This is a genomic window from Rhizobium sp. 10N414 (genome assembly GCF_056394785.1).
In genome coordinates this window covers 557,214-643,195 of the sequence record NZ_JBFTIN010000001.1, presented here as the reverse complement: position 1 = coordinate 643,195, position 85,982 = coordinate 557,214, and the positions used below count along the sequence as shown (strand labels likewise).

Sequence of the window (85,982 nt, the reverse complement as noted above, 5' to 3'; positions counted from 1 at the left end):
CTCGGGCAGTAGCGTAAACTGCTTCGCAGTTTACGCACCGTGACAAAACCCAAAGGGTTTTGCACTTGGCGCGGGGTGGAGCAGCCCGGTAGCTCGTCAGGCTCATAACCTGAAGGCCGCAGGTTCAAATCCTGCCCCCGCAACCAAATTTATCTGCAAAACCTCCCATTCCGGATATTTGCACCAAAGCTCCTCCGCGCAAGCGCCGAGGAGCTTTTTGGACTCCGTGTCGATTTCTCAAGCCGCCAGGTTCGCCCAAATTCGCATGTGTTTCAGCAGCGACGCAACGCCCAGTCGAAGCCCAACACGAAGCTCTGCCGCTGTCTGCGGAGCCGGAATACAAGTTCCACCGTAACCGGCCGATTGCTACCGCGGAGATTTTGCCTTGACGCGAGCGATGAGTTCTTCGTCGTCGACAAAGCTGTCGAGGAATTCGTTCCAGGCTTCGGGCGAACGGCGCGCAGTTGAGAGCATCTGGTTAAGCTCATCGATGCCATCGTCGGTCAGTGCGGTAATTGCCTCATCGTCACCGGTTACGACGCTGATGATATTTCCATAGGTCAGATTGTCGGAGTTTCTGACGATCACCTGAAGGAGTTGCAGGTCTTCGCCAAGCATTTCGGCGACATGGTTGATTGTGAAGACGTAGGTGATCGTTGCCATCAGGCAGCCTCGGCGCAGACGGTGACGACCGGTGTCCAGTTCCAGGGAAGCAGTTCGTCGAGCCGATTGATCTTGTGATCGTGGATGCGGTCGAGGAGATCGGCCAGATAGGCCTGCGGATCTAGGCCATTCATCTTGGCCGTTTCGATGATCGTCATGGCACGCGCCAGGGTCTCTGCTCCCGTGTCAGCTCTGCGAAGAGCCAATTGCGTCTTCCAACTCCTATCGGACGCAGGGCTCGCTCAGCGGCATTGTTGTCGATGGCGACACGACCGTCGTCCAAGAATAGGCAGAACGAGGACCACCTGCTCAGGCCATATCGGAAAGCTTGAGCCAAATCGCTCTTGCCCGGAATACGGGACAATTGCGTCTCGGCCCAGACACGCAATGCTTCTACCTTTGGCTTGCTAAGCTTCTGACGCGCGGCAAGGCGGACATCGGCCGGCTGACCGGCAATGTCGCGTTCGATGTCGTAAAGCGCGCCGATACGGTCGAGAGCTTCGCGCGTGATCTCGGATTTGCTCGAGGTCCAGATATCATGAAAGTCACGTCGCCAATGCGCCCAGCAGGCCGCCTCACGGAAGCGCCGTTTTCCGTCCGTATTGGGTTCGTATAGTTTTCCGTAGCCTTTGTAGCCGTCTGCCTGAAGGATGCCACTTGCCTGCTTGAGGTGACGGTGGACGTGCTCTTCCTTCCAGTCGGGAGCAAAATAGTAGACCGCACCAGGCGGGGCTGCGCCCGCCCATGGACGCTGATCTCGAACATACGTCCAGATCCTGCCCTTCTTCACGCCTTTGCCTAACCCCTTGTCTCGTAGCGAGCGATCCAGCACCCGGACCGGGGTATCGTCGGCATGGAGGAGATCACTACCCATGATCGCGGCCTCAATCCGCTCGATCAGCGGCTGAAGCACTTGCATGGCACGACCACACCAATCGACCAGTGTGCTATCGGGGATATCGGCGCCCATGCGGGCGAAGATCTCGTTCAGACGATACAATGGTAGATGGTCGTCGAACTTCGAGACCAGGATGTAAGCCAAAAGGCCAGCACCTGCCATGCTGCCCGGTATCGGGCGGCTGGGTGCCGGCAACTGCACCATCTTCTCGCAGCAACGGCAGGACTTCTTCAATCGAGCGACCTCGATGACCTTCATCTGCGCGGCGATCATGTCGAGGATTTCGCTTACGTCTTCGCCAACGAGGCGCAGTTCACCACCGCAATCGGGGCAGCAGGTGCCAGGATCGAGTTCTCTACGCTCGCGAACCGCCGTTTCCGATACCCGCGGACGGCGGCGCATAATCCTTTCGGGCGTGCTTGCCACAGGTGCGGCAGGCACGGCCTCATCTCCCTCAGCGAGCGGCTTGGTGCTGCTCTCGGCCGCGGCGATTAAAAGATCTTCCAGCGCCAATTCCAGCTGCTGGATTTCCCGTTCGATCTTTTCCGAGGACTTGCCGAAGACCTGTTTCTTCAGCTTGGCGATGCGCAGCCGCAGGGACTGGATCAACTGGTCATGCACCTGCAACGTCGCCGACATCTTCGCATTTTCCGCCAGCAAGGCGGCGATCATTGCCTTCAGGAAGGCCGGATCATCGGGAAGATTTTGGGTCGCGCTCGACATGAACCTGACTACCATAGGTCAGGGCGAGTATCCATAAAAACAAGCAGATTCAGTGAGATAAATTCAACCGACACGCGCCGGCGGGGCGCCCCAGTTCGGACGTCGCCAATCGATCCCTTCCCAAAGCATGGCCATTTGCGCCGCTGTCAGCCGGGCTGTTCCATCTGCTGCTGAAGGCCATGGAAACCGCCCCTTCTGCAAGATTTTGTAGTACAGGCAGAAGCCTTGGCCATCAAAATAAAGAAGCTTCAAACGATCGCCACGTCTGCCTCGAAAGGCGAATACCGCTCCGCCTGTCGGCTTCTGGCGCAAGACATCCTGCGCAAGCGCAGCCAGGCCCTCTATTCCTTTGCGCATGTCCGTGATCCCGCAGGCCAGGTACACCCGCACGCCGGTCCCTGGTCCGATCATGACGCCTCCACCGCCCGGATAAGCCGCATCAGGGTGGCGCTGTCCACAGCATCGTCGAACCGAAGGCTGCGACCGCAGATCAATCGCAACTCGATCATCCCAGACGGGTCCTGGCGGTCTCCGCAGACCACGGTCTGCACAGCGTTCATGTCCACCGGAACAAACACCGCATTCGCAGAAGACGGCAAAAGTCCCTGCTTCTTCAGCTCACTACGCCAGGTGTAAATCTGCTGCCGCGTCACATCGTGTCGCTGCGCAACCTCAGTAACCGTTGCCCCGTCGATCCCAACCGACATGACAATCTCGAGCTTCTGTTCGTCGCGCCACCGCCGCCGACGTTCCTGCCCAAGAATCTCGACACGCATCACATACCTCACCCAAGACACGTCGCTAACGACGTCGTTAAACACGTGTCTTAGGCCATTGCGGCCCTATCCGGCAGGCGGTGCCAATCGGGTGCTTACGTTCCACCTTCGATCGAGGATTAGAGTTCGCCTCAACAGTAACCGTCAGGCTGGGGCAAGATTGCACCGCGATAAGTCATGCCGATTAAGTGTGAGGGTCTTGGTGGCATGATCAAGGTGGCTTTATGCGGCGTAGGTTACTGGGGGCGCAACCTGCTACGTGTCCTTTCCAGCAATCCTGGGATTCAGTTAGCCGCAATTGTTGACACGCGGCTGGAGGTTCGAGAACGACTGGCGCAATCGTTCCCGAGCGCCGCGATTTACGAAGACGCTTCGTCTGTCATTCTCGATCCAAATATTGATGCAATGGTCATTGCAACGCCGGTGTCCTCGCACTACTCGCTTGCTAAGGCCGGTTTGGACGCCGGCAAGCATGTGATGATCGAGAAGCCCATGTGCGGTTCCAGCGAAGAGGCGGAGGACCTGGTCGCGCGGGCCAAAGCCTATGGCTTAACTCTGATGGTTGATCACACCTTCCTCTTCCATCCTGCCGTTCGAAAGCTCCGAGATCTCGTTGCAAGCGGCACGCTCGGGCATATTTCCTATTTTGACTCTCAGCGCGTCAATTTGGGCCTTTTTCAACCGGACGTAAATGTGCTCTGGGATCTCGCTCCTCACGACCTATCGATCCTAGACTATCTGTTTGCGGCAGAGCCGGTTTCAGTGGAGGCCAGCGGGTATTGTCACGTCAACGACAAATCGCCCGATATCGCCTACATCACCTTGCATTACGAGAATTCTATGGTCGCGCACCTCAATCTGAGTTGGATGTCGCCGGTAAAAATGCGGCGGATTGCTCTTGGGGGCAGCAAGCAAATGGCTGTCTGGGATGATTTGAACCGCGATGAGCCGGTCAAGATCTATGATTCCGGCATCACTATCCATTCCAATCAGGATCGCGAGATCAATCTTCCGAATTACAGAATCGGCGCGGTGACATCCCCGCGCATTTCCGGCCCCGAGCCGCTTACGGAAGTGGTTGAACACCTCCGTCGCTCCATCCTCGGGCAGGAGCGTTGCCAAACTGATGGTGATTTCGGACTGAGGATTGTCAGAACGCTGGAGCGGGCGCAGTCGGCACTGGAGTGCAGCTTGCAGCAGGTCGCATGCAGTAAGCGCAACACATTCAATATCATCGCGGCAGAGTGAGACGATGGAACAACAGGTTAAACAATCGAACGCCTCAGATTTCCTAAGAGGGAAGCGCATTTTAGTAACCGGAGGCGCCGGCTTCATCGGCTCGCACATTGTCGATCAACTCATGGGCCACGAGGTTCAGGCCGTTGTGGCTGTCGATAATATGGTGCGTGGGAGGTCTGAGAATCTCTCTTCCGTTGCCGCCGACCCGCGCTTGCGGCTTGTAAACGGCGATATTCGTGACAAGGCGCTCATGGACGAGCTGGTGCGAGACGCCGATATCGTATTCCATCAGGCCGCTTTGAGGATTACACATTGTGCCGCCGAACCCGCCGAGGCCTTTGAGGTTATGGGCCGCGCCACATTCGATCTTCTGCAGCTCTGCGTGAAACACAAAATTCAGAAGATCATCGCTGCGTCGTCCGCTTCAATCTATGGCTATGCTCCAGAATTTCCGACCACGGAGGCCGCAGCACCCTACGCCGATCGAACATTGTACGGCGGCCTGAAGCTCTTCAACGAAAAGCTGCTCCGATCATTCAACGATATGTACGGCCTTAACTACTGTGCGCTTCGTTACTTCAATGTCTATGGAACGCGCATGGATATCCACGGCCGCTACACGGAAGTCTTGATCCGGTGGATGGAGAGAATTGCTGCCAATCAACCTCCCATCATCTTTGGTGACGGCTTGCAAACCATGGATTTCGTGGAGGTTCGTGACGTCGCGTCTTCGAATATCGCGGCGGCTCTCTCTTCTGCTTCGGACGAAGTCTACAATGTCGCGTCAGGGGCCGAAGTTTCTCTAAAAGAATTGGCGCAGACGCTGCTCAAGATCATGGGACGGGAAAATCTCGGAATCCACCATGAACCTGCTCGCAACGTTAACCCAGTCGAGCGGCGGTTGGCCGATCCGTCAAAGGCGCGGGCGCAACTTGGTTTCCAAGTTTCGATCGGGCTGGAAGATGGATTGCGCGATCTGGTGCGATGGTGGCGGGATGAATGTGTCTCCGTGCTGGAGTTGGCCAAGTGATCCCCCTTATGCGCCCAACGGTGGGTCCAGAAGAAGCAGACGCACTCGCTTCGGTCATCGCTTCCGGCTGGTTGACCCAGGGACCACAGGTTCTTGGGTTCGAGACGGAGTTCGCTGCAATGACCGGTGCCTCATATGCGTGCGCGGTTTCCAACTGTACGACAGCGCTTCATTTGGCACTGCTGGCTGTCGGTGTTGGACCGGGTGACGAGGTGATCACGGTCAGTCACAGCTTCATTGCGACAGCGAATGCCATCCATATGTGTGGTGCCGAGCCGGTCTTCGCTGACATCGGTGCAGGTAGCTACAACATGGATCCGACCAGTATTGAGGTGCTGATATCGTCGCGGACTAAAGCCGTGTTGTGTGTGGACCAAATCGGTATGCCGTGCGACTTGCAGGCGATCTGCGCGGTCGCTCATGCGTATGGGCTGGCTGTGGTGGAAGACGCCGCCTGCGCCAGCGGATCGATGATCCTGGTCGATGACCAATGGCAGCGGATCGGTGGCGTGCTCTCCGACGTGGCATGCTTCTCATTTCATCCCCGCAAGGTTCTTACGACGGGTGAGGGCGGAATGATCACCACGAACAACCCTGAAATAGACGCGAAGTGCCGCCTTCTGAGGCAACATGGAATGTCTGTCTCCGACCTCGCCCGTCATGCATCCAATCGTGTTGTGATCGAGACCTACACCGAGACGGGTTTCAATTACCGCATGACCGACCTTCAGGCTGCGGTTGGACGAGAGCAGCTAAAGCGTCTCGATGGAATTGTTGCCGAAAGGCGGAAATTGGCGAAGCGCTACGGCGAACTCCTGATGCCCGTCAACGGTATAATCGTGCCGCAAGAGCCGAACTGGGCGAAATCTAACTGGCAGAGCTATTCAATTGGGTTGCCTGAAGGTGCAGATCGCGAAGAGGTCATGCAGGAGATGCTCGACCGAAAAATAGCGACCCGGCGTGCAGTCATGTCCAGCCACCTTGAGGCGCCCTGGCGCGGGGCTCGGCATGCAGGGCTTTCCCGATCCGAACATGTCAGCGCAGCTCATCTCATACTGCCACTTTTCTCCGGAATGACGGACGCCGAACAAGTCAGCGTGGTGACTGCCTTGTCAGAGATCCTTGCTGAAAAGGAGTGGCCCAATGCCCATCTCTGACAATGTCGTTTTTGAAGATGACGTACTGGTTTTCCATCCAGATCTCGTCAATTTGTACGGCTGCACAATCGGCCGTGGAACACGGATCGGCACCTTCGTGGAAATCCAATCGGATGTCCATGTTGGTGCAAAATGCAAGATTCAGTCCCATAGCTTCATCTGCTCTGGTGTCATCATTGAGGACGAGGTGTTCGTGGGCCATGGCGTCATGTTCACAAACGATCGTTATCCGGCTGCGACAAACGCTGACGGTGCATTGCAGGGCTCGGAAGATTGGGTCTGCCTTCCCACCCGTATCTGCTCCGGCGCATCGATCGGAAGCAATGCCACGATCCTACCTGACGTTGTAATTGGGCGAAGGGCTATGGTAGCAGCGGGGGCGGTGGTGACCAAAGACGTTCCCGAATATGCCATCGTCGCGGGCAATCCAGCACGTGTGATAGGGTCTACTCGCGACATGTCGGAGAGTGGGCGATGAGTTCACAAACAACGGTACCTTTCGTCGATCTCTCTATCCAATGGGAGCAGATTCGCCATAATGTCATGCCGGAGATCGAACGTCTGTTCGATGCGAGCGCTTTTTGCCTGGGGCCATGGGTTGACGAATTCGAAAAGGCCATCGCCTCCTATCTTGAAGTCGATCACGCCATTGCCGTCAGCAGTGGCAGTGCTGCCCTGCATCTGGCGGTCATTGCAGCGGGCATAGGCCCGGGAGACAAGGTTCTGGTACCGGCCCATAGCTTTATCGGCACCTTGTGGGGGGTGATCTATCAGGGTGCTGTTCCGGTTTTTTGTGATGTGGAACGTGCTACGGGTACGATCGACTTTGCGGATGCGGAAAGGCGTCTGGATGGCGATGTGAAAGCAGTCATTCCGGTTCATCTTTACGGTCAGCCCGCAAATATGAAGGCAGCGCTGGAGTTTTCCGAGCGTCACGGGCTGACAATGATAGAAGATGTGGCCCAAGCAATCGGCGCTCGTTATAACGGTCGACCGCTCGGATCGATGGGGTCAATGGGCTGTTTCAGTTTCTACCCGGGCAAGAATCTCGGTGCAGCGGGTGAAGGCGGCCTCATCGTCACGCAAGACGCCGACCTCGCTCAGCGGCTGAGGGCACTGAGAAATCACGGGCAGACGCAGCGTTATCTCCACGAACAGATCGGCTATAACTACCGCATGGATGGCCTGCAAGCGTTGGTCTTGAACAGCAAGCTAAGGCATCTTGATGATTGGACTGATCAGCGGAAGCGGGCCGCAGAACGGTATAGGGAGGGCTTGAAAGGCACGCCCCTTACGCTCCCTGATGTCGTGCATGGCGATCATGTTTACCATCTCTACGTCGTACGCACGGATCGGCGCGACGACCTACGGTCGCACCTTGATTCAAGAAGTATTCAGACCGGATTGCACTATCCCATTCCATTGCATCGGCAGCCTTGCTTGGCGCAAGTCGAAAGCGCCCAAAGTGAATTTCTTGCAACGGAAGAATTTGCCGGCCAGGGGCTGTCTTTGCCCATGTTCGCTGGCATAACCGCGGCGCAGCAGCAACAAGTCGTCGATGCAATTTGCTCATTTTTCGCAAAGGGTGAGAGATGACGGTGGCAACACAGCGCAGACGCGTTCTATGCGTGTTGCCGCAGCTCAATACGACCGCAGCTCCAGTTCTCACAAATGTGGTCGACGAGTGGATTTACGCGCTTGCTCACCACTGCGAGGTTAGTGTTGTCGACCGCGATTTCGATTTCAAAGCCGTCTGTGATGAGCTGCAGCCCGATTTCGTCATATTTTCGGCAGTGCATTCCGGCAGACCGCTACGGCTTAACATCACAAACATTCATACCTACCCAGAGATACCGCGGGCGCTGTACTTCAATTGCGATCCACACGACCCGATGCGGCCACTCACGTTGAGCGCTCTCACTGAATACGGCATTGACACGATCTTCTGCTTCGGGCTGGAACATCTGCAGCATATGCCGGAGCTCTCGCAATTTGCCTGTTTCGTCATTCCGAAATTTATCGATCCCGAGATATTCCATGACTATAACTTGGAAAAGATCGTCCCCGTCAACATAATGAGTGGGCATCTATTCCCTAGTTTCTACCCGTGGCGGGCAAAGCTGACCCACGAGATTCAACACTTCTTTCCAACGCTAATTTATACTCATCCGGGCTATAGGCTACAGGACCGCAGGCCATTTGAGGTTCGTGACGCTAGATACGCTCAGTTAATTTCTCAAAGCTACTTTTCGGCTGCCGACACGACGCGGCTGGACTACGTAGTTCGCAAGCACCTTGAGATACCAGCTTGCGGTACGGTTCTTCTTGCTCCTGACTCCGATCGTCTGAAAGAATATGGCTTTGTGGACATGCAAAACTGCATCATGGGCAGCGGAAAGGAGCTCTACCAAAAGATCAACGAGGTCAGCAAAGACCTCGATCTTTATTCCGACATCCGTAGAAAGGGTTATGAACTCGTCCACAGCCGCTATACCCGTCAGGCGTGGACTTATATTGCAGATTGGTACGAGTGCCGCCGCGCCGTTCGTTCAGGCGAAGTTGTCAGACAAATCAATTGGTTCGGCAAATTTGAGATCGTTCCAATGCAATCCCCTTCCGTAGTTTTCGTGAACGCGGCCGTTCCGGACAGCCCGATGTCCGCAGTGCTTCGTTCGGCCAGATCGGCAATTCTGGAGGGAGGAGATTTCAAGGAGGTCGCGCAGACCCTGAGAGAGCTAAGTACTTGGATTAGCCATATCGCCGAGCCATGGGTTCTGCTCGGCATTATCTCGCTGCTCGAGGGAGATGCAGGAGAGGCCGCCATTCTACTTAGTCGTCGTAGCAATCTCCAGGGCACATCGTCGCCGGCCTTGGCGCAGATGGATCCGGTTGAGATCGCTTGGCTTCTCCTCCTGAGTGATATCATTGGCGACAAGGATTTGAGGGTTTTCCTGCTTGAACAAGCTAAGACCGTCCCTCACGTTTCCATTAGGCGAACCAAATGGTTGATCGAAACAAACGAGCTTACGGATCCATCCAACGACGACTCGTTTGACGGACCGTTGCCTGGGGACTGCCTCTCGATTGCTTGGATTGGAAATGAGGACTTTGATAGTTGGCTTGATTTAATGGCGCGATTGTTCCGCGCAAATAATCGCCACGATCGCGCACTCGATATCGAAGGTCTTCTTGCCATGCGTGTGAAATCGGTGGGGCGGACGATTACCGAAGCTGCAACGGTCTAGTCTTGGGCAAGAGCGATAGGTGGTGGAATTCACACGTGCGAGGCTACCGCGTCTTTGGCCCATTGTGGTGAGTTTATCTCAACGGTCAAAGTAGATAGAGCAAGTTCACTCATGATTGAAACATTGAGAGCACTTCAAAAAACGCTGCAACTCAAGAAGCTCGCGCAATTCCAGCGGCGCGTGTCCTTCGGCGATTTGATAACTGATCGTTGGGAAAATGCGCGTGAATATGGATTTGGTGAGGGTACATCCTGTTATGACAGTGCCCTCGTTATGGGAGAGGTCCGTGTCGGTTGCCATACCTGGATTGGTCCTGGAACGGTATTGGATGGGACTGGCGGGCTTTCGATCGGTGATCACTGCTCAATCTCCGCTGGTGTTCAGATCTATTCACATGACACTGTGCAAAGAAGCTTAACACTGGGAAAAGCGCCGATCGAATATTCTCCAACCAAGATTGGCAGCGGCGTCTACATCGGTCCCAACAGCGTTATTTCTCGTGGCGTGACGATTGGAGATGGTGCGGTGGTTGGCGCGATGTCTTTTGTTAATCACGATGTTCCAGCTGGAAGTAAAGTCTGGGGCTGTCCTGCTAGAATCCAGACGTAGTACAGGCGTTGGACTTTGATCTGAACCCCGTGATGCAGCCACCGGCCCGCGCTAGCCTTTTGACACGCTGAGCGGCAATCACCGCGTCCCTAAACTATTTGGCGGTCGGCCGTATCAATGCATGGGATGATGGAGAGCCGTTTGTGTCATCGCTGATACTGTCGTCAAGCAACCGAAGAAAGAGAAATCGAACTGGCTACAGGTGCCGGACCGCTGCTTCTATATTTGCTCACTCGTCTGCATCGCCCAAAGAAAAAGTGCTCGACGTCCGCGCGCTTGGCGCAAACCTGAAATTGTTGCCGCGAGGGTCGGCTTGAGGCCGAGACTTTACAAGTCTCCGTCCCATCAGGCCCTGCAACCGATACCTTCCCAGATACCCGAAACAATCGCAGCCGGATATCCCCGGCGGGCCAGAACCTCCGCGGCGACGGCCTTGCTAGAGCAGGGGCAAGCGAGTCGTAAAAGGCGATCTGCGCTTCCGAAAAGTCGATGCTGCCTCCATGGGACTTTCCCTTCTCTCCCTTGCAGGAACCAGAAGTCGAAAATTCCCGCTCCGATGGCTTAGCATGACAGGCTACGTCAGAATCGAAAATCGATTCCGATTTTAGAGGCCTTGCTCCGGGCATTTCACCCGCTCGAGTTGCCAGAGCTATTGACCAGCACGCGAGAAAAAGTATTCCTTTTGTCGACAAGAGGATACCGGCATGACTGATACCGACACGAAGTCCACTCCCGAACGCAAGCGAGGCTCCGGCGTCAAGATGGTTTACGACCTCTTGCGCGATGAGATCCTGGACTTGGTTTTACCGCCCGGCAGTCCGATCGATGAGGTGCAACTGGCCGAGCGTTTCAAGATGTCGCGCACGCCGATCCGCGAGGCGCTGGTGAGGTTGGCCGGCGAGGGCCTGATCGACACGCTGCCCAATCGCTCGACCATGGTATCGAATATCGATTTCCTCAATATGCATACCTTCTTCGATGCGCTGGTGCTGATGTATCGCGTGACCACCCGTCTGGCCGCCCAGTATCATCGCCTCGAAGATCTGCAGGTGATCCGCGCGCATCAGGCCGACTTCGCCGCGGCGGTCGCGGCCCAGGACGCCCTGGCGATGATTGCCACCAACGCTGCCTTCCATTCAGCCATCGCCGAGGCAGGCCGCAACGCCTACTTCTCCGGTCTCTTCAATCGTCTCCTCGATGAGGGGCGACGCATCTTGCGGCTCTATTACCAGTCCTATGAAGACCGCTTGCCGCAACGTTTCGTCGACGAGCACGAAGACATTATCGCTGTCATCGCCGCGCGCGACAGCGAGGCCGCCGACCGCTTGGCGACGATCCATGCCGAGCAGATCGTGCAGCAAATACAGAAGCTTTTCGCGCGCGGCGGAAAACTGGATATCGCCCTCTGATCTGCTGCATAATTGTTGTCGACAAATAATATGCAAGTGATATAACCGCCGTCGAAGACACGGGGACCGGTGCCGGTGGAGGCGCGCGGCGATCCCTGCCCGTCCCGCCAGGCAATAGGAGTTTCGCAATGAAGGCCAAGATTTTCTCCGGTGTAATTCCGGCCCTGATGACCCCCTGCAAGGAAGACCGTACCCCCGACTACGACGCACTCGTCCGCAAGGGCCTGGAGTTGATCGCGCAGGGCATGTCGGCTGTTGTCTATTGCGGTTCCATGGGTGATTGGCCACTGCTGAGCGATGCACAGCGCATGGAAGGCGTGGAGCGTCTCGTGAAGGCTGGCATTCCGGTCATCGTAGGCACCGGCGCCGTCAACAGCGCCTCGGCCGTCGCGCATGCGGCCCATGCCCAGAAGGTCGGGGCACAGGGTCTGATGGTCATCCCGCGCGTCCTGTCGCGTGGTTCGGTAATCGCGGCCCAGAAGGCGCACTTCAAGGCAATCCTCTCGGCTGCCCCCGATCTTCCTGCTGTCATCTACAACAGCCCTTACTACGGCTTCGCCACGCGCGCGGACCTGTTCCTAGCACTGCGCGCCGAGCATCCGAACCTCGTCGGCTTCAAGGAATTCGGTGGCGCTGCAGACATGCGCTATGCAGCAGAGAATATCACCAGCCGCGATGATGGCGTTTCGCTGATGATCGGCGTCGACACGGCCGTCTTCCATGGCTTCGTCAATTGCGGTGCGACCGGAGCGATCACCGGCATCGGCAACGTGCTGCCGAAGGAAGTGCTGCACCTCTGCAACCTCGCCCAGGCCGCTGCTGCCGGCGACGCAGATGCCCGCCAGCGCGCGCTGGAGCTCGAGCAGGCACTGGCCGTCCTCTCGTCGTTCGACGAAGGCCCGGACCTCGTGCTGTTCTTCAAGCACATGATGGTATTGAAGGGCGACAAGGAATACACCCTTCATTTCTACGAAACCGACGCCCTGACCGATAGCCAGCGCGGTTACGTCGAAACTCAGTTCAAGCTCTTCAACACCTGGTACGCCGAATGGAGCAAGCTCCCGGGTGCCGTTGAGAAGTACAAGGCCTGATTTTCAAAGGCTCTCAAATCGAAAGGCCCTCCGATTGGAGGGCCTCCGATTGGAGGGCCTTTTTGTATTGGCGGCGATTTCTGCCGGTGGCTCAAGCCACCGCCTCCAGGCCGAGCGCGAACAATCGCTCGAGCTGCTTGATTTCGGCGTCGGTCAGCGCGATGCCGTCGGCCTCCGATTTTGCGCGCGCCGCATACCGGCGCTGCGAGGGAAGGCGGGCGCCCTGGCCGACGATGGCCTCGAACAGGGTCTCTGCCCGCGCAAACGGATTGCCTGGCCGGCCGGCGGCGAAGGCTTCCGGCGAGAAGGCGATGATCAATTCGCCATGGAAAGGGGCCAGCGTCGTCGTGCCGAGATAGTCCAGCACCTCGGGGCTTGTCAGGTCGCCGATCATGATTCCGGCCAGCAGCTCGATCATCGTCCCAATGGCCGAGCCCTTATGCCCGCCGAACGGCAGCATGGCGCCGGCAAGCGCAGCCTCCGGATCGGTCGTCGGATTGCCGTCGGCATCGATCGCCCAGCCCTCGGGCAGCGACTTTCCAGCCCGCCGGTGCAGTTCGATTTCCCCGCGCGCGGCAACCGACGTGGCAAAATCGAAGACGTAGGGCGGCTGGCCGACGCGCGGCCAGGCAAAGGCGAAGGGGTTGGTGCCTAGCAGCGGTTTGTTGCCGCCGGTCGGCGCAACGGTTGCATAGCTCGGGCACATGACCAGGCCGGCGAGGCCCTGTTCGGTCAGGGCTTCCGCTTCCGACCAGAGCGCGGAGAAATGCGTGCAGTCGTTGATGACGAGGGCTGCAAGCCCGCACGAGCGGGTGCGCTCCACGAGAGCCGGCAAGCCGAGTTCGAAGGCCGGATTAGCAAAGCCACCCTTGGCGTTGACCTTCACGATCGCGGAGCCCTCCTGCAGCATAAGTTCCGGCACCGCGTCCGGATTCACTTTGCCCGCTTTGACGGTCCGCAGCGCACCCTCGATCCTGTAGATGCCATGCGATTTGCAGGCATCCCGCTCTCCGGAGACGATCACGCGCGCGAGTGCGCCGGCCTGGATCTCGTTGAGGCCAGCCTTGCGGAAAATCGCATCGACCCGCTCCTGCAGGGCCGGTACGGTCAGGGTGGTGTTGTCGCTCATCTCGTGTCTCTCGTGAATGGCCCGGCCGCCGACGGCGATCGAGCGTTGATGTTATAAATACATAGAGTATACAAAGATCTGACATGCGCAATTCGCCTTTGGATGGATTTTCGCGTAAAGCACCACGGGCTCTCAAGAAAGGAATCGCAGATGGTCTTCACTCCCAATGGAAAACACCTCGTCGCGGGCGAATGGCTCGACGGAGCGGGTACTTTTGCATCCGCGCCGGCGCACGGTCCAGTCCACCAGTTTGCAGTCGGTACGGTAGATCTTGTCAATCGCGCCTGCGAGGCCGCCGAAGATGCGTTCTGGAGCTATGGCTACTCCACGCGCGCAGAACGCGCGGCGTTCTTGCGCGCCATCGCCGACGAGATCGAAGCCCGCGCCGAGGCGATTACCGCGATCGGTAGCCAGGAAACGGGCCTGCCGGAAGCTCGCCTGCAGGGCGAACGCGGCCGCACGACCGGTCAGCTACGGCTCTTCGCGGACCATATCGAAAAGGGCGAATATCTCGACCGCCGTCGTGATGCGGCACTGCCCGACCGCCAGCCCGCGGCACGGCCGGAAATCCGGCTTATGCAGCGCCCTGTCGGCCCGGTCGCCGTCTTCGGCGCCTCGAACTTCCCGCTGGCCTTCTCCACGGCCGGCGGTGATACCGCAGCCGCTCTGGCGGCAGGTTGCCCTGTTGTCGTCAAGGGTCACTCGGCGCATCCGGGAACCGGCGAAATCGTCGCGCAGGCGATCGAGGCTGCTATTCGCAAGACGGGAGTTCATCCCGGCGTCTTCTCGCTGATCCAGGGTGGCAACCGTGATGTCGGTCATGCACTCGTGCAGCATCCGCGGATCAAAGCTGTTGGCTTCACCGGTTCGCTCGCCGGCGGCCGCGCACTCTTCAATCTTTGCGCCGCGCGGCCGGAGCCGATCCCGTTCTTCGGTGAACTCGGTTCGGTCAATCCGATGTTCCTGCTGCCCGAGGCGCTGAAGGCACGCGCTGAAGCGCTCGGCCAGGGCTGGGCCGGGTCGCTGACGATGGGCGCCGGCCAGTTTTGCACCAACCCCGGCATTGCAGTTGTGACCGAAGGCGCCGAAGCCGATCGCTTCGTAGCCGCAACGGTCGAAGCGCTCGGCAAGGTCGCGCCGCAGACGATGCTGACGGATGGCATTGCGAAGGCCTACCAGGATGGGCAGTCACGCTTTGCAACTCGCAACACGGTCAAATCGCTGTTCGCCAGCGAGTCCTCTGGCCGCTCAGCCGCTCCGAACCTGTTTGAGACAACCGGCGCACAGTTCCTCGCCGATCACGCCCTGGGCGAAGAGGTCTTTGGACCGCTCGGCCTTGTCGTGCGTGTCCAGACGATCGATGAGATGGAGAAGCTCGCTCGTGGCTTCGAAGGTCAGTTGACGGCGACGATCCATATGGATGCAGGTGACATTGCCGACGCCCGTCGTCTGCGCCCCGTGCTGGAACGCAAGGCAGGACGCGTCCTGGTCAATGGATTCCCGACCGGTGTCGAGGTGGTCGATTCGATGGTGCATGGCGGACCCTATCCGGCTTCGACCAACTTCGGCGCAACCAGCGTCGGCACAATGTCGATCCGGCGCTTCCTCCGCCCGGTTTCGTACCAGAACATGCCGGAAGATCTCCTGCCGGAAGATTTTCTCGGCTGATTCCTATCAAGGGTAGAAAAGCAAAGGGCGGCCACGACTTGGCCGCCCTTTTTTGTCGACATAACCGCTATTCAACTTATACTTTTTGCATACTTCATGTATTTTAGCATTGATTTGCGCGCGCCGAAGGGGAATAGTGCGCCTCGCTGTCAATCGACAATCCAACTCTGGGAGAGAGAATAGAATGAAACCTTCGGTCCTTGCCTTCGGCCTTCTGGCTGCCGCAACCGTTCTGACCAGCCCGGCGAAGGCCGACAAGTTGGACGACATTATCGGCTCGGGCACGCTGCGCTGCGCGGTCGTACTGGACTTCCCACCGATGGGTTCGCGCGACGAGAATAACAACCCGATCGGCTTCGACGTGGACTATTGCAACGATCTGGCTAAGGCGCTGGGTGTAACCGCCGAAATCGTTGAGACCCCGTTCCCTGAGCGTATTCCGGCGCTGATGTCGGGTCGCGTTGATGTCGGCGTGGCCTCCACCTCCGACACGCTCGAGCGTGCCAAGACTGTCGGCATGACGGTTCCCTACTTCGCCTTCGAGATGGCGGTTACGGCCAACGAGAAGTCGGGCGTGAAGTCCTTCGAAGACATGAAGGGCAAGGTTGTCGGCGCAACCGCAGGCACTTACGAGGCGATCGCACTCGAACAGCAGGTCAAGGCCTGGGGCGTCGGCGAGTTCCGTCCTTACCAGACGCAAGCCGACGTATTCCTGGCGTTGAGCCAGGGCCAAATCGATGCCACCGTTTCGACCTCGACTGTTGCCCAGGCCAACGTCAAGACCGGCAAGTTCGCCGGCATCGCAGTGGTCGGCAAGGCACCGTTCGACATCGACTACGTCTCGCTCTTCACCAACCGTGAGGAATACGGCCTGATCAACTACCTGAACCTGTTCATTAACCAGCAGGTTCGCACCGGCCGCTACGCCGAGCTCTACAAGAAGTGGGTTGGTGGCGACCTGCCGTCGCTCGCGGTCAATGGCGTTTACCGCTAATCCGCACCGTTTCTCCCGCGGCGCGAGGCATGACCTCGCGCCGCAGCTTTATGACAAGGTGAGACGGTAATGTTCAACTACACCTTCCACTGGAACCAGGCGCTCAAGGCATTGCCGCAGATGCTCGACGGTGCGCTGGTCACGATGCAGATTGCGCTCCTGTCCATGGTCATCGGACTGGCTTGTGCGATCGCGCTGACCTTGTTCCGGCTATCCGGCAACCGCATCCTTGGTGGCTTCGCCACGGCTTGGGTCGAGATCGCCCGAAATACGCCGGCGCTGTTCCAGATCTACATGGCTCATTTCGGACTCGGCAACTTTGGCATTCACCTTACGCCATTTACCGCGCTCCTGGTTGGCATTGCCTTCAACAACGCTGGCTACCTGGCAGAAAATTTCCGCGGCGCGCTGAAGGCGATCCCGGACACGCAGACGCGCGCCGGACGCTCGCTCGGCATGACCTCGATGCAGGCCTTTCGCCTGATCGTCCTGCCGCAGATGCTGCGCGTGGCGTTTCTGCCGGCGACCAACCAGATGGTCTGGGCGGTCCTGATGACGTCGCTCGGCGTAACCGTCGGTATGAACACTGACCTTACCGGCGTGACGCAGGAACTGAATGCGCGCTCCTTCCGCACCTTTGAATTCTTCGCCTTGGCTGCCGTGATCTACTACGTCATCGCCAAGGTTCTGACCCTTGCCGCCCGGGCACTCGCCTGGCGCATGTTCCGTTATTGAGAGAGGTGAGAGATGTTTAGTACTGCCCTCACCTGGAGTGATCTGGCCTTTCTGGCGCAAGGCGCGGGAATGACGCTCGCGGTCACGGCCGTCTCGGTCGCTGCCGGAACCGTTCTCGGCATCTTCTTCGGGATGATCCGCGTCGAACTCGGACCTTACTGGTCCGCACCGCTGACCTTCGCGCTCGACGTCTTCCGCTCCGTGCCTTTGTTGATCCAGCTTGTGCTCGGAAATGCGCTGCAGTCGATCATGCGGCTTGGCTGGCCCCCATTCACGACCTCCTGCGTGGTGCTGTCGCTCTATACGGCTGCCTATTGCACGGAGATCGTCCGCGGTGGCATTTCCGCGGTGCCGCCGACCACGCGCCGTGCGGCTCGCTCGCTCGGCATGACCTGGTGGCAGGACATGCGCTATATTGTGGCCCCGCTCGCAACGCGCGTTTCGCTGCCGTCTTGGATCGGACTGACGCTCGGCGTCATGAAGGATTCCGCGCTGGTGCTCTGGCTCGGCCTGATCGAGTTGCTGCGCGCCTCGCAGATTCTCGTGACCCGGCTGCAGGAGCCGCTGTTCATCCTGATGATCTGCGGCACCGTCTACTTCATTATCAGCTTCCCTATCGCCCGGATTGGCGGGTATCTCGAAAAACGGTGGTCCCCCAATGATTGAGATTGAAAACGTCCGCAAATCCTTCGGCCCGTTGGAAGTTCTGAAGGGCATCAACCTCACTGTTCCGAAGGGCGAGGTGCTGACCATCATCGGTGGTTCCGGCTCGGGGAAGTCGACGCTGCTCACCTGCATCAATGGCCTTGAGGCCATCGACAGTGGCCGTATCGTTGTCGACGGCACGGATGTGCATGCCAAGGCGACCGACCTCAACAAGCTTCGCCGCAAGCTCGGCATCGTCTTCCAGCAGTGGAACGCTTTCCCGCATCTGACGGTGCTGGAAAACGTCATGCTTGCGCCGCGAAAAGTGCTCGGCCTTTCCAAGGCGGAAGCCGAGGCGATCGCGGTAAGGCAGCTCACCCACGTCGGCCTCGGGGAGAAGCTCAAGGTCTATCCTAACCGCATGTCGGGCGGCCAGCAGCAGCGCATGGCGATTGCGCGTGCGCTTGCCATGTCGCCAGAATACATGCTGTTCGACGAGGTCACCTCGGCGCTCGACCCACAGCTGGTTGGCGAAGTGCTCGACACACTGCGCATGCTGGCCTCCGAAGGCATGACGATGATCTGCGTCACGCACGAAATGAAGTTTGCGCGTGAGGTTTCAGACCGCGTCGCCTTCTTCCACAAGGGCGTGATGGCCGAGATCGCTCCCCCGGAAGAGCTGTTCGGTGCGCCGAAGGATCCGGAGCTGCAGGCTTTCCTCGCTGCCACCCATTGAGGCGATGATGAACGATCAAATTCAGACGGATGTCATCGTAATCGGCGCGGGGGTCGTTGGGCTATCCGCTGCAATCGCGGCACAGGCAAGGGGGCTTTCGGTGGTCGTACTCGACCGGGAGGGTCCCGCTGCCGGCGCCTCGGCTGGCAATGCCGGCGCCTTCGCCTTTACCGACATCCTGCCGCTTGCTTCGCCGGGCATCCTCAAGAAAGCACCTAAGTGGCTGCTCGATCCGCTCGGCCCGCTTTCGGTGCCGCCAGCCTATGCCTTGCAGATCGCGCCATGGATGTTCCGCTTCTGGCGCGCTTGCGCGCCGGGCCGTGTCGCCCATTCGACTGCGGCGCAAACCGCGCTGATGGACCTTTCGAAGGCGGAGCTTGAGCCGTTCCTGCAGGAGACCGGCACCGTGGGCATGCTGCGCAAGGATGGCAATCTGCAGGTCTATGAGGGCGAAGCGGAACTGAAGGCTTCGCTTCCCGGCTGGAAAGCGCGGGAGGAGCATGGGATCGACTTCCATCACCTCGATGCGGCCGGCATCAATGAGATCCAGCCTGGTATCGCGCCTCGCTTCACCCATGGCACCTTCACGCCTGGCTGGTACTCCATCGCCGATCCCAAGCTCTATACCCTTGCCCTGGCAGACCACTTCCGCGCCATCGGCGGCTCCATCGAACGTGCGGAGGTCATCGCACTGCGTCCCGTTGATGGCGGCGTAGATGTCGTCAGTTCCGGCGGCGCTTCGCGACGGGCAGCACAGGTGGTCCTATCGGCGGGTGCATTTTCACATCAGGTGGCCCGTACGATCGGGGAGAATATCCCGCTCGAAACGGAAAGGGGCTACAATACCACGCTCCCTCCCGAGGCTTTCGATCTGCGCACGCAGGTTACCTTCGGCGGGCACGGATTTGTCGTTACCCGGCTGTCGACAGGCATCCGAGTGGGCGGCGCCGTCGAGCTTGGGGGCTTGAAGCTTCCGCCGAACTTCCGTCGATCGGAGGCGATGCTGAAGAAGGCACAGAGCTTCCTGCCCGGCCTGAAGCCTCAGGGCGGCGTCCAGTGGATGGGGTTCCGCCCATCCTTGCCGGACAGCCTGCCCGCCGTCGGTCACGCCCGCGCCACGCAGCGCGTCGTCTATGCCTTCGGTCACGGCCATCTTGGCCTGACTCAGTCGGCTGGCACCGCGCGCATCGTCGCGGATTTGCTCACGGGCAAGAAGCCGGCGATCGACATTGCATCCTTCTCACCCCAAAGATTCTGATGGAGGCGGGAGCGCGCTAATGACAGTTGGCCGCATCAGCCCCCATTGGTGAATGACTCACTCCGCTCAAGGCTTCGTGGTGAAATGAAAACCCTCGCACTCGATCGCAGCATTCTCGGCGGTACCGCGAATGGCCCCGTCATTGTCGCAAAGGAGGCATTGAGCTTCTGGGGCGGGGTCGATCCCGCTACTGGCTTGGTGATCGACGTCCACCACCCGCTTCACGGAACCCGCCTCACCGGTGGCATTCTGATGATGCCCTCGAGCCGCGGATCCTGCACGGGTTCCGGCGTACTCCTCGACCTCGTCCTGACGGGTCGCGCACCGGCCGCCCTGGTTTTTTCCGAAGCCGAGGATGTGTTGACGCTCGGCGCGCTGATCGCGTCCGAAATGTTCGGCAAGCCTCTGCCCGTCGTGCGGCTTGGGCCGGAGGCCTTCGCGGCGCTCTCCCGCGCGAAGACCGCCGAGATCAGCGATACGGCGGTTGTCGCAGACGAGGTGGAGATTCCGATCGCTCCTCCGGCAACCGCTGCGCTCGACCTCAACGATGCAGATCGCGCCATGCTTGACGGGCAGCAGGGCATCGCCCTGCAGCAGGCCATGCGCATCATCTGCGCCATGGCGGCGCAGCAGGGCGCGCGCGGCCTCGTGGATGTCACGCAGGGCCATATCGACGGCTGCATCTATGCGAGCCCCGCCAATCTCACCTTTGCGGAAAAGATGGCTGATATGGGCGCGCAGGTCCGCGTGCCGACGACCATGAACGCCATTTCCGTCGACCGCGCCAATTGGCAAGCGCAAGGCGTTCCGGAAAGCTTCGGCGACCCGGCTGCACGGCTTGCCGATGCCTATGTGCGCATGGGCTGTCGCCCGACCTTCACCTGTTCTCCCTACCTGCTGGATAGCGCACCGCAGGCGGGCGAATCGATTGCATGGGCAGAGTCCAACGCAGTGATCTTTGCCAACACCGTTCTCGGCGCGCGGACGGCAAAGCACCCGGATTTCCTCGATCTCTGCATCGCGCTAACGGGACGTGCGCCGCTGTCTGGCGTTTATCTCGACGAACCTCGTAAGGCACGACGGGTCATTGATGTCGAATTGCCCGAGCGCGTCGATGACGCTTTCTGGCCGCTCATCGGTTATCTCGCAGGTCGCGCGGCGCCGGATCGCATCCCGCTTTTGCGCGGCCTAAGCTCCGCGCGGCCTTCGCAGGACGACCTCAAGGCGCTGTGCGCCGCTTTTGGCACCACGTCAGCAGCACCCATGCTGCATGTGGAGGGCGTTACGCCCGAAGCTGCCGGCTCGGCCCGCGACGATGCCGATCGGGTTGTCATCTCGCGCGCCGACATGGCTGCGGCCTGGACGGTTCTAAACGAGGGGCCGGAAGAGGTGGAACTCGTTGCCATTGGCAGCCCGCATGCCTCCCTGACCGAATGTCGAGCCTTGGAAGAAGCGCTTGCCGGCCGCAGCCGGCACGCGGATGTCACGGTAATCGTGACCGCCGGTCGCCAGGTCATCAGCGAAGCGCGCAACGAAGGCCTGTTGAAGAGATTGGAGGATGCAGGCGTGCAGGTCCTGCCCGATCTCTGCTGGTGTTCGATTTCCGAGCCTGTGTTCCCGACGCGAACCCGCTCCCTGATGACGAACTCGGGCAAATATGCCCACTATGGCCCCGGCCTTTCCGGTCGTGCCGTTCGCTTCGGCAGCCTTGCCGATTGCGTCACCGCCGCTCTGACTGGGCGCGTTCCGCCCCAGTTGCCCGATTGGCTTTCCTGAGGAGGTATCATGCGCAGCACCAAGACCATCCATGTCGTTTCCGCCCATGCCGAGGGCGAAGTGGGCGATGTCATCGTCGGCGGTGTGACGCCGCCGCCCGGCGAAACGATCTGGGAGCAAAGCCGCTGGATTGCGCAAGACGGGACGTTGCGCAATTTCGTGCTGAACGAACCGCGCGGCGGCGTTTTCCGGCACGTCAATCTGCTGGTGCCACCGAAGCATCCCGACGCCGATGCCGCATTCATCATCATGGAGCCGGAAGATACGCCACCCATGTCGGGATCGAATTCGATCTGCGTATCCACGGTGCTGCTGGACAGCGGCATCCTGCCGATGCAGGAGCCGATCACCGAGATCACCCTCGAAGCGCCCGGTGGGCTCGTCCGTGTGCGCGCCGAGTGCCGCAACGGCAAGGCCGAGCGCATCTTCGTGCATAACCTACCAAGCTTCGCGGAACGACTGGATGCGAAGCTGGAAGTCGAGGGCGTGGGTACGCTGACCGTCGATACCGCCTATGGCGGTGACAGCTTTGTCATCGTCGATGCGGCGGCGATGGGCTTCAGCCTGTCGCCCGACGAGGCCCATGACATTGCGAAGCTCGGCGTGCGCATTACCAATGCCGCCAACGCCGCGCTCGGATTTCATCACCCGGAAAATCCGGACTGGAATCATTTCTCCTTCTGCCTCTTTGCAGGTCCGGTGGAGCGTACCGCCGAAGGTCTACGTGCGGGTGCAGCCGTCGCGATCCAGCCCGGCAAGGTCGATCGCTCGCCCACGGGAACGGCGCTGTCGGCCCGCATGGCCGTATTGCACGCGCGTGGACAAATGACGCTCGAAGATCGTCTGACTGCGGTGTCGTTGATCGGCTCCACGTTCTCTGGCCGCATTCTCGGCACGACCGATGTTGGCGGTCGCCCGGCCATCCTGCCTGAGATCTCCGGCCGCGCCTGGATTACAGGTACCCATCAGCACATGCTCGATCCGTCCGACCCCTGGCCGGAAGGCTATCGGTTGACCGATACCTGGGGTGCCCGCTGATTGCCTGACCAGCCTTGAGCGGTACGGATAATCTCCGCTCAAGGCGCCTGCACACCTTTGATTGTGCAACAGACGTGGTACGCTCGCAGCATCAGCTGGGGGCAAGTCATGCGACGTCTTCTTTTCAGCATAGTGCTTGCAATCATCACCATTCTGTTCGGTCAGGTTTCTGCATTCGCCCAAACGAACGTCGAGGTCGGCGGGATCATGCCGAAGCCGAATACGGGCGATCTCGATGCTATGACCAAGATCCGCCTCGTTCGTATCCTGGTGCCATACAGCAAGACCATCTATTTCATCGACAAGGGACGCCAGTTCGGAACCGCGGTGGAGTTTGGGACGGCCCTGGAGGCCGAGCTCAACAAGGGTAGGAAAAAAGCGATCGAACACATCCGCGTCGCCTTCATTCCGACCGGGCGAGATCGATTGATTCCAGCCCTCAAGGAAGGGCTCGGCGACATCATCATGGCCAACTTGACGGTCACCCCTGCGCGGCTTCAGGACGTCGATTTCAGCGCGCCGATCTACAGCGACGCGAGCGAGGTGCTGGTATCAGGGCCATCCGCGGAGGCGGTTACCAACATCGCCCATCTGGCAGGCAAGGAAATCCGCGTCCGTCAGACGAGCAGCTACTACGAGCATCTTCTGTCGCTCAACGAGCAATTGAAGAAGGACGGAAAGCCGGAGATCCAAGTCAAGCCGATCGACGAGAACCTTGAGGACGAGGATCTCATGGAGATGGTGAATGCCGGCCTCCTGCCCTGGACGGTGGTCGATGAATACAAGGCCGACATATGGGCGAAGGTGTTCACGGAGTTGAAGGTCCATCCTGATGTCGCCGTGGCCACTCATGGGCAGATCGCCTGGGCGATCCGCAAGAATAGTCCGCAGTTGAAAGCCGTCCTCGACAAGTTCGCCGAGCAGCACAAGGTTGGAACGACCTTCGGCAATCTGCTGCGCAACCGCTATTTCAAGAGCGATACGATGCTGCGGCGTGCCTATTCGCCTGCCGATGTCGATCGCTTCAAGGAACTGGTCGAAATCTTCCGCAAGCATGCGGGCACGTACTCGTTCGACTATCTGATGCTGATGGCGCAGGGCTATCAGGAATCCCAGCTTGACCAGTCGCGGCGTAGTCCGAGGGGCGCCGTCGGCGTGATGCAACTGCTTCCTGCCACGGCGGCGGGCAAGGAGATCGGCATAACCGGCATCGCCAAGAGCGAGGATCTCAATGTCGAGGCCGGCGCGAAATACCTGCGCTATCTGGTTGAAGTCTCCATCAAGGGGGAGGGTGTTTCGCCGCGTGACCAGCAGCTGATGGCGTTTGCCGCCTACAATGCAGGTCCGGGAAATCTCCGGAAGTTTCGCGCCAAGGCAAAGGATATGGGGCTCGATCCCAATGTCTGGTTCGGAAACGTCGAGAATGCCGCAGCTGCCATCGTCGGCCGGGAAACGGTCCAATATGTCAGCAACATCTTCAAATACTACATCGCCTACAGCCTGCTGATGGAGCGGGTCGAAGCACAGCGCGCCTCGATGAGCACGACCACACCTGCCAAGAACTAGCGACTATGCCTTCGGTGTCGAATAGGTCAAACGGCCCGCTGGAAAACGGGCGGGCCGTTTGCAGTTCTGTCGATGCCGGCTTACCGGTCCATGTGATAGCAGGCGGCGGTTTGCTCGGGCCTGACCTGCTCCGTTGGCGGCATCTCCGTGCGGCAGATGTCCGTGGCCTTCCAGCAACGCGGAGAGAAGACACAGCCGGGCGGCGGATTGAGCGGCGAGGGCGGGTCGCCCTGAAGCCGGATACGCTGCCGGTTGCGTGCAAGCTTCGGATCGGGCACTGGCGCGGCCGAGAAGAGCGCCTGCGTGTAGGGATGCGCCGGGCTGTCGAACACGGTGGCGCAATCGCCAGCCTCGACCACCTTGCCGAGATAGAGCACCAGCACATCGTCTGAGATCAGACGTACGACCGAAAGGTCGTGGCTGATGAAGATCAGCGTCAGCCCGAACTCCTTGCGAAGCTTGCGCAAGAGCGTGATGACCTGCCCCTGGATCGACACGTCGAGCGCCGAAACCGGCTCGTCGCAGATGATCAGCTTCGGCCGTGTTACGACTGCGCGGGCAATGCCGATGCGCTGTGCCTGGCCGCCCGAGAACTCGTGCGGATAGCGGTTGATCATTTCAGGCACGAGGCCGACGGCACCCATGATCTCCTGTACGCGCGCCACGCGTTCCGCTTTTGTAAGCTTCGGCTCGAAGACGATGAGCGGTTCGGCGATAATGTCGCCGACCGTCATGCGCGGATCGAGGGAGGCAATCGGATCCTGGAAGATGATCTGCATGTCGCGTCGAGCCGCGCGCATTTCCTCATCCGACAGGTCGAGCAGATTGCGCCCCTGCCAGAGAATGCGGCCTTTCTGCGATTTCAACAGACGCAGGATCGAGCGGCCAAGTGTGGACTTGCCGCAACCGGACTCTCCGACGATCCCCAGCGTCCGGCCTTCTCTGAGGTCGAAGCTGACATTGTTCACCGCAGTCAGCGTCATCGGCGGTTTGAAGAAGCTCTTCGACGGAATTTCGAACTGGGTGGTGAGGTTCTCGACCCTTAGGAGTGATCGTTCAGCCATGGTTCAAAACCTCCTCGCGGCGGGGGAAGGGATGGAAGCAGGCCGCGGAATGGCCTTTCGCCAACATCTCAAGTTTCGGCGACGCGTCGATACAATCGTTCTGGACCATGGGACAGCGCGGCGAGAAGCTGCAACCTTTCGGCAGGTGCTGCAGATTGGGCGGGCGGCCTGGAATGACGGCGAGTTGATCGACGTCCTGGTCCGGCCGCGGGATCGAAGCGTGCAGCGCAGCGGTATAGGGATGCGCCGGTACCTCGAAGAGCTCATCGACTGGCGCTTCCTCGACGATCCGCCCGGCATACATGACGGCCACGCGATCCGCGAGGCCCGCGACGACGCCCAGATCATGCGTGATCATGACGAGCGCCGTGTTCATTTCCGCCGTCAGGTCGTTGAAGAGATCGAGGATCTGCGCTTGGATCGTCACGTCAAGCGCCGTCGTCGGCTCGTCGGCAATGAGCAGCTTCGGTTTCGTCAACAGCGCCATGGCAATGACGATGCGCTGGCGCATGCCGCCCGACAGCTCGTGCGGGTAGAGGCTGAAGCGCCGCGTCGGGTCGGGGATACCGACGCGCTTCAGCATATCGAGCGCCTCGTTGGAGGCAGCCCGCGCGGTGAAGCCGCGGTGAACCTCAAGCTGCTCCGTCAATTGCCGGGAAATCCGTAGAGACGGATTGAGCGCGGTCATCGGGTCCTGGAACACCATGGCCATGTCCTTGCCGCGGACATGGTCGAGCTCGCGCGGCTTTAGCGCCAGCACGTCCTTGCCCTCGAGTAGTGCTTGGCCGCTGGTGCGGCCGTTCTTGGCAAGCAGACCCATGACGCCGAGGAAGGTCTGGCTCTTGCCCGAGCCGGACTCGCCGACGATTGCCACGCGCTCGCCGCGCCGGATCGACAGGTTCATGTTCGAGACGGCCTTCACCTCGCCATCCGGCGTCGCAAAGGTGATCGAATAGTCCTTCAGTTCGAGAAGCGTATCGTTTTTGGTTTCGTGTTGCATTCTATCGATCCTTCGGGTCGAACGCATCGCGCAGGCCGTCGCCGATGAAAAGCAGGCTCATCAGCAGGGCGACGAGGAAGCAGGCCGGGAAGGCCAAGAGCCACGGCATGCTTTCCATGGCGTCGGTGCCCTCGGCGATCAGCGTCCCGAGTGATGTCAGCGGTTCCTGAACACCGAAGCCGAGGTAGGACAGGAAGCTTTCGGTCGCGATGATTTCAGGAACGGTCAACGCGGCGAAAATCACCACTGGGCCGACCAGGTTCGGAATGATGTGCTTGAGGATGATCTTGAACGGTTTCTGGCCGGATGCACGTGCCGCCTCGATGAACTCGCGCTGCTTGATCGAGAGTGTTTGCCCGCGCACGATGCGAGCCATGGTCAGCCACTCCAGCGCGCCGATTGCCGCAAATAGCAGGTAGACGTTTCGGCCGAACACCACCATCAGCAGGATGACGAAGAGGATGTAAGGCAGCGCATACATGATATCGACGAAGCGCATCATGAGCGCGTCGAGTCTGCCGCCGATGTATCCGGAGATCGCTCCATAGAGCACCCCGATGACCACCGAAACGATCGTGGCAGTTGCCGCAACCGCAAGCGAGACGCGGGTGCCGTAGAGCACGCGCGCAAGCAGGTCGCGGCCATTTGGATCTGTTCCGAAATAATGGCCGCTTTCCATATCCGGCGGCATGCGGAACGCCGCCCAATCCGGTTCCTCGTAGTCGAACGGGATCAGGTACGGGCCGATGAATGCGACCAGTATCAGGAGCAGCAACACGATGATGGCGACGACTGCTGCCTTGTTGCGGGAGAGGCGACGCAGCGCATCGCTGGTCAGCGAGCGGCTCTTGTGCGAAAGCCCTTCGGCCTCGAGAAGCTCGGCCGCGAGCAGCTCTCTCTTTGCTGGATTGAGGATCATCGGTTTCTCACTTTCGGATCGAGCCATGCATAGGCAATGTCGACGAGAAGGTTCAGAAAGACGATCAGCACCATGTAGAAGATGACCGTGCCGAGAACCATGCCGTAGTCGCGGTTCAGCGCTGCGTTGACGAAGTAGCGGCCGATGCCCGGCAGTCCGAAGATGCTCTCGACAACCAGCGAGCCGGTGAGAAGGTAGCTTGCCGCCGGACCGAGATAGGAAACGACAGGCATCATGGCGGGCTTTAGCGCGTGACGAATAACGGTTAGCCGTGGGCCGATGCCCTTGGCCTTGGCGGTGCGGATGTAGTTCTGGTTCATCACCTCGATCATCGAGCCGCGGGTCATGCGCGAGATGCGGCCCGCATGTGGCAAAGCCAGCACAACGATCGGAATGACGAGATAGCGGAACGAGCCGTCACCCCATCCGCCGACAGGCAGCCAGCCGAGATGGATACCGAAGACCAGCTGCAGGATAGGCGCAATCAGAAAGTTCGGAAGAACGAGGCCAACGAGAACGAGCAGCCCGAGGAGGTAGTCAGGCGCTTTATTCTGATAAAGTGCCCCAAGACAGCCGACTGTCACGCCGATAAGGATGGCAAAAATGAAGGCGAGGCCCCCGATCGTGAACGTGTAAGGCACGCCGATCATGATTTGCTGGGCAACGCTGAAATCTTCGTTGGCGAACGACGGGCCTAGATCACCCTTCAACACGTCGAAGACGTAGATCAGGTATTGTTCGATCAGCGGCTTGTCGAGATTGTAGTGAGCCGCGAGGTTCTTCAGGATCACCGGCGGCAATGGCCTCTCGCCATCGAACGGGCCGCCGGGAGCAAGGCGCAAGACAAAAAAGCTGAGTGTCACGGCGATCCACATCACGGGGATCGTCGACAGTAGGCGACGGAGTGCATATTTGATCATGGTCGTGGATCGGCCCTTCCCACATTCAGCGGGAAGGGCCGGTGTTCCTTATTCTTTGACCGACAGCCAGCGCGTGCGATGGATGTCCTGAATATTGTCGACGAAGCCCTGGACCTTCGGCGAGACCACGTTCTTCGAGACATAGTAATAAAGCGGAATGGCGGCGCTGTCGTCGAGCGCAAGCTGTTCGGCCTGCTTGAAGATTTCGGCGCGCTTCTTCAGGTCGGTTTGAGCGTTCGCTTCCTTGACGAGCTTGTCGAAGTCGGCATTGCTCCAGCGGCCATAGTTCATCGAAACGCCGGAAACGAGTAGACCCAGGAAGTTATCAGGATCGTTGTAGTCCGCGATCCAGCCTGCGCGGCCGATTTCGACCTGACCGTGCTGCATCTCGTCATAGTGGACCTTGGTTTCGGTGTTGTAGAGCTCGATCTGTACGCCGAGCGGCTTCCACATCGAGGCGATCGCCACAGCTACGCGCTTGTGGTTGTCATTGGTGTTGTAGCGGAGCTGTGCCTTCAGCGGGTGGTCAGGTCCGAAGCCTGCTTCCTTGAGCAGCTTTTTCGCCTCTTCCACCTTTTCCTTGTAGGGCATGTCCTTCCAGCTCACATAGGCCGGCTCACCATAATTCGCGGTGCCCGGCGGTACCCAGGAATAGGCCGGCAGTTCGCCGGTGCCGAGGATCTTCGGGCCGATGACTTCACGGTTGACGGCCATCGAGAGGGCCTGACGAACGCGCTTGTCGTCGAACGGCGGCTTCGTGGCGTTGAGGACGTAGTAGTAGCTGGCGAGGAACGGCGTGACATGGGCCTGGCCCGGCAGGTTCTTCTTCATCCATTCATACTGATCCGTCGGGAAGTCGGTCATGATGTCGAATTCGCCGGCGCGAAAGCGCTTCAGAGCCGCTTCCTGATCCTCGAGCGTGAAGAACTTCACGCCATCGATCTTCAGGTCCTTCTCGCCGTAGTACTGGTCGTTCTTGACTGTCGTGACGGACGCGCCCGGAATCCACTCGGTCGGCTTGTACGGGCCGTTGGTGACGATGTTGCCGATCTTCACCCAGTCATTGCCCTTGGCTTCAACCACATGCTTCGGCAGCGGATAGGCGGTGTAGTGCATCAGCGAATTGATGAAATAGGGGGTCGGGTTCTCAAGCGTGATCTCGAGCGTCTTGTCGTCGATCGCCTTGACGCCGAGCTGGCTGAAATCGGTGATTTCGCCCTTGTTGATCTTTTCCGCGTTCTTGATGGTGAATTGCAGATAGGCGTATTCCGCGGCGTTCTTCGGATCGACAAGGCGCTGGAAGGCGAAGACGAAGTCGCCGGCCGTCACCGGCTGCCCATCCGACCACTTGATGCCGTCGCGAAGCTTGAAGGTATAAACCTTGCCGTCCTGCGAGACGGTCCAGCTTTCAGCCTGTCCCGGGATCGGATCGTCCTTCGGGTCTTCGGTGACGAGGCCCTCGAAGATGTCGCCAGCAATGCGGTTCTCATAGTCGCTCGACAGCTTCTGCGGGTCGAGGGACTGCGGGTCGCCGCCATTGTGGATGTTGAGTGTCGCGGCGTGCGCGGTCACGGCCAGCAGTGAGCCAAGCACGGCTGAAGCCAGGAATTTTTTCGTGAGAAAGTTCATATGGGGGCCACCTTTCTAGGCTTTTCGCCTTTATTAGTCGTTTGTTCCCATGACCAGTTACGTTCAGGTCAGCGCACAACCTATCGTAAAGGCTTGCCGTTGCAAGTCCCCAAATGAAGCAGCGAGCGACACTCCTTGCCGCCGCGAAAATTTCTAGTCTGTAGCCGCCCGGCCCGCCGCAGAAGGAGGGATTTCGCCCGTGCTGTGCCGTTTCGTACGATGGGCAAGCTTCAATGCATTCAATCAATGATTGCAGATACCGAGAGTAGCCGGCTCATCTTTTGATGCCTTTGCGGCGAATTACGTTGACTATTCAATGACCGATAGGGTCGTTTGCGACATCTTGCCGCCGTCTATTTTTGAAATGCTGCGTTGTCCCGCGATTTCGGGGAACGACTGGATTAGGTGGCACCGGTCTTCGCCCGTGGCTTGCAGACGCTGACGGAAAACGGTGCGTTGATTCTGGTCGACAAGCGGGCCGGGGCGGAGGTGGGCCAGTGTGCACTCGATCCAAAGGTCGCTATCGCTTGGTCGCTGCCAGTGGCGCGAATATCCGCGCGATCATGGCTTTCCGATTCCTAGGAGGCGATGCCGGTTTGCCTGCCGCCGACAGTTTGACGCCGCGCCGCCTGCCGCTAGATTGAGTATGACGAAGGGAGGTCGCGATGACCGAAGTAAATCTACCTTGGACCGGTGGCTGCCGATGCGGCCGCGTGCGATTGAAGATCCGCGCAAAGCCGCTTTTGACCATGGCGTGCCATTGCACAGGGTGCCAGAAGATGTCGTCGAGCGCCTTTTCGCTGAGTGCCGCGATCCCGGCGGAGGCCTTCGAAATCACCGAAGGAGAGCCCGTCATCGGTGGGCTGCACGGCGTCGAGGCGCACCACTATTTCTGCGGCCACTGCATGACCTGGATGTTCACGCGATCGGACGGGATGGATTGGTTCGTCAACCTGCGTCCGACGATGCTGGACGATCCGCGCTGGTTCCGGCCGTTCATCGAGACCTGGACCCGCGAAAAACTGCCCTTCGCCGAAACCGGCGCGGTCCGCAGCTACGAGGCGCTGCCGTCGATGGACGCCTATCAAGGGCTGGTGAAGGAATACATGGCCTGCAGTTGAGGCAGCGCAGGATCAAAAAGCCCGGCCATGCGTCGTGCGCCGGCCGGGCTGAAAATGATGCTTTTATTCGTCGCCCATCTTGAGCGCGGCGATGAAGGCTTCCTGTGGAATCTCCACCTTTCCGAACTGGCGCATGCGCTTCTTGCCTTCCTTCTGCTTGTCCAGAAGTTTGCGCTTTCGGGTGGCGTCGCCGCCGTAGCACTTGGCCGTCACGTCCTTGCGCAGCGCCGAGATGGTCTCGCGGGCAATCACGTTGCCGCCGATCGCTGCCTGGATTGGGATCTTGAACATGTGCTTCGGGATCAGTTCCTTCAGCCGCTCGCACATGTCGCGGCCACGCTTCTCGGCAGACGCGCGGTGGACGAGCATGGAGAGCGCATCGACAGGCTCTCCATTGACGAGGATCGACAGCTTGACGAGGTTACCTTCGCGGTAGCCTTCGAGGTGATAGTCGAAGGAGGCGTAGCCCTTCGAAATCGACTTCAGCCGGTCGTAGAAGTCGAAGACAACTTCATTGAGCGGCAACTCGTAGGTCACCATTGCGCGGGTGCCGACATAGGTGAGTTCCGTCTGGATGCCGCGACGATCCTGACAGAGCTTGAGAATGCCGCCGAGGTAATCATCAGGCGTCATGATCGTCGCCTTGATCCAGGGCTCGCGGATCTCGTCGATCTTGACGACATCGGGCATGTCAGCCGGATTGTGCAGTTCGCGCTCGCTGCCGTCGGTCATCGTCAGCTGGTAGACGACCGAAGGCGCAGTGGCGATCAGGTCGAGGTCGAATTCGCGCTCAAGGCGTTCCTGGATGATCTCAAGGTGCAGCAGGCCAAGGAAGCCGCAACGGAAGCCGAAGCCGAGTGCGGCCGATGATTCCATTTCGAAGGAGAAGGAGGCATCATTCAGGCGAAGCTTGCCCATCGCCGCGCGCAGATCCTCGAAATCCGCGGCATCGACGGGGAAGAGACCGCAGAACACGACCGGTTGTGCCGGCTTGAAGCCCGGCAAGGCCTGCGCCGTTGGGCGCTTGTCCTCGGTGATGGTATCGCCGACGCGCGTATCGGCCACTTCCTTGATGGAGGCGGTGATGAAGCCGATTTCGCCAGGCCCGAGACTGTCGACATTGACCATCTTTGGCGTCAGCACGCCGACGCGTTCCACCTGGTACTTTGCGTCCGTGCCCATCATGCGGATCGTCTGGCCCTTGGTCAGCACGCCGTCAATGACGCGGACGAGGACCATGACGCCGAGATAGGTGTCGTACCAGCTGTCAACGAGCAGCGCCTTCAGCGGTGCCTTTTCACCGCCGGGGCTCTTCGGCGCCGGCAACTTCTGAACGATTGCCTCGAGGACATCGGGGATGCCGAGGCCGGTCTTTGCCGAAATCAACACGGCTTCCGAGGCATCGATACCGATCACTTCCTCGATCTGTTCCTTGATGCGATCAGGTTCGGCGGCCGGCAGGTCGATCTTGTTGAGGACGGTGACAAGCTCGTGGTTGTTGTCGATCGCCTGGTAGACGTTGGCGAGCGTCTGGGCTTCCACGCCTTGGCTGGCGTCAACGACGAGCAGCGAACCTTCGCAGGCCGAGAGCGAGCGCGAGACCTCATAGGCGAAGTCGACGTGTCCGGGCGTGTCGATCAAATTCAGGATATAGGTCTCGCCATCCTTGGCCTTGTAGTGCAGACGCACCGTCTGGGCCTTGATGGTGATGCCGCGCTCGCGCTCGATATCCATGTTGTCAAGCACCTGCTCGGACATCTCGCGCTCGGCCAGGCCGCCGGTCGATTGGATCAGGCGGTCGGCAAGCGTCGATTTGCCGTGGTCGATGTGGGCCACGATCGAGAAATTGCGGATATGGGAAAGCGGAGTCGTCGAATTGGTGCTCATGCGCGCCATATAGCAGCGCCGACCCTTGCCGCAAAGCGGAAAAGCAGGGGTTCGTTTACGATAAGTCGCCGTTTCGCGGACCGAAACATGATACTTGATTCTATTATCAGATCGTGAAATTCTATTATAAAAGAAAATCGGATCCAATGATGGAACAAGAACTCGAAACGGCGATCGGCCTTCGCATCCGCAGACTGCGGATCGAGCGGAATTTGACGCTGGAAGACCTGGCCAACGCCTCCGGCGTCAGCCGGGCGATGATCTCCCGCATCGAGCGCGGCGAAGCGAGCCCGACGGCCCCGCTCCTCGCCAGGGTTTGCGCAGCGCTCGGCCTGTCGCTGTCGGCCTTCTTTGCCGAGGACGGCGAGGTCTCGCCGCTGTCGCGCCGTCAGGACCAGCAGGTCTGGCGGGATCCGGAGACCGGTTACGTCAGGCGCTCCGTCTCGCCGCCGGGAGCCGCTTCGTCTGTCGATATCGTCGATGTCGAATTCCCGCCAGGCGGTCGCGTTAGTTTCCCGCCGCACGCAGCCAGCAACGGCATGACACAGCATGTCTGGCTGTTCGATGGCGAAATGGAAATGACGACGGGCGACACCGTCTACCGACTGCTGCCTGGCGACTGCCTGTTCATGCCGGTCGGCGAAGGCCATGTTTTTCATAACCCCGGCAACATTCCCGCCCGCTATTGCGTCGTACTCGATCGGCGCGGGCGCTAATTCATTTCAGGAGAAAAAGTGATGACAGCTACGATCCGCCTTCTTGATGCGGCAGAAGCCCATGCGGCGATCCCCGACCTCTGCGACGTGCTGACCGATTGCGTCAACGGCGGCGCCTCGGTCGGCTTCATGCAGCCTTATGGCAACGCGGATGCCGAGCCTTACTGGCAGGGCGTCGCCGATGCCGTCGCGTCCGGTGCAACGCTGCTCCTCGTGGCGGAGATCGACGGCAGAGCCGTTGGCACGGTGCAGGTCGGTGCCGCACAGATGCCGAATCAGCCGCATCGCGGCGATCTGAAGAAGCTGTTGGTGCATCGCTCGGCCCGGGGCAAGGGCCTTGCACGTCTGCTGATGGATGCTGCGGAACGAGAAGCCGCCGTCCGCGGCAAGACGCTCCTCGTGCTTGACACGGCAACCGGCAGCGATGCCGAGGCGATCTACCCCAGGCTGGGCTGGGAGCGGGTCGGTGTCATCCCGGATTATGCGCTGTGGCCGGAGGGCGGCCTCTGCGCCACCACATTTTTCTACAAGCGTGTCGCCTGAAGTGGCGCTCAGGCGGGTTTGGCCTGGGGCGCGTCGAGTGCTGGATTGTAGAACAGCGACAGCGTCAGGCTCTTGGCGATGCGTTCAGCGGTCGTCATGAACCAGGCCTTGGCCTCAGGGTTCGGCGCGATATCGCTGAGCGTCGCGGAAAACAGTGCCAGCCATTGCGGGAAGAGATCGGGCGTCAGGTTCGCGACGCCCGTGTGCGCCTGCACCGGCTTGCCGCCATAAGCGCCGTTGCGAAAGGCAATTGATGACCAGAAGCTCTTCATCTTCTGCATATGGTCGGGCCAGCGGCCGGAAAGCCGGGCATCAAACACGGGTCCAAGCGTCGCATGCTGCAGCACACGGGCGTAGAACGTCTCGACCAACCGATCGATGAACGCCTCGTCGACGCCCATCGCCGTCATCTCGTCTTCGGCACGCTCGCGTATGGCGGCGACATGTGCCGCGCGGCCCTGAATTTCTGTATCCATCGTCAACTCCGGCGCGTCGCAATCCGCGACAGCGCCCATATAGGCCATCTGCGTCTCGAGATGAAGGGACCGCGACGCAAGGCAGCATTGCGCGTCAGTAGCCGCTTCTGTCTTCGCTTCGGGGATCGTCCGCCATCCTCTCGCGATAGATATCACCCTGTCGCGCCTTGAGCCGCCACGGTCGGGCCTTCTGCAGCGGAATGTCGTATGCCGGGTCGTCTCGGTTCAACACCGCGGTTGCCAGGCCTGGTTCGGGAGTGGCAGCACACTGCGCCACCCATTTTCCATCCGGGCCGATGATGCTGGCCGGCCCCTTGGCGGCCTTCTGCGCCGGCGTTGCAGCGCCGATCCAGATGCAGTTCAGCCCCGCATGCGCGCGCAGCGCAATCTGGAAATATTCGGGAATGCCATAGGAGGAGAAGAACACGGCATCGACGCCGAGATTGGCATACTCCTGGAATACCTCCGGAAACGTAGCTTCGATGCAGATCGCGCAACCGAATCGGTAGCCGTTGATATCGAAAGTGATCGGCGCGGTGCCGGGAGAGTACCAGCCGCCAAGTTCGCTGTTTGACAGAAACCTCTTGTCATAGCGGGTAAGCAGCGCTCCGGTTTCGGAAAAGACATACAGGCTGTTGTGCGGGGGGGTAGCCCTCCGCCAGCCGATGTGCTCCGCCGACAACCGCAAAGATGCGAAGATCACTACAGAGATCGGCGATTGCCCGAAGCTCGGCCTCCTGCTGCCGCCAATCGAAGCTGGCCCAGTCCTCGGGATGCAGGATCTGCGATTTCGAATATCCCGACAGTGCGCCTTCGCAGAAATTGATGACCCGCGCGCCATCAGCAGCGGTGGCCGCAATCATGCTCCGGATTGTTCGGCCATTCGCGGTAATGTCAGGCGAAACGATGGTCTGTGCTGCGGCTATCTTCAACGGCGCACCTCTCGCAATTCGGCCCGCATTTTTCAACTATTCGACGCTATTTGGAACCGCAAATTGGCGACGATGAAGGTGCACGAGGCGAAGCGCGTTAAGGGGCGCCGACAGCGCGCAGCACGCCGATCAGCGCCTTTCCATCGGTGAAATAGGGATCGCCGCCACCGTTGCGGCCGGTCCTCGTGGCGCCGATGCCCGCGATCTCGTAAGTCGACGACAATTGCCCGGCTGCCTGAAGATCGCCGATAACAAGATCTCGCTCAGCGTCGACATCAGGCGCGATGTGATGGGTGATCTGGCCGGTATCGTGGCTGAAGCCTACCCCGCGATCAAAACTCGCCGATCCAAGCCACAGCGGTTGCCCATCTGCACCGCTGCTCTTGGTTTGCCAGAAACGGACGTGGTGGCGCTCGTCGGCGCTCTTGCCCACGGCCTTTTCAAATGCCAGATCCTGCTGGCGGCCCTCGAACAGCAATGGGCTCACGGGAGCGTCGAGGTCGGGCCGATCGAGCACGACGCTCAAGCCGATTTCGGCTGATGTCCGCAGCGTGATCTTGTCGGCCGGGTCCCACCCAGCCGATGCAAATGCCCGAAGCACGTTCTCCTTCGAACCGACGAGCCCAACATTGATGGGGTCGCCGGGAATATCCTGCTTGGTGGTCGTCACCATTGGACCGAATTCCGCAATACGGCTGGCGTCGCGATGGATCCATATTTCGGGAATGAGGAAATAAGTGACAAGCAGATAGGCGACCAACAAGACCGCCACACCGCCGATCGCCATCCGTGTTTTCGTCAAACGTCTCATCGAAGTCCCCCCAACCTCGACGTCATCATACGATTCTCCGGTCATGTGGCCAACATCCAGGTGCGCACCCATGCATCATCGGCATCCCGACTACACCCGCACCCTTGCCATCCGGCCCCGTTGCGCTTAGCTCTCGGGCACCACGAATCCGGATATCGAATGCCGCACAAGGTCTCCCTGTCCCGTCTCAAGCTGACCGACTTTCGCAACTATGCGTCTGTCTCGCTGTCGCTCGACGGTCGGCATGTGGTGCTGACGGGGGACAATGGCGCCGGCAAGACCAATCTGATGGAGGCCGTATCCTTCCTGTCGCCGGGCCGCGGCCTGCGTCGTGCCCCCTATGGTGATGTCACCCGTGTCGGTGCGACGGCCGGATTTTCGATCTTCGCGGAGCTCGATGGCATAGAAGGCGAGGTGGAAATCGGCACGGGTGTCGATACCACCGACGACAGCATTTCCCGCCGCCTGCGGATCAACGGCACGCCTGCAAAGTCGGCCGATGAACTGACCGACCATCTCCGTCTCCTGTGGCTGACGCCCTCGATGGATGGCCTCTTCACCGGTGGTTCGTCCGAGCGCCGCCGTTTCCTTGATCGGCTCGTGCTGTCGCTCGATCCGGCCCATGGCCGCCGTGCCAGCGATTTCGAGCGCGCCATGCGCAGCCGCAACAAGCTGCTCGACGAGCGTCGCTTCGATCCCGCCTGGCTCTCCGGCCTCGAACAGCAGATGGCAAGCCTCGGCATTGCCATGGCGATGGCACGCGAGGAGATGCTCGGTCTTCTTGCCCGCCTCATCGACGAGACGCACGAAACCTCGCCCTTTCCCGCCGCTGCGCTGGAGCTTGCGGGCTTTATGGATGGTCAGTTCTCGCGCCCCGCCGTTGATCTTGAGGATGACTATGCGGCTATGCTTGCCGAGAGCCGCTACCGCGATGCCGCGGCCGGCCGCACGCTCGACGGCCCCCATCGCGCAGATCTGCTTGTCCGCCACCGGCAAAAGCAGATGGAAGCATCGCGCTGTTCCACCGGCGAGCAGAAGGCGCTGCTGGTCGGACTGATTCTTGCCCATGCCCGTCTGGTCGCCAATCTCACGGGCCATGCGCCGATTCTCTTGCTTGATGAGATTGCCGCGCATCTCGACGAAGGCAGGCGTGCTGCGCTCTTCGACCTCATTGACGCGCTCGGCGGCCAGGCCTTCATGACAGGCACGGACTGCGCCATGTTTTCCGCTCTCGGCGAGCGCGCGCAATTCTTCACCGTTGCCGATGGAAAGGTTTTCGAATGACCGATGCCGCTTCCCCCTCAACCAAAGGCCATGCTAGCATCGCGCCCATGGAACCGCTCAGCCCGGAAGAAATCGCGCGATATCAGCGCCATATCCTGCTTCCCGAGATCGGTGGCGCAGGCCAGCAGAAACTGAAATCCGCCCGCATGCTTGTCATCGGTGCCGGTGGGCTGGGAGCGCCGGTCCTGCAATATCTCGCAGCCGCCGGCGTCGGCACGCTCGGTATCGCCGATGACGACCGCGTTTCGCTTTCCAACCTGCAGCGGCAGGTGATCCACGATTCCGGCACGATCGGCGAACTGAAGACGCAGAGTGCCGCCTTCGCGATTGCAAGGTTGAACCCGCACGTCAACGTGATCCGCTTCGAAGAGCGCTTCTCGCCTGACACGGCGCGCCGCCATCTCTCAGGCTTCGATCTGCTGATCGACGGCTCCGACAACTTTGATACGCGCTATACGGCGGCCGACGCTGCCGAGACTGCGCAAATCCCCTTGGTGACAGGCGCGGTTGGTCGCTTCGATGGCTCCGTCACAGTGCTCAAGCCCTACGAGACGGCGGAGGATGGCACGCCGAACCCAACCTATCGCGATCTCTTCCCCGAGAAGCCGCCGGCTGGTCTGATCCCGGCCTGTGCGGAGACCGGCATCATCGGTGCGCTGACCGGCGTGATCGGCACGCTGATGGCAATGGAAGCGATCAAGCTCGTCACCGGCACGGGCGAACCGCTGATTGGACGGCTGCTGCTCTATGATGCGCTTGCCGCCCGCTTCGACACGATCCGCTACAAGAGGCGTCGCCAGAAACAGAGCCCGGCGTCATGAACATCATTCGGATCGATGAAGACTTTCAACGCTGGGAGGAGTTGCTGGCGCTAGTCCTGTCGTCGTTCGCCTATATGAACGACCGGATCGATCCGCCATCCTCCGCCTTGAAGCTCACGCCGACGACGCTTGCCGATAAGGCGCGTTCTGAAATCGCCTATGCGGCAATGGAAGGCGATGCTTTATGTGGCTGCGTCTTTCTGCGACCAGAAGAAGCCTGCCTCTATGTCGGCAAGCTGGCGATCGCGCCCGACGCGCAGGGCCGGGGTATCGGCCGTCGGCTGCTGGCGGTCTCGGAAGAGGTGGCGCGGTCCCACTCCCTGCCATCACTGAGGCTCGAAACGCGCATCGAGCTTGTCGAAAACCACGATGTCTTTATCCGCTGGGGATTTGAGAAGACCGCTGAAAATGCCCATCCCGGATTCACCAGGACGACATCGATCGAGATGCGCAAGCCTGTTCCGGCCTAGCGGCCCGGCAGCACGCGGTTCGGCGGGCGATGGCCATCGATAAAGGTGCGGATGTTGATGATCACCTTGTCGCCCATGTCGATGCGGCCTTCGATCGTCGCCGAGCTCATGTGCGGCAGAAGTACGACCTTGCCTTCATTTGCGAGCTTGACGAGCTTCGGATTGACCGCCGGTTCATTCTCGAAGACGTCGAGACCGGCGCCCGCCAGCTTTCCCTCCCGCAGACTCTTGATCAGTGCCGCTTCGTCGATCACGTCGCCGCGGGCGGTGTTGACGAGGTAGGCCGTCGGCTGCAGCAGCGCCAGACGGCGGGCCGACAACAGATGGAACGTTGCCGGTGTCGAGGGGCAATTGACAGAAACGATGTCGACGCGGGCGAGCATCTGGTCGAGGCTCTCCCAGTAGGTCGCCTCCAGCTCATCTTCGGTCGCCGGGTTGACGCGCTTGCGGTTGTGATAGTGGATCGAGAGGCCGAAAGCCTTGGCGCGCCGCGCAACGGCGGTGCCGATCCGCCCCATGCCGACGATGCCGATGCGCTTGCCGTGGATCCGTCGCCCGAGCATCCAGGTTGGCGACCAGCCGGGCCACTCGCCGGGATGGTCGGTCAGCACCCGCGCGCCTTCACCCAAGCGGCGCGGAACGGCGAGGATCAGCGCCATGGTCATGTCGGCGGTGTCTTCGGTCAGCACGTTCGGCGTATTGGTGACGGTGATGCCTTTGCGAGCAGCCGCCTCGACGTCGATGTGATCGGTGCCGTTCGAGAAGCTGGCGATCAATTTCAGCTGCGGCCCGGCCTCCTCGATCACCGTGGCATCGATCCGGTCGGTGACGGTCGGAACGAGCACGTCGGCGCTTTTGACGGCGGCGATCAGCTCGGCTTTGGAGCGCGGTGCATCGTCGATATTGAGTTCCGCGTCGAAGAGTTCGCGCATGCGCGTCTCGACCGCATCGGGCAGCTTCCGCGTGATGTAGACCTTCGGTTTTTTCTTCGTCGTCATGTGCGCCGGCGCTAACTTGTTCAGAGGTCCTTAACCAAGACGCGGGATAATTTTCCCGTTCCGGGGAATTTCTACCAGACCCGCGCGCGAAGACAAACAAAACTCGCTCAGCGTGCGCAGGAATGTCGAATTCCCGGAATCAGGCAGCAGTCCTGCCCTCCTCTGAGCAAACGGAAGTCCCATGCATAGCAAAGTCCTGAAATCTTGCCTCGCCCTTGCGATCGGTTTCGTGCTTTCTGCGGGAACGGCTGAAATGGCCTCCGCACAGGCGGCAAAGGGACCGAGTGGCCTGCCGCTGCCGCGCTTCGTCACGCTCAAGTCCAAGCGCGTCAACCTGCGCATCGGCCCTGGCACCGACTATGCGGCCTCATGGATGTATCTGAAGGCCGGCCTGCCGGTCGAAATCATTCAGGAATACGACAACTGGCGCCAGATCCGCGATGCCGACGGCACCGAGGGTTGGGTCAACCAATCGCTGCTGTCGGGCTCGCGTGCGGCAATCGCCGCCCCATGGATGAAGGGCAAGGGTAAGTCTGTCTACGTCAACATGCGCCGCGATGCCCAGCCGTCGGCAAGCGTCGTCGCCAAGCTCGAGCCCGGCGTCATGATGAACATCGGCGAGTGCAATGGCGACTGGTGCTTTGCCAAGATAGACGGCGCCGAAGGATGGGTGGCGCAGTCGGAAATCTGGGGCGCTTATCCAGGCGAAGCCTTTAAATAAGGTTCGCCTGCTTGCCGGCCTCGGCCAGCGACTTCATCGGCCGCGGGCCGATCTGCTGGATCACGATGCCAGCCGCGAGGCAGCCGAGCTTGCCGCAGTCTTCCAGCGTCCGACCCTGTGTGTAGCCATAGAGGAAGCCGGCGGCAAAGAGATCGCCCGCGCCTGTGGTGTCGACCAGTTCCCTGATCTTGATCGCATCCACGTAGAAGCGCTCGCTGCCCTTGAGAATCACGGCGCCGTTCTCGCTCATCGTTACGGCCGCGATCTTGCAGTCCTTGGCGATAAGGATCAGCGCTTCTTCGAAGTCGTCGGTTTCATAGAGCGCCAGCGCTTCCTGACGATTGGCGAAGACGATGTCGACGGTGCCGGAGCGCATCAGGTCGAGGAATTCGCCGCGATAGCGGTTGACGCAGAAGCTGTCGGAAAGCGTCATCGACATCTCACGGCCGTTCTCGTGGGCGATACGGGCGCATTCGCGGATCGCTTCCTTGGCGCGCGGCGGATCCCAGAGGTAGCCTTCGAAATAGGTGACCTTGGACTGGGCGACGACATCGGCCTCGACGTCTTCGGGCCCGAGCTCGACGCAGGCGCCGAGGTAGGTATTCATCGAGCGTTCGCCGTCTTCGGTGACAAAGATCATCGAGCGCGCGGTCGGCGGGAATGTCCCCTTCGGCTGTGTCTGATAGTGAACACCCTGCGCATGGATATCGTGCGCGAAGATTTCGCCGAGCTGGTCTTCCGCGACCTTGCCGAAATAGGCGGCCTTGCCGCCGAAGCTCGCCACACCCGCGGCCGTGTTGCCGGCGCTGCCGCCGGAAGCCTCCACCGCCGGTCCCATGCGCGCATAGAGAAGTTCTGCGCGCTCGGCATCGATGAGGTTCATCGCGGCCTTGGTGATCTCATTGTCAATGAGGAACTGGTCGTCGCAACGCGCGATGATATCGACGATCGCGTTGCCGACAGTCAGAACATCGAATTTGGTCATGAAAGGGAAGGTCCCGGGTTAGGTGATAGCCGGTGACCGGTCTTAGCGAATTTTCGCCGCATGGAAAGCGGAAATGCCGCTGGGCCGTCTATCTCATCGCAAAAATGCACTGTGACGGGTCAAATGTCGCCGGCCGCCCCCCGTGACCGCGGCGTTCAAAAGGCGCGTCTCAAGCAGCGGCAGCATAGATCAGGTCGGGCTTTACGAGCCACTCGTTCTTGCGCAAGGCAGTGACATCGAGCCTGCCACGTCGATCGCGACGGGCAATTCCAACGAAACGATAGCGGCTGCCCCTGGTGTCGACTACGCGAGCGGGGATCGGTGTGCCGTCGATATGGCCGATAACCGGTCCGTCGGAACGTGCGCCATTGAGGAAGAAATACTCATGGGGGAGGTTCCTGCTTACCATCCTACTATCTTTCGTCGTTTGGTCGTGTGCCCTGCGCAACCTCGCGGGCGCGCTTTTCGTCGTCGGGGCTGGCTTTCTCCAAATGAAAGTCGCTTTTTGATGGCGACCCTGGAAAAAGACGACGTGTTTTCTTGATCTCCACGACAAATGGCTTCCATTGGGGATGCATGTACGTTTCCTGCTGGTTGGCAAACAGGTCACGTGAATATGCCCTCGACGGGCGGCCGGGGTTCGTGACCTCTCGTCACAGGATGCGGACAAAGCCATAGCCGTTCCATTCGGACGACGGGCCTCCGACATTAAAATCTCATATCATCTGATAAGGGCGCATGGCCGACGGCGGCGAGCTAGTGTTCGATCTGCTGCTCTGCCACGGCGCTGGCGATGATCTGATCGGAACCCTTTGCATAGAGCGGGAGCGTCAAGGTGATCGCCTCGCTGCGCCCGTTGATGGTGGCGGTATATCGCTTGTAAACGCGATCCTGCCCTTGCTCTTCACCCGCCGAGACAGCGTTCACCTTCTCGACCAGCGCTTTCTCGAAAACATCCGCGTCGACGTCCCCCAGCGCCACCGTGCAGCCTTCGACGGTTTTGCCGCCGACATCCGCCCGCGAGACCACCAGCGCTTGAAAGCTCTCAGCTTCGCCGCCGCTGACGATCCATCCTTCCAGCGCTTCCGGATTCTCCATCGGGGTGAAGGTCAGCGCCATATCCTCTGCCATCGAAGGCCATTCGTCGGCTTTCGCACGCTCAGCCGTGCGCTCGAAGTCCGGGCCAGAAGAAACGCAGCTGTCGTAAAAAAATGAAAGTTTGGAACTCGCGTCATCGGCAAATGATGGCCCGGCGGCAAAGAGAATGACGAGGCCGGCAGCCAAAGTACGCTTCATGTCGTCTCCGAGCGGCGGAGTCAGTGCGGCCCTTCGGCCGCACTGACCGTTTTCAAACTTGCCGGACATTGTCGGCAGACGTTCTGCCGGTTCGACGGTCCTGAGCGACTTCGAACGCTATGCCCATTCCTTCTTTCACGGTGTCGATCCCGCCTCGTTGAGCGGCCGTGATGTGAAGAAAGACGTCGGTTCCGCCGTCATCCGGAGTGATGAATCCGAAGCCCTTGTCCTGGTTGAACCACTTGACTTTACCTGTTGGCAAAATTTACCCCCATGTTGGTCTCCCCAGCCGGCATCGGACATCGCACGATTTTGCCCGTGGGCACAAGAGCATTTGAAAATACAGCGGGACACCGCGTTGCTCTGGTGGCCGTGGCCGACTTCTGAGCTTGCGCATGCCAAGACGACACGGTTGCGTCCCACCTATACGCGTGCGGCTGGTGGTCCCTCGCATTTCATATAGCGGGAATCCGTCATCCGCATGTCATTTCCCCATCCTATAAGCATCCTCAACGACATTGGCATGAGCGGCTTCCGAGCGGCAGCCAATGAAGAAGGGAATGACGCCCTTCGACGATACCGGAGTGACGCTGACCACGGATGAACTGGCAGCATTGCAGACCGGCTATCCGGCAGGACCGGATGCGGAAAAGCGGGCAGAGCCCGCTTTTTTTGCTTTTATGCTTTGCCGGTTTGTCATCACGGCCGTTTTGCTGCTAGGCATGCTTATTCCCTCGCAAGGCAGCCGCATTGAATGTCAGCCATCATCTTCGACGTCCTTCCCATCTTTATCATGATCCTTATCGGCTGGCTGACCGTGAAACTACGGCTGATGAAGGCGGAGATCGGCGATGCGCTGAGCGAGTTCGTCTTCAAGATCGCCGTGCCGCTGTTGTTGTTCCGCACGATCGCCAACGCCGATTTTCACGGTGCCTCGCCCTTCCGTCTCTGGATCGCCTATTTCTCGGGCGTCGGAGTGACTTGGGTCGCGGCCCATATCGCCGCGACGCGCTTCTTCGGGCGCGATGACCGCATTGGCGTGCTTGCCGGTGTATCGTCAGCCTTCGCCAACACCATCTTCATCGGACTGCCGCTCGTTCAGCGCACGGTCGGTGACAAGGGGCTCGTGCCGCTCTCGATTCTGATCGCGGTCCATCTGCCTGTGATGATGATTATCGGAACCATCCTGATGGAGCGCGCCGAGCACAAGATCGCCGGCAAGAAGGAGCGCAGCATCGCCAAAGTGGTGCGCCAGATCGCCCACAATCTCGTCAAAAACCCGCTGGTGATCGGCTTGGCCGGCGGTGCTGCCATGCACCTGTTAGGGCTCACCATGCCGGGACCGGTAGGCGCCATAATCGATCAGATCGCCGGTGTCGCCGGGCCGGTCGCGCTGATTTCGCTCGGCATGGCGCTTGAGAAATACGGCATTTCAGGCAACGCCGGCATCGCCAGCGTCACCTCCGCCTTCAAGTTGTTGCTGTTGCCGGCCTGCGTCTGGGCGGCGAGCCATCTGGTCGGGCTTGCCAGTGACTGGACGGCGGCCCTGGTGCTGATTTCGTCGGTTCCAACGGGCGTCAACGCCTGGCTGATCGCCAACCGTTTCGGTGTCGGCCACAGCCTGGCAGCTTCGACGATCACGCTAACGACGGCGCTTGGCGCCATCTCCGTTTCGTTCTGGGCCTTTTTGCTCGGCGGCTAGGCAAAGAAAAAGCCCGGCGTCAGCCGGGCTTCGATTTTCGTCTGGAACCGAGCAGCGACTTACTGCGTCGCGCTATCCGGTGCGTTCGGATCCGGAAGCGGAACCGGCGAATCGGCCAGCGTGTGAAGGTAAAGGATGACGTTGGCGCGATCCGTGTCCTTCGGGAGACCGGCAAAGCCCATTGCCGTGCCGGCAACGTACTTCTTCGGTGCTGCCAGGAAGTGGTTCAGATGATCGAAGGTCCACTTCTCGCTGCCGCCCTTGGAGAAGTCCTTCATGCCCGACGAGTAGGCAAAGCCTTCATGCGTGGCGATCGGACGATCGACGAGACCGAAGAGGTTCGGACCAACCTTGTTCGGTCCCCCCTTGGTCGCGTCATGACAGGCCTGACACTTCTTGAAAACAGCCTCGCCAGCCTTGGCGTCCGCCTTTGCAAGTAGCTGTGCGATCGGAACGGCTGCAGCCGGTGCGGCCTCGCCGCCACCAGCGGCAGCGGCCTCTTCGGCGACGATCGCGAAACCTTCCTTCTCCGGGCTCTCCGAATGAAAGATTCCCTCCGACGCGATGGAGACGGTCATCAGAACGAAAACCGTTCCGAGCAGTGCCCCCACAGCCATATTCACGTATGAATTCATCTGCAATGCTCCCCTTGCAGCCGGCAGACATAAAACCGGACCATCTTGAAATCGCGCGGAACCTATGTCTTTTGGCTATTCGTTGCAACAGTCTAAATGGCCTGTTGCGTGAGACTTTTTGACACCTTTCCGCCCGGATTAGAAGGCCCGAACAATGACCAGTCCAAATTTAGATGACGTGCTCGTGCTGATCCCGGCCCGCATGGCATCGACCCGTCTTCCAGGCAAGCCGCTCGCCGATATTTGCGGGCTGCCGATGATCGTGCAGGTGGCGCTGCGGGCGAAGGAAGCCGAAATTGGCCGCGTCGTTGTCGCGGTTGATGACCAACAGGTCCATGATGTCGTGGCCGCGGCAGGCTTTGAAGTCATCATGACCAGCAAGGACCATCAGTCCGGTTCGGATCGCATTTACGAGGCGCTCATGAAGGTGGATCCGGAGGGGAAAGCCAAGTTCGTCGTCAACGTGCAGGGCGATCTGCCGACGATCGAGCCGGAAACCGTTCGCGCCGCGCTGCGCCCGCTGGAGGATCCGAGCGTCGACATCGCAACACTGACGATCGAGATCGAGGACGAGGCCGACAAGACGGCACCGCATATCGTCAAGGTCGTCGGCTCGCCGATCTCGGAAAGCCGCCTGAAGGCGCTCTACTTCACCCGCACGACGGCACCCTACGGTGATGGACCGCTTTATCACCATATCGGCCTCTATGCTTACCGCCGCTCGGCCTTGGAGCGTTTCGTTACGCTCGGACCATCGGTCTTGGAAAAGCGCGAGTCGCTGGAGCAGCTGCGCGCGCTGGAAGCCGGCATGCGCATCGATGTCGAGATCGTTGACACGGTTCCGCTCGGTGTCGATACTCCCGCCGACCTTGAAAAGGCGCGGCGCATTCTCTCCGCAAGAACGAAGTGACGGATTTTCCATGAACATCACCACCAACAGGATCGCCTTCCAGGGCGAGTTCGGCGCGAACTCCGACATGGCGTGCCGTGACATGTTTCCGACCATGGAGCCGCTGCCGTGCCAGACGTTCGAGGATGCCTTCGTGGCGGTCGAGAACGGCGATGCCGATATCGGAATGATCCCGATCGAGAACACGATCGCTGGCCGCGTCGCCGACATTCATCACTTGCTGCCGGAGTCGCGCCTGCACATCATCGGCGAGTATTTCATGCCGATCCGCTTCCAGTTGATGGTGCTCCCGGGCGTCACCAAGGATGAGATCCGCACGGTTCACAGCCACATCCACGCCCTTGGGCAGTGCCGCAAGATCGTGCGTTCGCACGGCTGGAAGCCGGTGATCGCTGGCGACACGGCAGGTGCTGCAAAGCTCGTCATGGAAACCGGGGACCGCTCGATGGCGGCGCTGGCGCCGCGCCTTGCCGCCGATCTCTACGGTCTCGACATCGTTGCCGAGAATGTCGAGGACACGGAAAACAATGTCACCCGCTTCGTCATCCTTTCACGCGACGAGGAATGGGCGCATCGCGGCTCGGCCGAGGAGAAGCTCGTCACGACATTTGTCTTCAACGTACGAAACATCCCGGCCGCACTCTACAAGGCGCTTGGCGGCTTTGCGACCAACACCATCAACATGACCAAGCTGGAGAGCTATCAGCTCGGCGGCAAGTTCGTCGCAACGCAGTTCTATGCTGACATTGAGGGTCACCCGAACGATCCGAATGTCCGGCGTGCATTGGAGGAGCTGCGCTTCTTTTCCGAGAAGGTGCGCATCCTCGGCGTCTACAAGGGCCACCCCATGCGGGGCCAACTGCAGAAATGAAAAAGGGCGCCTTCGGGCAGCGCCTTCGGGCGCCCTTTTCTTTGTGATTTACTTGTCCGGCTCACACACCCGCAGGCGATGGCCGTCCGGGTCGAGCACGACGAAGGTCGGGCCGAAATCCATGTCCGTAAGGTCCTGCGCGATCGGCAACTGGCGCTTGCGCCAATCCTCGTAAAGCGTCGACACGCCGTTCTCGCCGGGAACCATGAAGGCGATCTCGGCGCGGCTGCCCGTAGCGGACGGCTGCGGGGTAACCTTGCTCAGCCGCCAGAGGCCGAGCGTGAAGCCGCCATCAAGCGCGAAGGCGACAAAGTTCGGGGCTTCGGCGACAGGCTCTCGGCCGAGCAAGGACCGGTAGAAACCGGCACTTGTGGCCGGGTCCTTGACGTAGAGAATGATGAGGTTCGGGCTGTTCATCGGGTCGTCCTCGTTGTGACAGGGTGGCAGGCGAAGGAACGCCGCTGCCTCGTTGGCAGCGGCGGCGGTCGGTCATGCGTCTTGGGAGTTGTGTCGTGTGCGACTAGCCTTCGTGGCAGGGGCTGCCCCAATCGACGAAGCCGAGATCGCGTTTCTTCCACTCGGGCATGGTGTCCGGATCGAGGCGCGAACACCTGCGATGCGCCATCTGGCGCGACGCGTTCAGCATCATGCGCAGCAGCGTGGATTGCGGATATCCTGCATCGGAAGAGGTCTCGTCGACAGCATGGTTGCCGCGCGTAGATCGGCTCAGGTTCAGGCTCATCATCATCGGTCCTCCAATTGGATTGGTACCGATAATAGCGCTGACCACTGTCAGTTTATGGCAGTAGTGTCGCGGTCAGGATGCAATATCTTGCTGATCTCGCCATTCCTTGAGCAGGACCGCGCGCCGGCGCGGGTAACGGCCGTCCTGAGGGATCATTTCGACGATCCGGTCGGTGCGGAAGTGGCGGTAATCCTGACGCAATTCGCACCAGGCAACGACAACCCGCACCTGTTCGAAATAGCTCAGCGCGAAAGGCCAGATATTGCGGACGGAGACGGTTCCGCCCTCATCCGAGTAGGTCAACTTGAGGATTCGTTCGGCGCGAATCGCCTTGCGAATGGCACTGAGATCAGCCTTGTCGGCAACGGGCGGTCGGAGATGGACGAGCAGCGTCGAGGTCTCGATCTCGTCTCGCATCTCCTGCGGCAGCACGTCGGCGATCTTGGCGAGGGCATCGGCGCCGGCGGCGGCAAGGCGTGGATCGGCGGCTCGCGCAACCCATCGCGAACCGAGGACGAGCGCCTCGATCTCGTCCTGCGAAAACATCATCGGTGGCAGCATGAAACCCGGCTTCAACACGTAGCCGAGACCTGGCTCTCCTTCGATCAAGGCGCCCTGTGCCTGCAGGCTCGAAATATCGCGATAAAGCGTGCGGATGCTGACGCCAGTTTCGGTGGCAAGCACAGCGCCGCTGACCGGCCGGCGATAGCGCCGCAGGGTTTGCAGCAACGTCAGAAGGCGTTCGGAGCGTGCCATGTCTGGGCCTCGTTCTGTCAGGCCTTATTGCTTTTCCACTCTATCCAATCGCGCATCAGCCGATGGGCGATCGCCCCCTTGGGCGGTGGTGCCTTGCCGGTCACGCCGGGGCGTTCAAGCATCTCAAGCGTTTCTTCACGCGTGAACCAGCGGCAGTCCTCCAGCTCCTGGGTATCGTACTTGACGTCCTTGGACTTGGCTTCGGCGAAGCAGCCAAGCATCAGCGTATGGGGCATCGGCCAGGGTTGCGAAGCGTGATAGCGGATCCGTCCGGTATGAACTCCGGATTCTTCCAGCGTCTCACGGCGCACAGCGTTCTCGATCGTCTCACCCGGTTCTACGAAACCGGCAAGACAGGAATACATGCCCGGAGCGAAATGCGGGCTGCGGCCAAGAAGGCAGAGGTCGCGCTCCTCGTCGATCGTGAGCATGATGACGACGGGGTCGGTGCGCGGGAAGATTTCATGTCCGCAGGCTGTGCAGACGCGCTTGTAGCCGCCGATATGGATCTCCATGGTAGAGCCGCAGCGGCCGCAGAACTTGTTGTCGCGGTTCCAGCGGATGAGGCTCGCTCCCTGCGCAAACTCCCCGAGTAGAACCTCGTCGATCAGCATCTCGCGAAATAGCGAACGGCCATCCGAAGGTTTGTAATGGCTGGCCAACTCTTCTTCCGGAACACCCACCGGCACGGCAAGGCGCGGCTCCCCGGTTTTTCGATAGCCGAGCAGGACGGTCTCATCCCAGTTGGGCCGCAGGTCCTTCAGCTCGTAGCGTGCAAACAGCGGATCAAGCACCTGCCCGTCATGCTTCAAGACCAGCTTGTCGCCGGCAAAGGCGAAGATATGCGTTCCTTCCTTGGCAAGCGCCTTGTCGACGGATGTCTCGTCGCGATGTTCGGAATCACGGATCAGGTCATTGGCTGCGAAGGCAGTCAGGCTACTGGGTTCCGGATGCGGAACATCCGAATCGAAAAGCGAACGGCTCATGATGAAAGGGCTTCCCGCAACTTCTTTATAAGGTCATCTCTCTTATCCGCCGCGTAAGGTTCAGCCTTGCCAAAACCCCAGACGGGATTTGGCCAATTGGCATCGCCTTCGAAGCGGGCAATGACATGAACATGAAGCTGACGGACGATGTTGCCAAGGGCCCCAATATTGATTTTTGTGGCGCCGGTGATCTTCTTCAGGGCGGAGGCGACCATCTCCGTCTCGAATGTCAGCAACACCTGATCGAGGGGCGTCAGTTCGAAGACTTCGCTGATACCCGTTCTGCGTGGCACGAGAATCAGCCACGGCCAGCGGGCGTCCTTCGACAGCCTGAGATCGCAGAGCCCGGTCTGAATAACTCGGTCGCTATCGCTCTCCAGCCGACGGTCGAGTTTGAATTCGTCCAACAGGCATTCCTCCATGTTTTCCTGAGGCTAGCAGTTTTTTTTGAGCTTGGCTTGCTTTTGATGGCGATATTGCCGATATGTGCATCCGGGAGGTTGGTGGTGGACGAGCCACTCGCCAACCGGGTCAGGTCCGGAAGGAAGCAGCCCTAACGAGCCCGGCACGGGTCATCGTGCCAGCCTCCCACCTTTCTCTCCATTCTTGCTCGGGCAGTCCGGGTGATAAGCAGGGCGATGAGCGACACCGAGCGACAGTCACAAGATGCCGCCTCGACGGGCACCGGATACCGGGTGCTGGCACGCAAATACCGCCCCAAGGATTTCACGGATCTGATGGTCGGCCAGGAGCCGATGGTTCAGACCCTGACCAACGCCTTCGAGACCGGCCGTATTGCCCAAGCCTACATGCTGACCGGCGTGCGCGGGGTCGGCAAGACGACGACCGCCCGCATCCTCGCTCGCGCGCTGAATTACAAGACCGCTGACATCGACAAGCCGACGATCGATCTGCGGATCCCGGGTGAGCATTGCCAGGCGATCATGGAAGGCCGGCATGTCGACGTCATCGAGATGGACGCTGCATCCCACACGGGTATCGACGATATCCGCGAGATCATCGAGCAGGTGCGCTATCGCCCGGTTTCGGCGCGCTACAAGGTCTACATCATCGACGAAGTGCACATGCTCTCGACACAGGCCTTCAACGGCCTGCTGAAGACGCTCGAAGAGCCGCCGGAGCATGTGAAGTTCATCTTCGCTACCACCGAAATCCGCAAGGTCCCGATCACCGTCCTGTCGCGCTGCCAGCGTTTCGACTTGCGCCGCATCAGTGCCTCCGATCTCGTTGGGCTCTTTACCACGATCGCATCGAAGGAAGGCATCGAGGCGGAGCCGGATGCGCTGGCGATGATTGCCCGTGCCGCCGAAGGTTCGGCGCGCGACGGTCTCTCGCTGCTCGACCAGGCGATCGCCCATGGCGGCGGCGCGGTGCTGGCGGAAACGGTGCGCGGGATGCTCGGCCTTGCCGACCGCGCCCGCATCGTCGATCTCTTTCATCATATCGTAAAAGGCGATGTCGCAGCAGCGCTCGGCGAATTCGAAAGCCAGTATGAAGCCGGTGCCAACCCCGTTGCCGTGCTGACCGATCTCGCCGATTTCACGCATCTGGTCACGCGGTTGAAATACGTGCCGGATGCCGCGAACGATCCTTCGCTCAGCGAAATCGAACGTACCAAGGCCGCCGAATTCGCGCAGAGCGTGGCGGTAACGACGCTGTCGCGCATCTGGCAGATGTTACTGAAGGGCATTCCGGAAGCCGAAGGCTCCTCGCGCCCGGCCGGCGCCGCTGAGATGGTGCTGATCCGACTGACACATGCCGCCCATCTGCCGGCGCCGGAAGATGCCGCCCGTCGCCTCGCGGAGTTTTCCGAGACGAACGGTGGCGGCCGTCCATCCGTCCCATCGGGCAACGGCGGTGGCGGCGCAACGGTGAACTATCAAGGCAATCTGGCGGCACGATCGACCGAGTCGATCCCGCGCCCGCAGCCCGCCGGCCCGACCGCGATGCTGCGCGCCGTCCCTAATCCCGACCCGCAGAACGTGCCGGTCGGCCGCGTCGAGACGAAGCCGGCCGAGGCGCCGAAACCACTGGTTTCGGTAAACTCGATCACCGATATCGCCAATCTGGCCGGTGAAAAGCGCGATGTGAAGGTCAAGGCGCTGGTGCGCAACTTCGTACGCCCGGTTCGCATCGAGCCCGGCCGCCTCGACGTCAATCTGACCGAAGGCGCCCCCGGTACGCTGCTGAACGAACTGGCTGTCAAGCTCAAGGACTGGACAGGCATCCATTGGATCGTCAGCCTCAGCCGCGAGGAAGCTCAGCCGACGATCGTCGAGGCCGAAGCCAACGCCAAGGCGCAGCAGGTCAGCGACGCGCGCCAAGATCCGGATGTGGCGGCGATCCTCTCCCAGTTTCCGGGCGCCAAGATCATCGACGTCCGCGTAAGGGCGCCCGAGCCGGATGAGGAAGAGGAAGTCAAGGCGCCTGCCGCTGCCGAATCCGAAGAGGGCGACATCTTGCCCGGCGACGACATAATTTTCTAGAGTATCGAGAAGGAGCGAGACGATGCGCGACATCATGGGCATGATGGGCAAAGTCAAGGAAATGCAGGCCAAGATGGAGAAGATGCAGGCGGAGATCGCCGAACTCCAGGCGGAAGGCAAGTCGGGTGGCGGTCTCGTCACCGTGATCCTCAATGGCAAGGGCGAGATGCAGAGCCTGAAGATCGACCCGTCCCTCTTCAAGGAAGACGATGTCGAAATCCTCGAAGACCTGATCGTTGCCGCGCATAAGGATGCCAAGGACAAGGCGGAAGCCGCCGCTGCCGAAAAGACCAAGGCGCTGACCGCCGGCCTGCCGATTCCTCCCGGCTTCAAGATGCCGTTCTGACCAGCCGGTAGACCAAGAGAGCGGTGTCAGCTGCGCTGGCATCGCTTCCGTCACGCAACAGGAGGATTGCCGATGACGTTGACCAATCTGTTTGTCTTTGCCTGCGCATTGTTCGTGGCCGCCGGCTCTCCCGGTCCGAGCGTTGCCGCACTCGTCGCCCGGGTGATTTCCAAGGGCGCCCGTGACGTTCTGCCTTTCCTGTCAGCTATGTGGCTCGGCGAAGCAATTTGGCTGACCTGCGCCGTCGCCGGCTTGGCGGCGATCGCCGAAACCTTCCACTGTGCCTTCGTTGCCATCAAGTGGCTCGGCGTCTGCTACCTGCTCTATCTTGCCTGGAAAATGTGGTTCGCCTCGCCCGATAGTGATGGCGAAGCGTTGCCCGAGGCGCAATCACCCACAAGGCTTTTCCTCGCCGGCATGACGGTGACGCTCGGCAACCCGAAGATCATGATGTTCTACATGGCGCTGCTGCCCTCGATCATCGACGTTCGCGGGGTAACGATCGTCGGTTGGGCAGAACTCGTGGCCACCATGCTCTTCGTGCTGATCTTCATCGACTTCAGTTGGACGCTGCTTGCTGCCAAAGCCCGGCGGTTCCTGAGGAGCCGTCGTGCTATTCGCGCGGCCAACCGCGCCAGCGCCGGAACGATGGCCGGCGCCGCTTTGGCGATCGCGATGCGCTAGGCTATCGCTGTGACACATGCCGCCTGGGAGCTGGTGGCGGTGGTGCCGGCGGCACCCAGGTCAGGATCATATTGGCAACGCCTGCCGCGATGTTGAGACCGGACGTGCCCTCAGCCGAGACAGGTTGCAGAGCAATCGAGCCCTCGAAACCGCCGATCAGGACATTCGCCCCGACGCCGAGGCCGACCGTCGCATTGGCTGCGACGCCGGAGTAGCTGCCCTGCAGGGCGCCGTCGAGCCGGTTTGTCGGCGCGTAGACGAGCCAGATCAATCCGCCGCCAGCGAGAGTGCCGATATCGACACCAAACTTGGTGATCGTGCCGGTGTAGCGTTCGCTTGGTCGATCGGGCGAGGACGGCGTGAATATGCAGTTTAGCGTCCGTTTCGAGCCGATGATGACGCCGAATCCGGGAGAAATATCACAGCCCAACGAGCCGACCTTGACGCGGGCTGCAGCCGGCGTTGCTGATAGGAAGGTAGTGGCCGTTGCGGCGATGACTGCCGCCGCGATAAGTCTTGCGATGGACATGCGAGCCTCCTTCGATTTGCACCCCGTGGATGAAAAACTAGGAGGCTCCTTCTCGTCAGCAAGTGGCAGCCGTTGAAATCACCTCAAAGGTGGTTTCGCGCCAATTTCATCAGTTCGCGACCGAAGGGTTTGGTCGGCTCCCCACGCAAGACGAGCGAGGTGGTGACCGCACCATAGCGCGCGATGCTATCGACGATGACTTCAAGCTCGGAGGGCGAGGGGACGAGGACCTTCAAGACGAAGCAATCCTCTCCTGTCAGCCTGAGAACTTCGATGATCTGCGGCATGTCGGCAAATTGCTTGAGGCAGGTGCGGATATGTTCGTGGGTGGTGCGTAGCCGGATCACGGCCATCATGCCCAGCCCGAGCGCCGCGGTATTGATACGGGCGCCGTAGCCTTCGATGATCCCCCGTTCCTCCAGGCGTTTCAGCCGCTCGGAGGCTGCCGGCTGCGACAGGCCGACCTTGCGCCCCAGCTCGGAAACGGAAATGCGCCCATCAGCCTGCATGATCTCGATAATCATCATGTCAGTTGGGTCGAGTTGTCGGCTCATGAAATCGGCCATGAATGTCCGCCTTTAATCTATCGGCTGAGCGATGACTTTGCCGATGATTTCTTATGTCATTTGCGGACCCTCTCGCGCAACTTGTCCGTCGAGCAACAGGAAGGAAGCGATGAGAGAAATCATCACGGTGCCCGGCATTGGCGGGTCTGGCGAAACCCACTGGCAGTCCCGATGGGAGACGGCCGACCGTCGCATTCGGCGCTTTTCACCCTCGAGTTGGGATCAGCCGGACCTTGAGGACTGGATTGAGGCGCTGGACAGGGCAGTCGGACAGGCGCAGGCCGAACCGCTTCTCGTTGCCCATAGTCTCTCTTGCCTGCTGGTGGCCCATTGGGCACGGCGGGCCAGGCATCGCGCCAGCGGCGCCTTGCTCGTCGCGCCGCCGGACCCGCGCGCCGCAGCCTACCCGCCGGAAGCAGCCGGCTTTGCCGAAACACCTCTCGGGGCGCTTCCGTTCCCCTCGCTTGTCGTAGCCAGCAGCGACGACCCGTACGGTTCGCTTGACTACGCACGTGCCAGGGCTGATGAGTGGGGTAGCCAATTCACAAATATTGGTGCCCGCGGTCACATCAACGGAGCCAGTGGGCTTGGCGATTGGCCGGAGGGACGGGCGGCTTTGGCGGCCCTTGAGGTGCGCTTGCGCTAGGCGCCGGCCTGCACTTCCAGAATATTCCGAAGTTTGTAGTGGATCGGAGCCGCCAGATAGCGGTTGCGATCTTGGGCGGCGAGTGTCTTGCCAAAGGTGGCGATCATCTCCGGCATCGTAACCTTTTCGCCGTCATAAGGCTGATAGTCGACCGTTGATCTGGCGGTGATTGCTCCACCGTGAAGCACCCGGCAATAGATGCCCGGCCGGGCAGCTCGCGCGTAGCGCTTGGCGAACCGCGGGTCACCCATCCGGGCGGCAAAGGTCGCACAGGGAATGCGCGCACTGGTAACCTCCAGAACAAGATCGCCGGCTATGAATCGATCGCCGACCGAAACGGTGCGGTTGTCGAGACCGTCGATCACCAGGTTTTCTCCGAATGTGCCTGGCACGATCGGCCGCCCAAGCTCTTTCGACCACCAGTCGAGCGTCAGCGACCCCTCGAGATAGACGGCCTGGTCGACGCCGCCATGATGCTTCCGGTTGCAGATCGCATCACCGACCACGCCCTCCGCATCGACGAGCACGCTGCCGGTGATGGGATGCTTGTAGATGCCCGTCTTGTAGCTCTTGCCGGGCAGCCGCTCGGCACTGCCGATGCAGACGGCGAGGATTTTCATCAAGCGGCGCTCCCAACATGTTTCCGTTTTTGCAGCATATGGGCTAATAACCGCTCATGGCAAAGCGAGTCACCGGCCCCGAAATCGAAAAACTGATCCAGCTTCTGGCAAAGGTCCCCGGCCTCGGTCCGCGGTCCGCGCGCCGCGCTGCCTTGCATCTCATCAAGAAGAAAGACCAACTGCTCGGCCCGCTGTCGAACGCGATGGGCGAGGCCTACGACAAGGTCAAGATCTGCTCTCTCTGCGGCAATGTCGATACGGTAGATCCCTGCACGGTCTGCACGGACGACCGGCGCGACCATTCCGTCATCATCGTCGTCGAAGATGTCTCCGACCTATGGGCGTTGGAGCGCGCCGGCGCGCTGAACGCCGCCTATCATGTCCTCGGTGGCACTTTGTCTCCCTTGGATGGCGTCGGCCCGGATGATCTCAACATTCGCGGCCTGATCGAGCGCGTCACGGCCGGCGGCATCCGCGAACTGATCATCGCGGTCAACGCCACCGTCGAGGGGCAGACAACAGCACACTATATAACCGACCAGCTGACCGGACTGGACGTCAAGATCACGCGCCTTGCCCATGGCGTCCCGGTCGGTGGCGAACTCGACTATCTCGATGAAGGAACGCTGCAGGCGGCGCTCAGAGCCCGCACGGCAATCTAGGGGGAAGCATGAGCAAGCGCATTTTGGGGCGCCTCTTGATCGCGACCGCGGCACTGCTGGCACTGTCAGGCCCGCCGGCTTTTTCCGCTTCCAAGGCCGATGTTGAAGCGCAGTTCGAAAAGTGGGTCAGGGCCGATCTCTGGCCGGAGGCGCAGCGCAATGGCATTTCCGAGAAGGCGTTTCAAGCAGCCTTTGCGGGCGTCGAGCTGAACTGGACCTTGACCGATCTCGCCCCTCCCGGCTTCCCACCTGCCAAGGAGCAGAAGCAGACGCAGGCCGAATTCTCCTCGCCCGCGCCGTACTTCAACGAGGATCGGCTGAAGCGGCTGGGGAGCACCGGCCGCGGCTTTGCCGCGCAATATGCCTCGACGCTGAAGACGATTGAAAAAGCCTACGGGGTTCCCGGCTCGATCGTCCTTGCCGTCTGGGGGCGCGAAACCGGCTTCGGGGCTGCCAAGATCCCGAATTCCGCCATCGAGGTGCTGGCGACCAAGGCCTTTATGTCGACGCGCAAGGACATGTTCCGCACCGAATTGCTCGCCGCTCTGCATATCATCGATCGCGGTGACGCGACGCCGGCCGAATTCAAGGGGTCATCTGCCGGCGCGCTCGGCCAGCCGCAGTTCATGCCGACCAGCTATCTGAAATATGCGGTCGATTTCGATGGCGACGGCCACCCCAACATCTGGACATCGGTTCCCGATACGCTTGCCTCTATTGCGAACTTCCTTGCCCAGAAGAGCTGGCAGCGCGGTCGTGGCTGGGGATACGAAGTGAGCATCCCCGATGGCGTATCCTGCGCGCAAGAGGGGCCGGACCTCGCCAAGCCCGTGTCGCACTGGGCCTCACTCGGTATCACGCGCATATCAGGCAAGGCTTTCCCTTCCGGCGAGGGCAAGGCGTCCGGCATGATGCTCGTCCCTGCCGGGCGCGACGGTCCGCAGTTTGTCGTCACGCCGAACTTCTACGTGCTGAAGGAATACAACAACTCCGACCTCTATGCGCTTTTTATTGGCAACCTGGCCGATCGCATCGCCTATGGGTCCGGGGCTTTCCAGGGGCCTTGGGGCGATGTCGGCAAAATGCTGCGCTCCGACGTCGCGACGATGCAGAAGGCGTTGGAGAAAAAGGGATACGACGTCGGCGGCTCCGATGGTCTCCCCGGTTACAAGACCCGCCGTTCCATCGGCCAGTGGCAGGAGAAGAACGGCTTGACGCCGACCTGCTATCCCGAGGCATCGATGATCGGAAGGTTGAAGTAGCTAGAGCCTAGAGGTTGCGCTTCAGCCCCTCGTGGCTCGCGACAAATCCCAGTTTCTCGTAGAAACGGATGGCATTGCGCCGTGATTTGTCCGAGGTCAGCTGTACCAAACCGCAACCGCGCTCGGCGCAGCGTGCAACAGCCCACTCAATGAAATCGGAGCCTAGGCCCGTGCCACGCGCGCTCTTGGCGACGCGCACGCTTTCGATCTGCCCACGCCAAACACCTGTTCGGGACAGGCCGGGAATGAAAGTCAGCTGCAAGCAGCCGAGGACGCGATCGCGCCCATCCACCGCGACCGCCAGCAGCTGATTGGCGTCGGCTTCGATGGCATCAAACGCAGCGACATATCTCGCATCCGGCGGATCCGAAACGATTTCGCGCGCGCTGCCGAGGTCGTCCTCGGCGAGCAAGCCAATGATGTCAGCCAGATCCGAACGGCGCGCGGGGCGGAAGGAATGCATGTCTTGCCTCAATGATGCAGGTCGATCGGTGCCTTGTAGAAGACGTCATCGTTGGGCGGAATGGCCTGGCGCTCGATCAGTCGATGCACCTGCGGCAGTTCTTCGCCTCGGTGGAGCGCCCGCAACTGTTCGATATTTTCCGCATCGGCCTGCGTGCGGCGCTGATTGTGCCTGATGTATTCGACCCAGGTCGGCGCGTGGTAGGTCTCCGTCCACCGGCCCGGTTTTTCGAGATCGCGCATCAGCGCCCAATTGCGCGCGCCGTCGCGAATGCGGATGCGCCGCCGCTCGCCCATCAGGGCCAGAAAGTCGGCAATGTCCGCGTCTGCGATTTCGTAATCGATCTGGACGACGATTGGACCGCTGCGCGGCGTGATATCGAGGCCGAGCGCCGGTTCGATGAAGCGGTTCAGCGGGTCCAGGTTGAGCGAGGCAAAGGCCGGCATGGCAAAGCGCAGGCCGATGACGATGCCGAAGAGCATGACGAAGGCCGAGATGAGCAGGGCATTGGCAACGCCATAGCGGTCGGCTGCCGCGCCCCAGAGCCAGCTGCCGCCGGCAATGCCGCCGAAGGTCACCGTCTGATAGAGCGACAGGGCGCGGCCGACGACCCAACGCGGCGTCGACAGCTGCACGATCGTATTGAACAGCGAGAGCGCCAGCACCCAACATGCGCCTGCGATCACCAGCCCGGCACAGGTCAGCGCGGCAATCGGACTGGAGGCGGCGATCACTGCGCTCAGCGCAAAGCCGGTAAAGGAAATCCGCACGATCGCCTCGCTCGAAAAGCGTTCGCGCAGCCGGTCGTTCAGGATAGCCCCGCCGATGGCGCCGATGCCGAAAGAGCCGAGCATGAGGCCGTAGGTCAGCGGACCGCCGACAACAAGGTTGATCGCCACGATCGGCAGCAGTGCAAGGATCGAGCTGGCGCTGATCCCGAAGACGAGCCCGCGCAGCAGCACCTTTTGCAGGTTGGGCGACATCGACACGTAACGAAGGCCGGCAAAGACGGCGCTGCCGAGCGTCTCCCTCGGGAGGGTCGAGGCCGGCGGGGTCGGCTTCCAGCGCCGTAGCGCATAGATCAGCGCGAAGTAGCTCAGTGTATTGACGGCAAAGGCTGCAGCCGCGCCGGCAGCGGCGACGATGGCGCCACCGATCGCGGGTCCGACACTGCGGGTGATATTGAAGCCGACGCTGTTCAACGTCACCGCACCCGGCAGATCCACGCGCGGCACCATGTCGCCGACCGAGGCTTGCCAGGACGGGTTGTTCAACGCCGTGCCGCAGCCGATGAGGAAGGTGAAAAAGAGGAGCAGCCAGGGCGAAAGCCAGCCGAAGTAGGCGGAGATGCTGAGCACGGCCGAAACCGCAAACATGAAGTATTGCGCAATCAGCATCACCCGGCGGCGATCAAAGCTGTCTGCAAGGGCGCCCGATGCAAGCGAAAAGAGCATGATTGGCAGTGCCGTCGATGTCTGCACGAGCGCAACCATATTGTCCGATGCCGTGATGGTCGTCATCATCCAGGCGGCGCCGACCGCCTGGATCAGTCCCCCGAAGTTCGAAGCGAGGCTTGCAAACCAGATCCTTCGGTAGGTTTCGTGCCGTAGCGGCGCCAGTGTCGACGAAGTGTAAGGCACGATCCCTCCCGATGACGGTCCTCGGAGCCAATATATGCTGAATGACGCCGCTGGCTACCTCGGGCGCCCGTTAGGCCGAAGGTTGGCGACGGACCTTGCAATTTTTTGAAAACGGGCCTATATGGCTCTCAAATCTTGATCGTTTTGATGAAGAGTGGGCCGCAAGGACCCGCTCTTTTTTATTACCGCGATCATCCAAAAAGCATGAAATTGCGAGGAGCGTATCGCTTGTCGGATCCGACGAAAGCAGACAATGAACTTGAGCCGCGGCTGATCACCGAGACCGGTCTCGACCAGCGCCTTGCCGACATCGTCGAGCCTGTGCTCATCGACCTGGGTTATCGCCTGGTCCGTGTACGCATGCTCAACCAGAACGGCGCCACCATGCAGATCATGGCCGAACGTAATGATGGAACGATGGATGTCGAAGGCTGCGAAGAGGTCTCGATGGCCGTTTCTCCGGTTCTCGATGTGGAAGATCCGATCGATAGAGAGTATCATCTCGAAGTGTCTTCGCCGGGTATCGACCGCCCGATGGTGCGGAAATCCGATTTCGTGCGCTGGCAGGGACACCTTTTGAAGTGCGAAACGTCGATCATGGTCGGCAACCGCAAGCGCTTCCGTGGCAAGATCGTTGCGACCGACGCAGACGGTTTCACGCTCGAGCGTGACCAGGTTTCCGAGGGTGAAGAGCAGAATATCGTTATTCCGTTCACGGCTCTCGCCGATGCAAAGCTCATTCTGACCGACGATCTGATCCGTGATGCCCTGCGCGCCGACAAGCTGGCGAAGGCAGAGGCCGCGAACCAGAACGAAGCGGAAGACGAAGAATAACCGATCAACTTGTGGCTCCAGGGACGGGAACCCGGGACGCCAAGACGGAGAGATAAGACAATGGCAGTCAGTGCGAACCGGCTCGAACTTCTGCAGATCGCAGATGCAGTGGCGCGCGAAAAGGTCATCGACCGCGAGATCGTACTTGCCGCAATGGCAGACGCGATCCAGAAGGCAGCGCGCTCCCGCTACGGCACCGAGTCCAACATCCGCGCCGACATCAACCCGAAGACCGGTGAAATCCGTCTTCAGCGTCTGCTCGAAGTTGTCGACAAGGCCGAAGACTATTCGACCCAGATTCCACTTGAGCTGGCCCGCGACCGCAACCCGGATGCAGCCCTTGGCGATTTCATTGCCGATCCGCTGCCGCCGATGGATTTCGGCCGTATCGCTGCTCAGTCCGCCAAGCAGGTTATCGTTCAGAAGGTTCGTGAAGCCGAGCGCGACCGCCAGTTCGACGAGTTCAAGGATCGCGTCGGCGAAATCGTCAACGGCACCGTCAAGCGCGTCGAATATGGCAACGTCATCGTCGACCTCGGCCGCGGCGAAGGCATCATCCGCCGCGACGAAATGATCCCGCGCGAGAACGTCCGCTATGGCGATCGCGTCCGCGCATACGTATATGATGTTCGTCGTGAACAGCGCGGCCCGCAGATCTTCCTGTCGCGCACGCATCCGCAGTTCATGGTCAAGCTCTTCACGATGGAAGTGCCTGAAATCTACGACGGCATCATCCAGGTGAAGTCGGTTGCCCGCGATCCGGGTTCGCGCGCCAAGATCGCCGTGATCTCGAACGACAGCTCGATCGATCCGGTCGGCGCCTGCGTCGGTATGCGCGGTTCGCGTGTTCAGGCCGTCGTCGGCGAACTCCAAGGCGAAAAGATCGACATCATTCCGTGGTCGCAGGACCCGGCGACCTTCGTCGTCAACGCCCTGCAGCCGGCTGAGGTCGCCAAGGTCGTTCTCGACGAAGATGCAGAGCGCATTGAAGTCGTGGTTCCGGACGAGCAGCTGTCGCTGGCCATCGGCCGCCGCGGCCAGAACGTCCGCCTGGCATCGCAGCTGACTGGCTGGGACATCGATATCATGACGGAAGCCGAGGAATCCGAGCGCCGTCAGAAGGAATTCAACGAGCGCACCAACCTGTTCATGGATTCGCTCGACGTTGACGAAATGGTCGGCCAGGTTCTGGCGTCGGAAGGCTTTGCGGCAGTTGAAGAACTGGCTTACGTCGATCTCGACGAAATTGCCTCAATCGACGGTTTTGACGAAGACACCGCACAGGAAATCCAGACGCGCGCCCGCGAATATCTGGAGCGCCTGGAAGCCGAAATGGACGAGAAGCGCAAGGCGCTCGGTGTTTCCGACGAACTGCGTCAGATCGACGGCATGACCGCTCAGATGATGGTCGCGCTCGGCGAAGACGGCATCAAGACGATCGAGGACTTCGCCGGCTGCGCCGCTGACGATCTCGTCGGCTGGAGCGAGCGCAAGAACGGCGAGACCAAGAAGTTCGAAGGCCTGTTCTCCAAGTTCGACGTTTCGCGCGTCGAGGCGGAGCAGATGGTTGTCCAGGCCCGCCTCGCGGCTGGTTGGATCACCGAGGAGGACCTCGCAAAGGACGCGGAAGCTGAAGAAGCGCCCGAGGCCGAGCAGGAAGTATAATGTCCGCGCGTGAGCCGAGCGTCTCTCCTGAGGACGACGATCTTGCAGGATATGACGTGAATGGTCGCATGTGCATCGTGACGCGCGAAAGCGGATCGCAGGATGAGCTGATCCGCTTCGTTGCTGCTCCTGATGGGACTGTGGTCGCCGACCTGAAGCGCCAGCTTCCGGGACGCGGCTGTTGGGTCAAGATCGATCGCTCGCTGGTCGACAAGGCCGTGGCGAAGAAGCTCTTTTCGCGTGCCTTGAAAGCGGATGTGAAGGCGGCAGCCGAGCTCGGCGAAACCGTCGATACGCTGCTCGTACAGCAGCTGATGCAGATGATGAACATGGCTCGCAAGGCGGGGCAGTTCGTTACCGGCTCCGCGAAAGTGGATGCCGCAGTCAGGAGTGGAGCCGCGATCGCCGTGTTCCACGCAACGAATGCCGCCGAAGATGGCGTGAGAAAAATCGACCAGGCCCGCAAGGCCTGGCACCTCGGAATGGAGACCGAGGAGGAAGTACCTTCCTACCGTCTCTTCTCGGAGAGCGAAATGGAAGGCCTGATGGGCCAGAACGCTTTTATCCATGCTGCAGTGCTTGCAGGGCAGGCGGGTGAGGGTGTAGTGAAGCGCGCAAAGATGCTCGAACAGTACCGCAATGGCGGTCAGTCCCGGGCAGCGGGCGGCGCTGGCCGGCAAAAACAATGATGCGGTCACCGGACTTGTCCGGTCCCCAGATCATTGATCGACATATTTGATTGACAGGGCCTGATGACGTCATCGCTCCCTGTCCGAAGGAACGGGAACGAATGACCGATAGCAATGACGACAAGACACTGAACGGACCGGGCAAGAAGACACTGACCCTGAAGCCGTCGGGCATGAGCCAGGGCACCGTGCGCCAGGATATGGGCCGCGGCCGCACCAAGGCGGTCGTTGTCGAGACCCGCAAGCGGCGTCCGATGCGTCCGGAAGACGAGCGCCCGATTACGCCGGGCACTGCGGCGGCGCCCGCCCGTGCCGCCGAGCCGGCCCCGGTCGCGCATCAGCCGCGCGCACCGCAGGCCCCTGCCCCACGCATCCATCCGTCCGGCCAGCAGTCACGTCCGCAGCAGCCGTCTTCGCAGCCGCGCCAGCAGGATCGTCCGCGTCCGGTAGTCTTGAACCACCTCTCGCCGGAAGAAATGGATGCCCGCCGGCGCGCGCTTGCCATGGCACAAGTTCGCGATGCCGAGGATGCGGTTCGCCGCGCCGAGGAAGAAAAGCGCCGCGCCGCCGAAGAGGCTGTGCGCCAGGCCGCGGAAGCCGAAGAGGCTAAGCGTCGCGCTGCCGAAGAGGCTCAGCGCGTTGCCGAAGCTGCCACGGCCGTTGCAACTCCCGCACCCGCTGCGGTCGAGGCGCGCACTGAAGCGCCGCGTGTTCAGGCCCAGACTCCGCCCGCACGCCGCCCCGATGCGGCGCCGTCCGCGGCTCCGGCGAGGCCGTCTCCGGCCGCGGCCGCAGCGCCGGGCGCTCGTCGCCGTGACAGCGAAGATGAGGACCGCGGCGCCCCGCGCGGCGTTCCCGCTCGTGGTCGCGTCGTACGCCCGGAACCGGCAAAGCCGGTGACGACACGTCCAAAGACCGACGACGAACGTCGCCGCGGGAAGCTGACGATCGGTACTGCCGGCGTCGACGAAGATGGCACGGCACGTGGCCGTTCCATGGCCGCCATGCGCCGCCGCCAGGAAAAGTTCCGCCGCAGCCAGATGCAGGAAACCCGCGAAAAGGTTGTTCGCGAAGTCATCCTGCCGGAGACCATCACCATCCAGGAACTGTCGCAGCGCATGTCCGAACGTGCGGTCGACGTTATCAAGTACTTGATGAAGGAAGGCCAGATGATGAAGCCGGGCGACGTCATCGACGCCGACCTCGCTGAACTCATCGCCGGCGAATTCGGCCACACCGTCAAGCGCGTTTCGGAATCCGACGTCGAACTCGGTATCTTCAACGTTGCCGACGAAGAGGGCGATCGCGTTTCGCGTCCGCCTGTTGTGACCATCATGGGCCACGTTGACCACGGCAAGACCTCGTTGCTCGATGCCATCCGCCATGCCAACGTGGTTGCCGGCGAAGCTGGCGGCATCACGCAGCATATCGGCGCCTATCAGGTCGAGCAGAACGGTCAGAAGATCACCTTCATCGACACCCCCGGCCACGCCGCCTTCACGGCGATGCGTGCCCGTGGTGCGCAAGCGACCGACATTGCGATCCTGGTCGTTGCCGCTGACGACAGCGTCATGCCGCAGACGATTGAATCGATCAACCACGCCAAGGCCGCTGGTGTTCCGATCATCGTGGCGATCAACAAGGTCGACAAGCCGACCGCCGATCCGCAGAAGGTGCGCACGCAACTCCTGCAGCACGAAGTCTTCGTGGAATCGATGGGCGGTGAAGTTCTTGACGTCGAAGTTTCCGCCAAGACGGGCCTGAACCTCGACAAGCTGCTGGAAGCCATCCTGCTGCAGGCCGAAATCCTGGACCTCAAGGCCAACCCGAACCGCACCGCGGAAGGCACGGTCATCGAAGCCCAGCTCGATCGCGGCCGTGGTTCGGTTGCCACCGTTCTGGTTCAGAACGGTACGCTTAAGCCCGGCCAGATCATCGTTGCCGGCGATGTCTGGGGTCGTGTCCGCGCCCTCGTCACCGACAAGGGCGATCATGTCAAGGAAGCCCCGCCGGCCATGCCGGTCGAGGTGCTCGGCCTTTCCGGCACGCCGCAGGCAGGTGACAAGTTCGCCGTCGTCGAAAACGAAGGCCGCGCCCGCGAGATCTCGGAATATCGTCAGCGCCTCGCTCGCGACAAGGCTGCCGCCCGCCATTCGGGCCAGCGCGGCTCGCTGGAACAGATGATGACGCAGCTGCAGTCCGCAGGCGTCAAGGAGTTCCCGCTGGTCATCAAGGGCGACGTGCAGGGTTCGATTGAAGCGATCGCCGGCGCACTCGAAAAGCTCGGTACGGACGAAGTTCGTGCCCGCATCGTTCACTCGGCTGTCGGCGGTGTGACGGAATCGGATATCTCGCTTGCCGAGGCATCTGGCGCCGCGATCATCGGCTTCAACGTCCGTGCGAACGCACAGGCTCGTACGCTGGCAGAGCGCCAGGGCATTGAAATCCGCTACTACAACATCATCTACGATCTGGTGGATGACGTGAAGGCAGCGATGTCGGGCCTGCTGTCGCCAGAGCGTCGCGAAACCTTCCTCGGCAATGCCGAGATCCTCGAGGTGTTCAACATCACGAAGGTCGGCAAGGTCGCGGGTTGCCGCGTTACCGAAGGCAAGGTCGAACGTGGTGTCGGCGTTCGCCTCGTCCGCGACCACGTCGTCATCCACGAAGGCAAGCTCAAGACGCTCAAGCGCTTCAAGGATGAAGTCTCGGAAGTGCATTCCGGCCAGGAATGCGGTATGGCTTTCGAGAATTACGAAGACATCCGCGCCGGCGACACGATCGAGTGCTTCCGTGTCGAGCACATCACCCGTACGCTCTGATCGTGTGATATTGGAAATTTGGACGGGCGCCGGATCAACTGAGGCCGGCGCCCGAACCTTTTGAGGCAAAGAAAAATGGCAACAAGACCAACAACCTCCGCACCTTCGCAGCGCATGCTGCGCGTCGGCGAGCAGGTTCGCGCCGCGATCACGCAGGTTCTGCAGCGCGGCGAAGTGCGCGATGACGTGATCGAGAAGACCGTCATTTCCATCTCCGAAGTCCGCATGTCGCCCGATCTGAAGATCGCGACGGCCTATGTGACGCCACTTGGTGTGACGGATCATGATGCGGTGATTGGCGCGCTGAACCGCAATGCAAAATACATTCGCGGCCGCCTCGGGTCCCAGCTTCGGCAGATGAAGTACATGCCGGAGGTCCGCTTCCGCGACGATACGAGCTTCGACAATTACAAGAAGATCGACGAGTTGCTGCGCTCGCCTGAGGTGAGCCGCGATCTCGATCACGGCGATACCGAAGAAGAATAGTAGAAGAGACTGATGTCCAAACCACGTAAACCGAAGGGCCGCCCGATCTCGGGTTGGCTGATCCTTGATAAGCCGGTCGATTTCGGCTCCACCGAAGCCGTTTCCAAGATCAAATGGCTGTTCAAGGCGCAGAAGTGCGGTCACGCCGGCACGCTTGACCCGCTGGCCTCGGGCATGCTGCCGATCGCCCTTGGCGATGCGACGAAGACCGTTCCCTACGTGATGGACGGTCGCAAGATCTACGAATTCACCGTGACCTGGGGCGAGGAGCGCGCAACCGATGATCTTGAGGGCGATGTAACGCAGAGCTCCGACAAGCGCCCGAGCGAACAGCAGATCCGCGACCTCCTGCCGAAGTACACCGGTGTGATCAGCCAGGTTCCGCCGCAGTTTTCCGCCATCAAGATATCAGGCGAGCGCGCCTACGATCTGGCGCGCGACGGTGAGGCAGTGGAAATCCCCTCTCGCGAAGTCGAGATCTTTCGCCTGACGCTGCTGTCCTGCCAGGATGCCAATACGGCGCATTTCGAAGTCGAATGCGGCAAGGGTACCTATGTGCGTGCGCTGGCGCGCGATTTCGGCCGCGAGCTCGGCTGCTATGGCCATATCTCCGGCCTGCGTCGCAGCTTTGTCGCGCCCTTTGCCGAAGAGACCATGATACCGCTTGCCGATCTCGTCGCGATCGAGGCAGTCGAAGACGCGGACGAACGGCTTGCAGCGCTGGATGCCCTGCTGATCGACACCAGCGAAGCGCTCTCCTCACTGCCGCACCTCGTTGTCAATGACGACCAGGCGCATCGTTTGAAGATGGGCAATCCGATCCTCGTGCGGGGTCGCGATGCGCCGGTTGCCGAAAGCGAAGCCTATGCCACGTCCCGCGGCAAGCTGATCGCGATCGGCGAGATCGGTCAGGGCGAGTTCCGCCCAAAGCGGGTCTTTGGCTGAGGGTCGTTAAACCTCCGGTTTTGCGGTGGGTCGGCCAAACCACAGATAGCAATTGTCAATGTTCGGCATTGGGATATGTTTCCCTGATCTGGGCCGTCGGGTCCTTCAGATCAGGGAGACAGTTATGCGCAGACTTGCAGCCGGCATCCTGATGTTCTTCTCGGCGGTTTTGATAGCCGCCAACACTTATTCCGCGGAGCGCTGGGCAACGTTGCCAGCCTTCCCGCCAATGCCGACCGCAAAGACGAGCGGCATGGCCCCCGTCAACGACATCAAGATGTACTACGCCGAATACGGCGAGGGTGAGCCGATGCTGTTCATCCACGGCGGACTCGGCAGCGCCGATGTCTGGGGCTATCAAGTGGCCGAGTTTGCCAAGGATCATTTGGTGATCGTCGCCGACAGCCGCGGGCATGGGCGCTCGACGCGCAGCGAGCAGCCGTTCGGGTATGATCTGATGACCTCCGACTATGTCGCTCTGCTCGATTATCTGAAGCGAGACAAGGTGACCCTGGTCGGCTGGTCTGATGGCGGCATCATCGGCATCGACATGGCGATGAAGAACCCGGAGAAGCTGACGCGCGTGATCGCACAGGCGGCGAATGTGACGACGGACGGCGTCAAAGCCGACGTCATGACCAACAAGACCTTCAGCGGTTACATCGATGCGGCCGGCGAGACCTACAAGAAGCTGTCGCCGACGCCGAACGAGTATGATGCTTTCGTCACCCAGATCTCCGCGATGTGGGGAAGCCAGCCAGCCTGGACATCCGACGACCTCGGCAAGATCAAGGTACCCGTCACCTTGACGATCGGCGACCACGACGAGGCAATCAAGCTCGACCATACCGAGATGATGGCCAAACAAATTCCAGGTTCGAAGCTGGTGATCCTCAAGGACGCAAGCCACTTCGCCATGCTGCAGGATCCAGAGGGCTACAATGCCATGATCCAAGATGCCATAGCTGGAAAGTGACGAATCGGCCATCTGCGGCATGCCTCTTTCAATTGCAGCACATTTGGTTTATACGCAGCGCCAGCAATCGGGCTCTGCCCGGATGCATTCGCGGCCGAAGCTGGACGACATCCCGGCTTTTGGCGACCTAATCTCCTCTCATAGAAAGGAACATCCGATGTCGATTACTGCTGAGCGCAAGACGGCTCTGATCAAGGAATACGCAACGTTCGAAGGCGACACCGGTTCTCCGGAAGTTCAAGTTGCCATCCTGACCGAGCGTATCAACAACCTGACCGGCCACTTCAAGGACCACAAGAAGGATAACCATTCCCGACGTGGTCTGCTGACGATGGTTTCCAGCCGCCGCTCGCTTCTTGACTACCTCAAGAAGAAGAACGAAGGCCGTTACACCAAGCTGATCACCAGCCTGGGTATCCGCCGCTAAGGCTTTTTTCGGCGGGCGTTCCCCTTGGGACACCCGCCGGATTTTTTCGGGGAGAGACTTCCCCATCCCGCCATGCGTGGCGGATTGCCCGGCAGACCCGGATGGGCCGGTTCTGCTAAACCAACCGTTGACCTGTCATGGGGCAGGATTGCCGGATGCTTTTGGCCAGAGCCTCACAAGCTTTGGCCCGGTCTCTTATGGACCGATGAATGTAAAGCCTCCCGTTGTCTTGCCCATGATGCGTCACACCGATTGCGGTTGACCGTGCACCGTGCCTTGGAAGGCGAGGCGCATGTTCCCGCATTGAAGGACAAGACATATGTTCGATACTCATAGTGTGGAAATCGAGTGGGCAGGCCGCCCGCTGAAGCTCGAGACCGGCAAGATCGCCCGTCAGGCTGACGGTGCTGTTCTCGCGACCTACGGCGAAACCGTGGTTCTCGCCACCGTCGTTTCCGCCAAGGCGCCGAAGCCGGGCCAGGACTTCTTCCCGCTGACCGTCAACTACCAGGAAAAGACCTACGCAGCCGGCAAGATCCCCGGCGGCTACTTCAAGCGCGAAGGCCGTCCGTCGGAAAACGAAACCCTCGTTTCCCGCCTGATCGACCGCCCGATCCGTCCGCTCTTCCCGGAAGGCTACAAGAACGACACGCAGGTCGTCGTCACCGTCATCCAGCATGACCTTGAAAACAACCCCGACGTCCTGTCGATGGTTGCTGCGTCGGCAGCTCTGACGCTGTCGGGCGTTCCCTTCATGGGCCCGGTCGGTGGCGCCCGCGTCGGCTACATCAACGGCGAATACGTTCTGAACCCGCATCTCGACGAGATGGAAGAGTCGATCCTCGACCTCGTTGTAGCAGGTACGCACGACGCCGTTCTGATGGTTGAATCCGAAGCCAAGGAACTTAATGAAGAAGTCATGCTCGGCGCCGTCATGTTCGGCCACCGGGGCTTCCAGCCGGTCCTCGATGCGATCATCAAGCTCGCTGAAGTGGCTGCCAAGGAACCGCGTGACTTCCAGCCGGAAGACTACTCCGAACTCGAAGGCGAGATGCTGAAGCATTTCGAAGCCGAGCTTCGCACCGCCTACAAGAACACGCAGAAGGCTGAACGCTACGCTGCCGTCGACGCCGTCAAGGCGAAGGTCAAGGCACACTTCCTGCCGGAAGAAGGCGAAGCCAAGTACACGGCCGAAGAAGTCGGCGCGATCTTCAAGCATCTGCAGGCGAAGATCGTTCGTTGGAACATCCTCGACACCAAGAGCCGTATCGACGGCCGCGACCTCGAAACCGTTCGTCCGATCGTCTCGGAAGTCGGCCTCCTGCCGCGCACTCACGGTTCGGCGCTCTTCACCCGCGGTGAAACGCAGGCGATCGTCGTTGCCACGCTCGGCACCGGCGAAGACGAGCAGTACGTCGACAGCCTGACGGGCATGTACAAGGAGCGCTTCCTGCTCCATTACAACTTCCCGCCCTACTCGGTTGGCGAAACCGGCCGCATGGGTTCCCCAGGTCGCCGCGAAATCGGTCACGGCAAGCTCGCGTGGCGCGCCATCCGTCCGATGCTGCCGTCTGCTGAGCAGTTCCCTTACACCCTGCGCGTCGTCTCCGAGATCACCGAATCGAATGGCTCGTCCTCGATGGCGACCGTTTGCGGCACATCGCTTGCACTCATGGACGCTGGTGTTCCGCTCGCCAAGCCGGTTGCCGGTATCGCCATGGGCCTGATCCTCGAAGGCGACCGCTTCGCGGTTCTCTCCGACATCCTCGGTGACGAAGACCACCTCGGCGACATGGACTTCAAGGTTGCGGGTACCGCAGACGGCATCACCTCGCTGCAGATGGACATCAAGATCGCTGGTATCACCGAAGAGATCATGAAGGTCGCTCTCGGCCAGGCTCAGGGTGGCCGCGCCCACATCCTCGGCGAAATGGCCAAGGCCATCACCGAGAGCCGTGGCCAGCTCGGCGAGTTTGCACCGCGCATCGAAGTCATGAACATTCCAGTCGACAAGATCCGCGAAGTCATCGGCTCCGGCGGCAAGATTATCCGCGAAATCGTCGAAAAGACCGGCGCGAAGATCAACATCGAAGACGACGGCACGGTCAAGATCGCGTCCTCGTCCGGCAAGGAAATCGAAGCGGCCCGCAAGTGGATCCACTCGATCGTTGCTGAACCGGAAGTTGGCCAGATCTACGAAGGCACGGTCGTCAAGACCGCCGACTTCGGCGCCTTCGTCAACTTCTTCGGCGCCCGCGATGGCCTCGTCCACATTTCGCAGCTTGCATCCGAGCGCGTTGCCAAGACGCAGGACGTCGTCAAGGAGGGCCAGAAGGTCTGGGTCAAGCTCCTCGGCTTCGACGAGCGTGGCAAGGTCCGCCTGTCGATGAAGGTTGTCGACCAGGCAACTGGCCAGGAACTCCCGGCTGCCGAAAAGTCCGACAAGAAGAAGGAGGAAGCGGCTGAATAAGCCGCGCCTTTCAAACCGTTCGAGGGCGTGGGAGTTTTCCCGCGCCCTTTTTGTATCCGAAGGCGAGAAGAGATCATGAGCCGCGAAACCCTGAAGACCCTGTTCCATCCCTTTGCCAGCGGCACCGTTGAAGCGCCCGGCGAGGGCGAGCGTGTGCTCTTCCTCGGCGCCGAGGCAGGCTTTGCCCTGCCGGAGGGCTTTGCCGCCTCGCTGAGCGCCGTACAGGGCTTCCGGCCGCTGTTTAGGCAACTCCTCTCGCAGCGGATCGAAACCACGCCTGAGATCGAAGGCGAGGACTACGATGCCGCGCTGGTTCTCTGCAACAAGCACAAGGGCGAGAACGAGGCGAACATCGCTGCCGCGCTTCAGCACGTGAAGGTGGGCGGCCTAATCGTCATCGCCGGCGGCAAGGAGGATGGCGTCCAGTCGCTCCGTAAGCGTATGGAGGGCTTCGGCCTCGAGATCGAACACATGCCGAAATATCACGGCGTGGCGCTCTGGTTCGGACGGCCGGCCGACGTTAGTGAGGTCGTCAGCAAGTTTTCCAAGCCGTCCGTGCGCGTGGATGGCCGTTTCCTGGCCGCGGCCGGCATGTTCTCGCACGACCGCGTCGATGATGGCTCGGAGTTGCTCGCCTCGCGTCTGCCTACCGATTTCACCGGTGATGTCGCCGACTTTGGCGCCGGCTGGGGTTATCTGTCCGTCGAAGTGGCGGAGCGCTCGCCGGGTGTCAGTCGTCTCGACCTCTACGAGGCCAACCACGCGACTCTTGAAGCCGCCAAGGGCAACATGGCCGAGAACTGCCCCGACGTGCCGGCGCGCTTCTTCTGGCATGACCTGGCGAGCGAACCGGTCAAGGACAGGTACGACCTCATCATCATGAACCCGCCCTTCCATGAAGGACATGCGGCGGAGCCGTCACTCGGTCAGGCGATGATCAAGACCGCTGCCTCAGCGCTGCGCGGAGGCGGGCGTCTCTTGCTGGTTGCCAATCGCGGATTGCCCTACGAGCCGGTGCTTGCAGCAAACTTCAAGGAGAGCGGCGAAACTTGCCGCAATGCGCGCTTCAAGGTGCTGTGGGCGAAGAAGTAGCCGCGGAACAGCCCAAAGGGGAGGGGGAGCTATGGATACGGAAGCAAACAAGCAACTCGTGACTGCCTATGTCGAGGCGTTCAACCGCTTCGACATGGCGGCGTTGCGCGAGCTCTTTGCCGCCGATGCGCGGATTTACGGTGTTCTGGGATATGGCGGTCTCGATGAGGTCGAGCCTATCTGGCGTGAGCTCCACGAGGGGATGAACATCAACCTCGAGATCCTCGATATCGCCGCCGAGGGGAAGAACGTCGTCGTCCGCTACCGGGAAAGCGGGCGTTATTCCGGCTTCTTCCGCGGTCTCGTGGGTCACGACCCGACTGACAAGAGCTACGAGCTCACCGCGATGGAGTGGTTTGTCGTCGAAAACGGAAAGATTGCGACCCGCTGGGGCGCCAGAGATTCGGCTGCTATTCTGCGGCAGGTCACGCATCCGTAGGGGATGCGTTTCGGAAAAGCCGGGCTCGTTTCCAAGCCCGGCTTCGGTCCTTATTCCACGTCTGCCGTGCGCAGTGCGTCCAGTGTCGGCATCGAGGTGATGTTGAAGCCTGCATCTACGAAATGGATTTCGCCGGTAACGCCTGCCGACAGGTCCGACAGCAGATAAAGGGCGGAATTGCCGACCTGATCGATCGTCACCGTCTTGCGCAGCGGCGAGTTCCGCTGGTTCCAGGAGAGGATTGCGCGTGCATCGGAAATGCCAGCGCCCGCGAGCGTCCGGATCGGGCCAGCAGAGATCGCATTGACGCGGATCCCGCTCGGTCCGTAATCCGCAGCCAGATAACGCACCGACGCCTCGAGAGCAGCCTTTGCAACACCCATGACGTTGTAGTTCGGGATGACGCGCGTCGAGCCATTGTAGGTCAGCGTCAGCATCGAACCGCCGGCATTCATGAGCGGCGCGCAGCGCTTGGCGATCTCGGTGAAGGAGAAACAGGAGATCACCATCGTGCGGCTGAAATTGTCGCGCGTGGTGTCGGCGTAAAGGCCCTTCAGCTCGTTCTTGTCGGAAAAGCCGATGGCGTGAACGACGAAGTCCAGTGTGCCCCAGCGCTCCTTGATGGCATCGACGGTGGCGTCGACCGAGGCGATGTCCTCGACGTCGCACGGCAGAACGAATTCTGAACCGACTTCGGCGGCCAGCGGCTTGACACGCTTGCCGAGAGCATCGCCCTGATAGGTGAAGGCAAGTTCCGCGCCCTGTGCTGCCAGCGCCTTCGAAATTCCCCAGGCGATGGAATGGTTGTTCGCGACACCCATGATGAGGCCGCGCTTACCCTGCATGATTCCCGTCATATTATTATCCGTTGTAGCGCTGGAAGACGAGCGTGGCGTTGGTGCCGCCGAAGCCGAAGGAGTTGGAAAGGGCAATGTCGATCTTGGCATCGTCGATGCGCTTGCGAACGATCGGAACGCCGTCGAATTCAGGGTCGAGCTCAGTGATATGCGCGCTTTCGCCGATGAACCCGGCCTGCATCATCAGCAGCGAGTAGATCGATTCCTGCACGCCGGCTGCGCCCAGCGAATGGCCCGTCAGCGACTTGGTCGACTGGATGTGCGGGATCTTGTCGCCGAAGACTTCGCGGATTGCACCGATTTCCTTGCTGTCGCCAACAGGGGTCGAGGTGCCGTGCGTGTTGATGTAGTCGACATCGCCCTTCACCGTCGCGAGCGCCTGGCGCATGCAGCGGATCGCGCCTTCGCCCGACGGAGCGACCATGTCGTAACCATCCGAGGTCGCGCCGTAGCCGACGATTTCAGCGTAGATCTTTGCACCGCGCGCCTTGGCACGCTCCAGCTCTTCCAGGACGAGAACGCCCGCGCCGCCGGCGATGACAAAGCCGTCGCGGCTGACATCATAGGCACGCGACGCCGTTGCCGGCGTCTCGTTGTACTTGGAGGACATGGCGCCCATGGCATCGAAGAGGTTCGACATCGTCCAGTCAAGGTCTTCGTGGCCGCCAGCGAACATCACGTCCTGCTTGCCCCACTGGATCATCTCTGCGGCATTGCCGATGCAGTGTGCCGAGGTCGAGCAGGCCGACGAGATCGAGTAGTTGACGCCGTGGATCTTGAACCAGGTGGCGAGCGTTGCCGATGCCGTCGAGGACATCGCCTTCGGCACGGCAAACGGGCCGATGCGCTTCGGGCTGTTGTTCTTGATGGTGATCTCGGCAGCTTCGATCAGCGTGCGCGTCGAAGGTCCGCCGGAGCCCATGATGATGCCGGTGCGCGCGTTGTTGCTGATGTCGCTCTCTTCCAGACCGGAATCGGCGATCGCCTGCTTCATTGCTACATGGTTCCAGGCGCCGCCCTGACTCAGGAAGCGCATGGCGCGGCGGTCGACCAGATCCGTCGGATCAAGCGACGGGCGACCCCAGACCTGGCACTTGAAGCCGTGCTCAGCAAAATCGTTGGAGAAGGAAATGCCGGACTTGGCGTCGCGCAGCGACGCAGTGACCTCGGCGGCATCATTGCCGATCGAGGAGACAACACCCAGACCCGTAACAACTACCCGTCTCATGTGTTTCGACCTTTTCGTTTTTTCTAACTTGGAAACCGGGCAACTACGCCCGGTGCAATCAGGCTTCTTTGTCCTTGGACAGGCCGACGCGCAGGTCGGTTGCCTGGTAGATGGTTTCGCCGTCGGCCTTCAGCCAGCCATCGGCGGTGCCGAGAACCAGGCGGCCGCGCATGACGCGCTTGAAATCGATGCCGTACTCAAGCAGCTTCGTGGTCGGGCGAATCATGCCCTTGAACTTCACTTCGCCGGTTGAAAGCGCCATGCCGCGACCGGGCTCGCCCAGCCAGCCGAGGAAGAAGCCGGTCAGCTGCCACATGCCGTCAAGGCCGAGGCAGCCGGGCATGATCGGGTTACCCTGGAAGTGGCAGGGAAAATACCAGTCGTCGGGTTTCACGTCGTATTCAGCGCGAATGTAGCCCTTGTCGAAGGCGCCACCGGTTTCGGAAATGTCGGTAATGCGATGAACCATCAACATCGGCGGGAGAGGAAGCTGTGCGTTGCCCGGACCGAACAGTTCGCCGCGGCCGCAAGCCAGAATTTCCTCGTAGTTGAAGCTGGATTGTTTCGTCGCCATGAAAACTCTAATTCCCCCCGCAACTATGCCGATGGATGTGAACGTTTAGTCCAAGTTCAGCGGAAAATGAAGCATAAGCATGACTGAGCTTCATCCAACCTCCGGAGGACCGGCTGCGCGCCTTATTTGGTGGTCGCATACAGGAAGGCCAAGCCCCCGGCCAGCACTAATTGCGCCAAAAGCCCGATTTTGCGGCGTTTTCGCACTCTTTGTCCCCATTGAAACTATTGAAACGCTTTTGCGCAAAAGTTATATGGCTAATGAAACCTGATTGCTTGACGCTAGATTAAACCGGAGTTCGTCGGATGGTGGCAGAGGCCCCGCTTACCATTGAGGCACGGCTGAGACACGCCGGCCTTCGTCCGACGCGCCAGCGCGTCGCGCTCGGTGACCTGCTTTTCGCCAAAGGCGATCGGCACCTGACGGTCGAGGAACTCCACGAGGAGGCCGTGCAGGCGGGAGTGCCTGTGTCGCTGGCGACCGTCTACAACACGCTGCACCAGTTTACCGAAGCAGGGATGATCCGCGTTCTCGCGGTCGAAAGCGCCAAGACCTATTTCGACACCAACGTCTCCGACCACCATCACTTCTTCGTCGAAGGCGAAAACGACGTGCTGGATATCCCGGTCAGTAATCTGACCATCGGCAATCTGCCGGAGCCGCCGGAAGGGCTGGAAATCGCCCACGTCGACGTCGTGATCCGCCTGCGCGCGAAGCGGCGCTGATTTCACATCACATCATCAGGATGCCGGCCGGGCTTTGCCTTGTAGGTCGGAAAGGTCCAACCGAAATAGAGCGCGCCGCCGCGCACTGAGAATGCCGCGACGACACCGACGGCAGAGGCCGCATAGAGCGGCAGGTCGAGTGCGTTCGCAGCCGTAAATATGCCGCCGCCGACCAGTGCTGCCGTGATGTAGATTTCGGGCCGCAACAGCACGGACGGCTCGTTGGCCAGTAGATCGCGCAGGATGCCACCGAAGGTCGCCGTCAACGTCCCGGTCACGATGCCGATCGTTGGCGAGCCCGTGGCGGCGAGGCCCTTCGCGGCACCCATCACGCAGTAAGCCGACAGCCCTACGGCATCGAGCCAGATCAGCAAGCGATAGCGCGATTCAACGAGGTGGGCGGTAAAGAACACCAGGACGCCGATGGCGCAGCAGACGATGACGTAAGTCGGGTTCAGAACCCAGAACACCGGCACACGGCCAAGGACAATGTCGCGCACCGTACCGCCACCCGTCCCCGTGACGATGGAGAAGAACAGGAAGCCGATCAGGTCAAGCTGTTTCCGCGAGGCCGCGAGCGCGCCTGTTGCCGCAAAAAGCGCAACGCCGGCATAATCCACATAGACGAACAGCGGCATGCAGTCCTCCAGAACCGGCGCGTATCTTTCGAATATGAATCACGGCGGCAAGGGCGGCGCAAGCCGGATCAAGCAAACTGTCCGGCCAACAGCGTCCTTATTCGACCAAAAGAGAAACCCTTCGTGAAAACGCTCCTGATCGCTCTGAACCTTGCCGCGCTACTCGTCGCCCCCGTTGCGGCCTTCGCACAGCAATCGCTTATCTCGGATCCGGAGGTCTATGAGAAGAAGCACTTTCAGGAGCAGTGCACCAAGGCGGAATTTTCGGACGGCTTCGTCCTCCGCCAGGATATCAACAATGACGGCCTGATCGACGCCGTCGTCAACGAGGGTGAGCTCACCTGCGACGGCGAGAAGGGTCCGCAGTGCAATGATGACGGCTGCACTTATAATTTCTATCTGCAGGTCGCCGAGGGCGGCTATTTCATGATCGCGACCGCCCAGGTCTACGGTTATGACTTCGTGAAGCGCTTCGGCAACATGGTGCTGGCAATGAAGATGCACCCGCGTTTCTGCGATCGTCCGGATGCTGACAAGGCGAAGGAGCCTTGTGTCGTCACAGCCCGTGTGCGCGGCACCAAGTTCGTGACGATCTCCAAGAAATAGCCAGTTCAGCCCGGATAGAGCTCTGAAGTGCGGCCGGCGAGGTAGTAGCCGACGAGCCCGAACCATTCGCGGATTGCCGTTGCCAGGTTCTGGGAATTCCGGCTCGGCTGCGTGAAATCGAAGCCAAGGCTTTCTCGCCCGTCAGTGCGGTAGTCCGTCGGCCACGGCACGACGTCGATTCCAAGTTTACGGAAGATGCCGACCGATCGCGGCATATGGTAGCCGGAGGTGATCAGCAGGCAGTTCGAAAGACCTTGGCTTGCCAGAAGCTCCTTGGTGTTCATCGCGTTTTCGAAGGTCGTGCGCGATTTCGTTTCTTCGACCAGGCGGTCTCGGCCAATGCCGAACATCGGGAAGAAGCGCGCCGATATCGCCGCGTCACCTTCGTAGATGCCGGAGATCGACCCATCGCCGCCGGAAATCAGGATTCGCGTCTGCGGAAATTTCTGCGCCAGGCGCAGCGCTTCGACGAAGCGATCGGCCCCGGCATTGAGCTCTATTCCGCGGCGGGCGGTATTCACCTCGTTCTCGAATGCACCGCCCAAGACGATCATACACTGCAGGCTTGCCGGATCCTGCGGTTTGACAAACCGATCCTCGAGACCCTGCAGAAGGTAGTTGCCGACGGTGGTGTAGAGCGTGACGAACAAAATCAGGCCCGCAATCGCCGAGGAAACGAGACTTGTCGCATGCCAGCGGACAAGGCCCGTCACCAGGGCAAACAGGACGAAAAGGAAAGCGAGCGACAATGGCTGCCCGAAGATCCAGATGAGCTTTGAAAAGAGAAACAAGGTTGTCTTCCTTCAGCGGTTTCCGCCCGCCATCTATCTGATTCGATAGGCCTCTATTGCGACTTCATTTCGTGCGCACCGCCGAACGTGGCGTGGCGTTAAACCGACGTTGCAGGCGTTTGGGGATGAGCAGAGAGGCGAGCGCAACCAGCATCGCAAAGACGGCAATCACCCACAGGGCCGCCGCACCCGCGATCTGTGTGAGCAGCGCGCCCATCACCGCGCCCGCAAACATGCCGGCCCACGGTACGATCTGGATCGTCCACTCCAATCGCTTGTCGCCGATAATCCAGCGCCCAAGGCCACGCCCAAAACGCGAGAGCGCTCCGGTCACATAGGTCAGCCCGATCGGCAGCCCCTCGATCTGCTCCACGGCCGCGTTCACCATCCCCATCGAAGCGACGATGAGATAGAAGCGCGGCATCGCCACGCTCTCGCCCATCATGAGAGAGGCGGTAGCCAGCGCGATGCTGACGCAGGAAAGCACGGCGAAGGTGCGCCGGTCCGCGAAATGCGCGATCACGATCCCGGCTGCATTGCCAAGCACGAAGACCATGATCGCCGAGAGTAGAATGGCCGCATGCCGTAGATCGCCGCCGCCGAGCGACAGGGCGGCGCGCGTTGTGTTGCCCGTCATGAACGACACGAAATCACCGGTCAGCGCCAGTCCGGTCGCATCGGTCATACCCGCCAGAAAGGAAATCGCGCCGGCAAGCACCAGGCCGGTCGTCGTTCTGCGCGTGTGTATGACGCGCCGCCGTCTTTCTCGTGTCATTGAACCAAGGCTCCAGGCTGCCGATCAGTCGGCATCGGAACCATACATACCCGCAGTTGCTAAAAATTTGGCAAAGCAGTGTATGAGGAAATGACCGCGAGCGAACAGTCCTCGGGCGCGACAGCCGTTAAGACGAAAGTGGTTCCAAACGCGTCGAACAGCCAGTGTTATTCGTGTCGGGAGAAATTTGGTGGAGCTAAGCGGGATCGAACCGCTGACCTCTTGCATGCCATGCAAGCGCTCTCCCAGCTGAGCTATAGCCCCATCAAGGCGGTCCGGCTAGGCCGGTCCTGGGATGCTTCGCGAAGCGCTTGCCTCGCGGAGTGGCGGCTTCTTACTTCCGGTTTTTGGAGATAGCAAGCCAAAAAAATCGGCCCGGCGAAATTTTCTCGTCCGGGCCGAGACTTAATCCGATCAGACTTCGTCTTCGTCGCCGGTGACGCCGATGATGTCGCTCATGTCGTCGTCATCGTCGTCTTCGTCGGCTTCGAGGAAGGTGTCGTCGTCGTCGCCTTCGATTTCGACGTCGTCATCACCCATATCTGGAATCTCGTCGCCGGATGCGCCTTCATCAGCGTCCTCGAGCGAGACCAGTTCGACTTCCGTGCTTTCGGTATCGACTTCTGCCACTTCCTCTTCATCCTGGGCTTCAGCCGCTGCGGCAGCAGAGGTTTCCTCGAAGAAGGAGAGCGGATAGGACTTGCCCGTATAGGGAGAAACGATCGGATCCCGGTTCAGGTCGTAGAACTTCTTGCCGGTTTCCGGATCGGTACGCTTCGTTCCAAGTTCAGCTTTCGCCACTGTTAGCCTCGTGAGAATGGCCGAATCAAGATTCGGCAAATGCCGTGAAACCCGGCGTTCTATTCGGAATTTATAAGCCGGTCCCCATAATCGTTGCAGCACGGCATGTCAAAGCCAAACTTCATGCATCGCTCATGCGCGCCAGATGACCGGCGCCGCCATTTGTGATAGTGAGCCGGCGATTGTTCATTTGCAGGGTAGATCGGCGCGTGGCCGGCTGCCGGGATAGGTGCGAGAAATGTACCAGCCGCCGCATTTTCGTGAGGAAGACTTGAGTGTCCAGCACGCCTTGATCCGGGCACATCCGCTCGGCATGCTGATCACTGCGGGTGCTTCGGGCTTGATGGCGAATTCGGTCCCTTTCCATCTGGATGCCGCAGCCTCCGAAAAGGGGATCTTGCGCCTTCATCTCGCCAAGGCCAATCCGCAGTGGCGCGATATCGACGCCGGCGCGGATGTGCTCGCCGTCTTCCAGGGCGCCGATGCCTACATCACGCCATCCTGGTACCAGACGAAGCAGGAGACCGGTAAAGTCGTGCCGACCTGGAACTACGCGATCGTACAGGTCAGGGGCAGGGCCCGTGTCATCGACGACGCGGACTGGCTGCTTCAGCAGATCAACGCGATCACCACGCAACAGGAAGGCCCACGCGACAGGCCTTGGGCAGTGGGTGATGCGCCTGATGATTTCATCCGCGCGCAGATGAAAGGCATCATCGGCGTCGAAATCGAGATTGCAGCGATTGAAGGCAAGTGGAAGGTCAGCCAGAACCGACCGGTTGCTGATCGCGAAGGTGTTGTTGCCGGTCTCGGTGAAGAGTCCGGTTGGGAAGACATGGTCGATCTCGTCCGCCGCTACGGCGGATTGGCGGAGACATGAACGGACAGATGAGCTCCAAACAGTTTACAATCGCCATCGATGGACCCGCAGCCGCAGGCAAGGGAACGCTCTCGCGCCGCATCGCGGAGACCTACGGCTTTCATCATCTCGACACGGGGCTGACCTACCGCGCGACGGCAAAGGCTTTGCTCGATGCCGGCCTGACGCTCGACGACGAGGCGGTGGCAGAAAAGATGGCGCGCGAGGTTGAACTGGCCGGTCTCGATCGCGATATACTTTCGAAGCATGAGATTGGCGAGGCGGCCTCGAAGATCGCGGTCATGCCTTCGGTGCGGCGTGCACTGGTGGAGGCGCAGCGGCGGTTTTCTGAAAAGGCGCCCGGAACGGTGCTCGACGGCCGTGATATCGGAACCGTCGTCTGCCCGGCGGCGCCGGTAAAGCTCTATGTAACGGCAAGTCCCGAGGTTCGGGCGAAACGCCGCTACGACGAAATAACAGGCAAGGGAGGAATTGCCGATTTCGATGCCATTTTCGACGACGTCAAGCGCCGCGACGAACGCGACATGGGACGGGCCGACAGTCCTTTGAAACCAGCCGAAGACGCGCACTTGCTTGATACGTCGGAAATGAGTATAGAGGCCGCGTTTCAAGCTGCGAAATCGATCATCGATGCAGCTTTGAGCCGAAATACCTAATTCGAGCGATTTGCCCAAGCTTTGCCTGGGCCGCTTCCGAAGACTAAGCCTGAAATTCCGTCCAAGCGCCGGATTGCTTCCCGACAGGAAGCGGACTGGGTTCAGGCCCGTTCAACACGAACCAACCGGCGCATACGTATCCGGATTCGGATATGCAGGAGATTACATGTCAGTAGCTACTCCCTCTCGCGAAGATTTCGCGGCCCTTCTCGAAGAATCCTTTGCCAAGCACGACCTGGCTGAAGGCTATGTCACCAAGGGCATCGTAACGGCAATCGAGAAGGACTCTGCCGTTGTCGACGTCGGCCTCAAGGTCGAAGGTCGCATCCTACTCAAGGAATTCGGCGCCAAGGCCAAGGACGGCTCGCTCAAGGTCGGCGACGAAGTCGAAGTTTACGTCGAGCGCATCGAAAACGCTCTTGGCGAAGCAGTTCTGTCGCGCGAGAAGGCTCGCCGCGAAGAAAGCTGGGTCAAGCTCGAAGCCAAGTTTGAAGCTGGTGAGCGCGTTGAAGGCGTTATCTTCAACCAGGTCAAGGGCGGCTTCACGGTTGACCTCGACGGCGCGATTGCCTTCCTGCCGCGTTCGCAGGTCGACATCCGTCCGATCCGCGACGTTACCCCGCTGATGCACAACCCGCAGCCCTTCGAAATCCTCAAGATGGACAAGCGCCGCGGCAACATCGTCGTTTCGCGTCGTACGGTTCTGGAAGAATCCCGTGCCGAGCAGCGTTCTGAAATCGTTCAGAACCTCGAAGAAGGCCAGGTTGTTGACGGCGTCGTCAAGAACATCACCGATTACGGTGCGTTCGTTGACCTCGGCGGCATTGACGGCCTGCTGCACGTCACCGACATGGCATGGCGCCGTGTGAACCATCCGTCGGAAATCCTGTCCATTGGCCAGCAGGTCAAGGTTCAGATCATCCGCATCAACCAGGAAACCCACCGCATCTCGCTCGGCATGAAGCAGCTCGAGTCGGATCCGTGGGATGGCATCCAGGCCAAGTATCCGGAAGGCAAGAAGATTTCCGGTACCGTCACGAACATCACCGACTACGGTGCGTTCGTCGAGTTGGAGCCGGGCATCGAAGGCCTGATCCACATTTCGGAAATGTCCTGGACCAAGAAGAACGTACACCCCGGCAAGATCCTGTCCACGAGCCAGGAAGTCGAAGTCGTCGTTCTCGAAGTCGATCCGTCCAAGCGCCGTATTTCGCTCGGCCTCAAGCAGACGCTGGAAAATCCGTGGGCGGCATTCGCTCGCAACCATCCGGCTGGCACTGAAGTCGAAGGCGAAGTCAAGAACAAGACCGAATTCGGCCTGTTCATCGGCCTCGACGGCGATGTTGACGGCATGGTGCACCTCTCCGACCTCGACTGGAACCGTCCGGGCGAACAGGTCATCGAAGAGTTCAACAAGGGCGACGTCGTTAAGGCGGTCGTTCTCGATGTTGACGTCGAAAAGGAGCGCATCTCGCTCGGCATCAAGCAGCTCGGCAAGGACGCTGTCGGCGAAGCCGCAGCTTCGGGCGACCTGCGCAAGAATGCAGTCGTTTCCTGCGAAGTCATCGCAGTCAACGACGGCGGCATCGAAGTGAAGCTCGTCGACCACGAAGACATCACGTCGTTCATCCGCCGCGCAGACCTGTCGCGCGACCGCGACGAGCAGCGTCCGGAACGCTTCTCGGTTGGCCAGGTTGTTGACGCCCGCGTCACCAACTTCTCCAAGAAGGACCGCAAGATCATGCTGTCCATCAAGGCTCTGGAAATCGCGGAAGAGAAGGAAGCTGTTGCTCAGTTCGGTTCGTCCGACAGCGGCGCTTCGCTCGGAGACATTCTCGGCGCGGCTCTGAAGAACCGCGGCGGCGAATAATCGCCAGCAGGCTTGAAGAACAAAAGAACCCGCCGGAGCGATCCGGCGGGTTCTTCGTTTCTGTACTGTCGTTGCAATGGCGAGCTATTCCCAGTCGACCTTGCGTCGGTAGAGCGAATAGGCTTCGTCGCCACTCACGGCGATTGGCAGGGCCGGCGCCGGGCGGTGAGGCGGCGTGCCAGCCTTGATCAGACTTTCTCGGGCGGCAATCGCTGCAGCCGCCTCACTGTCCATCAGGATGTCCGTTTCGTCGTCGTCCGACGGCTCGCCCTGCCGCTCTTCCTCTTCCGACGGCTCGCCGCCGTTGTGGTCCTCGCGGTACATCGCGTGGGCGCCACTATCGTCGGCCTCGTCCTTCGAGAACTCGTAAGGCTGCGTGGCGTACGGCACGCCCTCGACGATTTTCATGAGCACCGGCGCATAGGTCTCGTCGATCGCCTGCTGCACCGTCAAGGGTGCTGGCGGTTCCGCGGCAGGGTGTCTTTTTGCCGCCGCTGCGGCCGCTTCGGTTGCCGGTTGTTCCGCGATGAGGGGCGATTGGCGCGCAATGCCCTCCGGCAATGGATGCAGATCGGGCAGGGTGGTCAATTCTTCCGGCAGATCGGCGAGGACCGTTTCGTCGAGGATGATATCGATCTCGACCGCAGGATCGGGATCGGCGGCTTCCAGCAGCACTTCCGTTTCCTGGTCCTGAATGATTGTAACGATCAGCTTCGTGGTATCGTTCGACAGCGAGGCTGATATCGCCGGCCAGCTCTTCGGAATGATCGGGTCGCCCTTGGACGTTGTCCGAGCGGTCTCGGCTTGCACGGTTTCCCGTGCCGGATCCAAGGCGTGCCTGGGCGGCACGCTCTCCTGCACATCTTGATTAGGCTCCGCGAGTGTTTCTTCGGCGGACGCCTTGGCGGTCGGATTGACGATCGGTTCGTCAGCGACTGCATCGTTCTTGATGAGTTCGGTCCGCTCGTCGCCGCCATCGATATGGGCCGCGGCAACCAGTGCGGTCTGCGGCCGTGCAGATTCCGGTCCCTGCTTTGTCGGTAGAGGTACCTGCGCAGTCCCAGCAAGATTGTCCCTTTGGATGCGAATTTCCGTGCGCTGTTCCTGGCGCGTCGGCGAGGCGTCGTTCTGGCCGTAGGAGCGAACCACGGCGCGGGCGGCGAGATCGCGATCCTTGTAGTGGATCGTTTCAAGATAGGTGGCGATGCGGGCCGCCTCCGGTCCAGCCGGGTTCCGGAGCGCCTCTGCAAGCAGGCGAAGCGGAACTGCGTGGCCTTGCATCGCAAGCTGTCGCTCGACTTTTTCGATCTTCGCCGGCGGCAGCTTCTCGATCGCAGCTGCCAGGCGGGAGGCAAAGGCTAGGTCGGTTTCGTCGTCCTCGCGCGGGGTCGCAAGCGCCTCGCTCGTGGCACTGAGCACATCGAGAAGGGCGTCGACCATCCGCGCCCGGACAGCTAGCAGAAGAATGCTGAGCTTGCCGGCAACAGAAGAATTGAGATCGGCGCCCTGAATCTGATGCACGGGAGCAACGGCGCTGGCCGCGCGCACCAGGCCATCGGTACTGACGGCCGCGGTCTGGCTCTGGGAGGAAAGGCTTCCGTTTGACGCTGCACGAACCGGAGACAACATGTCATGCTCCTTCTTTCGTAAAGTGCGGTGAAGGCAGGCTACAAGAAGGCCGCGCTCATCCGGCCCGTTGCATTCTCCGGCAGTTCGGTCTGCCCGACGCGGCGCTCCATCGCGCCGTTGAATGCATAAAAATTGGTAAATAATCTAGCGAAGCGGCGTTAACGAATTACTAATGGCCGGTACGCGCATCGCCGCGCCCGGTTCCATACGTGCAAAATCCAGAAACGTCTTAGCTGTGGGCGAAAATGTCGGCTTCTTCCCAGCCGAGCAGATCGAGCTTGGCGCGCGTCGGAAGGAATTGGAAGCAGGCGTTGGCATGATCGATGCGGCCGTCTCGCACCAGCCGCTCGGTCAGCTTGTCGCGCAGCGCGTGCAGGTAAAGCACGTCAGAGGCCGCGTATTCCAGCTGCGCAGGGGACAAAGTTGCGGCAGCCCAGTCGGAGGATTGCTGCGTCTTGGAAATATCGACGTCAAGCATTTCCTTGAGATTGTCCTTCAGTCCATGCCGATCGGTATAGGTTCGGCAGAGACGTGAGGCGATCTTGGTGCAGAACACCGGCTGCATGGTGACGCCGAACGTGTGGAACAAGACGGCAATGTCGAAGCGGCCATAGTGGAAGATCTTCTGTTGCCCATTGGCAAGCAGCGCCACGAGGTTCGGCGCTTCCTTCTGCCCGGCGGCGATGCGGATCACGTCGGCCGTGCCGTCGCCCGGTGAGAGTTGCACTACGCACAGCCGGTCGCGGCGCGGCACAAGGCCCAGCGTTTCGGTGTCGATGGCAATCGCTCCGGTATAGCGGGCGGCATCTGCCGCGGAAATATCACCTTCATGGTATCGTATGATGGCTGCCATCGATCTCATCTCACACTCGAACTGTCACTTGTGGCCTATAGCGCAAAGCCATGGCGGGCGATACCGCCAAGGCTCAGAATGTCGGCGGTGTATTGATCCAGATGAGGACGGTTTCGCCATCGTGACGGTTGCGCCAGGAGTGATAGCGACGGCTTTCGAAATAGAGCGAATCGCCGGGTCCGAGATCGAAGAACTGATCGGAATCGAGGACCAGCTCCAGCCTCCCGGAGAGTACGTGCATGAACTCCTCCCCTTCGTGTCGGTAGGCGCCTTCGCTCGCCGCACCGGGTGCGAGCACGAAACGGTGGCAATCCATCATCGTGCGGCCCTCGGCCAGAAGCTGCACCGTGACACCTGGCGTCGTTTCCGGCCATGTGCGCCAAGCGCCGGCGCGGACGACCTCGGGCATGTCGTCGCGCTCTTCCCCAGAAAGCCTGGAAACCGTGGTGCCATAATATGCCGCAAGGTCGTGCAACGTCTTGAAACTCACCCCCTGAGAGGTGCGTTCGAGCGTCGACAGTGTCGAGGCAGCAATGCCAACGTCACCGGCAACCTGATCCAGTGTCTTGCCGGCGCCGTGGCGCAGACTGCGCAGCCGCCGACCTAGATCCGAGGCGTCAGACGTATCCGAATTTTCAGATGGTTCCTCGCTTTCCAATGCCTCGCGAATGGCTGCCGGATTGAGTCCGCGCTCGGTTCGATACCAGGCTATCTTTTTTAACCGTGCGACGTCCTCGGCGCTGTAT

Annotated in this window: 91 protein-coding genes, 2 tRNA genes, 1 other RNA gene and 1 pseudogene (1 of these 95 only partly in view); 53 read left to right on the top strand and 42 right to left on the bottom strand. The window is 60.5% G+C overall.

Annotation, left to right across the window (positions count from 1 at the left end):
* The first annotated feature begins 69 nt into the window (after nucleotides 1-69).
* Nucleotides 70-146: transfer RNA gene (locus AC1DE4_RS03210), tRNA-Met, on the top strand.
* Between the two features lie 220 nt (nucleotides 147-366).
* Here AC1DE4_RS03210 and AC1DE4_RS03205 read toward each other — a convergent pair.
* From AC1DE4_RS03205 to tnpA, 4 genes and pseudogenes are all read right to left on the bottom strand, one after another.
* Entirely contained in the window at nucleotides 367-663 is a 297-nt protein-coding gene (locus tag AC1DE4_RS03205) for a hypothetical protein (protein ID WP_028828227.1), read from the bottom strand.
* Nucleotides 663-2,284, bottom strand: a pseudogene (gene tnpC / locus AC1DE4_RS03200) (IS66 family transposase). The gene AC1DE4_RS03205 and the pseudogene tnpC overlap by 1 nt, the downstream one beginning before the upstream one ends.
* Nucleotides 2,285-2,347: 63 nt before the next feature.
* On the bottom strand, nucleotides 2,348-2,695 hold the full coding sequence (gene tnpB / locus AC1DE4_RS03195) for an IS66 family insertion sequence element accessory protein TnpB (RefSeq protein WP_224567567.1): 348 nt from the start codon (nucleotides 2,693-2,695) through the stop codon (nucleotides 2,348-2,350).
* On the bottom strand, nucleotides 2,692-3,060 hold the full coding sequence (gene tnpA, locus AC1DE4_RS03190) for an IS66-like element accessory protein TnpA (RefSeq protein WP_477879815.1): 369 nt from the start codon (nucleotides 3,058-3,060) through the stop codon (nucleotides 2,692-2,694). The genes tnpB and tnpA overlap by 4 nt, the downstream gene beginning before the upstream one ends.
* Before the next feature lie 207 nt (nucleotides 3,061-3,267).
* On the opposite strand from tnpA, the gene AC1DE4_RS03185 reads away from it, so the two are divergent.
* The 9 genes from AC1DE4_RS03185 (at nucleotide 3,268) to AC1DE4_RS03145 (ending at nucleotide 12,840) form a co-directional block, all read left to right on the top strand.
* Nucleotides 3,268-4,308 (top strand): Gfo/Idh/MocA family protein, encoded by a 1,041-nt coding sequence (locus AC1DE4_RS03185; protein WP_025662790.1) that lies wholly within the window; start codon nucleotides 3,268-3,270, stop codon nucleotides 4,306-4,308.
* A gap of 4 nt (nucleotides 4,309-4,312) precedes the next feature.
* The gene (locus tag AC1DE4_RS03180) at nucleotides 4,313-5,329 is read left to right on the top strand and encodes an NAD-dependent epimerase/dehydratase family protein (protein WP_025662791.1); all 1,017 of its coding nucleotides are present in this window, start codon (nucleotides 4,313-4,315) and stop codon (nucleotides 5,327-5,329) included.
* Between the two features lie 8 nt (nucleotides 5,330-5,337).
* Nucleotides 5,338-6,486 (top strand): DegT/DnrJ/EryC1/StrS family aminotransferase, encoded by a 1,149-nt coding sequence (locus AC1DE4_RS03175; protein WP_084659939.1) that lies wholly within the window; start codon nucleotides 5,338-5,340, stop codon nucleotides 6,484-6,486.
* A complete protein-coding gene (locus AC1DE4_RS03170) occupies nucleotides 6,473-6,964 on the top strand; it encodes an acyltransferase (RefSeq protein ID WP_025662793.1) in 492 nt (163 codons plus the stop codon). Before AC1DE4_RS03175 ends, AC1DE4_RS03170 begins: the two co-directional genes overlap by 14 nt.
* Complete coding sequence (locus tag AC1DE4_RS03165; protein WP_025662794.1) at nucleotides 6,961-8,082, top strand: DegT/DnrJ/EryC1/StrS family aminotransferase; 1,122 nt, start codon at nucleotides 6,961-6,963, stop codon at nucleotides 8,080-8,082. Before AC1DE4_RS03170 ends, AC1DE4_RS03165 begins: the two co-directional genes overlap by 4 nt.
* On the top strand, nucleotides 8,079-9,731 hold the full coding sequence (locus AC1DE4_RS03160) for a glycosyltransferase family protein (protein ID WP_477879811.1): 1,653 nt from the start codon (nucleotides 8,079-8,081) through the stop codon (nucleotides 9,729-9,731). The genes AC1DE4_RS03165 and AC1DE4_RS03160 overlap by 4 nt, the downstream gene beginning before the upstream one ends.
* Before the next feature lie 111 nt (nucleotides 9,732-9,842).
* Nucleotides 9,843-10,340: an acyltransferase gene (locus AC1DE4_RS03155; protein ID WP_477879809.1), complete on the top strand. Its 498-nt coding sequence runs from the start codon at nucleotides 9,843-9,845 to the stop codon at nucleotides 10,338-10,340.
* Nucleotides 10,341-11,044: 704 nt separating this feature from the next.
* Nucleotides 11,045-11,749: a GntR family transcriptional regulator gene (locus AC1DE4_RS03150; RefSeq protein ID WP_025662796.1), complete on the top strand. Its 705-nt coding sequence runs from the start codon at nucleotides 11,045-11,047 to the stop codon at nucleotides 11,747-11,749.
* 128 nt (nucleotides 11,750-11,877) lie between these two features.
* A complete protein-coding gene (locus tag AC1DE4_RS03145) occupies nucleotides 11,878-12,840 on the top strand; it encodes a dihydrodipicolinate synthase family protein (protein WP_018859732.1) in 963 nt (320 codons plus the stop codon).
* A gap of 91 nt (nucleotides 12,841-12,931) precedes the next feature.
* Here the strand turns inward: AC1DE4_RS03145 and AC1DE4_RS03140 are convergent, their stop codons facing one another.
* On the bottom strand, nucleotides 12,932-13,969 hold the full coding sequence (locus tag AC1DE4_RS03140; RefSeq protein WP_169679570.1) for an Ldh family oxidoreductase: 1,038 nt from the start codon (nucleotides 13,967-13,969) through the stop codon (nucleotides 12,932-12,934).
* Between the two features lie 150 nt (nucleotides 13,970-14,119).
* Between AC1DE4_RS03140 and AC1DE4_RS03135 the strand changes: the two genes are divergently transcribed.
* From AC1DE4_RS03135 to AC1DE4_RS03095, 9 genes are all read left to right on the top strand, one after another.
* Nucleotides 14,120-15,637, top strand: a complete 1,518-nt coding sequence (locus tag AC1DE4_RS03135) for an aldehyde dehydrogenase (NADP(+)) (RefSeq protein WP_025659699.1) — start codon at nucleotides 14,120-14,122, stop codon at nucleotides 15,635-15,637.
* A gap of 184 nt (nucleotides 15,638-15,821) precedes the next feature.
* Nucleotides 15,822-16,631, top strand: a complete 810-nt coding sequence (locus AC1DE4_RS03130; protein ID WP_018859735.1) for an ABC transporter substrate-binding protein — start codon at nucleotides 15,822-15,824, stop codon at nucleotides 16,629-16,631.
* A gap of 69 nt (nucleotides 16,632-16,700) precedes the next feature.
* Nucleotides 16,701-17,366: an amino acid ABC transporter permease gene (locus AC1DE4_RS03125; protein WP_018859736.1), complete on the top strand. Its 666-nt coding sequence runs from the start codon at nucleotides 16,701-16,703 to the stop codon at nucleotides 17,364-17,366.
* A gap of 12 nt (nucleotides 17,367-17,378) precedes the next feature.
* Nucleotides 17,379-18,032, top strand: coding sequence for an amino acid ABC transporter permease (locus tag AC1DE4_RS03120; protein ID WP_018859737.1), 654 nt, complete (start codon nucleotides 17,379-17,381; stop codon nucleotides 18,030-18,032).
* Nucleotides 18,025-18,747, top strand: a complete 723-nt coding sequence (locus AC1DE4_RS03115; RefSeq protein WP_018859738.1) for an amino acid ABC transporter ATP-binding protein — start codon at nucleotides 18,025-18,027, stop codon at nucleotides 18,745-18,747. The genes AC1DE4_RS03120 and AC1DE4_RS03115 overlap by 8 nt, the downstream gene beginning before the upstream one ends.
* A 7-nt stretch (nucleotides 18,748-18,754) precedes the next feature.
* Nucleotides 18,755-20,005, top strand: a complete 1,251-nt coding sequence (locus AC1DE4_RS03110; protein WP_477879807.1) for an NAD(P)/FAD-dependent oxidoreductase — start codon at nucleotides 18,755-18,757, stop codon at nucleotides 20,003-20,005.
* A gap of 84 nt (nucleotides 20,006-20,089) precedes the next feature.
* Nucleotides 20,090-21,781 (top strand): cis-3-hydroxy-L-proline dehydratase, encoded by a 1,692-nt coding sequence (lhpI, locus tag AC1DE4_RS03105; RefSeq protein ID WP_025659701.1) that lies wholly within the window; start codon nucleotides 20,090-20,092, stop codon nucleotides 21,779-21,781.
* Between the two features lie 9 nt (nucleotides 21,782-21,790).
* Nucleotides 21,791-22,819, top strand: coding sequence for a trans-3-hydroxy-L-proline dehydratase (locus AC1DE4_RS03100; RefSeq protein ID WP_025659702.1), 1,029 nt, complete (start codon nucleotides 21,791-21,793; stop codon nucleotides 22,817-22,819).
* Between the two features lie 108 nt (nucleotides 22,820-22,927).
* The gene (locus AC1DE4_RS03095) at nucleotides 22,928-24,385 is read left to right on the top strand and encodes an MltF family protein (protein ID WP_025659703.1); all 1,458 of its coding nucleotides are present in this window, start codon (nucleotides 22,928-22,930) and stop codon (nucleotides 24,383-24,385) included.
* An 80-nt stretch (nucleotides 24,386-24,465) separates the two neighbouring features.
* Here AC1DE4_RS03095 and AC1DE4_RS03090 read toward each other — a convergent pair whose 3' ends face one another.
* Genes AC1DE4_RS03090 through AC1DE4_RS03070 form a run of 5 tightly spaced genes read right to left on the bottom strand, consistent with a single transcriptional unit; the run spans nucleotide 24,466 to nucleotide 29,917 of the window.
* Nucleotides 24,466-25,449 (bottom strand): ABC transporter ATP-binding protein, encoded by a 984-nt coding sequence (locus AC1DE4_RS03090; RefSeq protein WP_477879803.1) that lies wholly within the window; start codon nucleotides 25,447-25,449, stop codon nucleotides 24,466-24,468.
* The gene (locus tag AC1DE4_RS03085) at nucleotides 25,442-26,449 is read right to left on the bottom strand and encodes an ABC transporter ATP-binding protein (RefSeq protein WP_025659705.1); all 1,008 of its coding nucleotides are present in this window, start codon (nucleotides 26,447-26,449) and stop codon (nucleotides 25,442-25,444) included. The genes AC1DE4_RS03090 and AC1DE4_RS03085 overlap by 8 nt, the downstream gene beginning before the upstream one ends.
* Before the next feature lies 1 nt (nucleotide 26,450).
* A complete protein-coding gene (locus AC1DE4_RS03080) occupies nucleotides 26,451-27,368 on the bottom strand; it encodes an ABC transporter permease (RefSeq protein WP_062375524.1) in 918 nt (305 codons plus the stop codon).
* Nucleotides 27,365-28,288: an ABC transporter permease subunit gene (locus AC1DE4_RS03075; protein ID WP_018859746.1), complete on the bottom strand. Its 924-nt coding sequence runs from the start codon at nucleotides 28,286-28,288 to the stop codon at nucleotides 27,365-27,367. The genes AC1DE4_RS03080 and AC1DE4_RS03075 overlap by 4 nt, the downstream gene beginning before the upstream one ends.
* Nucleotides 28,289-28,336: 48 nt before the next feature.
* Complete coding sequence (locus AC1DE4_RS03070; RefSeq protein WP_018859747.1) at nucleotides 28,337-29,917, bottom strand: peptide ABC transporter substrate-binding protein; 1,581 nt, start codon at nucleotides 29,915-29,917, stop codon at nucleotides 28,337-28,339.
* Nucleotides 29,918-30,582: 665 nt separating this feature from the next.
* Here AC1DE4_RS03070 and AC1DE4_RS03065 point away from each other — a divergent pair.
* Complete coding sequence (locus tag AC1DE4_RS03065; RefSeq protein WP_018859749.1) at nucleotides 30,583-31,038, top strand: GFA family protein; 456 nt, start codon at nucleotides 30,583-30,585, stop codon at nucleotides 31,036-31,038.
* Between the two features lie 63 nt (nucleotides 31,039-31,101).
* Here AC1DE4_RS03065 and lepA read toward each other — a convergent pair whose 3' ends face one another.
* Nucleotides 31,102-32,934: a translation elongation factor 4 gene (gene lepA, locus AC1DE4_RS03060; RefSeq protein ID WP_025659707.1), complete on the bottom strand. Its 1,833-nt coding sequence runs from the start codon at nucleotides 32,932-32,934 to the stop codon at nucleotides 31,102-31,104.
* 140 nt (nucleotides 32,935-33,074) lie between these two features.
* Here lepA and AC1DE4_RS03055 point away from each other — a divergent pair, with 140 nt between their 5' ends.
* Entirely contained in the window at nucleotides 33,075-33,641 is a 567-nt protein-coding gene (locus tag AC1DE4_RS03055) for a helix-turn-helix domain-containing protein (RefSeq protein WP_062375810.1), read from the top strand.
* Between the two features lie 21 nt (nucleotides 33,642-33,662).
* The gene (locus tag AC1DE4_RS03050; protein ID WP_025659709.1) at nucleotides 33,663-34,184 is read left to right on the top strand and encodes a GNAT family N-acetyltransferase; all 522 of its coding nucleotides are present in this window, start codon (nucleotides 33,663-33,665) and stop codon (nucleotides 34,182-34,184) included.
* Between the two features lie 8 nt (nucleotides 34,185-34,192).
* On the opposite strand, the gene AC1DE4_RS03045 is transcribed toward AC1DE4_RS03050, so the two are convergent.
* The 4 genes from AC1DE4_RS03045 to AC1DE4_RS03030 all read right to left on the bottom strand — a co-directional run bounded on the left by AC1DE4_RS03045 (nucleotide 34,193) and on the right by AC1DE4_RS03030 (nucleotide 36,403).
* Nucleotides 34,193-34,660, bottom strand: coding sequence for a group III truncated hemoglobin (locus AC1DE4_RS03045; protein ID WP_477879799.1), 468 nt, complete (start codon nucleotides 34,658-34,660; stop codon nucleotides 34,193-34,195).
* A 94-nt stretch (nucleotides 34,661-34,754) separates the two neighbouring features.
* Nucleotides 34,755-35,363 (bottom strand): carbon-nitrogen hydrolase family protein, encoded by a 609-nt coding sequence (locus AC1DE4_RS03040; RefSeq protein ID WP_477879797.1) that lies wholly within the window; start codon nucleotides 35,361-35,363, stop codon nucleotides 34,755-34,757.
* The gene (locus tag AC1DE4_RS03035) at nucleotides 35,248-35,592 is read right to left on the bottom strand and encodes a nitrilase-related carbon-nitrogen hydrolase (RefSeq protein ID WP_477879795.1); all 345 of its coding nucleotides are present in this window, start codon (nucleotides 35,590-35,592) and stop codon (nucleotides 35,248-35,250) included. The genes AC1DE4_RS03040 and AC1DE4_RS03035 overlap by 116 nt, the downstream gene beginning before the upstream one ends.
* A 97-nt stretch (nucleotides 35,593-35,689) precedes the next feature.
* The gene (locus AC1DE4_RS03030; protein WP_026372131.1) at nucleotides 35,690-36,403 is read right to left on the bottom strand and encodes an LssY C-terminal domain-containing protein; all 714 of its coding nucleotides are present in this window, start codon (nucleotides 36,401-36,403) and stop codon (nucleotides 35,690-35,692) included.
* Nucleotides 36,404-36,562: 159 nt separating this feature from the next.
* Here AC1DE4_RS03030 and recF point away from each other — a divergent pair, with 159 nt between their 5' ends.
* The 3 genes from recF to AC1DE4_RS03015 are packed head-to-tail and all read left to right on the top strand — an operon-like array spanning nucleotide 36,563 to nucleotide 38,978.
* Nucleotides 36,563-37,687: a DNA replication/repair protein RecF gene (recF, locus tag AC1DE4_RS03025; protein WP_477879792.1), complete on the top strand. Its 1,125-nt coding sequence runs from the start codon at nucleotides 36,563-36,565 to the stop codon at nucleotides 37,685-37,687.
* The gene (locus tag AC1DE4_RS03020) at nucleotides 37,684-38,508 is read left to right on the top strand and encodes a molybdopterin-synthase adenylyltransferase MoeB (protein ID WP_025659714.1); all 825 of its coding nucleotides are present in this window, start codon (nucleotides 37,684-37,686) and stop codon (nucleotides 38,506-38,508) included. The genes recF and AC1DE4_RS03020 overlap by 4 nt, the downstream gene beginning before the upstream one ends.
* Entirely contained in the window at nucleotides 38,505-38,978 is a 474-nt protein-coding gene (locus AC1DE4_RS03015; RefSeq protein ID WP_025659715.1) for a GNAT family N-acetyltransferase, read from the top strand. The genes AC1DE4_RS03020 and AC1DE4_RS03015 overlap by 4 nt, the downstream gene beginning before the upstream one ends.
* On the opposite strand, the gene AC1DE4_RS03010 is transcribed toward AC1DE4_RS03015, so the two are convergent.
* Nucleotides 38,975-39,976, bottom strand: a complete 1,002-nt coding sequence (locus AC1DE4_RS03010; RefSeq protein ID WP_018859759.1) for a 2-hydroxyacid dehydrogenase — start codon at nucleotides 39,974-39,976, stop codon at nucleotides 38,975-38,977. The genes AC1DE4_RS03015 and AC1DE4_RS03010 overlap by 4 nt on opposite strands.
* A 181-nt stretch (nucleotides 39,977-40,157) precedes the next feature.
* Between AC1DE4_RS03010 and AC1DE4_RS03005 the strand changes: the two genes are divergently transcribed.
* Nucleotides 40,158-40,697 carry an SH3 domain-containing protein gene (locus AC1DE4_RS03005; protein WP_018859760.1) on the top strand — a complete coding sequence of 180 codons (540 nt, stop codon included), beginning with the start codon at nucleotides 40,158-40,160 and terminating at the stop codon, nucleotides 40,695-40,697.
* On the opposite strand, the gene AC1DE4_RS03000 is transcribed toward AC1DE4_RS03005, so the two are convergent.
* The 4 genes from AC1DE4_RS03000 to AC1DE4_RS02985 form a co-directional block, all read right to left on the bottom strand.
* Complete coding sequence (locus AC1DE4_RS03000) at nucleotides 40,690-41,682, bottom strand: adenosine kinase (protein ID WP_018859761.1); 993 nt, start codon at nucleotides 41,680-41,682, stop codon at nucleotides 40,690-40,692. The two genes, AC1DE4_RS03005 and AC1DE4_RS03000, sit on opposite strands and share 8 nt — an antisense overlap.
* Nucleotides 41,683-41,851: 169 nt before the next feature.
* Complete coding sequence (locus AC1DE4_RS02995) at nucleotides 41,852-42,091, bottom strand: hypothetical protein (RefSeq protein ID WP_062375539.1); 240 nt, start codon at nucleotides 42,089-42,091, stop codon at nucleotides 41,852-41,854.
* Nucleotides 42,092-42,438: 347 nt separating this feature from the next.
* On the bottom strand, nucleotides 42,439-42,978 hold the full coding sequence (locus AC1DE4_RS02990) for a hypothetical protein (protein ID WP_477879790.1): 540 nt from the start codon (nucleotides 42,976-42,978) through the stop codon (nucleotides 42,439-42,441).
* Nucleotides 42,979-43,030: 52 nt separating this feature from the next.
* Nucleotides 43,031-43,240, bottom strand: a complete 210-nt coding sequence (locus tag AC1DE4_RS02985; RefSeq protein ID WP_018859764.1) for a cold-shock protein — start codon at nucleotides 43,238-43,240, stop codon at nucleotides 43,031-43,033.
* A 298-nt stretch (nucleotides 43,241-43,538) separates the two neighbouring features.
* Between AC1DE4_RS02985 and AC1DE4_RS02980 the strand changes: the two genes are divergently transcribed.
* Together AC1DE4_RS02980 and AC1DE4_RS02975 are read left to right on the top strand one after the other, a co-directional pair.
* Nucleotides 43,539-43,775: a hypothetical protein gene (locus AC1DE4_RS02980; protein WP_162706116.1), complete on the top strand. Its 237-nt coding sequence runs from the start codon at nucleotides 43,539-43,541 to the stop codon at nucleotides 43,773-43,775.
* Complete coding sequence (locus tag AC1DE4_RS02975; protein ID WP_018859765.1) at nucleotides 43,733-44,680, top strand: AEC family transporter; 948 nt, start codon at nucleotides 43,733-43,735, stop codon at nucleotides 44,678-44,680. The genes AC1DE4_RS02980 and AC1DE4_RS02975 overlap by 43 nt, the downstream gene beginning before the upstream one ends.
* A 59-nt stretch (nucleotides 44,681-44,739) precedes the next feature.
* Here the strand turns inward: AC1DE4_RS02975 and AC1DE4_RS02970 are convergent, their stop codons facing one another.
* The gene (locus AC1DE4_RS02970; RefSeq protein ID WP_018859766.1) at nucleotides 44,740-45,315 is read right to left on the bottom strand and encodes a c-type cytochrome; all 576 of its coding nucleotides are present in this window, start codon (nucleotides 45,313-45,315) and stop codon (nucleotides 44,740-44,742) included.
* Nucleotides 45,316-45,469: 154 nt separating this feature from the next.
* Here AC1DE4_RS02970 and AC1DE4_RS02965 point away from each other — a divergent pair, with 154 nt between their 5' ends.
* The gene (locus tag AC1DE4_RS02965; protein ID WP_018859767.1) at nucleotides 45,470-46,225 is read left to right on the top strand and encodes a 3-deoxy-manno-octulosonate cytidylyltransferase; all 756 of its coding nucleotides are present in this window, start codon (nucleotides 45,470-45,472) and stop codon (nucleotides 46,223-46,225) included.
* A gap of 10 nt (nucleotides 46,226-46,235) precedes the next feature.
* Nucleotides 46,236-47,096: a prephenate dehydratase gene (locus tag AC1DE4_RS02960; RefSeq protein WP_025659718.1), complete on the top strand. Its 861-nt coding sequence runs from the start codon at nucleotides 46,236-46,238 to the stop codon at nucleotides 47,094-47,096.
* Between the two features lie 48 nt (nucleotides 47,097-47,144).
* Here the strand turns inward: AC1DE4_RS02960 and AC1DE4_RS02955 are convergent, their stop codons facing one another.
* From AC1DE4_RS02955 to AC1DE4_RS02935, 5 genes are all read right to left on the bottom strand, one after another.
* Nucleotides 47,145-47,513 (bottom strand): VOC family protein, encoded by a 369-nt coding sequence (locus AC1DE4_RS02955; protein ID WP_018855404.1) that lies wholly within the window; start codon nucleotides 47,511-47,513, stop codon nucleotides 47,145-47,147.
* A 103-nt stretch (nucleotides 47,514-47,616) separates the two neighbouring features.
* On the bottom strand, nucleotides 47,617-47,844 hold the full coding sequence (locus AC1DE4_RS02950; protein WP_018855403.1) for a hypothetical protein: 228 nt from the start codon (nucleotides 47,842-47,844) through the stop codon (nucleotides 47,617-47,619).
* A 69-nt stretch (nucleotides 47,845-47,913) separates the two neighbouring features.
* Nucleotides 47,914-48,597, bottom strand: coding sequence for a helix-turn-helix transcriptional regulator (locus tag AC1DE4_RS02945; RefSeq protein ID WP_018855402.1), 684 nt, complete (start codon nucleotides 48,595-48,597; stop codon nucleotides 47,914-47,916).
* A 17-nt stretch (nucleotides 48,598-48,614) separates the two neighbouring features.
* Entirely contained in the window at nucleotides 48,615-49,583 is a 969-nt protein-coding gene (nudC, locus tag AC1DE4_RS02940; RefSeq protein WP_477879786.1) for an NAD(+) diphosphatase, read from the bottom strand.
* Nucleotides 49,580-49,990, bottom strand: coding sequence for an HIT domain-containing protein (locus AC1DE4_RS02935; protein ID WP_025659719.1), 411 nt, complete (start codon nucleotides 49,988-49,990; stop codon nucleotides 49,580-49,582). The genes nudC and AC1DE4_RS02935 overlap by 4 nt, the downstream gene beginning before the upstream one ends.
* A gap of 88 nt (nucleotides 49,991-50,078) precedes the next feature.
* Between AC1DE4_RS02935 and ffs the strand changes: the two genes are divergently transcribed.
* The 4 genes from ffs (at nucleotide 50,079) to AC1DE4_RS02915 (ending at nucleotide 53,120) form a co-directional block, all read left to right on the top strand.
* Nucleotides 50,079-50,175, top strand: an RNA gene (ffs, locus tag AC1DE4_RS02930) — signal recognition particle sRNA small type.
* 46 nt (nucleotides 50,176-50,221) lie between these two features.
* Nucleotides 50,222-52,090: a DNA polymerase III subunit gamma/tau gene (locus AC1DE4_RS02925; RefSeq protein ID WP_477879783.1), complete on the top strand. Its 1,869-nt coding sequence runs from the start codon at nucleotides 50,222-50,224 to the stop codon at nucleotides 52,088-52,090.
* Nucleotides 52,091-52,112: 22 nt separating this feature from the next.
* The gene (locus tag AC1DE4_RS02920) at nucleotides 52,113-52,436 is read left to right on the top strand and encodes a YbaB/EbfC family nucleoid-associated protein (RefSeq protein WP_018855398.1); all 324 of its coding nucleotides are present in this window, start codon (nucleotides 52,113-52,115) and stop codon (nucleotides 52,434-52,436) included.
* A gap of 72 nt (nucleotides 52,437-52,508) precedes the next feature.
* A complete protein-coding gene (locus AC1DE4_RS02915; protein WP_477879781.1) occupies nucleotides 52,509-53,120 on the top strand; it encodes a LysE family translocator in 612 nt (203 codons plus the stop codon).
* 1 nt (nucleotide 53,121) lies between these two features.
* Here AC1DE4_RS02915 and AC1DE4_RS02910 read toward each other — a convergent pair whose 3' ends face one another.
* Complete coding sequence (locus AC1DE4_RS02910; protein WP_477879779.1) at nucleotides 53,122-53,649, bottom strand: DUF992 domain-containing protein; 528 nt, start codon at nucleotides 53,647-53,649, stop codon at nucleotides 53,122-53,124.
* A gap of 83 nt (nucleotides 53,650-53,732) precedes the next feature.
* Nucleotides 53,733-54,215 (bottom strand): Lrp/AsnC family transcriptional regulator, encoded by a 483-nt coding sequence (locus AC1DE4_RS02905; RefSeq protein ID WP_025659721.1) that lies wholly within the window; start codon nucleotides 54,213-54,215, stop codon nucleotides 53,733-53,735.
* A 109-nt stretch (nucleotides 54,216-54,324) separates the two neighbouring features.
* Here AC1DE4_RS02905 and AC1DE4_RS02900 point away from each other — a divergent pair, with 109 nt between their 5' ends.
* Nucleotides 54,325-54,861: an RBBP9/YdeN family alpha/beta hydrolase gene (locus AC1DE4_RS02900; RefSeq protein WP_477879777.1), complete on the top strand. Its 537-nt coding sequence runs from the start codon at nucleotides 54,325-54,327 to the stop codon at nucleotides 54,859-54,861.
* Here the strand turns inward: AC1DE4_RS02900 and AC1DE4_RS02895 are convergent.
* On the bottom strand, nucleotides 54,858-55,481 hold the full coding sequence (locus tag AC1DE4_RS02895) for an MOSC domain-containing protein (protein WP_112642263.1): 624 nt from the start codon (nucleotides 55,479-55,481) through the stop codon (nucleotides 54,858-54,860). The two genes, AC1DE4_RS02900 and AC1DE4_RS02895, sit on opposite strands and share 4 nt — an antisense overlap.
* A 56-nt stretch (nucleotides 55,482-55,537) precedes the next feature.
* Here AC1DE4_RS02895 and recR point away from each other — a divergent pair, with 56 nt between their 5' ends.
* Nucleotides 55,538-56,143: a recombination mediator RecR gene (gene recR, locus AC1DE4_RS02890; RefSeq protein WP_025659724.1), complete on the top strand. Its 606-nt coding sequence runs from the start codon at nucleotides 55,538-55,540 to the stop codon at nucleotides 56,141-56,143.
* A gap of 8 nt (nucleotides 56,144-56,151) precedes the next feature.
* A complete protein-coding gene (locus AC1DE4_RS02885) occupies nucleotides 56,152-57,405 on the top strand; it encodes a lytic murein transglycosylase (RefSeq protein ID WP_477879774.1) in 1,254 nt (417 codons plus the stop codon).
* A gap of 7 nt (nucleotides 57,406-57,412) precedes the next feature.
* Here the strand turns inward: AC1DE4_RS02885 and AC1DE4_RS02880 are convergent, their stop codons facing one another.
* On the bottom strand, nucleotides 57,413-57,868 hold the full coding sequence (locus tag AC1DE4_RS02880) for a GNAT family N-acetyltransferase (protein ID WP_062375544.1): 456 nt from the start codon (nucleotides 57,866-57,868) through the stop codon (nucleotides 57,413-57,415).
* Between the two features lie 8 nt (nucleotides 57,869-57,876).
* Nucleotides 57,877-59,508 (bottom strand): MFS transporter, encoded by a 1,632-nt coding sequence (locus AC1DE4_RS02875; protein ID WP_112642251.1) that lies wholly within the window; start codon nucleotides 59,506-59,508, stop codon nucleotides 57,877-57,879.
* 228 nt (nucleotides 59,509-59,736) lie between these two features.
* Between AC1DE4_RS02875 and rimP the strand changes: the two genes are divergently transcribed.
* The 11 genes from rimP to AC1DE4_RS02820 all read left to right on the top strand — a co-directional run bounded on the left by rimP (nucleotide 59,737) and on the right by AC1DE4_RS02820 (nucleotide 72,353).
* Nucleotides 59,737-60,342, top strand: a complete 606-nt coding sequence (gene rimP, locus AC1DE4_RS02870) for a ribosome maturation factor RimP (RefSeq protein WP_018855388.1) — start codon at nucleotides 59,737-59,739, stop codon at nucleotides 60,340-60,342.
* Nucleotides 60,343-60,402: 60 nt separating this feature from the next.
* Complete coding sequence (gene nusA / locus AC1DE4_RS02865; RefSeq protein ID WP_007798988.1) at nucleotides 60,403-62,007, top strand: transcription termination factor NusA; 1,605 nt, start codon at nucleotides 60,403-60,405, stop codon at nucleotides 62,005-62,007.
* The gene (locus AC1DE4_RS02860; RefSeq protein WP_477879771.1) at nucleotides 62,007-62,696 is read left to right on the top strand and encodes an RNA-binding protein; all 690 of its coding nucleotides are present in this window, start codon (nucleotides 62,007-62,009) and stop codon (nucleotides 62,694-62,696) included. The genes nusA and AC1DE4_RS02860 overlap by 1 nt, the downstream gene beginning before the upstream one ends.
* Before the next feature lie 101 nt (nucleotides 62,697-62,797).
* Nucleotides 62,798-65,518, top strand: a complete 2,721-nt coding sequence (gene infB / locus AC1DE4_RS02855; RefSeq protein ID WP_025659729.1) for a translation initiation factor IF-2 — start codon at nucleotides 62,798-62,800, stop codon at nucleotides 65,516-65,518.
* 75 nt (nucleotides 65,519-65,593) lie between these two features.
* Complete coding sequence (gene rbfA / locus AC1DE4_RS02850; protein WP_018855385.1) at nucleotides 65,594-66,004, top strand: 30S ribosome-binding factor RbfA; 411 nt, start codon at nucleotides 65,594-65,596, stop codon at nucleotides 66,002-66,004.
* A 12-nt stretch (nucleotides 66,005-66,016) separates the two neighbouring features.
* Nucleotides 66,017-66,949 carry a tRNA pseudouridine(55) synthase TruB gene (gene truB, locus AC1DE4_RS02845; protein ID WP_018855384.1) on the top strand — a complete coding sequence of 311 codons (933 nt, stop codon included), beginning with the start codon at nucleotides 66,017-66,019 and terminating at the stop codon, nucleotides 66,947-66,949.
* 124 nt (nucleotides 66,950-67,073) lie between these two features.
* Nucleotides 67,074-67,925, top strand: a complete 852-nt coding sequence (locus tag AC1DE4_RS02840; RefSeq protein ID WP_025659730.1) for an alpha/beta fold hydrolase — start codon at nucleotides 67,074-67,076, stop codon at nucleotides 67,923-67,925.
* 157 nt (nucleotides 67,926-68,082) lie between these two features.
* Entirely contained in the window at nucleotides 68,083-68,352 is a 270-nt protein-coding gene (gene rpsO / locus AC1DE4_RS02835) for a 30S ribosomal protein S15 (RefSeq protein ID WP_025659731.1), read from the top strand.
* A 319-nt stretch (nucleotides 68,353-68,671) separates the two neighbouring features.
* Nucleotides 68,672-70,822 (top strand): polyribonucleotide nucleotidyltransferase, encoded by a 2,151-nt coding sequence (pnp, locus tag AC1DE4_RS02830; protein WP_025659732.1) that lies wholly within the window; start codon nucleotides 68,672-68,674, stop codon nucleotides 70,820-70,822.
* A gap of 75 nt (nucleotides 70,823-70,897) precedes the next feature.
* Entirely contained in the window at nucleotides 70,898-71,914 is a 1,017-nt protein-coding gene (locus tag AC1DE4_RS02825; protein WP_477879768.1) for a class I SAM-dependent methyltransferase, read from the top strand.
* A gap of 31 nt (nucleotides 71,915-71,945) precedes the next feature.
* Entirely contained in the window at nucleotides 71,946-72,353 is a 408-nt protein-coding gene (locus AC1DE4_RS02820; RefSeq protein WP_025659734.1) for an ester cyclase, read from the top strand.
* Nucleotides 72,354-72,403: 50 nt separating this feature from the next.
* Here AC1DE4_RS02820 and fabI read toward each other — a convergent pair whose 3' ends face one another.
* The 3 genes from fabI to fabA are packed head-to-tail and all read right to left on the bottom strand — an operon-like array spanning nucleotide 72,404 to nucleotide 75,012.
* Nucleotides 72,404-73,210: an enoyl-ACP reductase FabI gene (gene fabI / locus AC1DE4_RS02815; RefSeq protein WP_025659735.1), complete on the bottom strand. Its 807-nt coding sequence runs from the start codon at nucleotides 73,208-73,210 to the stop codon at nucleotides 72,404-72,406.
* Between the two features lie 4 nt (nucleotides 73,211-73,214).
* On the bottom strand, nucleotides 73,215-74,438 hold the full coding sequence (gene fabB / locus AC1DE4_RS02810; RefSeq protein ID WP_477879766.1) for a beta-ketoacyl-ACP synthase I: 1,224 nt from the start codon (nucleotides 74,436-74,438) through the stop codon (nucleotides 73,215-73,217).
* A 58-nt stretch (nucleotides 74,439-74,496) separates the two neighbouring features.
* Nucleotides 74,497-75,012 carry a 3-hydroxyacyl-[acyl-carrier-protein] dehydratase FabA gene (gene fabA / locus AC1DE4_RS02805; protein WP_016552232.1) on the bottom strand — a complete coding sequence of 172 codons (516 nt, stop codon included), beginning with the start codon at nucleotides 75,010-75,012 and terminating at the stop codon, nucleotides 74,497-74,499.
* 305 nt (nucleotides 75,013-75,317) lie between these two features.
* On the opposite strand from fabA, the gene irrA reads away from it, so the two are divergent.
* Nucleotides 75,318-75,737 (top strand): iron response transcriptional regulator IrrA, encoded by a 420-nt coding sequence (gene irrA, locus AC1DE4_RS02800; protein ID WP_018855376.1) that lies wholly within the window; start codon nucleotides 75,318-75,320, stop codon nucleotides 75,735-75,737.
* A 2-nt stretch (nucleotides 75,738-75,739) separates the two neighbouring features.
* On the opposite strand, the gene AC1DE4_RS02795 is transcribed toward irrA, so the two are convergent.
* A complete protein-coding gene (locus AC1DE4_RS02795) occupies nucleotides 75,740-76,375 on the bottom strand; it encodes a trimeric intracellular cation channel family protein (protein ID WP_025659736.1) in 636 nt (211 codons plus the stop codon).
* 123 nt (nucleotides 76,376-76,498) lie between these two features.
* On the opposite strand from AC1DE4_RS02795, the gene AC1DE4_RS02790 reads away from it, so the two are divergent.
* A complete protein-coding gene (locus tag AC1DE4_RS02790) occupies nucleotides 76,499-76,981 on the top strand; it encodes a hypothetical protein (protein ID WP_018855374.1) in 483 nt (160 codons plus the stop codon).
* Nucleotides 76,982-76,986: 5 nt separating this feature from the next.
* On the opposite strand, the gene AC1DE4_RS02785 is transcribed toward AC1DE4_RS02790, so the two are convergent.
* The 4 genes from AC1DE4_RS02785 to AC1DE4_RS02770 form a co-directional block, all read right to left on the bottom strand.
* The gene (locus AC1DE4_RS02785; RefSeq protein WP_477879763.1) at nucleotides 76,987-77,772 is read right to left on the bottom strand and encodes a YdcF family protein; all 786 of its coding nucleotides are present in this window, start codon (nucleotides 77,770-77,772) and stop codon (nucleotides 76,987-76,989) included.
* A gap of 64 nt (nucleotides 77,773-77,836) precedes the next feature.
* A complete protein-coding gene (locus AC1DE4_RS02780) occupies nucleotides 77,837-78,547 on the bottom strand; it encodes a YoaK family protein (RefSeq protein ID WP_169679527.1) in 711 nt (236 codons plus the stop codon).
* Between the two features lie 188 nt (nucleotides 78,548-78,735).
* Nucleotides 78,736-78,811, bottom strand: a tRNA-Ala gene (locus AC1DE4_RS02775).
* A gap of 150 nt (nucleotides 78,812-78,961) precedes the next feature.
* Nucleotides 78,962-79,348 carry a TIGR02300 family protein gene (locus tag AC1DE4_RS02770; protein WP_018855371.1) on the bottom strand — a complete coding sequence of 129 codons (387 nt, stop codon included), beginning with the start codon at nucleotides 79,346-79,348 and terminating at the stop codon, nucleotides 78,962-78,964.
* 238 nt (nucleotides 79,349-79,586) lie between these two features.
* On the opposite strand from AC1DE4_RS02770, the gene AC1DE4_RS02765 reads away from it, so the two are divergent.
* From AC1DE4_RS02765 to rpsA, 3 genes are all read left to right on the top strand, one after another.
* Nucleotides 79,587-80,228 carry an FMN-binding negative transcriptional regulator gene (locus AC1DE4_RS02765; RefSeq protein WP_477879761.1) on the top strand — a complete coding sequence of 214 codons (642 nt, stop codon included), beginning with the start codon at nucleotides 79,587-79,589 and terminating at the stop codon, nucleotides 80,226-80,228.
* A gap of 8 nt (nucleotides 80,229-80,236) precedes the next feature.
* A complete protein-coding gene (cmk, locus tag AC1DE4_RS02760) occupies nucleotides 80,237-80,884 on the top strand; it encodes a (d)CMP kinase (RefSeq protein WP_025659740.1) in 648 nt (215 codons plus the stop codon).
* Between the two features lie 166 nt (nucleotides 80,885-81,050).
* Entirely contained in the window at nucleotides 81,051-82,754 is a 1,704-nt protein-coding gene (gene rpsA / locus AC1DE4_RS02755) for a 30S ribosomal protein S1 (RefSeq protein WP_018855368.1), read from the top strand.
* An 84-nt stretch (nucleotides 82,755-82,838) separates the two neighbouring features.
* Here the strand turns inward: rpsA and AC1DE4_RS02750 are convergent, their stop codons facing one another.
* The 3 genes from AC1DE4_RS02750 to AC1DE4_RS02740 form a co-directional block, all read right to left on the bottom strand.
* Nucleotides 82,839-84,383 (bottom strand): hypothetical protein, encoded by a 1,545-nt coding sequence (locus AC1DE4_RS02750; protein WP_477879759.1) that lies wholly within the window; start codon nucleotides 84,381-84,383, stop codon nucleotides 82,839-82,841.
* Between the two features lie 229 nt (nucleotides 84,384-84,612).
* Nucleotides 84,613-85,236 carry a ribonuclease D gene (locus tag AC1DE4_RS02745; protein ID WP_025659742.1) on the bottom strand — a complete coding sequence of 208 codons (624 nt, stop codon included), beginning with the start codon at nucleotides 85,234-85,236 and terminating at the stop codon, nucleotides 84,613-84,615.
* 73 nt (nucleotides 85,237-85,309) lie between these two features.
* Nucleotides 85,310-85,982, bottom strand: the 3' portion of a protein-coding gene (locus tag AC1DE4_RS02740) for a MerR family transcriptional regulator (protein ID WP_025659743.1). Its footprint extends 134 nt past the window's final position; only the last 673 of its 807 coding nucleotides appear in the window; its start codon lies beyond the right edge, outside the window — the gene reads right to left on this strand; it ends in the stop codon at nucleotides 85,310-85,312.

What these genes read in the sequence shown, in the direction of transcription:
- AC1DE4_RS03205 (WP_028828227.1), bottom strand. Translation starts at nt 663, where the DNA reads ATGGCAACGATCACCTACGTCTTCACAATCAACCATGTCGCCGAAATG.
- tnpB (WP_224567567.1), bottom strand. Translation starts at nt 2,695, where the DNA reads ATGATCGGACCAGGGACCGGCGTGCGGGTGTACCTGGCCTGCGGGATC.
- tnpA (WP_477879815.1), bottom strand. Translation starts at nt 3,060, where the DNA reads ATGCGTGTCGAGATTCTTGGGCAGGAACGTCGGCGGCGGTGGCGCGAC.
- AC1DE4_RS03185 (WP_025662790.1), top strand. Translation starts at nt 3,268, where the DNA reads ATGATCAAGGTGGCTTTATGCGGCGTAGGTTACTGGGGGCGCAACCTG.
- AC1DE4_RS03180 (WP_025662791.1), top strand. Translation starts at nt 4,313, where the DNA reads ATGGAACAACAGGTTAAACAATCGAACGCCTCAGATTTCCTAAGAGGG.
- AC1DE4_RS03175 (WP_084659939.1), top strand. Translation starts at nt 5,338, where the DNA reads ATGCGCCCAACGGTGGGTCCAGAAGAAGCAGACGCACTCGCTTCGGTC.
- AC1DE4_RS03170 (WP_025662793.1), top strand. Translation starts at nt 6,473, where the DNA reads ATGCCCATCTCTGACAATGTCGTTTTTGAAGATGACGTACTGGTTTTC.
- AC1DE4_RS03165 (WP_025662794.1), top strand. Translation starts at nt 6,961, where the DNA reads ATGAGTTCACAAACAACGGTACCTTTCGTCGATCTCTCTATCCAATGG.
- AC1DE4_RS03160 (WP_477879811.1), top strand. Translation starts at nt 8,079, where the DNA reads ATGACGGTGGCAACACAGCGCAGACGCGTTCTATGCGTGTTGCCGCAG.
- AC1DE4_RS03155 (WP_477879809.1), top strand. Translation starts at nt 9,843, where the DNA reads ATGATTGAAACATTGAGAGCACTTCAAAAAACGCTGCAACTCAAGAAG.
- AC1DE4_RS03150 (WP_025662796.1), top strand. Translation starts at nt 11,045, where the DNA reads ATGACTGATACCGACACGAAGTCCACTCCCGAACGCAAGCGAGGCTCC.
- AC1DE4_RS03145 (WP_018859732.1), top strand. Translation starts at nt 11,878, where the DNA reads ATGAAGGCCAAGATTTTCTCCGGTGTAATTCCGGCCCTGATGACCCCC.
- AC1DE4_RS03140 (WP_169679570.1), bottom strand. Translation starts at nt 13,969, where the DNA reads ATGAGCGACAACACCACCCTGACCGTACCGGCCCTGCAGGAGCGGGTC.
- AC1DE4_RS03135 (WP_025659699.1), top strand. Translation starts at nt 14,120, where the DNA reads ATGGTCTTCACTCCCAATGGAAAACACCTCGTCGCGGGCGAATGGCTC.
- AC1DE4_RS03130 (WP_018859735.1), top strand. Translation starts at nt 15,822, where the DNA reads ATGAAACCTTCGGTCCTTGCCTTCGGCCTTCTGGCTGCCGCAACCGTT.
- AC1DE4_RS03125 (WP_018859736.1), top strand. Translation starts at nt 16,701, where the DNA reads ATGTTCAACTACACCTTCCACTGGAACCAGGCGCTCAAGGCATTGCCG.
- AC1DE4_RS03120 (WP_018859737.1), top strand. Translation starts at nt 17,379, where the DNA reads ATGTTTAGTACTGCCCTCACCTGGAGTGATCTGGCCTTTCTGGCGCAA.
- AC1DE4_RS03115 (WP_018859738.1), top strand. Translation starts at nt 18,025, where the DNA reads ATGATTGAGATTGAAAACGTCCGCAAATCCTTCGGCCCGTTGGAAGTT.
- AC1DE4_RS03110 (WP_477879807.1), top strand. Translation starts at nt 18,755, where the DNA reads ATGAACGATCAAATTCAGACGGATGTCATCGTAATCGGCGCGGGGGTC.
- lhpI (WP_025659701.1), top strand. Translation starts at nt 20,090, where the DNA reads ATGAAAACCCTCGCACTCGATCGCAGCATTCTCGGCGGTACCGCGAAT.
- AC1DE4_RS03100 (WP_025659702.1), top strand. Translation starts at nt 21,791, where the DNA reads ATGCGCAGCACCAAGACCATCCATGTCGTTTCCGCCCATGCCGAGGGC.
- AC1DE4_RS03095 (WP_025659703.1), top strand. Translation starts at nt 22,928, where the DNA reads ATGCGACGTCTTCTTTTCAGCATAGTGCTTGCAATCATCACCATTCTG.
- AC1DE4_RS03090 (WP_477879803.1), bottom strand. Translation starts at nt 25,449, where the DNA reads ATGGCTGAACGATCACTCCTAAGGGTCGAGAACCTCACCACCCAGTTC.
- AC1DE4_RS03085 (WP_025659705.1), bottom strand. Translation starts at nt 26,449, where the DNA reads ATGCAACACGAAACCAAAAACGATACGCTTCTCGAACTGAAGGACTAT.
- AC1DE4_RS03080 (WP_062375524.1), bottom strand. Translation starts at nt 27,368, where the DNA reads ATGATCCTCAATCCAGCAAAGAGAGAGCTGCTCGCGGCCGAGCTTCTC.
- AC1DE4_RS03075 (WP_018859746.1), bottom strand. Translation starts at nt 28,288, where the DNA reads ATGATCAAATATGCACTCCGTCGCCTACTGTCGACGATCCCCGTGATG.
- AC1DE4_RS03070 (WP_018859747.1), bottom strand. Translation starts at nt 29,917, where the DNA reads ATGAACTTTCTCACGAAAAAATTCCTGGCTTCAGCCGTGCTTGGCTCA.
- AC1DE4_RS03065 (WP_018859749.1), top strand. Translation starts at nt 30,583, where the DNA reads ATGACCGAAGTAAATCTACCTTGGACCGGTGGCTGCCGATGCGGCCGC.
- lepA (WP_025659707.1), bottom strand. Translation starts at nt 32,934, where the DNA reads ATGGCGCGCATGAGCACCAATTCGACGACTCCGCTTTCCCATATCCGC.
- AC1DE4_RS03055 (WP_062375810.1), top strand. Translation starts at nt 33,075, where the DNA reads ATGGAACAAGAACTCGAAACGGCGATCGGCCTTCGCATCCGCAGACTG.
- AC1DE4_RS03050 (WP_025659709.1), top strand. Translation starts at nt 33,663, where the DNA reads ATGACAGCTACGATCCGCCTTCTTGATGCGGCAGAAGCCCATGCGGCG.
- AC1DE4_RS03045 (WP_477879799.1), bottom strand. Translation starts at nt 34,660, where the DNA reads ATGGATACAGAAATTCAGGGCCGCGCGGCACATGTCGCCGCCATACGC.
- AC1DE4_RS03030 (WP_026372131.1), bottom strand. Translation starts at nt 36,403, where the DNA reads ATGAGACGTTTGACGAAAACACGGATGGCGATCGGCGGTGTGGCGGTC.
- recF (WP_477879792.1), top strand. Translation starts at nt 36,563, where the DNA reads ATGCCGCACAAGGTCTCCCTGTCCCGTCTCAAGCTGACCGACTTTCGC.
- AC1DE4_RS03020 (WP_025659714.1), top strand. Translation starts at nt 37,684, where the DNA reads ATGACCGATGCCGCTTCCCCCTCAACCAAAGGCCATGCTAGCATCGCG.
- AC1DE4_RS03015 (WP_025659715.1), top strand. Translation starts at nt 38,505, where the DNA reads ATGAACATCATTCGGATCGATGAAGACTTTCAACGCTGGGAGGAGTTG.
- AC1DE4_RS03010 (WP_018859759.1), bottom strand. Translation starts at nt 39,976, where the DNA reads ATGACGACGAAGAAAAAACCGAAGGTCTACATCACGCGGAAGCTGCCC.
- AC1DE4_RS03005 (WP_018859760.1), top strand. Translation starts at nt 40,158, where the DNA reads ATGCATAGCAAAGTCCTGAAATCTTGCCTCGCCCTTGCGATCGGTTTC.
- AC1DE4_RS03000 (WP_018859761.1), bottom strand. Translation starts at nt 41,682, where the DNA reads ATGACCAAATTCGATGTTCTGACTGTCGGCAACGCGATCGTCGATATC.
- AC1DE4_RS02995 (WP_062375539.1), bottom strand. Translation starts at nt 42,091, where the DNA reads ATGGTAAGCAGGAACCTCCCCCATGAGTATTTCTTCCTCAATGGCGCA.
- AC1DE4_RS02990 (WP_477879790.1), bottom strand. Translation starts at nt 42,978, where the DNA reads ATGAAGCGTACTTTGGCTGCCGGCCTCGTCATTCTCTTTGCCGCCGGG.
- AC1DE4_RS02980 (WP_162706116.1), top strand. Translation starts at nt 43,539, where the DNA reads ATGACGCCCTTCGACGATACCGGAGTGACGCTGACCACGGATGAACTG.
- AC1DE4_RS02975 (WP_018859765.1), top strand. Translation starts at nt 43,733, where the DNA reads ATGTCAGCCATCATCTTCGACGTCCTTCCCATCTTTATCATGATCCTT.
- AC1DE4_RS02970 (WP_018859766.1), bottom strand. Translation starts at nt 45,315, where the DNA reads ATGAATTCATACGTGAATATGGCTGTGGGGGCACTGCTCGGAACGGTT.
- AC1DE4_RS02965 (WP_018859767.1), top strand. Translation starts at nt 45,470, where the DNA reads ATGACCAGTCCAAATTTAGATGACGTGCTCGTGCTGATCCCGGCCCGC.
- AC1DE4_RS02960 (WP_025659718.1), top strand. Translation starts at nt 46,236, where the DNA reads ATGAACATCACCACCAACAGGATCGCCTTCCAGGGCGAGTTCGGCGCG.
- AC1DE4_RS02955 (WP_018855404.1), bottom strand. Translation starts at nt 47,513, where the DNA reads ATGAACAGCCCGAACCTCATCATTCTCTACGTCAAGGACCCGGCCACA.
- AC1DE4_RS02950 (WP_018855403.1), bottom strand. Translation starts at nt 47,844, where the DNA reads ATGATGATGAGCCTGAACCTGAGCCGATCTACGCGCGGCAACCATGCT.
- AC1DE4_RS02945 (WP_018855402.1), bottom strand. Translation starts at nt 48,597, where the DNA reads ATGGCACGCTCCGAACGCCTTCTGACGTTGCTGCAAACCCTGCGGCGC.
- nudC (WP_477879786.1), bottom strand. Translation starts at nt 49,583, where the DNA reads ATGAGCCGTTCGCTTTTCGATTCGGATGTTCCGCATCCGGAACCCAGT.
- AC1DE4_RS02925 (WP_477879783.1), top strand. Translation starts at nt 50,222, where the DNA reads ATGAGCGACACCGAGCGACAGTCACAAGATGCCGCCTCGACGGGCACC.
- AC1DE4_RS02920 (WP_018855398.1), top strand. Translation starts at nt 52,113, where the DNA reads ATGCGCGACATCATGGGCATGATGGGCAAAGTCAAGGAAATGCAGGCC.
- AC1DE4_RS02915 (WP_477879781.1), top strand. Translation starts at nt 52,509, where the DNA reads ATGACGTTGACCAATCTGTTTGTCTTTGCCTGCGCATTGTTCGTGGCC.
- AC1DE4_RS02910 (WP_477879779.1), bottom strand. Translation starts at nt 53,649, where the DNA reads ATGTCCATCGCAAGACTTATCGCGGCGGCAGTCATCGCCGCAACGGCC.
- AC1DE4_RS02905 (WP_025659721.1), bottom strand. Translation starts at nt 54,215, where the DNA reads ATGGCCGATTTCATGAGCCGACAACTCGACCCAACTGACATGATGATT.
- AC1DE4_RS02900 (WP_477879777.1), top strand. Translation starts at nt 54,325, where the DNA reads ATGAGAGAAATCATCACGGTGCCCGGCATTGGCGGGTCTGGCGAAACC.
- AC1DE4_RS02895 (WP_112642263.1), bottom strand. Translation starts at nt 55,481, where the DNA reads ATGAAAATCCTCGCCGTCTGCATCGGCAGTGCCGAGCGGCTGCCCGGC.
- recR (WP_025659724.1), top strand. Translation starts at nt 55,538, where the DNA reads ATGGCAAAGCGAGTCACCGGCCCCGAAATCGAAAAACTGATCCAGCTT.
- AC1DE4_RS02885 (WP_477879774.1), top strand. Translation starts at nt 56,152, where the DNA reads ATGAGCAAGCGCATTTTGGGGCGCCTCTTGATCGCGACCGCGGCACTG.
- AC1DE4_RS02880 (WP_062375544.1), bottom strand. Translation starts at nt 57,868, where the DNA reads ATGCATTCCTTCCGCCCCGCGCGCCGTTCGGATCTGGCTGACATCATT.
- nusA (WP_007798988.1), top strand. Translation starts at nt 60,403, where the DNA reads ATGGCAGTCAGTGCGAACCGGCTCGAACTTCTGCAGATCGCAGATGCA.
- AC1DE4_RS02860 (WP_477879771.1), top strand. Translation starts at nt 62,007, where the DNA reads ATGTCCGCGCGTGAGCCGAGCGTCTCTCCTGAGGACGACGATCTTGCA.
- infB (WP_025659729.1), top strand. Translation starts at nt 62,798, where the DNA reads ATGACCGATAGCAATGACGACAAGACACTGAACGGACCGGGCAAGAAG.
- rbfA (WP_018855385.1), top strand. Translation starts at nt 65,594, where the DNA reads ATGGCAACAAGACCAACAACCTCCGCACCTTCGCAGCGCATGCTGCGC.
- truB (WP_018855384.1), top strand. Translation starts at nt 66,017, where the DNA reads ATGTCCAAACCACGTAAACCGAAGGGCCGCCCGATCTCGGGTTGGCTG.
- AC1DE4_RS02840 (WP_025659730.1), top strand. Translation starts at nt 67,074, where the DNA reads ATGCGCAGACTTGCAGCCGGCATCCTGATGTTCTTCTCGGCGGTTTTG.
- rpsO (WP_025659731.1), top strand. Translation starts at nt 68,083, where the DNA reads ATGTCGATTACTGCTGAGCGCAAGACGGCTCTGATCAAGGAATACGCA.
- pnp (WP_025659732.1), top strand. Translation starts at nt 68,672, where the DNA reads ATGTTCGATACTCATAGTGTGGAAATCGAGTGGGCAGGCCGCCCGCTG.
- AC1DE4_RS02825 (WP_477879768.1), top strand. Translation starts at nt 70,898, where the DNA reads ATGAGCCGCGAAACCCTGAAGACCCTGTTCCATCCCTTTGCCAGCGGC.
- AC1DE4_RS02820 (WP_025659734.1), top strand. Translation starts at nt 71,946, where the DNA reads ATGGATACGGAAGCAAACAAGCAACTCGTGACTGCCTATGTCGAGGCG.
- fabI (WP_025659735.1), bottom strand. Translation starts at nt 73,210, where the DNA reads ATGACGGGAATCATGCAGGGTAAGCGCGGCCTCATCATGGGTGTCGCG.
- fabB (WP_477879766.1), bottom strand. Translation starts at nt 74,438, where the DNA reads ATGAGACGGGTAGTTGTTACGGGTCTGGGTGTTGTCTCCTCGATCGGC.
- fabA (WP_016552232.1), bottom strand. Translation starts at nt 75,012, where the DNA reads ATGGCGACGAAACAATCCAGCTTCAACTACGAGGAAATTCTGGCTTGC.
- irrA (WP_018855376.1), top strand. Translation starts at nt 75,318, where the DNA reads ATGGTGGCAGAGGCCCCGCTTACCATTGAGGCACGGCTGAGACACGCC.
- AC1DE4_RS02795 (WP_025659736.1), bottom strand. Translation starts at nt 76,375, where the DNA reads ATGCCGCTGTTCGTCTATGTGGATTATGCCGGCGTTGCGCTTTTTGCG.
- AC1DE4_RS02780 (WP_169679527.1), bottom strand. Translation starts at nt 78,547, where the DNA reads ATGACACGAGAAAGACGGCGGCGCGTCATACACACGCGCAGAACGACG.
- AC1DE4_RS02765 (WP_477879761.1), top strand. Translation starts at nt 79,587, where the DNA reads ATGTACCAGCCGCCGCATTTTCGTGAGGAAGACTTGAGTGTCCAGCAC.
- cmk (WP_025659740.1), top strand. Translation starts at nt 80,237, where the DNA reads ATGAGCTCCAAACAGTTTACAATCGCCATCGATGGACCCGCAGCCGCA.
- rpsA (WP_018855368.1), top strand. Translation starts at nt 81,051, where the DNA reads ATGTCAGTAGCTACTCCCTCTCGCGAAGATTTCGCGGCCCTTCTCGAA.
- AC1DE4_RS02750 (WP_477879759.1), bottom strand. Translation starts at nt 84,383, where the DNA reads ATGTTGTCTCCGGTTCGTGCAGCGTCAAACGGAAGCCTTTCCTCCCAG.
- AC1DE4_RS02745 (WP_025659742.1), bottom strand. Translation starts at nt 85,236, where the DNA reads ATGGCAGCCATCATACGATACCATGAAGGTGATATTTCCGCGGCAGAT.